The organism is Mycobacterium sp. NGS33, assembly GCF_059812885.1.
The window spans coordinates 55,587-169,857 of the sequence record NZ_JCALDN010000002.1; the positions used below are offsets into that span (position 1 = coordinate 55,587).

A 114,271-nucleotide genomic window follows, 5' to 3' on the forward strand; every position below is an offset into this window, starting at 1 on the left:
ACGGCCGCTCGCTGCTGCGGGCCCGCTACTCGGACCGGCGAAAGGTGCTGGAAATGCTCTCCGCCGGCAGCGATCTCATCGTGCCCGAACTGCTGCCCGGAGACGGTGCGCAGGCGCTGGAGCACTCCGGCAAGCGCGGCTGGGAGGGGGTGATCGCCAAGCGTCGCGACTCCACCTATCAGCCCGGCCGCCGTTCGTCGTCGTGGATCAAGGACAAGCACTGGAACACCCAGGAGGTCGTGATCGGCGGCTGGAAGGCCGGGGAAGGCGGACGCAGCAGCGGCATCGGCTCCCTGCTGATGGGCATCCCCACCGGCGACGGCCTGCACTTCGCGGGGCGCGTCGGCACCGGGTTCACCGAACGCGACCTGGCCAACCTGAAGAAGACGCTGGCGCCGCTGCACACCGATGAATCCCCGTTCCACCCCCCGTTGCCCCGCAGCGAAGCCCGCGGCGTGACGTACGTGGAGCCGGTCCTGGTGGGTGAGGTGCGCTATAGCGAGTGGACCCCGGATAACCGGTTGCGCCAATCGAGTTGGCGGGGGCTGCGCCCGGACAAGGAGGCAAGTGAGGTGGTACGCGAGTGAAATGGGTTACCTACCAAGGTGATGGCGGCGAGCGGGTGGGCGTCGTCTCCGGTGACACCATCCACGCGATGCCGCCGGGGGTGACGCTGCTCGACCTGATCGCGCGAGGCCATGACGGACTGCGGCAAGCGGGGGAGGAGGCGCAGCGCGCCCCGGCGGCGACCGTCCCGCTCGCGGACGTGCGCTTGCTGGCACCGATTCCCCGTCCGCCGTCGATCCGGGATTCGCTGTGCTTCCTGGACCACATGCGCAACTGCCAGGCCGCACTGGGTGGCGGGAAGGTGCTCGCCGACACGTGGTATCGCATTCCCGCGTTCTACTTCGCTTGCCCGACAACCGTTTTGGGCCCCTACGATGACGCCCCGACGGCACCCGGAAGCGCTTGGCAGGACTTCGAATTGGAGATCGCCGCGGTGATCGGGGCCGGCGGAAAGGATCTCACCGTCGAGCAAGCCGAACGGGCGATCATCGGCTACACGATCTTCAACGACTGGTCCGCGCGCGACCTGCAGCAGATGGAAGGCCAGCTGGGAATCGGGCAGGGCAAGGGCAAGGACAGCGGGGTCACGCTGGGCCCGTACCTGGTGACCCCCGACGAACTCGAGCCGTACCGCGACCCCTCCCAGCCCGGCAAGCTGGACCTGCGCGTCACCGCCCTGGTCAACGACGTTGTCATCGGGACCGGGTCGACGGCCCAGATGGACTGGACCTTTGGGGAGGTCATCTCCTACGCCTCGCGGGGCGTCACGCTCAACCCCGGTGACGTCATCGGCTCCGGGACGGTGCCCACCTGCACGCTGGTCGAGCACCTCAATCCCGCGGCGCTGGAACGGTTTCCGGGTTGGCTGCACGACGGCGACGTCGTCACGCTTCAGGTCCAGGGCCTGGGGGAGACCCGGCAGACCGTGCGCGCGAGCAACCCGCCCCACGCGTTGGCGGCCCGGCCCAATCCGGACGCCGCCCCCGCCGCGCAGCGGGTCAACCGCGCGCCGGCCCGGGTGCCCTACACCCGCGGGCTGCATCAGGTCGGCGACCGGGTGTGGGCGTGGACGCTGCCCGACGGCGGCTACGGGTGGAGCAACGCCGGACTGATCGCCGGCGACGATGCGTCCCTGTTGGTGGACACCCTGTTCGACCTCGCGCTGACCCGCGAGATGCTCGCCGCGATGCGGCCCATCACCGGTTCGGCGCCGATCACCGACGCGGTGATCACCCACTCCAACGGCGACCACACCCACGGCAATCAACTGCTCGACGCGTCGGTGCGCATCATCGCCGCGCGCGGCACCGCCGAGGAGATCGAGCACGGCATGGCCCCCGAGATGCTGGCCATGGCGCAGACCGCCAACCTGGGGCCGGTGGCGACGCGGTACACGCGGGAACGCTTCGGGCACTTCGATTTCAGCAACATCACGCTGCGCAATGCCGACCAGACCTTCGAACGCGACCTGTGCGTCGAGGTGGGTGGGCGGCGAATCGACGTGCTGAATCTGGGTCCCGCCCACACCGCCGCCGACTCGGTGGTGCACGTGCCCGACGCGGGGGTGCTGTTCGGCGGCGACCTGTTGTTCATCGGCTGCACGCCCATCGTGTGGGCGGGCCCGATCGCCAACTGGGTCGCGGCGTGTGACGCGATGATCGCGCTGGACGCGCCGACGGTGGTTCCCGGCCACGGCCCCGTCACCGATCCGGATGGAATCCGTGCGGTGCGTGGCTATCTCGTGCACGTCGCCGAACAGGCCGAGGCCGCCTACCGCCGCGGCTTGTCGTGGGCCGAGGCCGCCGACACCATCGACCTCGGCGAGTACGCGACCTGGCTGGACGCCGAGCGCGTCGTCGTCAACGTCTATCAGCGGTACCGCGAACTCGACCCGCAGACACCGCAATTGGAGGTCATGGGCTTGCTGGTGATGCAGGCCGAATGGCTGGCCAAACGGTCCGCGTGAGTCACCGCACCGGCTAGAGGCGCACGGCCCTGACGAAGCTGATCGTGGTGGCGGGGACCTGCTGTCCGGCGGGCCCCAGTTCCGGCAGGCCCGCGGCGGAGAACAGGTCGGCGAGCCGAAACGTGGTGGTATCCCACCCGTTTGCGGCGAGGTGGGCGGCGACGTCGGTGTGCTCTCCGGGGTAGGCCAAGGCGGCGACGTCCATCTCGAGCCCGTGCCGTCGCCACCCCTCGGTCATGCGCCGGGCCTGCTCCTGCCCCTCCGGCGTCGGCGGCGCGACGGTCCCGAAATCGGCGGCGAACCGGCTGCCCTCGCTGGACAACGGAATGATGGCGTCCAGCAACCGCACCTCTGCTTCGGGCGGAAGGAATCCGATCAGCACTCCCTCGGCCAGCCACGCCGTCGGCTGGGCCGGGTCAAAGCCGTTGTCCTGCAAGGTCGCCGGCCAGTCCTCACGCAGATCGATGCCCACGGTGCGGAGTTCGGCGGTGGGGGCCGCGCCGATCCCGGCGAGCGTCGCCGTCTTGAACGCGATCACCTCCGGCTGATCGATCTCGTACACCGTCGTCCCGACCGGCCACCGCAGCCGGTAGGCGCGCGAATCCAACCCCGATGCCACGATCACCACCTGGCGCAGCCCGGCCTGGCCGGCCGCGGCGAAGTAGTCATCGTAAAACCGGCCCCGAGCCGCGAAGGTGTCCACCATGCGCGAGAAAGCGACGCCCTCCTCGATGTCGGCCGAATCGAGTTCGCCGCTCGCCAGCTTGGTGAACACGTCCAGCCCGACGGCACGCACCAGCGGCTCGGCGAACTCATCGGTGATGACCGGTTGCGGACGTTTGGTGGCGGCCGCGCGGGCCGCGGCCACCATGGTGGCGGTGGCGCCCACGCTGCTGGCCAGGTCCCAGCTGTCGCCTTCGGTTCGTGCCATTGCTTCTCCTTCGGTGTGACGGCAGAACCACGGTATGCCTCGCCGGTGAACAGGCACGTCACGTCGCCTACGGTTCCCCTATGCCCGCAGTGACACTGGAAGCCCTCGAAGACAACATCGCCTGCATCACCCTGAACCGGCCCGAGCGCCTCAACGCCATCGATGGGTCGTTGATCGACGGCGTCGACGAGGCGCTCGACGCCCTGGACACGGGCGAGTTCCGGGTGGCGATTCTGACCGGTGCCGGGCGCGGGTTTTGCGCCGGCGCCGATTTGAGCGGCACCGGCCAGCCGTGGACGCAGAACAAGCCGACCACCCCGGCGTTCAAGGTCAACTACGACGCGCAGGTTCGGTTGGCCGGTCTGTACACCCGGATCTACGAGATGGACATTCCGGTGATCGGTGCGGTGAACGGTGTCGCCGTCGGTGGCGGCCTGGCGTTCTCGTTGGTCTGCGACGTCCGGGTCGCCTCCGAGCAGGCCCGGTTCGGTTCGGTGTTCATCAAGGCGGGCTTCTCGTCGATGGACATGGGCACCAGCTACCTGTTGCCGAAGATCGTCGGCGCCGGCGTGGCCCGCGAACTCATGCTCACCGGCCGCATCATCGACGCGGCCGAGGCCTACCGCATCAAGCTGGTGCACGAGGTCGTCGCGCCCGACGAGCTGATGCCCGCCGCGCTCAAGCTGGCCCGCTCGATCGCCGAGAACAACGCTTATGGCGTGTGGCAGACCAAGATTGGGCTCAACGCCGCGCTCGACGCGCCCAGTTTGCGCCATGCCATCGAGATCGAGAACCGCACCCAGATCCTCAGCGGCTTCACCAACAACCCGGTCGAGGCCGCCCTGGCGCACCGAGAGAAGCGCCCGCCGAAGTGGGATGCGTTGTGAGGCTTAGGTCCTGCCCCGCGCTTGCGACCGCCGCTAAACCCGATGGCGGCGGCCCACTGCGCCCGGGTGCCCCGCGCTTGTGACCGCCGCTAAAGTTTCGCGATCACGTTCTCGGCGAACATCTCCAGGTTGCGGATCTTGCTGTCCAGCGGCTCGGTGTCCTTGCCCTTGATGTAGGGGATGCGGAAGCCGACGATGACGTCGGTGACGCCCTTGTCTTCGAGCCGTTTGATGCCGTCGGCGGTGTAGGCGTCGGCCGAGATGACGTGGATCTCGAACGGCCCCGTCTTGCCGGCCTCTTCGCGGAATTTCTTGAGCTTCGCCAGCAGGTGGTCGAGCTCCTCGGGGTCACCGCCGCCGTGCATCCAGCCGTCGAGGCGCGCCGCGCGCCGCAGGGCCGCGTCGGCATGCCCGCCGATGAGAATCGGGACGGGCTTGGTGGGAGCGGGCGTCATCTTGGTCTTGGGAATGTCGTAGAACTCGCCGTGGAATTCGAAGTATTCACCGGTGGTGAGGCCCTGGATGATCTCGATGCATTCGTCCATCCGCTTGCCGCGCCGGGCGAACGGGACACCCAGCAGCTCGTAGTCCTCGGGCCACGGGCTGGTGCCGACGCCGAAACCCACTCGGTTGTCGGTCATCGCGGCCAGCGACCCGATCTGCTTGGCCACCAACGCCGGTGGCCGGATGGGCAGTTTGAGAACGAAGAAGTTGAACCGCAGCTTCGTGGTCACCGCGCCCAAAGCCGATGTCAGCACGAAGGTTTCGATGAACTCCTTGCCATCGAGGAACTCGCGGTTGCCGTCCGGCGTGTAGGGGTACTTCGAGTCGGACTCGAAGGGATAGGCGATGCTGTCGGCGATCGTCATTGCGTCGTAGCCGGCCGCCTCGGCTGCCTTGGCCAGCGGGATGTAGTACCTAAAGTCCGTCATCGCCTCTGCGTAGGTAAACCGCACGTCATCTGCCTTCCTGGAGGGGTCGTCCCTCGACATTAGAACGTGTTCTAGTTTCAGCACAACCGGCAGATGGGCGCGACGGCGCCCGGGTCACCATCCCGTGCCGGTTTCGGATTAAAGCTGGTTCTCGGGGCCGATGACGGCCCACACCGTCTTGCCGGAGGCGGTGGGCGTGCTGCCCCACGCGCGCGACAACGCCTCGACGATCGCCAGCCCGGACACGTCGATGCCCTGCGATGGCGACGGCAGCCGCACCGCGGGCGCCTCGCTGGCGTCGGATACCGCGATGGTCGCGGTGGTGCCTTGCGCTTCGATGCGCACCACCGGAACGCTCGCGGTGTGCTCCAGCACGTTCTCCACGAAAACGTTGACCACGACCAGGGCCACCGGAATGAGTTTGGACTGCGACCAAGTGGTGAGCCATTCGCGGACCATGCGCCGCGACTCGCGCAGGCTGGTCAGGTCGGCGGGCAGCTGGACATCGGCCCGGCGCACCGGGCGGCGGCTGTTTTGGCCGAGCGCCTTCATCGCCGCTTTTTCGGTCGGGTAGACCGGCATGAAGTGGGTGACACCGCTATTGCCGATCGCCTCGCGGGCCGCCCGGTTGGTGCAGACCAACACGATCGGTATGTGGGGCGCGCTGCCAACCTGCCAGTACGCGCCCATGAAGCTCGACCATGCGGATTCGGAGTGCACCTTGAGGCCGGAGACGTTGACGATCACGGCGGCGGCGTCGTCCAAGGTGGCCTTGAGAATTCGCTCGCGAACGGTGGTGGAGTTGGCGGCATCAAGCTCACCGTCGACGGTCAGAACGGCTACGGCGTCATCCGTCCGCATCGCAACGGCCACCGGGCTCATCCCAGCTCGGTCCTGGCGTCCGGTTCCATGTACCGCTCCTCGCATTCTGCCGGGCCGATTGCTTGAGTATCCGCTCTCAGGGGCAAAAGTCTACTTCGCAAATCGTCGGCCTCAACGCAGGAGGAATCCGCAGGCCGCCATCGGGATCCCCCTGAACCTTTGCCGCAAGCCCGCAGTGAAGGCATCATGTGCTCTCCTCCCCGCCCGCCGTGGCGTCCACCTCTACCGCCGCGGCGCGCTGTGGAGTCCATCGCCCAGCACGCGCTTCCCACGGGATTACCACGCCACGAGTGCAGCCAAACTTTTCGGTATGTTCGACAAACGTCCATTAACCAGCGCAAAGGCAGCGGTTTTCGGCCCCGCCCGGCGATGCCCGGATGGGGCTCAGTGGTTGCTCAGTGCGTACGGCGGAGCGCCCACCCCGGCGACCGAGTGCGATCCCCACGGGGTCTGTTCGACGATGCGTGCCGGCGCGCTGCGCTGACCGATGGTCAGAGTGCCGGTCCGCGATTGCCTGAAAAGGTCGTCCGGCAAAGGTCCGGACGCCGAACCGAATACCGTTCCCTGCCAGTGATAGCGGCCGTCGAGTGGGTCAAGATGGCCGGTCAGACTGACCCGTACCGCATGGCGGGTGCCGCCGATATCCAGCGTGGCTGCACCGCTGTACGTGTCGTCGCCGGCGGGCGCGCTGGCCGAAAGGTCGAAGGCGGATGCCACCGGGGGCGGCTCGGCCGGTCGCAACTGAGCCCGCTCGTTGAACACCTGCTGGCTGCTGGCACGGACCTCGATGCGGGCGCTGGCGGTGCGCGCCATGACGTTCAGGCACTCGGTGACGTAGCGCGCCTGGGCGTCCCGATCGGGTCCGGTGATGACGAAGTAGTTCGGGAATCCGCGGATGGCCACCCCGCAGAACGGCTCCATCCCGTCGTGCCAGGCCGTCCGGAGGCTGCGGCCTGCCGCGCCGATCAAGCCGTCGTCGGCGGCGTCCTCGGGGATGTAGAAGCCGGTGCCGTAGACGATGGCGTCGACGCGGTGCTCCACGCCGTCGACGGTGCGCACGCCCGCTGCGGTGACCGCCTCGATCGCCGACGGTGCGACCATGATCCGGGGCCGTGGGGCGCCGGCCCGGGTGCGGCGGCGCAGCCAGCGCTTGACGCGGGTGGACCAGACCGGGATGTCGGCCACCACCCGACGCGGCGCATGGGCGAACACGGTGACCGAGGTCGCCGTGCGGGCCAGTCGCTCGAGGTGATGGGCCGCGGCGGCGTCGGCGCCGATCACCGCGATGCGCTTGCCGGACGGATCGAATTCGCTATCCCACGCCGCGGCATGAAACGACGCACCCCGAAAGTCGTTGTCACCGGGCAGCTTCGGTATCCAGGGGGATCCGGGCCGGCGGCGTGCGTCGACGACGACGTGCGTCCGGATCACGTCGCCGCCGGCGGTGTGCAGCGTCCAGCTGTTGGTGGCGTCGTCGAACACGGCACGCAGGACCGAGACGTCGGGCAGCGTGACATCGCCGACGCCGGCCGCCTGCAAAACGGATCGCACGGCGCGGGCGCCGGCGTCCGCGCCGAGGACCACCAGCGCGTGATCAGCCGTCACAGAAACCTGCTGCGCTTCCAGCCGCGGCGCGCGATCGGGCCCATCAGGCCGACCTCGGTCAAAAACGCCGCCAGTGGCGCGAAGCCGGCAACCTGCATGTCGTGGCGATGCGGGCTGGTGCGGGCCATCTTTCGGGCCCGCTTGGGATCCAGACCCGCCCGCGCGTAGGGGACCGGGTTGCTGAACAGGTAGGCGAAGAAATAGCCGCCCAACCCGTTGATGTTGGCCATGAACCAACGGTTGAACCGGGGCATCTCGACGACGCGCTTGCGGGCGCCGTCGCGCGCGAACTGGATGTGGCGCGCCTCTTCGGTGACATGAATCCGCATGAGGCGCTGGATGATTGGTTGCAGTTCCGCGTCGTCCATCATCTGCCGCTGCAGCGAGTCGAAGATCTCCTCACCGATCAGGGCGGCCACCCAGAGCATCGAGCCGCGCTGAAACGCCAGTGGCAGCGCATTGATGATCATCCTGTGAAACAGTCTGGGACGCACCGGCTTTGCCCCGATGCGTTCAATGGCCTTGCCGAACATCACCATGTGTCGGGTCTCGTCGCCCAGCTCGGTCAGCTTGTAGTGCGTCGACCTGCTGGTCGGGTCCTCGTGCAGGATCGTGCGCAGCAGCGCCTGGTTGAGCATGTTCTCGAACCAGATCCCGGCCGACAGCGTGTTGACCAATTCCTGGCGAGACAGCTCGATTTGTTGTTCGCGGGTCATCTCGTCCCACAGGGGCGTTCCATAGAGCGACACCAGCCGGGGCGGCAGATAGAACTTGTCCGGATCCAGCGGGGCGTCCCAATCGATGTCGACGACGGGTTCGTAGGACTTCTTCACCGAGCCTTTCAGCAACCGGTCCGCGAAGTCTTCACGACTCGGCCCTGCCGGCCGCACCGCTGACGTCATGCCCCGCTCCCTCCGTTGGGTGCTTCAGACGGTACCCATGGTACTGGGTACTTGGGGTCCCGGCTAGATGCCGAAGGTCGCGATTCGGCAATCTGACTGGCAACGAGCATCAGGAGGCGACGCGGTGGGCCGGCACATCCATGTCATCGGCATCGGGGCCGGCGACCCCGGCTACGTGACCGTGCAGGCGATCGAGGCGCTCAACGACACGCAGGTGTTCTTCGCGATGGACAAGGGCGAGCAGAAGAGCGATCTGGTGGCGCTGCGACGCGAGGTCTGCGAACGCTTCATCCGGGAGCCGGGTTACCGCTTCGTCGAGCTGACCGACCCCACGCGCGCCGACGATCCCGACTACCGGGGTGCGGTCGCGGATTGGCACGCCGCCCGCGCGCAGATCTGGGCCGACGCCATCGCCGTCGAGCTGGGTCCGCACGGCGTCGGCGCGTTCTTGGCCTGGGGCGATCCGTCGCTCTACGACAGCACCTTGCGCATCCTCGACGCGGTCGCCGCGCGTGTCGACTTCACCTTCGACGTCATCCCCGGGATCACCGCGGTGCAGGCACTGACCGCCCGGCACCGCATCCCGCTCAACGAGGTCGGCGAACCCGTGCTGATCACCACGGGCAGGCAATTGCGCACCCACGGGCCGGCCGGGACATCGGCCGTCGTGATGCTCGACGCCGACTGCTCGTTTCGGCTCTGCCCGCCCGACACGCAGATCTGGTGGGGCGCCTACCTCGGTACCGACGACGAACTGCTCATCGCCGGCACCGTTGGCGAGGTGGGGCCCCGCATCGTTTCGCTGCGAGCCGACGCCCGCGCCCGGCACGGCTGGATCATGGACACCTATTTGCTGCGACCGGCACACTGAAACCGTGCCCGAACTACCCGAGATCGAAGCGCTGGTCGACCATCTGCGGCGCCACGCCGTCGGCCTGCCGATCGGCCGGGTCGACATCGCCGCCCTGTCCGTGCTCAAGACCTTCGACCCGCCGATCAGCGCGCTGCACGGCCAGTCCGTGACCGGGGCCGAGCGGTGGGGCAAGTACCTCGGGCTGCGCACCGACAACCTCTTGTTGATCGCGCATCTGTCGCGTGCGGGATGGTTGCGCTGGTCGGACAAGCTGGGCGCGGCGCCGCTGCGGCCCGGCAAGGGCCCGATCGCGCTGCGGGTGCACCTGGGCACGCCCGGTGAGGCGCCCGGTTTCGACCTCACCGAGGCCGGCACCCAGAAGCGGCTGGCGGTGTGGCTGGTCGACGACCCGGCTCAGGTCCCCGGAATCGCCTCGCTCGGCCCGGACGCGCTGGATCTGGACTCCGACGCGCTGGCCAACCTGTTGTCCGGAAACACCGGCCGGATCAAGACCGTCATCACCGACCAGAAGGTGATCGCCGGCATCGGCAATGCCTACAGCGACGAGATCCTGCACGTCGCGCGGATCTCGCCGTTCGCCACGGCCGGCAAGCTGTCCGATCAGCAGCTCGCCGCCCTGCACGACGCGATGGTCTCGGTGCTCACCGACGCGGTCGGCCGATCCGTCGGCCAGGGCGCGGCCACCCTGAAGGGCGAGAAGCGTTCCGGGCTGCGGGTGCATGCGCGGACCGGTCTACCCTGCCCGGTATGCGGGGACACCGTGCGTGAAGTCTCGTTCGCAGACAAGTCCTTTCAGTACTGCCCGACGTGTCAGACCGGCGGGAAGGTGCTGGCCGACCGGCGGATGTCGCGTTTGCTGAAGTAGTCGCCGAGCCCGGACTTGACACCTGTCGATATGCTGCCCCGATGACTCGCCAGAAGATCCTCATCACCGGCGCCAGCTCCGGCCTGGGCGCCGGCATGGCGCGCGCGTTCGCCGCCAAGGGCCGCGACCTCGCCCTGTGCGCGCGGCGCACCGACCGGCTCGATGAGCTGAAAGCCGAGCTGTCGCAGCAGTATCCGGGCATCAACATCGCCGTCGCCGCGCTCGACGTCAACGACCACGAGGCCGTCCCCAAGGTGTTCGCCGAACTCAGCGACGAACTCGGGGGCATCGACCGCATCGTCGTCAACGCCGGCATCGGCAAGGGCGCAAAGCTGGGGTCCGGCAAGCTGTGGGCCAACAAGGCCACCATCGAGACCAACCTGGTCTCGGCGCTGGTGCAGATCGAGGCCGCGCTGGAGATGTTCAACAAGAACGGATCGGGGCACCTGGTGCTCATTTCGTCGGTGCTCGGCAACACCGGCGTCCCCGGTGTCAAGGCCGCGTACTGCGCGAGCAAGGCGGGGCTGACGTCTCTGGGTGAGTCGCTGCGCGCCGAGTACCCCAAGGGTCCAATCAGCGTCACCGTGATCGAGCCCGGTTACATCGAGTCGGAGATGACCGCCAAGTCGGGGAGCACAATGCTCATGGTGGACAACGAGACTGGCGTCAGGGCGCTGGTCGGTGCCATCGAGCGCGAACCCGGCCGGGCCGTGGTGCCGCGGTGGCCGTGGGCGCCGCTGGTGCAGTTGATGCGGGTGCTGCCGCCTGGGCTGACCAAGATGTTCGCCTGAGATTCAGCTGGTTCGCCCGCGTTCGCTGCGGTAGCGACGCACCAGGGCGTCGGTGGAGCTGTCCGACTGCGGGGCCGGCGAGCCGTCCGCGGTGATCACCGGAAGCAGGGCCTTGGCCTGGGTTTTACCCAGTTCCACGCCCCACTGGTCGAACGAGTCGATTCCCCAGATCACGCCCTCGGTGAAGACCTGGTGCTCATACAGCGCGATCAGCTGGCCCATGACCGACGGGGTGAGCCGGTCGGCCAGAATCGAGGTCGACGGCCGATTGCCGAGCATCACCTTGTGCGGCACGATCTCGGCGGGCGTGCCCTCGGCGGCGATCTCCTCGGCGGTCTTGCCGAACGCCAACACCTGGGTCTGGGCGAAGAAGTTGCTCATCAACAGGTCGTGCATGCTGCCGTCGCCTTCGGCGGTGGGCAGGTCGTCGAGGGGTTGGCTGAACCCGATGAAGTCGGCGGGCACCAGCCGGGTGCCCTGATGCAGCAATTGGTAGAACGCGTGCTGCCCGTTGGTTCCCGGTTCGCCCCAGAAGATTTCACCGGTGTCCGTGGTGACCGGGCTGCCGTCCGCGCGGGTCGACTTGCCGTTGGATTCCATGGTCAGCTGTTGCAGATAGGCCGCAAAGCGCGCCAGGTCATTGGAATACGGCAGCACGGCGCGCGATTGCGCGCCCATGAAGCTGGAGTACCACAGGCCGATAAGCCCAAGCAGCGCAGGCGCATTGGATTCCAGCGGTGCGGTCTTGAAATGCCGGTCCACGATGTGGAACCCGGATAGGAAGTCCGCAAAGGCTTCTCGGCCGATGACGGCCATCACCGACAGGCCGATCGCCGAGTCCACCGAGTAGCGGCCGCCGACCCAATCCCAGAACCCGAACATGTTGTCGGTGTTGATGCCGAAGTCGTCGACGAGGCGCTTGTTGGTGGAGACGGCGACGAAGTGCTGCGACACCGCGGCGTCGCCGAGGGCGTCGGTGATCCAGCGGCGGGCGGCCGTGGCGTTCGTCAGGGTTTCCAGCGTCGAGAACGTTTTCGACGCTACGATGAAAAGCGTTGTGGCGGGGTCCAAATCGGCCAGGGTGGCGATCAGGTCAGCCGGGTCGACATTGGAGACGAAGCGCGCCGAGATCCCCGCGTCCGCATAGTGGCGCAGCGCCTGGTAGACCATCACCGGGCCGAGGTCCGATCCGCCGATGCCGATGTTGACGACCGTGCTGATCCGTTTGCCGGTGGCTCCCGTCCATTCACCGCTGCGCAACCGGTCGGTGAATTCACCCATGGCGTCGAGCACCGAGTGCACCTCCGCGACGACGTTCTGGCCGTCGACGATCAGTTCGGCGTCCCGGGGCAGCCGCAGAGCGGTGTGCAGGACCGCACGATCCTCGGAGGTGTTGATGTGCACCCCGGCGAACATCTGGTCGCGCCGCTCTTCGAGATGGGCCGTGCGAGCCAGATCGACCAAGAGCCGCAGTGTTTCTCGCGTGATGCGGTGCTTGCTGTAGTCGATGTAGAGGTCGCCGACGGAGAGGACCAGCTCGCGGCCGCGGTCGGGATCGTCGTCGAAGAACTGGCGCAGATGGGTCCCGCCGATCTGTTCGTGATGCCTGCGCAGGGCGTCCCATGCCGGGGTGGCGGTGATGTCGGGGAGGGTGTGCACGGAGGTCATGCTTCGACCCTATGGGCTGTGACGTGACGGAGCCAGGTATAGCGGCGAGCTCTGCGCCGGACCGATACGCCGTCGCGGTCAGTGACCGAGCCGGCCCCTGCCCAAGCGCAGCAGCAGTATCGCCAGGTCCTTGCCCTCGGGGCCGAGTTCGCTGTAGCGCTCGATCACCTTCATCTCGCGGCTGTGGACCAGTCGGGTGCCACCCGAGGCCATCCGGGCCTTGCCGATCGCCTGGGACACTTGGGTGCGCCGCTGCACAGCGGCCAGAATCGCGGCGTCGAGCCGGTCGATCTCGTGACGCAACTCGTCTATGTCGGTGGGCACTTCAGTCGCCACCGTCTCGATGTTCATCTCCGCTGACTCCGCGTCTTCGTCGTGATGTGGGGGTTCTGGTCTCATGCAGTATCGGGCCTCACAAAAGACGAGCCCCGAGTGCCGGAAGCGGACCACGGGGCTCTGCGGAAGCAGTTAGACCACGGGCGCCGCGAACTGGTACCCGTAGGGAAATCGGCGGCGCCACTCCTGGGCCGAGGAGCGTCGCCGACACTGCACGTTGAGCACGGATCGAGTGTGCCACTAAAAACTGTGAACGCGCAAAAAATCCCGCTTAAGCTGCGCTTTTTGGACTCGGGTGCAATTGCCGGGCCGGCCGGATTCAGGTTCGGAAACCACGTCCCGACACGCCGGATTTCCGGTAGCGTCCGTGACGCCGTCGCGGCCCGCCGGGCCACTAGCCTGGTCTGATGCCGGGGCGCTGAAGCGTCAGTGGGCGGCGGTAAGTTTGGACTGACATGAGTGTGCACGTAACAGATGCCAAGCCGGCCTCCGAAGCAGAGCAACTGCTCGAGGGTCTCAATCCGCAACAGCGCCAAGCGGTGGTGCATGAGGGTTCGCCACTGCTGATCGTCGCGGGCGCGGGTTCGGGAAAGACCGCGGTGCTGACCCGCCGCATCGCCTACCTGATCGCCGAACGCGGGGTCGGCGTCGGGCAGGTGCTGGCCATCACCTTCACCAACAAGGCCGCCGCGGAGATGCGCGAACGGGTGGTGCGGCTGGTGGGCAACCGGGCCCGGGCCATGTGGGTGTCCACTTTCCACTCCACCTGCGTGCGCATCCTGCGCAACCAGGCATCCCTGATCGAGGGCCTCAACTCCAACTTCTCGATCTACGACGCCGACGACTCGCGGCGTCTGCTGCAGATGATCGGGCGCGACATGGGGCTCGACATCAAGCGCTACTCGCCGCGGCTGTTGGCCAACGCCATCTCCAACCTGAAGAACGAGCTGATCGACCCCGCCGGGGCGGTCGCCAACCTGACCGACGATTCCGACGAGTTGTCCCGCACGGTGGCCAGCGTCTACGGCGAATACCAGCGGCGGCTGCGGGCGGCCAACGCGCTGGACTTCGACGACCTGATCGGGGAGAGCGTGGCGGTGCTGCGGGCCTTCCCGCAGATCGCCCAGCACTACCGGCGGCGGTTCCGCCACGTCCTGGTCGACGAGTACCAGGACACCAATCACGCGCAGTACGTGTTGGTGCGCGAACTGGCAGGGCGCGGCGGTGCGGCGGCGCCCGACAGCGACGAGGTCTCCGATGAGGTGCCGCCGGCGGAGCTGTGCGTGGTCGGCGACGCCGACCAGTCGATCTACGCGTTCCGTGGCGCCACCATCCGCAACATCGAGGACTTCGAACGCGACTACCCGGACGCGACAACCATTCTGCTGGAACAGAATTACCGGTCGACGCAAAACATCCTGTCGGCGGCGAACTCGGTGATCGCCCGCAATTCCGGGCGCCGGGACAAGCGGCTGTGGACCGCCGAGGGCGCCGGCGAGCTGATCGTGGGTTATGTCGCCGACAACGAGCACGACGAGGCCCGATTCGTCGCTGAGGAGATCGACGCGCTCGCCGAGAAGGGCGAGATCACCTACAACGACGTCGCCATCTTCTACCGCACCAACAACTCGTCGCGATCGTTCGAAGAGGTGTTCATCCGGGCCGGGATCCGCTACAAAGTCGTTGGGGGAGTCCGTTTTTACGAGCGCAAGGAGATCCGCGACATCGTCGCCTATCTGCGGGTGCTGGACAACCCCGGCGACGCGGTCAGCATGCGGCGCATCCTCAACACCCCGCGCCGGGGCATCGGCGATCGCGCCGAGGCGTGCGTGGCGGTGTATGCGGAGAACACCGGCGCCAGTTTCGCCGACGCGCTGGTCGCCGCCGCCGAAGGCAAAGTGCCGATGCTGAATTCGCGCGCGGAGAAGGCGATCGCCGGCTTCGTCGAGCTGCTGGACGAGCTGCGCGGCCGCCTCGACGACGACCTCGGCGATCTGGTCGAGTCGGTGCTCGAACGCACCGGATATCGCCGGGAACTGGAATCCTCCACCGATCCCCAAGAACTGGCGCGGTTGGACAACCTCAACGAACTCGTCAGCGTGGCACACGAATTCAGCACCGACCGGGCCAATGCCGCGGCACTGGGCGAGTCCTTGCAGACACCCGAAGACGAGGACGTACCGGATACCGGCGTGCTGGCGGAATTCCTGGAGCGGGTCTCGCTGGTCTCCGACAGCGACGAGATCCCCGAGGACGGCGCCGGCATGGTCACGCTGATGACGCTGCACACGGCCAAGGGCCTCGAATTCCCGGTGGTGTTCGTCACCGGCTGGGAGGACGGAATGTTCCCCCACATGCGGTCTTTGGACGACCCAGTCGAACTCTCCGAGGAGCGGCGGCTGGCCTACGTCGGGATCACCCGCGCCCGCCAGCGGCTCTATGTGAGCAGGGCCATCGTCCGGTCGTCCTGGGGACAGCCCATGCTCAACCCGGAATCGCGCTTCCTGCAAGAGATTCCGCAGGAACTGATCGAATGGCGGCGCACCGCACCCGCCCCGTCGTTCAGCGCGCCGGTGAGCGGCGCCGGCCGGTTCGGCACCCCACGGGCGGCCCCGACCCGTTCGGGGATGAGCAAGCGACCCCTACTGGTGCTCGAGCCCGGCGATCGGGTGACGCACGACAAGTACGGGCTGGGCCGCGTCGAGGAAGTGTCCGGCGTGGGCGAATCGGCCATGTCGCTCATCGACTTCGGCAGCTCGGGACGGGTGAAGCTGATGCACAACCACGCCCCGATCAGCAAGCTCTAGCCGCGACGGTCAGGCGTCCAGCCAGCGTTTGGTTTGCGGCAGCAGCACCAGCACGACCGTCGCGATCGGCAACAGGGGCAGCAGGTGCACCACCCATGCGACCCGCGCCCCGGCGATGAACACGCCGACGTAGGTGAGGACGGCCACCAGCGCGCCGGCCATCAGGAGGTAGCGGCTGAAGGGCCGGCGCTGCAGCAGCATGATCACGCCCGAGACCGTGGTGCCGGCGAAGACCAGGGCCAGGAACGCGACCGCGATGCAGAACAGGCGGTCGGTCCGCCACCAGCCGGCGATCAGGTCGGTGGCCACCACCGACGTCGCCCAGCCGCTGACGATGCTCACCGCGCACGCGGCGACGGCGGTCCGGTCGGTGGGTTCGAGGGCCGGCACCCCGGCGTAACCCGCGCGGCCCGCGCCGGCACCGACCCGGTAGGGCGGGGGCTGCGGGGCGAAATGGGTGGTGGGGCTGTCCGGCGTGGTGGGGATGGGCCCGGTCGGCGCACGTCGGATGATCCGTGTCCGTGAGTCGGAGGGCAGCTCGTGCTCCGGTGTGGGCTCGGGCGGACGCGGACCGGAAGATTCTTCGTTCGGCGCGGTCACCTCATCCAGCGTAGTTGCCGACGCTGAGACCACGCTTAGCAAGCCACGGCACCGGGTCGATCCGCTCGGTGCCACCCTGCAGGACCTCGAAGTGCAGGTGGGGGCCGGTGGAATTGCCGCGATTACCCATGGTGGCGATCTGGTCGCCGGCCATCACCCGCTCACCGACGCTGACCAGCGCGGTGTTGATGTGGCCGTAAAGGGTGACCGTGCCGTCGGCGTGGCGCAGCTTGACCAGCATGCCGTAGCCGCCGGCCGGGCCGGCGTCGATGACGACGCCGTCGGACACCGCATAGATCGGTGTCCCGATCGAGTTGGCCAGGTCGATGCCGGCGTGCAGCACGCCCCAGCGGTAGCCGAAGTTGGAGGTGAAGATGCCCTTCGTCGGCATCACGTAGAGCGGTTGCGACAGCCGTGCCTCGCGCTGAGCGCGGTCGTTGGCGAAGGCGACGCCCTTGGCCAGCTCCTGGTTGTGCAGCGCGGCGGTCGCCGCGGGCTCCGCCGCGATCACCTGGGGGCCGCGGACCGTATTGCTGCCGCCCGCGCTTCCGGTGAGTGCGGATGCGTTCGCGGTCAGCACCGCGTCGGTCTTGGGGGTGTCGGCGTGGCTGGTCGCGGTGTGCGCGGCCGCCGCGGCGGCGCCGGCGGCCATCGCCGAGATCAGCAGGCGGCCCCGGGCCGCACTGGTCGGTTGCTTGCGGTGCTGCCCGCCGCGGCGTGCGAGGCCGACGACGTCGGTGCCGTGCGGGCGATCGGGGCGCCGCTCGGTCCGCGGCTCGATGACCACCCGCGGCAGCACCTCGGTGACGGGAGCGGCCAGCCAGACCGGGCGCAGATCGTCGGCGTCGTGCAGGTCGTCGAGCTCGGGCGCCAGCAGCACCTGGGCTTCGTTGTCGAACGTCGAGTCGTTGCTGAAGTCCAAGTCGCGGAGATCGCCGGCGTCCTCGTTGAACTCGAAGTCGTCGAAGTCGAAACCGTCGAGCGGGAGGATTTCGGTGACTTCGGTGCGGTGCGGTGCGTCGGCCCACCGGGCGCCTGCCGCGCGACCTACCCGCACAACGCCTTCAGTTACGGCAGAAGACCGGGCAAAACGGTGTTGGGGCAACCTGAAATGTCCTCGTATCGTGACCATACCGTTATCTGGACCCTAGGAAGGTATCCGCTAACGCGCGGGACTGGCAACCTCGTTGCACAATCCGGGCGGAATTGTGATTTGGATCACGCGGACGGTCAACCCATAGCCCGTGAGCTGTGCCACATCGGCGGACGCGGCGGTCAAAGGCATTTGGGGGATGGATACAGTTCGTCCGTGCGAGTTGCCGAGTGCGGCACCGCCCACCAAGAGGCCTAGTAGTTGAGTCGAGCGAAGACAGAGAGTCCATGGACCTTTTCGAGTATCAAGCAAAAGAATTGTTCGCCAAGCACAACGTACCGACTACGCCGGGACGCGTGACCGACACCGCCGAGGGCGCTCGGGAGATCGCCACCGAGATCGGTCGCCCGGTGATGGTCAAAGCGCAGGTGAAGGTCGGCGGCCGCGGCAAGGCGGGTGGCGTCAAGTACGCGGCCACCCCCGAGGACGCCTACGAGCACGCCAAGAACATCCTCGGCCTGGACATCAAGGGCCACGTGGTCAAGAAGCTGCTGGTCGCCGAGGCCAGCGACATCGCCGAGGAGTACTACATCTCCTTCCTGCTCGACCGCGCCAACCGCACTTACCTGGCCATGTGCTCGGTCGAGGGCGGCATGGAAATCGAGGAGGTGGCCGCCACCAAGCCCGAGCGGCTGGCCAAGGTTCCGGTGGACGCCGTCAAGGGCGTCGACTTGGCGACCGCGCGTTCCATCGCCGAGCAGGGCCACCTGCCCGCCGAGGTGCTCGACGCCGCCGCGGTCACCATCAACAAGCTGTGGGAGGTCTTCGTCGCCGAGGACGCCACGCTGGTCGAGGTCAACCCGCTGGTGCGCGACCCCAAGGACCAGATCCTGGCGCTGGACGGCAAGGTGACGCTGGACGCCAACGCCGACTTCCGTCAGCCGGGCCACGCCGAGTTCGAGGACCGCGACGCGACCGACCCGCTCGAGCTCAAGGCCAAGGAGCACGACCTCAACTACGTCAAGCTGGACGGCTCGGTCGGCATCATCGGTAACGGTGCGGGCCTGGTCATGTCGACGCTGGACGTCGTCGCCTACGCGGGCGAGAAGCACGGCGGGGTCAAGCCGGCCAACTTCCTCGACATCGGCGGTGGCGCGTCGGCCGAGGTGATGGCCGCGGGCCTCGACGTCATCCTGAACGACAAGCAGGTCAAGAGCGTGTTCGTGAACGTCTTCGGCGGCATCACGTCCTGCGACGCCGTCGCCAACGGCATCGTGACCGCGCTGAACATGCTCGGTGACGAGGCCAACAAGCCGCTCGTGGTCCGGCTCGACGGCAACAACGTCGACGAAGGCCGCCGCATCCTGGCCCAAGCCAACCACCCGCTGGTGATCCAGGCCGAGACCATGGACGCCGGCGCCGACAAAGCCGCCGAGCTGGCGAACAAGTAAGGGACCCAAGCCATGTCGATCTTTTTGAACAAAGACTCCAAGGTCATCGTCCAGGGCATCACTGGTGGTGAGGGCACCAAGCACACCGCGCTGATGATGAAGGCCGGCACCCAGGTGGTGGGCGGCGTGAACGCCCGCAAGGCGGGCACCACCGTGTCGCACGTGGACCCCGTCGGCAAGGACGTCGAGCTCCCGGTGTTCGGCACCGTCGCGGAAGCGATCAAGGAGACCGGCGCCAACGTGTCGGTCGTGTTCGTGCCGCCGAAGTTCGCCAAGGACGCGATCATCGAGGCCATCGACGCCGAGATCCCGCTGCTGGTCGTCATCACCGAGGGAATCCCGGTGCAGGACAGCGCCTATGCGTGGGCCTACAACGTCGACAAGGGGCAGAAGACGCGCATCATCGGGCCGAACTGTCCCGGCATCATCACCCCGGGCGAGGCGCTGGCCGGCATCACCCCGGCGAATATCAGCGGCCCGGGCCCGGTCGGGCTGGTGTCCAAGTCGGGCACCCTGACCTACCAAATGATGTACGAGCTGCGCGATTTCGGCTTCTCCACCTCGATCGGCATCGGCGGTGACCCGGTGATCGGCACCACCCACATCGACGCCATCGAAGCCTTCGAGAAGGACCCCGACACCAAGGTCATCGTGATGATCGGTGAGATCGGCGGTGACGCCGAGGAGCGCGCGGCCGACTACATCAAGGCCAACGTGTCCAAGCCGGTCGTCGGCTACGTCGCGGGCTTCACCGCCCCGGAGGGCAAGACGATGGGCCACGCCGGCGCCATCGTGTCGGGCTCGTCGGGCACCGCGGCCGCCAAGAAGGAGGCCCTCGAGGCGGCCGGCGTCAAGGTCGGCAAGACGCCGTCGGAGACCGCGGCGCTCGCGCGGGAGATCCTGCAGAGCCTGTAGTCAGGCGACGCGGGTCGCCAACCTGCGAAGGGCCCCGGATTTGGCCGGGGCCCGGCCCTCGGTAGATAGTGGGTCTATGAATCTCGACCCGAACACCCCCGTCATCGTCGGGGTGGGGCAGTTCACCGAGCGCATCGAGGACTCGGGCTACCGCGGAATGTCGTCGGTGGACTTGGCGACGGCCGCGGCGCAGGCCGCACTGCATGACACCGGCGCCGACGTCAGCGCCGTCGCGGCGGCCATCGACACCGTCGCCGCGACCCGGCAATTCGAGATCTCCGGGCGCACCCCCGCGCCGATGGGCAAGTCCAACAACTACCCACGGTCGGTGGCCAAGCGCATCGGTGCCGCGCCGGCCCGCGCCATCCTCGAACCCATCGGCGGCCAGGGCCCTCAGCATCTGGTCACCGAGTTCGCCGGCGCCATCGCCTCCGGCGCGGCGGATGTCGTGATGATCTTCGGCTCCGAAAACACCTCGAGCATCCGGTATTTCGCCGACCGGGATAAGCCGGATCATTCCGAGACGGTCGAGGGTTCACTCGAGGACCGTGGCTTCGGCTACGACGGCCTGTTCGACGACTACACCGTCGCGCACGGCCTGATCGGCGCGCCGGCCCAGTACGGGCTGTTGGAGAACGCCCGCCGCGCCCGGCTGGGTCTGAGCGTCGCCGACTACCGGCGCCAGATGGGCGAGCTGTTCGCCCCGTTCACCAAGGTGGCGGCGAAGAACCCGTTCGCGTCATCCCCGGTGGAGCGCAGCGTCGACGAGCTCATCACCGTCACGGCGTCCAACCGGATGATCTGCGATCCCTACCCGCGGCTGCTGGTGGCCCGCGACCAGGTGAACCAGGGCGCGGCCGCGCTGCTGATGTCGGTGGCCGCCGCGCGGCGCCTCGGCGTGCCCGAGGAGCGCTGGGTGTACCTGCACGGCCACGCCGACATGGTGGACCAGCCGCTGCTGGACCGCGCCGACCTGACGTACAACTCGGCCTCGGTGCTGGCGGTCCAGGAGGCGCTCGCCGTGGCCGGTGTCGGCATCGACGACGTCTCCACCTTCGATCTCTACAGTTGCTTCCCGGTGCCGGTGTTCAACTTCTGCGACGGGACCCGGCTGGCCACCGACGATCCGCGTGGGCTGACGCTCACCGGTGGCCTGCCGTATTTCGGCGGGCCGGGCAACAACTACTCGCTGCACGGCATCGCCGAGACGGTCAGCGAAATGCGGGATCTACCAGGCCAATTCGGCCTGGTCGCCGCCAACGGCGGGATCATGAGCAAGTACTCGGTCGGGGTGTACTCGACCACGCCGGTGCAGTGGAAGCCCGACAACAGCGCAGCCCTGCGCGCCGAGGTCGCCGCCCGCCCCAAGGTGCCGGTCACCGTCAAGGCCGACGGTCGAGCGAAGATCGAGACCTACACCGTGCGCTACGACTGGCCGGTGCACACCGGCATCATCATCGGCCGCCTCGACGCCGACGACAGCCGTTTCCTGGCCCTGACCGAGGACCCGGATCTCGTCGGGCTGCTCAGCGAGGGCGAGCCGCTCGGCGCGTCGATCGTGGTCCGGCCGACCGAGAAGGACAACCGGGCCGCGCTGGCCTGAGCGACCGTCTGCGCCGCCGCGACACTTAACCCTCGTACACGACACGCCGCTGAGCGTCGCAACGATTTAAGTCTCGGCGCGCGGCGCCGACGGGCCCAAGCTAGACGAGGGCGGCGAGCTTGCCGGCCAACCGCTCGACGTAGGCGGCGACCTCGTCCTCGGACTTGTCCGGCAGCCCGAACAGCACCTCGGTCACCCCGAGCTCGGCCCACTTGGCGAGCTTCTCGGGCACCGGCTTGAAGTCCAGCGCCACGATCTGCGGGGTGCCGTCGCGGCCCGCGGCCGCCCAGGTGTCCTGCAGCAACTTCACCGGCTCGTCGATGTCGAAGTCGCGGGGGGTCGTGATCCAGCCGTCGGCGCTGCGGGCGATCCACTTGAAGTTCTTCTCCGTGCCGGCCGCGCCGACCAGCACGGGGATGTGCGGCTGCACGGGCTTGGGCCAGGCCCAGCTGGGACCGAACTTGACGAACTCGCCGTCGTACTGGGCTTCCTCTTCGGTCCACAGCGCGCGCATCGCTTCGAGGTATTCGCGCAGCATGGTGCGGCGCCGGCCCGGTGGCACGTTGTGGTCGGCGAGTTCGTCGGTGTTCCAGCCGAACCCGACGCCCAGGCTGACCCGCCCGCCGGACAGGTGGTCAAGGGTGGCAATACTTTTCGCCAACGTGATCGGGTCGTGTTCGACCGGCAGGGCCACCGCGGTGGACAGCCGCACCCGCGAGGTGACCGCGCACGCCGCGCCCAGACTCACCCAGGGGTCTAGTGTCCGCATGTAGCGGTCGTCGGGCAGTGATTCGTCCCCGGTGGTGGGGTGAGCCGCCTCGCGCTTCACCGGAATGTGCGTGTGTTCTGGCACGTAGAAGGTCGTAAAGCCATGGTCGTCGGCGAGCTTCGCGGCCTTCGCCGGGGAGATGCCACGATCGCTGGTAAATAGCACAAGCCCGTAATCCATGCCGAGAATTAGAACGTGTTCTACCTCCGTTGAGCAAGCCGTCGTGACACGGACCGTCTCGCGAGCAGCTCGCGGGCCCGCCGGTGCGGGCGTCGCCGTCCAAGCCGGTGGCAACGGCACGGGGTACCGCACGTGCGCTAGCGTGGGTGATCGACCGCGTCGCTAACGCAGCGAGGCGCCTGGAAGCACAGCGTTGCACTGCAACTGTGGCGACCGCTAGGCAGTTCAAGGCACTGAAAGCAACAGGAGGAGCCATGACCTACTCTCCCGGAAGCCCGGGCTATCCGCCGGCGCAACCCGGCGGCGGCGCCTATGCGGGCGGCACACCGTCCTTCGCCAAGGACGACGACGGAACGAGCAAGCTGCCGTTCTACCTGAGCATCGCGGTGGTGGTCCTCGGTCTGGCCGCCTACCTCCTGAACTTCGGCCCCACCTTCACCATCGGCGCCGACCTCGGCCCGGGCATCGGCGGCCGCGCCGGTGACGCCGGCACCGCGGTCGTGGTTGCCCTGCTGGCGGCGCTGCTCGCCGGGCTCGGCCTGCTGCCGAAGGCCAAGAACTATGCGGGAGTCGTCGCGGTCATCGCGGTGCTGGGTGCCCTGCTCGCCATCACCGAGACGATCAACCTGCCCGCCGGCTTCTCGATCGGCTGGGCGATGTGGCCGCTGGTGGCGGCCGTGGTGCTGCAGGCGATCGCCGCCGTCGTCGTGGTGCTGCTGGACTCCGGGGTGATCACCGCCCCGGCGCCGCGGCCCAAGTACGACCCGTACGCGCAGTACGGCCAGTACGGGCAATACGGCCAGTACGGTCAGCAGCCCTACTACGGGCAGCAGCCGGGCGGCCAGCAGCACGGCGGGCAGCAGCAGTCACCGCAGGGATACGGTTCGCAGTACGGCGGCTACTCGCCGAGCGGGGCGCCCACCCAGAGTGGCCCTCCGACCGGCGGTTTCGGCGCTCAGCCGTCGCCGCAGTCGGGCCAGCAGCCGTCCGCGCAGCAGCAGGGCCCGTCCACGCCGCCCACCGGCTTCCCCAGCTTCAGCCCGCCGCCGAACGTCGGCGGATCGGACTCCGGCTCGGCGACCGCAAACTTCTCCGAGCAGGGTGGGGGCCAGCAGTTCGGCCACGAGCAGCAGCAGTCGCCGTCGTCACCGTCTGGGCCAGCGCCCTCCTAACGTGCGCTGTCGCGCCTAGTCGGGGACGTGCCCCAGAGTGACACGGGTGGAGGACAACCGGGCAGCAGGCGCTCGCCAGGCGCGTGACCTCGTCAGGGTCGCGTTCGCCCCGGCCGTGGTGGCGTTGGTCATCATCGCCGCGGTCACGCTGATCCAGTTGTTGATCGCCAACAGCGACATGACCGGCGCGCTGGGCGCCATCGCCAGCATGTGGCTGGGCGTGCACCAGGTCCCGGTCTCCATCGGCGGCCGCGTGTTGGGTGTGATGCCGCTGCTGCCGGTCCTGCTGATGGTCTGGGCCACCGCGCGCAGCACGGCCCGGGCGACCACGCCCTACTCCTCCTGGCTGGTCATCCGCTGGGTCGTCGCCTCGGCGCTGGGCGGTCCGTTGTTCATGACGGCGATCGCGCTGGCGGTCATCCACGACGCGTCCTCGGTGATCACCGAGCTGCAAACGCCCAGCGCGCTACGCGCGTTCCTCAGCGTGCTCGTGGTGCACGCCGCCGGCGCCGGGATCGGCGTGTGGTCCCGGGTGGGCCCGCGCGCGCTGGCGGCGGCGTCGCTGCCGTTCTGGCTGGGCGATTCCCTGCGCGCCGCCGCGGCCGGCGTATTGGCGTTGCTCGGCCTGTCCGGCCTGGTGACGGCCGGCTCGCTGGTGGTGCACTGGTCGACCATGCAGGAGCTCTACGGCATCACCGATTCGATCTTCGGCGAGTTGAGCCTCACCCTGCTGTCAATGCTCTACGCGCCCAACGTCATTGTGGGCACCGCTGCCATGGCGGTGGGCTCCAGCGCGCACATCGGATTCGCCACCTTCAGTTCGTTCACCGTGTTCGGCGGTGACATCCCGGCCGTGCCCGTCCTGGCCGCGGTCCCCAGGCCGCCGTTGGGGCCGGTCTGGGTGGCGCTGCTCATCATCGGCGCGGCGTCCGGTGTGGCGGTCGGTCAGCAATGCGCCCGGCGCGCGCTGCCGCTGCTTGCGGCCGGCGCCAAGCTGCTGATCGCCGCGGTCGCCGGCGCGCTGGTGATGTCCTTGCTGGCGTACGCCGGCAGCGGCCAGCTGGGCAACTTCGGCCACGTCGGCGTGGATCAGGGCGCGTTGCTCGTCGGCGTCTTCTTCTGGTTCGCCGTCGTCGGCGGGGTCACGGTGGTGATGAGCGGCGGAATCAGCCGCCGTCCCCGGCGGCCCAAGGCCAAGCCCGCACCCGTTGCGGCCGAAGAACCCGCCGACTTCGCGGGCGCTTTCGACGACGATCGGCCGACCGAGGAGGAGGAGATGCCGGCGGAGCCGGGCGAGGCCCCCGACGCCGCTGCGGACGACGCCGACGAACACGAGCCGCCTTCCACCGACGACGCCGATGAACACGAGCCGCCGGCCATCGACGACGCGCCACCGCCGGACGACCCCGAGGACGAAGCGAGCGAGCGAGAATCCGGGCACTGACCGTTTTGCCCGCCTCTGAGCGACAACCCCGATCGTCGCCAGTGGGGCATCGTGAATGTCGCGCAGAGGCGGGCAATCCTGATGCCGCCAGCCCGATCGTCGGACGCGCGGCATCGGCGGGCTAGGCTCGCCGATGTGGTCGAACCGCTCCATGTGCCCCCGAACGCACCGGCACGGGTGGTGGTACTGGCGTCGGGCACCGGGTCGCTGCTGAATTCACTGTTGACTTCCGCCGCCGCGGATTACCCGGCCCGGGTGGTCGCCGTCGGCGCCGACCGCGACTGCCTAGCCACCGAGATCGCCGCGGCCGCTTCCGTGCCCGCCTTCACCGTCCGGCTCGGCGAGTACCCGGACCGCGACGCCTGGGACGCGGCCATCACCGAGGCCACCGCCGCGCACTCGCCGGACCTCGTGGTGTCCGCCGGTTTCATGAAAATCCTTGGGCCGCAATTCCTCTCGCGGTTCTATGGCCGCGTCATCAACACCCATCCGGCGCTGTTGCCGGCGTTTCCGGGTGCGCACGGGGTGGCCGACGCGTTGGCCTACGGAGTGAAGGTCACAGGCTGTACGGTGCACCTGGTGGACGCCGGGACGGACACCGGGCCGATTCTGGCGCAGGAATCCGTTCCGGTGCTCGACGGCGACACCGAAGAGACCCTGCACGAACGCATCAAGGTCACTGAACGGAAGCTACTGGTGGACGTGGTGGCCGCGATCGCAACAGGCGGCCTGACCCTGGTCGGGAGAAAAGCGACGATCGGACGAAAGGCGACGAACCGATGAGCACCGACGACTGGCGCGAAGACGCCAAACGGCCGATCCGGCGCGCCTTGATCAGCGTGTACGACAAGACCGGGCTCATCGACCTCGCCCAGGGGTTGGCGGCCGCGGGCGTCGAGATCGTCTCGACCGGATCCACCGCGAAGGTCATTGCCGACAAAGACATTCCGGTGACCCGGGTCGAGGAGCTGACCGGTTTCCCCGAGGTGCTCGACGGCCGGGTCAAGACCCTGCATCCGCGCGTGCACGCTGGCCTGCTGGCGGACCTTCGCAAACCCGAGCACGCCGCCGCGCTCGAGGAGCTCGGGATCGCGGCGTTCGAGCTCGTCGTCGTCAACCTGTATCCGTTCACCGAGACGGTCGACTCCGGGGCCAGCATCGACGAATGCGTCGAGCAGATCGACATCGGCGGCCCGTCGATGGTGCGCGCCGCGGCCAAGAACCATCCGAGCGTGGCGGTGATCGTCGACCCACTGGGCTACGACGGCGTGCTCGCCGCGGTACGCGCGGGCGGGTTTAGCCTCGCCGAGCGCAAAAAGCTGGCGGCGCTTGCCTTTCAGCACACCGCCGAATACGACATCGCGGTCGCGAGCTGGATGGAGTCGACGCTGGCTCCCGAACATCCGCCGACGACGTTCCCGAAGTGGCTGGGCCGCAACTGGCGCCGCTCGACGATGCTGCGCTACGGCGAGAACCCGCACCAGCAGGCGGCGCTGTACAGCGACCCCGGCGCCTGGCCCGGACTGGCGCAGGCCGAGCAGCTGCACGGAAAAGAGATGTCCTACAACAACTTCACCGATGCGGACGCGGCCTGGCGGGCCGCCTTCGATCACGAGCAGACCTGCGTCGCAATCATCAAGCACGCCAATCCATGTGGGATCGCCATCTCCTCGGAATCGGTCGCCGACGCGCATCGCAAGGCGCACGAATGCGATCCGTTGAGCGCCTTCGGCGGGGTCATCGCGTCCAACACCGAAGTCAGCCTGGAGATGGCCGAATACGTCAGCACCATCTTCACCGAGGTCATCGTCGCGCCTGCCTACGAGCCCGCCGCCCTCGAGGCGTTGACCCGCAAGAAGAACATCCGGGTGCTGGTGGCCTCGGAGCCGCTGACCGGCGGCACCGAGCTGCGGCCGATCAGCGGCGGACTGTTGGTCCAGCAGCGCGACGAGCTCGACGCGCACGGCGACAACCCCGCTAATTGGACGCTGGCCGCCGGCTCACCCGCCGATCCTTCGACGCTGGCCGACCTGGTGTTCGCCTGGCGCGTGTGCCGCGCCGTCAAATCGAACGCGATCGTGATCGCCGGCGGCGGCGCGACCATCGGCGTCGGCATGGGCCAGGTGAACCGGGTCGACGCGGCGCGGCTGGCGGTCGAACGGGGCGGCGATCGGGTGCGCGGCGCCGTCGCCGCCTCCGACGCGTTCTTCCCGTTCCCCGACGGGCTCGAGACGCTGACCGGCGCCGGGGTGAAGGCGATCGTGCACCCCGGCGGATCGGTGCGCGACGACGAGGTGACCGCGGCGGCCGCCAGCGCCGGCATTTCGCTGTATCTCACCGGGGCGCGTCACTTCGCGCACTAGCCACGGTGCGCGCGCGCGACGCCCGTGTCAATAAGCGTCTAGTGAACGCCCTTGGCATGACTCGTGTGAGCCCGCGTCGTAGCGTGGAGTGGTGACGTCACCGACCAACCTGCCCCGCACGGTCGGCGAGCTTCGTGCCGCCGGTCATCGTGAACGGGGAGTCAAGCAGGAAATCCGCGAAAATCTGCTCGCACGCCTTGCCGAAGGCGGAGATGGTGAAGCCATCTGGCCGGGCATCCTGGGCTTCGACGACACCGTCTTGCCCCAGCTCGAGCGGGCCCTGATCGCCGGCCACGACTTCGTGCTGCTCGGAGAGCGCGGGCAGGGCAAGACCCGGCTGCTGCGGGCGCTGACCGGCTTGCTCGACGAGTGGACGCCCGTGATCGCCGGTGCCGAACTGGGTGAGCACCCCTTCTCGCCGATCACCCCGGAGTCGATCCGCAAGGCCGCCACGCTGGGTGACGACCTGCCGGTAGAGTGGAAGCACCGCAGCGAGCGCTACACCGAGAAGCTCGCCACCCCGGATACCAGCGTGGCCGACCTGGTCGGCGACATCGACCCGATCAAGGTCGCCGAGGGCCGCAGCCTGGGCGACCCGGAGACCATCGCCTACGGCCTGATCCCCCGCGCACACCGCGGCATCGTCGCGGTCAACGAACTGCCCGACCTCGCCGAGCGCATCCAGGTGTCGATGCTCAACGTGATGGAGGAGCGCGACATCCAGGTCCGCGGTTACACGTTGCGCCTGCCGCTGGACGTGTTGGTGGTCGCCAGCGCCAACCCCGAGGACTACACCAACCGGGGGCGCATCATCACCCCGCTCAAAGACCGTTTCGGCGCGGAGATCCGGACCCACTACCCGCTCGAGCTCGACGCGGAAGTCGGTGTGATCGCGCAGGAAGCGCACCTGTCGGCCCAGGTTCCCGACTACCTGATGCAGGTCATCGCCCGGTTCGCCCGCTACCTGCGGGAGTCCAACTCCGTCGATCAACGCTCCGGGGTGTCGGCGCGGTTCGCGATCGCCGCCGCCGAGACGGTCGCCGCCGCCGCCCGGCATCGTGGCGCGGTGCTGGGGGAGACCGATCCGGTGGCCCGGGTGGTCGACCTGGGCACGGTGATCGACGTGCTGCGCGGCAAGCTGGAATTCGAGTCCGGCGAGGAGGGCCGCGAACAGGCGGTGCTCGAGCACCTGTTGCGCCGCGCGACCGCCGACACCGCGTCGCGCGCACTGGGCGGCATCGACGTCGGCTCTTTGGTGGCCGCGGTCGAGGGCGGTTCGGCGGTGACGACGGGGGAGCGGGTGTCGGCCAAGGACGTGCTGGCCGCGGTCCCCAACCTGGCGGTGGTGGACAAGATCGCGGCCAAGCTGGGCGCGCAGTCGGAAGGCGAACGGGCCGCGGCGCTGGAACTGGCGCTCGAGGCGCTGTATCTGGCCAAGCGCATCGACAAGGTATCCGGGGAGGGTCAAACCGTCTATGGCTAGTTCTGGTGGTGACGACCCGCTGCGCCCGGCTTCGCCGCGCTTGCGATCGTCACGCGGGCATTCCTCGCGCTACTCGGCGTACACCGGCGGCCCCGACCCGCTGGCACCGCCGGTGGATCTGCGCGAGGCGCTCGAACAGATCGGTCAGGATGTCATGGCCGGCACGTCGCCGCGGCGTGCGCTGTCCGAGCTGCTGCGCCGCGGCACCAAGAACCTGCCCGGCGCGGACCGGCTCGCCGCCGAGGCCAACCGCCGGCGGCGGGAATTGTTGCGCCGCAACAACTTAGACGGAACCCTGCAGGAGATCAAGAAGCTGCTGGACGAGGCGGTGTTGGCCGAACGCAAGGAGCTGGCCCGCGCGCTCGACGACGACGCCCGGTTCGGGGAACTGCAATTGGACGCGCTGCCGTCGTCGCCGGCCAAGGCCGTCCAGGAGCTCTCCGACTACAACTGGCGCAGCGGTGAGGCGCGCCAAAAGTACGACCAGATCAAGGATCTGCTCGGCCGCGAGATGCTGGACCAACGCTTCGCGGGCATGAAGCAGGCGTTGGAGGGCGCCACCGACGAGGATCGCCAGCGGGTCAACGACATGGTCAACGACCTCAACGACTTGCTGGACAAGCACGCCCGCGGCGAGGACACCCAGCAAGACTTCGACGACTTCATGGACAAGCACGGCGAGTTCTTTCCGGAGAACCCGCGCAACGTCGATGAGTTGCTGGACTCGCTGGCCAAGCGCGCCGCGGCCGCGCAGCGGTTCCGCAACAGCCTGAGCGCCGAGCAGCGCGCGGAGCTGGATGCGTTGGCGCAGCAGGCTTTTGGCTCGCCTGCGCTGATGCAGGCGCTGAACCGGCTCGATGCGCACCTGCAGGCGGCGCGGCCGGGGGAGGACTGGAGCGGCTCCGAGCAGTTCTCCGGTGACAACCCGTTCGGGATGGGGGAGGGCACCCAGGCGCTGTCCGACATCGCCGAGCTGGAGCAACTGGCCGAGCAGCTCTCGCAGAGCTATCCGGGCGCGACCATGGACGACGTCGACCTGGACGCGCTGGCGCGTCAGCTCGGTGACGAGGCGGCCGTCGACGCCCGCACGCTAGCCGAATTGGAACGCGCGCTGGTCAATCAGGGCTTCCTGGACCGCGGTTCCGATGGGCAGTGGCGGCTGTCGCCGAAGGCGATGCGCCGGCTTGGCGAGACGGCGCTACGCGATGTGGCGCAACAGCTTTCCGGACGCCGCGGTGAGCGTGACCACCGCCGCGCAGGCGCGGCCGGCGAACTCACCGGCGCCACTCGACCCTGGCAGTTCGGTGACACCGAGCCGTGGAACATCTCCCGCACCTTGACCAATGCCGTTCTGCGGCAGGCGGGAACGGCCACCATGGACGGCCCCGACGGACGCTTGAAGATCACCGTCGACGACGTCGAGGTCTCCGAGACCGAGACTCGGACGCAGGCCGCGGTCGCACTGCTGGTCGACACCTCGTTCTCCATGGTGATGGAGAACCGCTGGCTGCCGATGAAGCAGACGGCGCTGGCGCTCAACCATTTGGTGTGCACCCGCTTTCGTTCGGATGCCTTGCAGATCATCGCCTTTGGCCGCTACGCGCGGACGGTGACCGCCGCCGAGCTCACCGGCCTGGAGGGGGTCTACGAGCAGGGCACCAACCTGCATCACGCGCTGGCGTTGGCCGGTCGCCATCTGCGCCGGCACCCCAACGCGCAGCCCGTCGTGCTGGTGGTAACCGACGGTGAGCCGACCGCGCACCTCGAGGATTTCGACGGGGACGGCACGACAGTGTTTTTCGACTACCCACCGCATCCGCGCACCATCGCCCACACCGTGCGCGGTTTCGATGAGATGGCGCGCCTGGGCGCCCAGATCACCATCTTCCGGCTGGGCAGCGACCCCGGTCTGGCCCGCTTCATCGACCAGGTCGCCCGCCGGGTCGAGGGACGGGTCGTGGTGCCCGACCTCGACGGCCTGGGCGCGGCCGTCGTCGGTGACTACCTGCGGTCACGCCGCCGTTAACCGCCACATGGCCACCCCGGCCAGGGGATAGGTGTGCTTCGGACCGGGTACAGGCACTTGGAGAAGGAGGAGACGTATGAGCCAGGTTCCCACGATCGAACTCAATAACGGGGTCAGCATTCCGCAGCTGGGTTTCGGCGTGTTCCAGATCAAGCCCGACGAGACCGCCGCGGCGGTGAAGACGGCCCTCGAGATCGGCTACCGACACATCGACACGGCCGAAATGTACGGCAACGAAAAGCAAGTCGCGCAAGGCATCCGCGACGCGGGCCTGGACCGCGGCGAGGTCTTCGTCACCAGCAAGCTCAACAACGGCTTTCACAAACCCGACGATGCGCGCCGCGCCTTCGACGAGACGCTGAAGAAACTGGATTCCGACTACGTCGACCTGTTCCTCATCCACTGGCCGCTGCCCACGCTGTACGACGGTGACTTCGTGTCGACGTGGAAGGTCTTCGAGGAGTTCGCGCGCGACGGCCGCGCCCGCAGCATCGGTGTGTCGAATTTCCAAGTCGCACACCTGAAGCGGCTCGCCAACGAGACCGACACCGTCCCGTCGGTGAACCAGATCGAACTTCATCCGTACTTCGGAAACAACGAGGTTAGGGCCTACGGCCGCGAACACGGCATTGCCACCGAGGCGTGGGCGCCCATCGCCCAGGGCAAGGTACTCGACGATCCGGTGATCAACCGCGTCGCGAACACCCGCGGCAAGTCGGCGGCGCAGGTGGTGTTGCGCTGGCACATCCAGCGCGGCGACATCGTCTTCCCGAAGTCGGTGACACCGGACCGGGTGAAGGAGAATTTCGAGCTGTTCGACTTCGAATTGGACGACTCGGACATGGACGCGATCTCGGCGCTAGACAAGGGCGAGTCCGGACGCAACGGGCCCAACCCCGACACGTTCGATTACGTGCCCCGCTGAGGGTTTTCCGCTAGCCGCGCGGCCGGCGGGCTTTGCGGATGATCCCGACAGCGCCCCACAGCGAGAAGCCGCGAATGTGCACGGTCGGCGCGCCGGGGGTGCCCTGCCCGTGGACCGCGCGGTCGAAGTTTCCCATCACGCCGCGGCCGTGCACCTCGACGTTGACCTCGGGCGGCAGCAAAATGTTTTGCACCCCCATGATCGACATCGCGTGGATGTCGACCTCGGTCGAGGTGAAGTCGGCGTAGCGCAGATCGACCACTCCGCTGCCCCACAGCGTGAAGGTGGTGAGCTTCTTCGGGACGTTCCATCGGCCGCGGCGTTCGAAGCCGCTCATCAACGCCAGCAGCAGCGTCGACGGCGCCGGATTGGGTTTGCCGCCGCGACGCGGGCTGATCGGAGTCCCGGGCAGATCGGCCCGCAGCTCATCCAGTTCCTCATACGTCGTCGCCGCATAAGCCCTGGTCAAACGGTCTTCATAGTCGTTGAGCTGCAGGCGGCCCTGCTCGGCCGCGTACGCAAGCAACTGGGCGATCTGGATGCGGTCGGTATCGGCCGCGCGCGACGGCTCGCCGCGCGTGTCCTCCGCATCCCGTTGCGTTGAGTTGCTCATCACCCACGAGCCTACGACGTACAGCATTTGCTGCAAGAGGATTGGCTAAACTGCAACCTTGCGCCGGCCCGCGTCACACCGCCGGCCGTTAGGCCGGACCCGTTGTTTGACACCTGGCTAACTTCTCAGCTGGCTAACTCGTCCAGTTGGGCGCACGCTTCTCGAGGAAAGCCAGCATGCCTTCACGCGCCTCGTCGGAGACGAACAACCGGGCCGATTCCTCGGCGAGGCGTTCGGCGTCGCGGTCGAACTCCGCCAGCACCGCGGTCGTCGTCAAGGCCTTGGAAGCCGCGAGGCCCTGGGGCGAACCACGGCCGATATCGGCGATCAGTTCGTCGACCGCGGCGTCGACGTCCTCGGCGGCAACGGTGATCAGGCCGACCTCTGCGGCCTGGCCGGCGTCGAACTTCTCGCCGGTCAGGTAGTAGCGCGCGGCGGCCCGCGCCGAAAGTTTGGGCAGCAGCGTCAACGAGATGATCGCCGGCGCGACGCCGATCCGGGCCTCGGTGAGCGCGAAGGTGCTGCGCGGACCGGCGACCGCGATATCGCAGGCGCCCACCAGGCCGAAGCCCCCCGCGCGGACGTGCCCGTCGATCGCGGCGATCACCGGCAGCGGCGAGGAGACGATGGCCCGCATCAAGTCGACCATCTCCCGGGCCCGCTCGACGGCCATCTGGAACGGATCGCCGTTGCCCGCCTCGCTCAAATCCGCACCGGCACAGAACGTTCCGCCGGTGTGGCCCAGTACCACCAGCCGCACCGCCGGGTCCGCTGAGGCGTCACGCAACCCCTGGTGCAACTGGTTGACCAGGGTGGTCGACAGCGCGTTGCGGTTGTGCGGCGAATTCAGGGTCAGCCGCGCGTACGGCCCGCCCGTGTCGGCGGGTCCGGCGTATTCGACGAGCCTTGTCATGAGAAAGAACCGGTCATCAGTAGCTTCGGGGCAGACCCAGGGATGTCTGCGCGACGAAGTTCAGCACCATCTCACGGCTGACCGGGGCGATGCGGCCCAGCCGGGCCGAGGCCAGCATCGCGGCCAGGCCGTATTCCTTGGTCAGTCCGTTGCCGCCCAGCGACTGCACCGCCTGATCCACCGAACGCGTCGCCGCCTCGGCCGCAGCGTATTTGGCCATGTTCGCGGCCTCGGCCGCGCCCATGTCGTTGCCGGAGTCATACAGGGTGGCGGCCTTCTGCAGCATCAGCTTGGCCAGCTCGACTTCGATGTGGCACTGCGCCAACGGGTGTGACAGCCCCTGGTGCGCGCCGATCGGCGTGCCCCATACCTGCCGGGTTTTGACGTATTCGGCGGCCCGGCTCAGCGCGTACCGTCCCATCCCGACGGAGCTCGCCGCGCCCATGATGCGTTCGGGGTTCAGACCGGCGAAAAGCTGGGCGATGGCGGCGTCTTCGGCGCCGACGAGCGCGTCGCTGGGCAGGCGAACGTCGTCGAGGAAGACCTGGAACTGGCGTTCGGGGCTGATCAGTTCCATTTCGATCGGGGTGTAGGCGAAGCCCGGCGCGTCGGTGGGCACCACGAACAGCGCGGGGCGCAGCTTGCCGGTCTTGGCCTCCTCGGTGCGGGCCACCACCAGCACCGCCTGCGCCTGGTCGATGCCGGAGATATATACCTTCTGGCCCTTCAGAATCCAGTCGCTGCCCTCCCGGCGGGCGGTCGTGGTGATCCGGTGCGAGTTGGAGCCGGCGTCGGGCTCGGTGATGGCGAAGGCCATCGTCAGCGTCCCGTCGGCGATGCCGGGAATCCAGCGCCTCTTCTGCTCCTCGGTGCCGAACTTGCTGATGATGGTGCCGTTGATGGCGGGCGAGACGACCATCAGCAGCAGCGCGCTGCCCGCCGCCGCCATCTCCTCCATGACCAGCGAGAGCTCGTACATTCCGGCGCCGCCACCGCCGTACTCCTCGGGCAGGTTCACGCCCAGGAAGCCGAGTTTGCCTGCCTCCGACCACAATTCGTCGGTGTGCTCCTGCGCGCGGGCCTTGCGCAGGTAGTACTCGCTGCCATAGTTGGCTGCCCACGCCGCCACCGACTTGCGTAGGGCCTGACGCTCCTCGCTCTCGATGAAGCTGGTGTCGGTCATGCTGAATCCCCTTCTGATTGTGGCGCTTCCACTCTTGCCAGCACAGCGCCCACTTCGACTTGCTGACCGGTCTTGACGTTGAGTTCGGCGAGGACCCCGTCGACCGGGGCGGCGATGGTGTGTTCCATCTTCATGGCCTCCAGCCAGATCAGCGGCTGGCCGGCGGTGACGGTGTCGCCGATCGCGGCACCGAGCCGGATGACGCTGCCGGGCATCGGCGCGACCAGCGAGCCCTTTTCGACGGTCGAACCTGGCTCGGGGAAACGGGGCTGCGCGATCAGGTGCACGGGTCCGCGCGCGGAATCGACGTAGACGTCGGACTCGTAGCGCCGCACCGAGAAGCCGTGGTCGACACCGTCCACCCGCAGCACGACGGCCTTCGCCGTGGCCGACACCAGCTGCACGGACGGGTCGTCCGGAAGTACCAAACCGGTTCTGGTGAAACGGTATTGAACTTTGATCTCGTCACCGGCGTCGTCGCGGTAGTCCCTGACCTGATAGACCGATGGGAGGTTGCGCCAGCCGCTGGGCACCGCACCCAGGACGGGGGCGCCGGCGCGGTTGTGCGCGGCGTCGGCGAGTGCGGCCGCGATGGCCGACAGTCGCACCACCGCGGTGCCGCCCAGCGGCGCCGCGAGGCGCGCCAGGTCGTGGGTGTCGAAAAACGCCGTGTCGGTGGTCCCGTCGAGAAACGCGGGATGCCGCAGCACATTCACCAGAAGGTCCCGGTTGGTGCGCACACCGTGCACGCGGGCGCGGGCCAGCGCGTCGGCGAGCACAAGCGCCGCCTGGCGTCGCGTCGGGGCATAGGAGATCACCTTGGCCAGCATGGGGTCGTAGTGGATCGAGACGGTGAACCCCTCGACGATGCCCGAATCCAGCCGGATCCCGGTCCGGTGCCCCAGGGAGCCGAACTCGGCCCGCACCGACGGCACCTCGAACCCGCGGACCAGGCCGGCCTGCGGTTGCCAGTTCTTGGCGGGATCCTCGGCGTAGAGCCGGGCCTCGATCGAATGCCCTTGGGGGGCAGGCGGTTGCGCGTCCAGGCGGGCGCCGTCGGCGACGGCGAGCTGCAGTTCGACCAGATCGAGTCCGGTGGTCTCCTCGGTCACCGGGTGTTCGACCTGCAGCCGAGTGTTCATTTCGAGGAAGTAGAACTCGCCGTCGTCGTCGGCCAGGAACTCGACCGTGCCTGCGCCGGTGTAGCCGATGGCTTCGGCGGCCAACCGGGCGGCGTCGAACAGCTTGGCGCGCATGCCGGGGGTGCGCTCCACCAACGGCGAGGGCGCCTCCTCGATGATCTTCTGGTGGCGGCGCTGAATCGAGCATTCCCGTTCCCCGACCGCCCACACCGTGCCGTGGGTGTCGGCCATGACCTGAACCTCGATGTGGTGTCCGGTGGGCAGGTAGCGCTCGCAGAACACCGTCGGGTCCCCGAAGGCGGACTGGGCTTCGCGGCGGGCCGCTTCCACTTCGGCGGGCAGGGCGGACAATTCGCGCACCACCCGCATGCCGCGGCCACCGCCGCCCGCGGAGGCCTTGACCAGCGCCGGCAGCTGCGCCTCGGTAACGGTGTCGGGGTCGAGCTCGTCGAGCACGGGCACGCCCGCCGCGGCCATGAGCTTCTTGGACTCGATCTTGGAGCCCATCGCGCGCACCGCGTCCACCGGCGGTCCCACCCACGTCAGGCCTGCGTCCTGGACGGCGGCCGCGAAGTCGGCGTTCTCCGAAAGGAATCCGTAACCGGGGTGTATCGCGTCGGCGCCCGCGGCGCGGGCGGCGGCGATGACGGCCTCGGCGTTGAGGTAGTCGTTGGTCTTGTCCAGGCGCACCCGGGCGTCGGCCTCGGCGACGTGCGGGGAGCCGGCGTCGGGGTCGGTGTAGACGGCGACGGTGCCCAGGCCCAGCCGGCGGCAGGTGGCGAACACCCGCCGGGCGATCTCACCGCGGTTGGCGACCAGTACTCGAGTAATCATGGGGCTCACATCCGGAAGACGCCGAAGTTCGACGTCCCCTCGATCGGGCCATTGGCGATGGCGGACAGGCACATTCCCAAGACGGTGCGGGTATCTCGCGGGTCGATCACCCCGTCGTCGTAGAGCATCCCGGACAACACCAGCGGCAGCGACTCGGCTTCGATCTGGCCCTCGACCGCGGCCCGCATCGCCGCATCGGCGTCCTCGTCGACCTGCTGGCCGCGCGCTTCGGCGGCAGCGCGGGCCACGATCGACAGCACGCCCGACAGCTGGGCGCCGCCCATCACCGCGGACTTCGACGTCGGCCAGGCGAAGAGAAACCGGGGATCGTAGGCGCGGCCGCACATGCCGTAGTGACCCGCGCCGTAGGAGGCGCCGATCAGCAGCGAGATGTGTGGCACCGTCGAATTGGACACGGCGTTGATCATCATCGAGCCGTGCTTGATCATCCCGCCCTCTTCGTAGTCCTTGCCGACCATGTAGCCGGTGGTGTTGTGCAAGAACAGCAGTGGCGTGTTGGAGCGGTTGGCCAGCTGGATGAACTGGGTGGCCTTCTGGGACTCCTCGCTGAACAGCACGCCGCGCGCGTTGGCCAGGATGCCGATCGGATACCCGTGCAGCCGCGCCCAGCCCGTCACCAGGGAGGAACCGTAGAGCGGCTTGAATTCGTCGAACTCGGAGCCGTCGACGATGCGGGCGATGACTTCGCGGGGATCGAACGGGATCCGCAGATCCGCGGGCACGATGCCGATGAGTTCTTCGGTGTCGAACAGCGGCTCGGTGACCGGTTTGGGTTTCGGCCCGCGCTTGGTCCAGTTCAACCGGGCCACGATGCGACGGCCGATGCGGATGGCGTCGAGTTCGTCGACGGCGAAGTAGTCGGCCAAACCGGAGATGCGAGCATGCATTTCGGCGCCGCCGAGCGATTCGTCGTCGGATTCCTCGCCGGTGGCCATCTTCACCAGCGGGGGACCGGCCAGGAAGACCTTGGAACGTTCCTTGATCATCACCACGTGATCCGACATGCCCGGGACGTAGGCCCCGCCGGCGGTGGAGTTGCCGAATACCAGTGCGATGGTGGGGATTCCGGCCGCCGAGAGCCGGGTGAGGTCGCGGAACATCCGCCCGCCGGGAATGAAGATCTCCTTTTGCGTGGGCAGATCCGCACCGCCGGACTCCACCAGCGAGATCACCGGGAGCCGGTTCTCGAAGGCGATCTGGTTGGCCCGCAGGATCTTCTTGAGGGTCCACGGGTTGCTGGTGCCGCCTTTGACCGTGGGGTCGTTGGCGACGATCATGCATTCGACGCCTTCGACCACGCCGATGCCGGTGACGGTGCTCGCGCCGACCTTGAAGGCGCTGCCCCAGGCCGCCAGCGGACTCAGCTCCAGGAACGGCGAATCCCGGTCGACCAGCAATTCGATGCGCTCACGCGCCGTCAGCTTGCCGCGGTCATGATGGCGTTCAACGTATTTCGCCCCGCCGCCGGCCAGCGCGTTGGCCAGCTCGGTGTCGATCTCCTCCAGTTTCGCGATGGCCGCCGACGCCGCGTCGGTAAAGGCGGCGGCCTCGCGGTCGAGGGTGGACTGCAGCACGGTCATGATTGGAATCCCAGCAGTTTGGCGGACAGTGCGGTCAGGATTTCGGTGGTTCCTCCGCCGATGCCCAGGATCCTCATGTCCCGGTACTGGCGTTCGACCTCGGATTCGGCCATGTAGCCCATGCCGCCGAACAACTGGACGGCCTGGTTGGCCACCCATTCGCCGGCCTCGACGGCGGTGTTCTTGGCGAAACATACCTGCGGAATCAGGTTGGTCTCGCCGGCGAGCTGCCGCTCCACCACGTGGCGCGAGTAGACCCGGGCGACATCGATGCGACGCGCCATCTCCGCCAACGTGTTCTGCACCGACTGCCGCGAGATCAACGGACGACCGAATGTCTCGCGGTCGCGACACCATTGCACCGTCAGGTCCAGGCAGCGCTGGGCGCTCGAATAGGCCTGTGCGGCAAGGCCGATGCGCTCGGCGACGAAGGCCTGGGCGATCTGGGCGAACCCGCTGTTCTCGGCGCCGACCAGGTTGGTGGCCGGCACCCGGACGTCGGTGTAGGACAGCTCGGCCGTATCCGAGGACCGCCAGCCCATCTTGTCCAGCTTGCGGCTCACCTCGAAGCCGGGCGTGCCCTTCTCGACCACCAGCAGCGAAACCCCGCCCGCGCCAGGGCCTCCGGTGCGTACCGCGGTCACCACGTAGTCGGCGCGGACCCCGGAGGTGATGTAGGTCTTGGCGCCGTTGACGATGTAGTGGTCGCCGTCGCGGACCGCCGAGGTGCGCAGATGTCCGACGTCGGAGCCGCCGCCGGGCTCGGTGATCGCCAGCGAACCGGTCTTCTCGCCGGCCAGGGTCGGCCGGACGAACTCCTCGATCAGCCGCCGATCGCCCGAGGCGATCATGTGCGGCACCGCGATGCCGCAGGTGAACAGCGACGCGAACACGCCGCCCGGGGCGCCGGCCTGATGCATCTCCTCACAGATGATCACCGCGTCGGCGCCGTCGCCGCCACCGCCGCCGACCGATTCGGGGAAGCCCGCGCCCAAAAGGCCGGCGGCCCCGGCGCTGCGATGCAACTCGCGGGGTAGCTCGCCGCAGCGCTCCCACTCGTCGACGTGGGGCAGGATCTCGCGTTCTGCGAACGAGCGCACCGTCTTTCGCAGCTGTTCGCGCTCGGGCGTGGTCCAAAGGTTCACAGCAGGTTCTCCGGGATGTCGAGGTAGCGGCCGCGGAGCCATTCGCCCAGCCCCTTGGCCTGGGGATCGAAGCGGGCCTGGTAGGCGACGCCCTGGCCGAGGATGCCGTCGATGACGAAGTTGACCGCCCGCAGATTCGGCAGCAGGTGGCGGGTGACGCCGAATTCGGCCGCTTCGGGCAGCAGCTCTGCGAGCAGCTCGATGGTCAACGTGTTGGCCAGCCAGCGCCATTGCTCGTCGGTGCGCACCCAGACCCCGACGTTGGCGGAGCCGCCCTTGTCGCCGCTGCGCGCCCCGGCGATGCGGCCCAACGGCACGCGTTGGGTCGGCCCGTCCGGCAGGGGTTCCGGAAGCGGTGGTTCGGCGGCGGGTGCGAGTTCCAAAGTGTCTGTGGTACAAGGGATATCGACGCGGGTACCGTCGGCGTGTACCGCGACGTGCGGTACCTGATCGGCGGCGACGTAGCCCGGGGTGAACACCCCGTAGACCTGCCCGTCGCCCGGCGGCGCGGTGACGTGGAATCCCGGATAGCTGGCCAACGCCAATTCGACTGCGGCCGAGGAGAATTGGCGACCGACGTTGGCGGGGTCGGGGTCACGCACCACGCAGTGCAACAGGGCGCTGGCGGCCTCCTCGGTGTCGGCGTCGGGATGGTCGGTGCGCGCCAGGGTCCACTGCAGTTCGGCGGGCTTGACGGTGAGCGCGGCGTCGAGTTGTTGGCGCACCAGATCGGCCTTGGCCTCGATGTCCAGGCCGGTCAGCACGAACGTCATCGCGTTGCGGAACCCGCCGATGCTGTTCATCGACACCTTGTAGGTGGGCGGTGGGGCCTCGCCGCGCACGTCGCTGATGCGCACCCGGTCCGGGCCGTCGGACGACAGCTCGACGCTGTCCATCCGGGCGGTCACGTCGGGGTTGGCGTAGCGGGCGCCGGTGATCTCGTAGAGCAGCTGCGCGGTGACGGTGTCGACGCTGACCAGCCCGCCGGTACCCGGGTGCTTGGTGATCACCGAGGACCCGTCGGCGTTGACCTCGGCCAGCGGGAAACCGGCGTGGGTCAGGTCGGGCACCTCGGTGAAGAAGGAGTAGTTGCCCCCGGTGGCCTGGACACCGCACTCGATGACGTGGCCGGCGACCACCGCGCCGGCGAGCGCGTCGTAGTCGGTGCGGCCCCAGCCGAAGTGCGCCGCCGCGGCCCCGACGATCACCGAGGCGTCGGTGACGCGGCCGGTGACGACGACGTCGGCGCCGTCGCTTAGGCAGTCGACGATGCCCCAGGCGCCCAGGTACGCGTTCGCCGTCAACGGGCTGCCCAGCCCGAGTTCGGCGGCGCGCGCCAACAGGTCGTCACCCTCCACGTGGGCGACTCGCGCGTCGATGCCCAGGCGCTCGGCCAGCGCGCGTATCGCGTCGGCCAGGCCGGCGGGGTTGAGGCCCCCGGCGTTGGCGACGATGCGGACCCCACGGTCGCGGGCCTCGCCCAGGCAGTCCTCGAGTTGGGTCAGGAAGGTCTTCGCGTAGCCGCGCTCGGGGTGCTTCATCCGGTCGCGGCCGAGGATCAGCATGGTGAGTTCGGCCAGGTAATCGCCGGTCAGGTAGTCGACGTCACCGCCGGTGAGCATCTCTCGCATGGCCGACAGCCGGTCGCCGTAGAAGCCCGAGCAGTTCGCGATCCGGACGGCGCCGGAACTGCCCGGGGCGCCAGCGGCGCCGGAAGCAGAGGCCATGCCTGTCCTCCATTCGGGGATTTCACCGGTTCGGACCTACCAACCAACCGGTAGGTTAGCGGGTACCGCCGGTGTCACGTCAAGGATCCCACTTCGGGGCCGGGCCGCCCGTGGCGCGATCAGCGGCTGGCGGTCGGCGGGCGGGCGTCCATTTTGGCCACGAGCGGGCCAGCGACTATCCTGAGGTGCGATTGTCGCCCGTTCGGCTCACCAGCCACGCCGCGCGACATGCCGAACTGCAAGTCCCACGTCGAATTTTCGAAGCAACACGAGGAGTTAGGCCCGACCATGGCCGTACCCAAGCGCAGAATGTCGCGCGCGAACACCCGTAGCCGGCGCGCGCAGTGGAAGGCCGAGAAGACCGAACTCGTCGGTGTCACGGTCGCAGGTCAGCGGCACAAAGTGCCCCGGCGGCTGCTCAAGGCGGCCCGCCTCGGCCTGATCGACCTCGACCGCCGCTAGCTCTATGGCGGCGACCCGCCGCGCCCGGCTGCGCCGCGCTTGCGATCGCCGCTAGCCCCCCGGCGCGCCTCTCAGGCCAGTCTCAGGCGGTGGGACGAAACTAGGGGCCGTGCGAATACTGGTCGTCGACGACGATCGCGCGGTGCGCGAATCGCTGCGTCGGTCCTTGTCCTTCAACGGCTACTCCGTTGAGCTGGCCCATGACGGCGTCGAAGCCCTCGAACTGATCGCCAGCGATCGCCCCGACGCGCTCGTCCTGGACGTGATGATGCCGCGCCTGGACGGCCTCGAGGTGTGCCGTCAGCTCCGCAGCACCGGTGACGATCTGCCCATCCTGGTGCTCACCGCCCGCGACTCGGTGTCCGAGCGGGTCGCCGGCCTGGACGCCGGCGCCGACGACTACCTGCCGAAGCCCTTCGCCCTGGAGGAGCTGCTGGCCCGGATGCGCGCGCTGCTGCGCCGCACCAAGCCGGAGGACGAGGACGCCGACTCCGTGGCGATGACGTTCTCCGACCTGACGCTGGACCCGGTCACCCGCGAGGTCACCCGCGGACAGCGCCGGATCAGCCTGACCCGCACCGAGTTCGCGCTGCTGGAGATGCTGATCGCCAACCCGCGCCGGGTGCTCACCCGCAGCCGCATCCTCGAAGAGGTCTGGGGCTTCGACTTTCCCACCTCGGGCAACGCGCTCGAGGTCTATGTGGGTTACCTGCGGCGCAAGACCGAGGCCGATGGGGAGTCGCGGCTGATCCACACGGTGCGCGGGGTCGGCTACGTCCTTCGGGAGACGCCACCGTGACGATGCGGATCCACCGATGATCCGGTTCCCCCGGCCGCAACGGCCACCGCTGCGCCCGCCGTTGCGCGCGACACCCTCCTTGTCGCTGCGGTGGCGGGTGATGCTGCTTGCGATGTCCATGGTCGCCATGGTCGTGGTGTTGATGGCCTTCGCCGTCTACGCCGTGATTTCCGCCGCGCTCTACAGCGACATCGACAACCAGCTGCAAAGCCGCGCGCAGCTGCTGATCGCCAGCGGCTCACTGGCCGCGGACCCCGGCAAAGCGATCGAGGGCACCGCCTATTCCGACGTCAACGCGATACTGGTGAACCCGGGCCACGCGATCTACACCGCCCAGCAGCCGGGCCAGACCCTGCCGGTCGGCGCGCCGGAGAAAGCGGTCATCCACGGCGATTTGTTCATGTCGCGGCGCACCGCCGGCGACCAACGAATCCTCGCCGTGCACCTGCAGAACGGCACGTCGCTGCTGATCTCCAAGAGCCTCAAGCCCACCGAAGCGGTGATGAACAGGCTGCGCTGGGTGTTGCTGATCGTCGGCGGTGTCGGGGTGGCGGTCGCCGCCGTGGCGGGCGGCATGGTCACCAGGGCCGGGCTGCGCCCGGTGGCACGGCTGACCGAGGCCGCCGAGCGCGTGGCGCGCACCGACGACCTGCGACCCATCCCCGTATTCGGCAGCGACGAATTGGCCCGACTCACCGAGTCGTTCAACCTGATGCTGCGCGCACTCGCCGAGTCACGGGAGCGGCAGGCCCGACTGGTCACCGACGCCGGTCACGAATTGCGCACCCCGCTGACCTCGCTGCGCACCAACGTCGAACTGTTGATGGCTTCGATGGAACCGGGAGCGCCGCGGCTGCCCGAGCAGGAGATGGTGGATCTGCGCGCCGACGTCATCGCGCAGGTCGAGGAATTGTCAACGCTGGTAGGCGATTTGGTGGACCTCACTCGCGACGACGCCGGCCAGGTGGTGCACGAGACCGTCGACATGTCCGAGGTGGTCGATCGCAGCCTGGAGCGAGTCAGGCGGCGGCGCAACGACATTCACTTCGACGTCGACGTCACACCGTGGCAGATGTACGGCGACGCCGCCGGGCTGTCGCGTGCGGTGCTGAACCTGCTGGACAACGCCGCCAAGTGGAGCCCGCCCGGTGGCCACGTCGGCGTCACCATGCGCCAGCTCGACCCGTCGCACGCGGAGCTGGTGATAGCCGACCACGGCCCCGGCATTCCGCCGCAGGAGCGAAGGCTGGTGTTCGAACGGTTCTACCGGTCGACGACGGCGCGGGCCATGCCCGGGTCCGGGCTCGGGCTGGCGATCGTCAAGAAGGTCGTGCTCAACCACGGCGGGCTGCTGCGCGTCGAGGACACCGTTCCGGGAGGCCAGCCCCCGGGCACCTCCTTCTATGTACTGCTGCCCGGCCGGCCCATGCCCGCCTCGGCCTACCCGACGGCCGCCGGTGAGCCGCAAACCGACCAGGTAGACGCCGTGGCCGACCACGCCAACGCGGCGGGCGGCGATGAGGCGAACTCTCGGGAATCGGCGAACGTTATCTCAGTGGACTCTCAGTCCGCCCGGGCAAGGTAGGTCTGCGGCTACTGTTGGACCCAGCCGTCGACTTGCCGAAACACTGAGATAGAGGAAGAGCGACTTAGCGACCATGACGAATGACCCGAGGTATTCGCCACCGCCGCAGCAGCCGGGATACCCTCCCGCGCCGAAGCAGCCTGCGCACGTCCCGAGCCATGCGGGGTCCTCCGGCTATGCCCCGGGACAACAGCAGCCGTACAACCAGCAGTACGACTGGCGCTATCGGTCGCAGCCCTCATCGTCGCCGACGACTCAGTTCCGTCCGCCCTATGAGCCGTTCAGCAACACCGGGCCGGGCCGGATCCCCGGGGGAACCGGGGTCGGCCAGATACCTACGGGCACCGGCACCGGCCCTATCCCCGGCATGATGCCAGGGATGCCCGGGCGGCCGGAACCCCAAAAGCGTTCTCGCACAGGGCTGTTGGTGGTCGGTGCGTTGGCCATCGCGGTGGTGTCGGCCGGCATCGGTGGTGCCGCCGCGACGGCCGTCGAGCTCGGCACCCACGCAACCGGGAACGGCGGCGGCCGGGTCATCGGGGCGGCGCCCAGCGTGCCGGCCGCGAACATGCCACCGGGCAGCGTCGAACAGGTCGCCTCCAAGGTGGTGCCCAGCGTCGTGATGCTCGAGACCGACATCGGGCGACAGTCCGAAGAGGGCTCCGGCATCGTCCTGTCCACCGACGGCCTCATCCTGACCAACAACCACGTGATCGCCGCCGCGGCGGGACCCCCCAAGGGACCCGGCGGCCCGCCTGGAGCTCCGCCGGCGGCCCCCGCGCCTCCGGGCCTGCCCGGCGGACCGGGCGGCGGTGGTGGCGGCGCGCCGACGGCCAAGACGACGGTCACCTTCTCTGACGGTCGCACCGCACCATTCACGGTGGTCGGCGCCGACCCCACCAGCGATATCGCCGTCATCCGCGTGCAGGGCATGTCCGGGCTGACGCCCATCTCGCTGGGCTCCTCGTCGGACCTTCGCGTGGGCCAGCCGGTCGTGGCGATCGGCTCGCCGCTCGGGCTGTCGGGCACCGTGACCACCGGCATCGTCAGCGCGCTGAACCGGCCGGTGTCCACCACCGGTGAGTCGGGCAACCAGAACACCGTGCTGGACGCGATTCAGACCGACGCCGCGATCAACCCCGGTAACTCCGGTGGCGCGCTGGTCAACATGAACGGCCAGCTGGTGGGCGTCAACTCGGCCATCGCCACCCTGGGCGCCGACTCGCCGGACGCCCAGAGCGGTTCGATCGGCCTGGGCTTCGCGATCCCGGTCGATCAGGCCAAGCGCATCGCCGACGAACTGATCGCCACCGGCAAGGCCTCCCACGCCTCGCTCGGCGTGCAGGTGACCAACGACAAGGGCACCCCCGGCGCCAAGGTCGTCGAAGTCGTCGCGGGCGGTGCGGCCGCGTCGGCCGGCGTGCCCAAGAACGTCGTCGTCACCAAGGTCGACGACCGGCCGATCAACAGCGCCGACGCGTTGGTCGCGGCCGTGCGATCCAGAGCACCGGGCGACAAGATAACGCTGACGTTCCAGGATGCCGCCGGTGGCGGCAGCCGCACCGTGCCGGTCACCCTCGGGAAGGCGGATCAGTAGTGAGAGTGGACGAACCCTCGGCGACGGGATTGTCTGAGCTCGGATATACGGTTGCACCCATGGAAACGGGTGCGGAATTGGTAGTTGGCCGGGCTCTGGTTGTGGTGGTCGACGATCGCACCGCGCACGGGGACGAGGACCATAGCGGTCCGCTGGTGACGGAGCTGCTGACGGAGGCGGGATTCGTCGTCGACGGGGTGGTCGCGGTCGCCGCTGACGAGATCGAGATCCGCAACGCGCTGAACACCGCGGTGATCGGCGGGGTGGACCTGGTGGTCTCGGTCGGCGGGACGGGCGTCACGCCGCGCGACGTCACCCCGGAGGCCACCCGGGAGATCCTGGATCGCGAGATCCTCGGCATCGCCGAGGCCATTCGCGGCTCCGGGCTGTCGGCGGGCATCATCGACGCCGGCTTGTCCCGCGGTCTGGCCGGGGTGTCCGGCAGCACGCTGGTGGTCAACCTGGCCGGCTCCCGCTACGCGGTGCGCGACGGGATGGCGACGCTGAATCCGTTGGCGGCCCAGATCATCGGGCAGTTGTCGAGCCTGGAGATTTAAACCAGGCCGGTTGTTGGCCGCGCACAGGTCATTTCGATTCGGCCTCCGCGCGGGGCCCGTAGTCCGGTGGCGGCGTTTTGGCCACCCCGCCGTGCTTGCCCGACGAATCACCGTTGGTTTGCGCGAGGAGGTCGCGGATCTCGGTGAGCAGCACGACCTGCGCGTCGTCGGCCGGCTCGACCTCACCCCGCTTGCGCAGCGTCGTGTAGGGCAAGACCACCAGGAAGTACACCACCGCGGCGATGATCAGGAAGTTGATGGCGGCGGACAGGACGTTGTTCAGGTCGATGGTCTGACCGCCGCCGATGCTGATGCGCAGCACGCCGATATCGGACTTCTGGTTGACGCCGATGCGGTTGATCAACGGCTTGATGATGCTGTCGGTGAACGTCGTGACCAGGGCGGTGAATGCAGTACCGATGACGACGGCGGTGGACAGGTCGATGATGTTGCCCCGCGAGAGAAACTCCTTGAACCCTTTGAGCATTGGGGATGGCCTTTCTGGGACTGGACAGAGTCTGCCGTCCGCCGCGGACCAACAACGGCCAGGCACTCAATGCAGGGTGAGCGTCACGGTCTGGCCCAGCGCCGACCCTGCCACCGTGTTCGCCACACGAGCCGGCAGCGCAACTAACACTACGCGGTCGCTATCGGCGGCCTGAATCTTTTCTTTGGCCGAAACCAGCACCACCACGGCGTCGGTGGCCACCACCTTGGGGGCCGCGCGCGCATTGTCCGGCGAACCGCTGGCCGGTGCCGCCAGCACGTCGACCACGTCACCGACGCGCACCAGGTCGATCAGGGCGCCGTCCGCCAGATGCAGCGGGACGATGCGCACATCCGGCCCCGCCTTCGACCCGATGGCGGCCTCCGCCAGCCGGCTGCCCAGCAACCGGACGTCGGTGAGCACCTCACCGCGCCGCGCCGGGCCGGCCAGCGTCGAACCCACCACGGTGCCCAGGTCGGCTCGCGCCCCGTCGGGAACCGTTGCAGCCAAACGCTTTTCGAGCCGGACGTCGTCGGAGGTCAACGCCGCGCCGGGACGGAGGTCGCGGTCGGCCACCACCACTTGCGCATAGTCATCGGCGGGGTTGGAGCGCAGCGTGGCGATGCCGGCCAGCACGACGAGGCCGCCCGCGGCGACGCGGCGCGCCAGCACGGTTCGAGCCCAGTCCGGGCGCAGCCATAGCGACAGCCGGCTCAATAGGCTTGGGTTCAGCGATGATTCGCCCACGCCGCAACGGTAGGCGCGGCCCGGTGTTCAGGTCGCCCGCCGGCATCGCCGGTGTGGATAACCGTCAGTTGGTGGCGGCGGCGGTGGAAGTCGTGGAGCTGCTCGACTTGTCGCTCGAGCTGGAGCCGGACTTCTCGCTCGAGCTGGAGCCGGACTTGTCGCTGGAGCTCGAGGCGCTCGATCCGGAGTCGCTCGACGAGGAGCCGTTGGTCGAACCCGACGACTTTTTGCCGGACTCGCGGCTGTCGGTGCGGTAGAAGCCGCTGCCCTTGAACACCACGCCGACGGAGTTGAAGCGCTTGCGCAGCCGCCCGGAGCAGCGTTTGCACGTGGTCAGCGCGTCGTCGGTGAAGGCCTGCACGATGTCGAAGCGATCGTCGCACTCGGTGCACTGATAGCTATAAGTCGGCACGAAAACCTCCGGATGATTGCAAACCTGGTTAGCACTCTAGCGTCTCAAGTGCTAGAACCGCCACGTGACATGTCTCATTCCCGATATGTCAGCGGGCGATGAGGTCGATCAATCCTTGTCGCGGCGTGAGCGCGTGGGTCATGGGGACGTCGTGCGGGTCGGCTGGTAGCTCGTCGAGCAGTTCGGCGTCGCGGACGACCGCGATCAGCCGCGCGTGCGGGTCGCGGCCGCCCAGTGAGCGGTCGTAGAAACCCCGGCCCCGGCCCAGCCGCACCCCGCGGCGGTCCACGGCCAGCGCCGGCACCAGCACCACCGCGGCGTCGGCCAGGGCCGACGGCGGCAGCCAGGGCTGCGGCGGTTCGAGCAACCCCCACCGCCCGGTGGTCAGCGTGCCGGGCCGGTATTCGCCCCAGGACAACGGCAGGGGGGTGTCGTCGGCGGCGGTGCGCGCGACCGGCAACAGCACCCGCCCGGTGCGTCGTAGCAACGTGTCCAGCATCGCGGCCGAGCCCGGCTCGGTGCCCACCGGCACGTAGGCGCACACGGTACTGCCGCTGGTCACGATGCTTTCCAGGGTTTCCAGCCGCTCGCACAGCTGCCGGGCCTCGATGGCGCGAACGTCGTCTGCAACGCGGCGCCGGGCGGCAAGCAGCTGGTCGCGCAGCGCGGCTTTGCCCGTGGTCGCCATGCGTCAACCATGACAGCCAGGTCTTTCCCCGCGCCACATCGACTCGCCTGAGTGGATGCGGGTTATCGTGTGAACAATGTCAAGCCCAAACGTGGTGGTGCCACGCACTGCGGTCGTGCCCGCCGCCGGTCTAGGGACGCGCTTCTTGCCGGCGACCAAAACGGTCCCCAAGGAGCTGTTGCCGGTTGTCGATACGCCGGGCATCGAGCTGGTCGCCGCCGAGGCGGCCGAGGCCGGTGCCGAGCGCTTGGTGATCATCACCTCGGAGGGCAAGGACGGCGTCGTCGCGCACTTCGTCGAAGACCTGGTGCTGGAAAGCACGCTGGAGGAGCGCGGCAAGACCGCGATGCTCGACAAGGTCCGCCGTGCGCCGCAGCTGATCAAGGTCGAGTCCGTGGTACAGAGCGAGCCGCTGGGCCTGGGGCACGCGATCGGCTGCGTAGAGTCGCGGCTGGCCGATGACGAGGACGCCGTGGCGGTGCTGCTGCCCGACGACCTGGTGCTGCCGACCGGTGTGCTCGGGACGATGTCGAAGGTGCGGGCGCACTACGGCGGCACGGTGTTGTGCGCCATCGAGGTGACGCCCGAAGAGGTCAGTGCCTACGGGGTTTTCGACGTCGAACCGATTCCCGACGACGACAATCCCGACGTGCTCAGGGTCAACGGCATGGTCGAGAAGCCGAAGACCGAGGACGCCCCGTCGCTGTTCGCCGCGGCCGGTCGCTACGTGCTGGACCGGGCGATCTTCGATGCGTTGCGCCGCATCGATCGCGGGGCAGGCGGCGAGGTACAGCTCACCGACGGCATCGCGCTGCTGATCGCGGAGGGCCACCCGGTGCACGTGGTCGTGCATCGCGGATCTCGACACGACTTGGGAAATCCCGGCGGCTACCTCAAGGCTGCGGTTGACTTTGCATTGGATCGTGACGACTACGGCCCGGAATTGCGGCAGTGGTTGGTGGCGCGATTGGGCCTGGCCGAGCAGTAGCCGGCCGGCAACCCGGCCGACGGACGACGGCGGGCCGGTGAACGCGTAGCGGTCCCGGGCGGGGATGCCCCGCCCGCGCAGTGAGCGGGTCGCCCGATACGCGGCTCGACGGCAGAGAGGCGCGCTGTGCGTTCGGTGGAAGAGCAGCAGGCCCGGATCACGGCGGCCGCGGTGGCCCCGCGACCGATACGTGTGGCGATCGCCGAGGCGCAGGGATTGATGTGCGCCGAGGAAGTGGTGACCGAACGCCCGATGCCCGGCTTCGATCAGGCCGCGATCGACGGTTACGCGGTGCGCAGCGTCGACGTCCTCGGCGTCGGCGAGGTGGGCAGCGAAAGCCTTCCCGAGCCGTTCGACGACTCCGGCGAGAATGACCGACGCGAGGGCCTGGTGCTGCCGGTGATGGGCATCGTCGAGGCCGGCTCGCGCACCCCCAGCCGGTTGCAGCCGCGCCAGGCCGTGCGCGTGCAGACCGGAGCCCCGCTGCCCACGCTCGCCGACGCGGTCCTGCCGTTGCGGTGGACCGACGGCGGCACGCAGCGGGTGCGGATCCTGCGGGGCGCCCCGTCGGGCGCCTACGTGCGCCGCGCCGGCGACGACGTCCAGCCGGGCGACGTGGCCGTGCGTTCCGGGACGGTCATCGGTGCGGCGCAGGTCGGGCTGCTGGCCGCGGTCGGCCGCGAACGGGTCCTGGTTCACCCGCGCCCGCGGGTGACGATCATGGCGCTGGGTGGCGAGCTCGTCGACATCTCGCGCACCCCGGGCAACGGGCAGGTCTACGACGTCAACTCCTACGCGCTGGCGGCCGCCGCCCGCGATGCCGGTGCGGAGGTCAACCGCGTCGGGATCGTCGGCGGGGGCCCGCGCGAGCTGCGCGAGATCGTCGAGGGCCAGATCAACCGCGCCGAGGTGATCGTGATCGCGGGCGCGGTCGGCGGTGCCGCGGCCGAGGCGGTGCGACAGGTGCTGTCCGAGCTGGGCGAGATAGAGGTGGTGCGGGTCGGCATGCACCCCGGATCCATCCAGGGTTTCGGGCAGCTGGGCCGCGAGGGTGTCCCGACGTTCCTGTTGCCGGCCAACCCGGTGAGCGCGCTGGTGGTGTTCGAGGTGATGGTCCGCCCGCTGATCCGGTTGTCGCTGGGCAAGCGTCAGCCGATGCGTCGCATCGTGCAGGCGCGCACGCTGTCGCCCATCACGTCGGTGGCCGGACGCAAGGGGTTCTTGCGCGGCCAGCTGATGCGCGACCAGGAGAGCGGGGAGTATCTGGTGCAGGCGCTCGGCGGCGCGCCGGGCGCGTCATCGCACCTGCTGGCCACCCTCGCCGAAGCGAACTGTCTGGTAGTGGTGCCCAGCGGCGCCGAGCAGATTCGCACCGGCGAGATCGTCGACGTCGCCTTCCTGGCTCAGCGCGGCTGAGCGAAACGGCTGCACGCACGGTGAACCTGTTGCGCTCCAATTCCCGCCATCCAGGATGGCCCATGAGCGTTGGGCCCCTTCGGGTTCCGGCCGGCGTGGTCCGGTTGCGGGCGGTGCGGCTGCGCGACGGCGCGCAGTGGAGCCGCATCCGGCTGACCGATCGTGCGCACCTGGAACCGTGGGAGCCCAGCTCCGAGGGTGACTGGACGGCCCGGCACGCGGTGGCCGCCTGGCCGGCGCTGTGTTCGGGTCTGCGCGCCGAGGCGCGGCAGGGGCGCATGCTGCCCTACGTCATCGAACTCGACGGTCGGTTCTGCGGCCAGCTGACCATCGGCAATGTCACCCACGGCGCGTTGCGGTCGGCGTGGATCGGCTACTGGGTGCCGCGGTCGGCCACCGGCGGCGGCGTGGCCACCGCGGCGCTGGCGCTGGGGCTGGACCACTGCTTTGGCCCGGTCATGTTGCATCGGGTGGAGGCCACCGTGCGTCCGGAGAACGCCGCGAGCCGGGCCGTGCTGGCAAAGGTGGGGTTCCGCCAGGAGGGCCTGCTGCAGCGCTACCTGGAGGTCGACAAGGCGTGGCGCGACCACCTGCTGATGGCCATCACCGTCGAAGAGGTCAGCGGATCGGTGGTATCGACGCTGGTCCGCGCCGGTAACGCCAGCTGGGTGTGACCGGCTCTCTCGCTAGATCGCCCGGTTTTCGTCGCCCCGCCTGGACTCGCCGCGAGTCCAAGTTGTTGCCATTCTGGGACTAGCGCGACACGAGTGACTCGTGGTGCTTGTGAGAGGCAAATTACAGGTGTGTAATTGTCCTGGTCGTTACGACCGGGCCGCGTTGGCCACCAGTGGCTTCGCGGGGGATGGACACCGAAGAGAGCAGGTCATCATGCCAAGCATCCCGCAGTCATTGTTGTGGATATCGCTCGTGGTGCTATGGCTGTTCGTCTTGGTGCCGATGCTGGTGAGCAAACGCGACGCGGTGCGGCGCACCAGCGACGTGGCTTTGGCGACCCGCGTGCTCAACGGCGGGGCCAGCTCCCGGCTGATCAAGCGCACCGGCCCGGCCGCCGGACACCGCAGCGATCCCAACTGGACGCCACCGGAAGACTCGGCCGACACCGACCTCGACGACGAGCGCGAGCTCGCCGACGATGACGACCACGAATCCGACGACGCCGATACCGATGAGCTGAGCCGCCGGCGCCCGGTCGTGATGAAAATGGCCGTCGCCGAGGCCACCGAACCCGACTACCTCGACGTCGACGTCGTCGAGGATTCCCACGTCCTCGCGGCGGGGGCCGGAGAGTCCGCCGCCGAGGACGAGACGGCGGACATCGAGCCCGTCGAGGACGACGAGGCCGACACCGAGGCCGTGGCCCAACGCGACGACGCCGACGAGGACAGCTACGAATACGTCGACGACTCTTCGGGTCTGGAGCCCGCAGCCGACGAGTCCGACGAATCCGACGCGGACGCGCCGGCGCTGCTGCCGCGCCAAGCCTCGCGGCGGCGCCGGTTCGACAACAAGACCGCCGCCGCGGTCAGCGCCCGCAAGTACGCCTTCCGCAAGAAGGTCCTGATGGTGATGGCGGTTGTGCTGGTCGGCTCGGCCACCGCGGCCTTCAAGATCTCGCCGAGCGCCTGGTGGGTGTGCGGCACCGCCACCGCGATCACCCTGATGTACCTCGGTTACCTGCGGCGCCAGACGCGCATCGAGGAGCGGGTGCGCCACCGCCGGATGAAGCGGATGGCGCGGGCGCGGCTGGGCGTGGAGAACGCCTACGACCGCGACTACGACGTGGTCCCCTCGCGGCTGCGGCGCCCGGGCGCGGTGGTCCTGGAGATCGACGACGAGGACCCCGTCTTCGAGCACCTGGACTACGCGATGGCGATGCGGACCTTCGGTTGGCCCAGGGACCTGCCGCGCGCCGTCGGCGAATAGCGCGGGCGGTTCGGCAGTTGGTGCCGCGGCTGGTAGCCTGCTAGCGGTCAGGGGCTATGGCGCAGTTGGTAGCGCGACTCGTTCGCATCGAGTAGGTCAGGGGTTCGATTCCCCTTAGCTCCACCACAACAGGTTCTTTCGGGCGCTGATTGTCGAGCGGTCGTTCGACCCTAGCCGTCTGTGCAGATTCCTTTGAGAAAGTCGTCCACAGCGCCGTTGAACAGGCCGGGACTTTCGAGTGCTGACAGATGGGCCGTTCCAGGAAGCACGACAAACCTGCTGCCGCGTATAGCGGACGCAACAGCTCGCCCCGTGGCCACAGAGAACTGACGGTCTTCCTCTCCGGCGATGACGAGAACCGGCACGTTGTCGATGGCACGTAGTTGTGCGTGCGTGTCGTCGCGTCCGAGCAGGATGCTCCTCATTTGCAGGGCCATGGATTTGGGGTTCTCGTCCAACACGCATCGGAGCAGGTCGAGGAAGTGTCGCTTGCTCTTCCGGGCAGTCTTGCCCGCGAAGCTTGACTGGGTGACCGCTACGAACCATCTGGGCGTGGTGGCATGAAGCCCTAGGAGCGCGATAAGAGGGGTCAGTTTGATCTTGTCGATTGTGCTTGCGGCAGAAGCGGTTCCGTTGGCCGCCACCGACCCGAATAGCCGTTCTGGATGTTGCGCGGCGAATACTCCGGCAACGATTGCACCCCAGCTGTTACCGACGAAAAGGCATTTGTCGATGAACAACTCATCGAGGAGTTCGACGAGGCAGTCCGCGCTCTGCTTGAGCGTGATGGTGTCGGTGAGCGGGGTCGATCTCCCGATACCGGGCGGGTCTATGAGAACCAGGCGATGGGTGGGGGCGTAGTGCTGATACTGATAACGCCACATCGACCCGGTCATCAGCAGGCTCGGCCAGAACACTATCGCCGGACCGTCCTGGCGCCCGCCGATTCTGACGTTGATCGACCCGAGGGTAGTCGCTATCAACCTTTCCTCCGAGCCGTGTGACCAGTCTTCATCGATGTTCGATGCCATGAGTACTTTCCTTAAGCTGGAAATTCGTTGCCGAACATCGGCATTCCGCTCTTGGACTCTTCTCGGGTGACTTCGTCCTGGAGCACCTCCCAGTGCTCGGTCAACCGGTTGTCTTCGATGCGGATGATGTTGGCCATGACGATCGCCTTAGCCAGCCCCGGGCCGGAGAACCGACCGTGGACCAAGACGAAATCCCGGTCGGCGGCAATGACGTGGTGTTCATACTTGACGGTCAGGGGCAGGGCAGCGACGTGAGCGAACAGACCGTCGCGGCCTGGGGGGATTACCGCGCTGTGTTGGATGTAGTTGGGCGACCAGTAATGCTCAGCCGTCTGAAAGTCGTGTCGGTTGAACAGTGCGTCGAACGCCTCTAGAACGAGTTGGGCGTGCTGGTCCTCTTCGTCTGTGCTCATGGAACGAGCATCTAGCAGTGTTGCGACACCGTACTGTCGGAGTTTCCGAGCGGATTCAGAAATTCGACTTCGTATCCGCGTGCCGCAAGGGCCAGATCGACGTCACGCTGAGGCATGGGTTCGGCCGACACCTCGGCCGAGCGGATGCGGTCCATGCGAAAGGTCCGCATTTCTTCGCGAAGCCGGCACCATGCGACCAGATACCAACTTTGCCCTCCGAGAAACCCGACGGGCTCGACCTCGCGGACAGACACGGCACCGTTCGTGTCTCCGTATTCGACGCGCAGCACCCGCCGATGGCGCAACGCCCATTGCACCGCGCGCGGTACCGAATTTACTTCGCTGTGGCAGTTCATCAGGCCGACCGGAGTCGAACACGCGCCAATGTCGCGACGTCCCGCCTCGCCCAACGAACCCACGATCTTGCTCAACGCACCCTTGCCCGCTTCGGCGAATGGAGTGTCGGCGAGACCGGCCACAGCTACAGCGAGTGCAGTCACCTCCGCTGCATCGAGCGAGGGCGCAGCGAACGTGGCGTGGCTGTCGAGTATCCAACCGCCGGAGCGACCGGCCTGGGTGTAGAGCGGGACACCCGCCTGCAGCAGTCCGTCCAGGTCGCGCTCGATGGTGCGGGTGCTGACTTCGAACCGCTCCGCCAACCATCGCGCGCTACGCGGGCGCGGCGACGATGCGCGTAGTTCCTCGACAATTGCGTACCAACGTTCTGTCTTGGTCATCCCGCTGAACCCTCCGAGTTAGTCGCGACCGTACTACCGGGGACTGACACACCGGGGACACTGCATCAGGAGCAGGCAGACGCCCGGGGGGGACGCGATCCGCAACCAGGCGATGCGCGCGGAGGAGTGGCTCGACCCAATGTTGTCCTCTAGCAACAGGACAGAGTCGTCGTCTAGGGACGAACCGAGGCGAGCGCGGCGGTCGAGGGCCCACCGGCGCCGTGGAGATTCTTGGCGGTCGGGGAGGTCGGTACCGTCGCCTGATCCGGGTACGTGCCGAGCAGCCGGTCCGCGGTTCCGCTGCTGGTGACGGTGAACCAATAGTGCTCGTTTTTGAAGTGGTGCCGTCGATGGTTACGCCAGATCGACCGGTACACACCGCTTTTCGCCTTGTAATCAGTGTGGATGAGGTAATGCGTCCACTCGTAGACCAGCCCGAGTGCGGTCAAGAAGACCAGGTACGTGAGCCCGAGTCCGAGCCGGGGGAACGCGACCAACGCGACCGCGACGGCCGTCGGGATCAGCCACAGCAACGTCTGCCACGGCATGAAGATGAGCTCGACTCTGCGCGGCTCGCCGTGGTGTTCCCGGTGTTTGCGCGCCAGCAACGGATCCACGACGAAGCGACCGACGCGGCGCGGCCGCCAGTGCAGGATCGCGACGTGGATGACCCACTCGAAAACCGGAAACGCCGCGACCATGAGTACGGGCAGCGCGGCATCGGTGAGCCGCCAGTCGCCGACGACGATCCGGGCGGCCAGCGCGGCGGCCAACGTCAGCGCCAGACCCCAGGGGGAGGGGTGGCGCCAAAACTCCCGGCCGGCCGCGGACAGGGTGAGGTTGCTGCGTGCGGGTGATGTCATCGCTGTTCATCCAAGCCAGATAGGGCGGTGAGCAGGCCGCGGGTGGCCGGCTCGAGCAGGTCGGCCGCGGCGCGGTGGGCGCCCGCCGGATCACCGGCGGCGATCGCGCGCGCCACCCGCCGGTACAGCTCGGGGCGATTGACCTCGGCGGCCATCACCGTGTTGAGCGCCGGCAGTGCGGGTTCGTAGGTGGCACGCAGCGTGTTGAACATCAACCGGAAGACGATGGAGTCGGCCGCGTCGACGACGAGGTCCCAGAAGGTCAGCGCGGCGCGTTGCCGTTCCGTCGGATCCTGTTCGGCGGCCAGCGCGTCCACGGCGGCATCGAGCACGTCGGCCGCCCGCGCACCGCTGCGTTCGGCGGCCAGTTCGGCGACTTTGGGGCCGTTGTGCAGCCGGGTCTCCAAGATGCTGCGCACGACGGCCACGTCCAGCTCGTCGGCTTGATCCCCGCCACGGATCAACAACCGGGGCAGCAGGTCCAGCCCCGCGTGACGGCGGTAGTCCCGCACGGTGGTGGCGTCGCCCTGCCGAACCTCGACTAGACCGGCGGCGGTCAGGCGCTTGAGCGCCTCACGAACCACCGGTCGCGAGACCCCCAGCACCTCGGCGAGTTTGCGCTCGCTGGGCAGCGTCTCGCCGGGCGCGAGTTCACCACTGAGCACGTCGGACATGATCTGCTCGAAGACGTGTTCGGGTACCGATTGCCGGGTCACCGGGCGCAGGGCCATGTCCCCACCCTGCCGGTTAATTGGCCAGACGTCAAGTGGTCAGACCAGTTGCTAGACGCCGTGGGCGACTCTATGTGCGCGGACCGACGGCGCGATCCAGTCCTCCAGGAACCGTCGCAGCTCGCGGCCGGCGCGCGGCGGACGGCCGGGATCGACGATCAGGGACTGCAGCATGCGCAGCATGATCTCGACCAGTTCGTCGAGCCCGCGCCCGGCGAAACCGGCCGCGGCCCAATCGACGCCGAACCGCTGCAGGATCGACCGGCCGAACCCGATGGCCACGTCCGAGGTCACCCCCGCGGTGAACGCGCTGGCCTTGCCGGGCTGGAATACCAGACTCAGGTACGTGTCATGCGCGAGTTGCTCGAACGTGTAGGCGATGCCCTCGACCACCGCTTCGGTGGGATCGGTGATCGAACCCAGTTGCGCCGCAAGGCGATCCAGAAATCCGTCGACGGAGGACAACGCCGTGGCACCCAGCAGCGCCTCATGGTTGGGGAAGTACCGGTAGATCGTCTGCCGCGTCACCCCGAGCGTCGATGCGACCTCGGAGACGCTCACCGTCCCGCGCGCGTCGATGGCAGCGCGCGTCGCGGCGAGTATGCGCGCGACGGCCTCGTCATCGTCCGCCGGGATGTCACCCGACCAGCCATGCCGGCGCATGGCGTGATCGTCGCACACGTCGGTGCCCGATCTTGACAATACAAACGATGGTGATTGTATGGTCCGGAGGGTTGGACCGGAGGAGGCCAGGGTGACGACGTTCGACCGACCGGTGCGCGGCACCGACGAGACGCTGACGCGGCGAGGCCTGCGGCATGCCCTGGACAAGACCACCGATCTGGCCGAACGGGAACTGCGGGTGCCGCTGCACTATTACCGCGATCCCAAGATCACCGAGATCGAGGAAGCGCAGATCCTGCGCCGGGTGCCGCTGGCCATCGTCCCGTCGGCGCAGCTGCCGAACAAGAACGACTACGTGGTGCGTTCGGTGCTGGGCGATTCACTGCTGATCACCCGCGACCGCACCGGCGCCAGCCACGTCTTGCTCAACTACTGCCGGCACCGCGGCGCGATGCCGGCCTGCGGCTCGGGCAACGCCTCGCGGTTCGTCTGCCCGTATCACGCCTGGACCTACCGCAACACCGGCGAATTGTTCACGGTCCCGGGCAAAGCCGGCTTCGATTCGATGGACACCAAGGATTACGGGCTGGTGGAACTGCCCTGCGAGGAGCGGCACGGCTTCATCTGGGCGGTGCTGACCGCCGACGCGACCATCGATCTCGACGCACACCTGGGCGACTTCGGAGCCGAACTGGCGCTGTGGAACTACCAGGCCTACGGCTATCACACGCAGCGCGAATTCACCTCCGAGGTGTCCTGGAAGGGGGCACTGGAAGCGTTCGCCGAGGGATACCACTTTCCCTACGTGCACGGCCAGAGCCTCATCGGGCAGAACACGCTGGCCAACACGATGGTCTACGACGAGTTCGGCAAGCATCACCGGATCGGCTTTCCGTTCACCTGGATCACCAACGCCGATCCCACGGCGCCGCTGGACCCGGTGGCGAACATGGGGGTGATCTATTGGGTATATCCGAACCTCATCCTGGCCAATAGCCCGGTGGGGGTCGAGATCATCGACATGTTGCCCGCGGGTGCGCCGACCCGGTGCACGGTCCGCCACAGTTGGATGGGCCGCATCCCGGCCACCAACGACGAGATGAGAGCCGCGTACGACGCGGTCTTCGAAGGCGTCCACGCGGCCGTGCGAGACGAGGACTTCGCCATGCTGCCCCAGTGCGGCGAGGGCGTCCGGCACGGCCAGCACGACCACATGATCATCGGGCGCAACGAGATCGCCGTACAACACATGATCCGGGTGTTCGCCCAAGAACTGGGCGTTGCGCTGGGCTAAGAGTGTCGCCGTCGTTTGCATGGGTACGCGCAGGCCGCCGCGGGTACTGATCCTCTGAACCCACGATGGAGAGGACCTGATGGCGCATCGCGACCGCGACTCAACCGACGAATTGCTGGAAGAGCTTTTGTTGACCTACGGGCCATGCGGGCAGGAGGACGCCGTACGCGAAGTCATCGCCCGTGAACTGCAACCCCTGGTCGACGACATGTGGACCGATGACGCCGGCAACCTGATCGGATATGTCGCCGCCGCCCCGTCGGCCGGCGATGGCGGGACGCCCACCCATCGCCACCGCACCGAGGCCATCCCCGGAACCGCTACACGGGTCATGGCGCACATGGACGAACTGTCGATGATCGTCAAGCGCGTAGAGTCCGACGGCACATTGCATTTGACGCAGCTGGGCACCATGTATCCCGGAAACTTCGGCCTGGGTCCGGTCGCGGTCCTCGGCGACAACGAAACCCTCACGGCCGTACTGACTCTCGGGTCCGAGCACACCACCCAGGAAAGCTCGCGGATCTGGGAGACCAAGCCCGATCAGGGCGACCGCGCGCTGGACTGGGATCACGTCTACGTCTTCACCGGCCGCACCGCCGACGAGTTGACCGCCGCGGGAGTGCACGCCGGCACCCGAGTCTGCACGCACCGCAGCAAGAGATCGGTGGTCGAGATCGGCGACTACGTCGGCGCCTACTTCCTCGACGACCGCGCCGCGGTGACCGCACTGCTGAACGCCGCGCGGCTGCTGCGTGAACGCCAACATCGGCCCGCCGACGACGTCTACCTGGTCTTCACCACCAACGAAGAGATCGGCGGCGTGGGGGGCACCTACGCCAGCGCCACCCTGCCGGGTGACCTCACCCTCGCGCTGGAAGTCGGCCCCACCGAACACGAATACACCACCAGCGTTACGGGCGGGCCGATCATTGGCTACAGCGACGCACTGTGCGTGTACGACAAGAGCGTCGCCGACCGGTTGCTCAAAATCGCCACTGACCGCGAGCTGTCACCACAGGCCGCCGCACTGGGCGCCTTCGAATCCGACGCCTCGCACTCGAAGGCCAACGGGCTGACCGCGCGCGCCGGTCTGCTGTGCCTGCCCACGCTGAGCACCCACGGCTACGAGGTCATCGCCCGCCACGCGATCGACGACATGGCCGCGATCGTGGTCGATTTCGTGCTGGAGCCCAGCCAAAAGAAGTCCTGAAAACACCGCGATCGTGCTGGTCAGCCTGTTAGGCTGGCGACGCTTCACCGACCCCAGACGATGGGATTAGCACGTGGCGGGCGTGGCCTCTCGGATGTCGCCGACACACCGCGCGTCCACCCGTTGAGCGCATCACCCGAAAGCGAATCCCCATGACACGTCCCCGAATCCGCGCACGGGCGCCGTTGCGGATCTCCTTCGCCGGGGGCGGCACCGACGTGCCCCCCTTCCCGACGACCGAGGGCGGCTGCGTCCTGTCGGCCACCATCGACCGCTACGCCCAGGGGTCGCTGGTGCCGCGCACCGACCGCCGGGTCAGCATCGAATCGGTGGACTTCAAGACCACCCACGAGATGACGCTCGACAGCGAGATCCTCTACGACGGCAGCCTCGATCTGATCAAGGCCGCGGTGCGCAGATTCGGCCGCGACGGTACGGACGGCTACGACCTGGTGCTGCGGTCCAGCGCGCCACCGGGTTCCGGGCTGGGCTCGTCGTCGACGATGATGGTCGCCCTCACCGGCCTGCTCGCCGAGCATTACCGGGTACCGATGGGCGAATACGAGACCGCCCAGCTGGCGTGCGCCATCGAACGTGAGGACCTGGGCATCGCGGGCGGCATGCAGGACATGTACGCCGCGACCTTCGGCGGCTTCAACTTCATCGAGTTCACCGACCGCGTGATCGTCAACCCCCTGCGGATCCGCGACGAAACGGCGTTCGAACTCGAACTGAGCCTGCTGCTGTGCTACACCGGCATCACGCGTGACTCCGCGCGGGTGATCGAGGACCAAACCCGCCGCGCCACAACGGGTTCGGATGACACCCTGGCGGGACTGCGGGCCCAGAAGGATCTGGCGGTGGCGATGAAGGCGGCGCTGCTGACCGGCAAACTCAACGATTTCGGTGCGCTGCTCGGCGAAGCGTGGACGCACAAGAAGCGGATGTCGCCCTACATCACCAACGAGCGCATCGACGATCTCTACGACCTTGCGCTCAAGAACGGGGCGCTGGGCGGCAAGCTCACCGGAGCCGGCGGCGGGGGATACATCCTGCTGTTCTGTGACTTCGCCAAGAAACACCGCCTCATCGAAGCGCTGGAGGGCGCCGGGGCCACCATCACCGAATTCGCCTTTGAGAGCAAGGGATTGACAACATGGTCGGCATGACCGGGCCGGATGTCGTGTCGCCGAGCGTCGAGCTGGTCCAGCAGCGGCTCGCCGAGACCATCGCTGTCAAGCAACAAATGCAGCAGGGTGATTTCGCCGCGCAGACCGTCGAGGTGGCGCGCGTGATCATCGGCGCACTGCGCGCCGGCGGGAAGGTGATCTTTTTCGGCAACGGTGGTTCTGCGCAGGACGCCGGACATTTGGCGGCGGAACTGATGGGCCGCTTCGCTTTTGACCGGCCCGGGCTGGCGGCGATCAGCCTTCCCGACGCCACGGCGGCCATGACGGCGATCGGCAACGACTATTCCTACGACGAGGTGTTCGCCCGCCAGGTGCTCGCCGCCGGGCGTCGCGGCGACGTGGTGGTCGGACTGACGACGTCGGGCAACTCGCCGAACGTCGTTCGTGCGCTCGAGGTGGCCGGCCAGGCGGGGATGACGACCGTCACTCTGACCGGCGCGCACGGCGGCAAGGTGGCCAACGTCGCCGATATCTGCATCCGGGTGCCCAGCCACGACACCGGGCGCATCCAGGAGGCGTGCCTGCACCTGGGCCACTCCATCTGCGAAATGGTCGAAGCGGCACTGTTTCCCAGGCCGTCCTGACATCGACGATGCCCGCACCCGATCTGCGCGATGTGCGCACCGTCTTTCTGGACCGCGACGGCACCATCAACGTCAAGGCCGCCGAGGGCGAATACATCAGATCGCCGGACGAGTTGGTACTGCTGCCGGGCGCGGCCAAGGCGGTGGCCGCCCTGAACGCCGCCGGTCTGCGAACAGTATTGGTGACCAACCAGCGGTGGCTCTCGGAAAAGCCCGCCGAACCAACACATTTCACAGCCATCCAGCAACGCCTGCAGGAACTGCTGGCGAGCGACGGCGCCCGGCTCGATGCCGCCTACCATTGCCCGCACGCGGCGAACAGCTGTGACTGCCGCAAGCCACTGGCCGGGATGTTGGTGCGCGCGGCGCAAGAGCACGATTTCGATCTGGCCGAGTCGGTGATGATCGGCGACGGGGACGCCGACGTGATGGCCGGCCGGGCGGCGGGAGCGGTGACCGTGCTGCTGCGCCCAGGCGGCGATGAGTCCGCCGACGCGGACTTTGTGGTCGACGATCTGGCGGCCGCCGTCGAGCTGATTGTGAGCGCACAAGCGGCGCGTTAGTGGTCATGAACGCCCGCGGATCCTTGCCGCGGCCGCAACCTGCTCATAACCTGGGCAACATCCGACCGCAGCCAGGATTGTTCGGGCTGGTGCGGGAGACGACGGCAACCAGGCGGGCAGGTCATGGCATCACCGCGACGCACAGAGCGGTGTGGCGGCGCTGCGGGCGGCGGTCCATAGCGGTGGCCGGACTGACCGGCGCCCGGGTGGACGAGCTGGCGACGATGGACATCTTCAAGGGATGTCCGGCCGAAGACCTCGCCCCGCTGGCGGGCCGCCTGCAGCCGCTGCGCGCCGGACCCGGCCAGGTGCTGATGCGGCAGGGCGAGCAGGCCGTCTCGTTTCTGCTGATCTCCTCGGGTACCGCCGAGATCAAACACGTCGGCGACGACGGCGTCGTGATCGTCGAGCACGCATCCGCGGGCATGATCGTCGGCGAGATCGCCCTGCTGCGTGACATCCCCCGCACCGCGACGGTGACCACCGCCGAACCGCTGACCGGTTGGATCGGTGACACCGGGGCCTTCGCCAGCATGGTGCACATCCCCGGCATCACGCCGCGGCTACTGCGCACCGTGCGCCAGCGGCTCGCCGCGTTCATCACGCCGATCCCGATCCGCGTTCGTGACGGCACACTGCTGCTGTTGCGCCCGGTGCTTCCCGGCGACAGCGAGCGCACCGTGCACGGGCACATCTACTTCTCCAGCGACACGCTGTATCGGCGCTTCATGACCCCGCGACTGCCCACCCCGGCATTGATGCACTACCTGTCCGAGGTCGACTACGTCGATCACTTCGTGTGGGTGGTCACCGACGGCAGCGACCCGGTGGCCGACGCGCGCTTCGTGCGCGACGCCAACGACCCGACGGTCGCCGAGATCGCCTTCACCGTCGCCGACGCCTATCAGGGCCGCGGCATCGGCACCTATTTGATCAGCGCGCTGTCGATCGCCGCCGAGATCGACGGGATCGAAAGGTTCTCCGCGCGAATGCTTTCCGACAATGGCCCGATGCGCGCGATCATGGATCGTTACGGCGCCGTCTGGCAGCGCGAAGACGTCGGCGTCATCACCACGGTGATCGACGTGCCCCACCCCCGCCATCTGCCGTTCCGCCGTGACGAGGTCGAACAGATCAAACGGGTGGCCCGCCAGGTGATCGAGGCCGTCGGCTGAGACCGGTGCCGTAGCGCTCCAGCTCCCGCGAGTCTGCGGACCATCAGGAGAGTTTCGAATCCGCCGGCGCGGTTGACGACGACGTCGTCCCCCCTAAGCCGGCGTGACGGAGGTTATTCCGACCGCCCTGCACGGGCGTGGGGGAGACGGCATGGCCGCGTCCTGTGCTATCAACTCCTCATGCGGCCGTTCGGGATTGGCCCGGCGCTGACTACCGCGCTCACGTTGGCCGTCGCCGGGTGTGCTCATCCACCCGCGCCCAAACCCCCGGCCGTCCCGGCAAAGACGTCGACCAACAACGCTGCCGTCAATCCCGCCAACATCAAACGCGTGGTGCGCGACCTGCCGCCCGGTTACGAGGTGACCACCGGAATTCCCAGCGCGGCCTCCCCGCGGGTGATCTGGAGCCTGGGGGACGACCTGCAGGCCAAACCCGCCACGTGTGGGACGCTCGCCGACCCCGGGAACGGGCGCGACCAGTCGGCGCAGGGCATCTCGGCCTCCGGCAGCGGCGGGATCGTCAACGCGGTGGTGGTGGCTTTGCCGGGGCCGGTGGATTTCCCCGACGAGTTGGTCACCGCGTGCGCCCAATGGTCGGAGACCGCCGGGAACACCGTGGTGCATGTCCACCTCATCGACGCGCCGCACGTCGAAGGTGTCCAAACCGTCGGCATGGTGGCCGACGTGAAGTCGTCGGTCGAGTCGGGCACCGAAATCGATTCGCACATCTACACTTTCACCGCCTACCTGGGCAATTACTACGCGTTCACCACGTTGACCACCGATCCGGGTTCAGCGCTTCCGGTGCTGCCACCGCAATTCGCCGCGGATCTGCTCGCCAAAACGGTGTCCACGTTGCGCAGCTGAGCTCCCGGCTTGGGTAGATTGGCCACGATGTCCAAGATGTTGCTCGCGGTCGCTGCCGTCTGCGTTTTGGCCGGCTGTTCATCGGCCACTCACCCGGCGAAGGTCGACATCAGCAAGGTGGTCGACGTGAAGTCCAGCTTCGGACCCGAGTACAAGGTCAGCGACATCAGCGAGCGGGGAATCGACCCCAAGTTCCTGGCCGGTCGCAAGCTGCCCGACGGGTTGACGTTCGACCCCGCGAACTGCGCGAAAGTGGCGGCCGGGCCCGACATGCCGGCCGATCTGCAGGGCAACATGTCCGCGGTCACCGCCGAGGGCCGCGGCAACCGGTTCGTGGTGATCGCGCTGGAGACCTCAAAAGCGTTGCCCCTCAACGACCCCGGAAAGGACTGCGCCAAGGTGACCTTCGCCGGCCCGCAGATGCGCGGCGGCGTCCAGGTGGTCGAGGCGCCGCAGATCGACAGCACCCGCACGCTGGGCGTGCATCGCGTCATGCAGGCGCTGACGCCGGGTGGCCCGCGCACCGGGGAGTTGTACGACTATTCGGCCGCATTCGGCGACTACCAGGTGATCGTCATCGCCAACCCGCTGGTGATTCCCGACCAGCCCGTGGCCCCGGTCGATACCCAACGCGCCCGCGACCTGCTCGTCAAAGCGGTGTCGGCGGTGCGCGCCTGACCGCGCCTAGCGCACGCCTCGCGGCCGGAACTGAATGCTGACCCGCGGACCCACCGAGGCCGTCGTCTTGGGCACGGCGTGCTCCCAGGTGCGTTGGCATGACCCGCCCATCACCAGCAGATCGCCGTGCGACTGCGGCAGCCGCAGCGAGGGGCCGCCGCCGCGACGGCGCATCGCGAAGGCGCGGGTGGCGCCCAGGCTGACGATCGCCACCATGGTGTCCTCGGTGCTGCTGCGGCCGATGGTGTCGCCATGCCAGGCGACGCTGTCCGAGCCGTTGCGATAGCAGCACAACCCCACCGTGGTGAAGGGTTCACCGAGTTCGCCGGCGTAGATGTCGTTGAGTCGGCGGCGCAGCCGGGCCAGCTCCGGATGCGGCGGCTCGTCGACGGCGAGGTCGTGAAAGCTCACCAGCCGCGGCACGTCGACCACCCGGTCGTACATCTGCCGGCGTTCCTCGCGCCAGGGCACCCTCGACAGCAGGTCCTCGAGCAGCTCGTCGGCATCGGTGAGCCAGCCCGCACGGATCTCGATGAACGCGCCGTCGCCAAGTTGTCGGCGCTCGGTGTGCTGGAACAGGGAGCCTTGAACCGCGATCTCCACGACGCCGAGTTTATCGCACATCCGTTCGATGGCGCGGCGCGCGCGGCGCGCGTGTGGCGGGACGGGGTGCCCCGGCGCCGCTACGGTTGAGCTGTGGGTGTTGTCGAGCTGGGCACCAATTCCGAGGTCGGCGCGCTGCGCGTGGTCATCCTGCACCGTCCCGGTGCCGAGCTGCTCCGGCTGAACCCGCGCAACGTCGACCAGCTGCTGTTCGACGGCCTGCCGTGGGTCGCCCGCGCGCAAGACGAGCATGACCGGTTCGCCGCGCTGTTGCGGTCGCGCGGTATCGAGGTGCTGCTGCTGTCGGATCTGCTCACCGAGGCGCTGACGCACAGCGGAGCCGCGCGGATGCAGGGCGTCGCGGCCGCCGTCGACGCGCGACGGCTCGGAGTGCCGTTGGCGCAAGAACTTTCGGCATACCTGCGGGGGCTCGAGCCGGCCCGACTGGCCCAGGTGCTGATGGCAGGCATGACGTTCAACGAGTTGCCGGCGGACACCCGGACCGACGTGTCGCTGGTGCTGCGCATGCACCACGGCGGCGATTTCGTCATCGAGCCGCTGCCCAACCTGGTGTTCACCCGCGACTCGTCGATCTGGATCGGACGGCGGGTGGTGATTCCGACGCTGGCGCTGCGCGCCCGCGGCCGCGAGGCCTCGCTGACCGACCTCATCTACGCCCACCACCCGCGGTTCACCGGCGTGCGCCGCGCCTACGAGTCGCGCACCGCGCCCGTCGAGGGCGGTGACGTGCTGCTGCTGGCGCCCGGCGTCGTCGCCGTCGGGGTGGGGGAGCGGACCACCCCCGCCGGCGCGGAAGCGTTGGCGCGCAGCCTGTTTGACGACGACCTGGCGAACACCGTGCTCGCGGTGCCGATCGCTCAGCGGCGCGCCCAGATGCATCTGGACACGGTGTGCACGATGGTCGACACCGACACCGTGGTGATGTACGCCAACATCGTCGACTCGCTGTCGGCGTTCACGATTGCGCGCACCCCCGACGGCGTCGCGATCAGCGACGAGGCCCCGTTCCTGGAGGCCGCGGCCAAGGCGATGGAAATCGACAAGCTGCGGGTCATCGACACCGGGCTGGATCCCGTCGTCGCCGAACGCGAACAGTGGGACGACGGCAACAACACGCTGGCGCTGGCGCCCGGTGTGGTGGTCGCCTATGAGCGCAACGCGCAGACCAACACTCGCTTGCAGGACGCCGGCATCGAGGTGTTGACCATCGCCGGATCCGAATTGGGCACCGGCCGCGGCGGTCCCCGGTGCATGTCCTGCCCGGTCGCCCGCGACCTGTTGTAGGTAGCGCGCCGAGATTGCCGCCATGGTCGTGATCGGGGCCAAAGCACAGCCCTCATGGCAATCTCGGCGCCGAACGGCGCGTCAGTGCCTCGCGAGCGCGTTGCACGATGACGTTGGGCCGGTCCTCGTTGATCACTCTGATCACGTTCCAGCCGAGTCGGCTCAGCGTCTCGGCTCGCCGGATGTCTTTCACGTACTGGCTTCGATCGGTGCGGTGTTGTTCGCCGTCGTATTCGATCGCCACCATCGGCTGTTCCCAACCCATATCCAGATAAGCCACGAAGCGGCCGTCGGTAACTCGGATCTGCGTGGCAGGGCGAGGTAGCCCGGCGTCTATGAGGACGAGTCGCAGCCAGCTTTCTTTGGGTGATTGCGCACCGCTGTCCATCAGCGACAAGGCCGTTCGGCACTGCCGCACGCCTCTCGCTCCTTTATGAGTCGCGATCAACGGAATCGCATCGGCGGCGGTGACACCGGTCGCGGCGGACAACGCGTCGAGGTGGGTGACTGCTAGTCCGCGCGGTAGGTGCCGAGCCAGATCGAAGGCGGTCCTCGCCAGATTGGTGACAAGTAGCCCGTCCACATCAACGACTTCGCCGGCACTGATTCGTTCACGGCGGACGACTATGCCGGGTGGCGGATGGTGGAACGGCCCGATGATCTCTATCGGGGCGAACTCGTCGACCCATTTGGCCCCATGGAGCGCGGCGGCGGCGCGGCCAGCGATGATTCCCCGACGCCCAGACCATAGCCATGCTCCGCTGATGTTGTCCCGCAGCGACCTCGAACCGTGTTTCGGAAGGTAAACGTTTCGGTGGATTCGCCGGTAGTTCCAACGCAATTGGCCGCGGGTCAGCCCGCCACATGCTATTGCCTCGCTACCGAGAAAGGCCTCCGTCACGGGCTTATGATGCGTCCGCACACTGACACGACGTCGAGATTGCCGCCATGGTCGTGATCGGGGCCAAAGCACAGCCCTCATGGCAATCTCGGCGCAATGCGCGCTAGCGCCAGCTGGGCAGCCAGATCTCCATGTTCCACGTCTGCTGCGAAATCGGCAGGCCGGTGAGCACCGGGAACAGCCACGCGAAATTGGTCACCACCAATGCCACGTACGCGCACACGGCGATCAACGCCAGCGTGCGTCGCTCCGAATTCGCCTCCAGCTGCAGCCGCAGCCGCCGGGGCGGCGCGCCGGGCGTATAGAGAACGTCGCCGCAAATCAGCGCGATGGCCATCACCAGGAACGGCGCCATGGTCGCCGCGTAGAAGAAGTACATCTGCCGATCGATGTCGGCGAACCACGGCAGCCAGCCCGCACAGTAGCCGACGAGCACCGCGGCGTACCGCCAGTCGCGGCGAACCAGCATGCGCCACAACGCGAAAACCAGGACCGGCACCGCCAGCCACCACATCGCCGGAGTGCCCACCAGCATCTCGGCCTTTACGCACGACTGGGCGCCGCACCCGGGGACGTTCTGCTCGTCGATGGCGTAGAGCACCGGGCGCAACGACATCGGCCAGCTCCACGGTTTCGATTCCCACGGGTGGTAGTTGCCCGCGGAATTCGTTAAGCCGGCGTGGAATTGGAACGCCTTGGCGGTGTAGTGCCACAGCGATCGGATGGCGTCGGGCAACGGCACCAGCGAATGTGGTCCGATCGTCTGGCCGACCTCGTGCCGGTCGATGGCGGTCTCGGAGGCGAACCAGGGTGCATAGCTGGCCAGATACACCAACACCGGGACGACGCCCAGCGCATACGCGGTGGGGGCGAGGTCGCGGCGCAAGGTCCCCAGCCAGGGCCGGGTGACCTGATACTGGCGCCGCGCGGCCACGTCGAAGGCCAGCGACATGGCCCCGAAGAACAGCACGAAGTACAGGCCGGACCACTTTGTGCCGCAAGCCAATCCGAGCAGTACCCCGGCGCCGAACCGCCACCAGCGCACGCCCAGCCGCGGGCCCCACACCGTGTCGGCGTTGCGACCCTGCTGCAGCGCGATGTGCATCCGTTGCCGCACCTGGTCGCGATCGACGATCAGCGCGCCGAACGCCGCGACCACGAAGAAGGTGAGTATGCCGTCGAGCAGGGCGGTCCGCGAGGCGACGAAGCTGACGCCGTCGCAGATCACCAGCACGCCGGCGATCGCGCCGACCAACGTCGAGCGGCTGATCCGCCGCACGATCCGCAGCACCAGCGTGACCATCACCACGCCGAGCAGCGCTCCGGTGAATCGCCAGCCGATGCCGCTGTAGCCGAAGACGGCCTCGCCCAGGGCGATCAGTTGCTTGCCGACCGGCGGGTGCACCACCAGGCCGAACCCGGGGTTGTCCTCCACGCCGTGGTTGTGCAGCACCTGCCAGGCCTGCGGGGCGTAGTGCTTCTCGTCGAAGACGGGGGTGCCGCCGTCGGTGGGTGAGCCCAGGTTGAGGAAGCGGGTGATCGCCGCCACCAGCGTGATGATGCCGGTCACCACCCAGCCGCGGACCTGATCGGTCGGGCCGAAATCGGCCACGGGCACCAGCGGTCCGGGACTGACGACGGGCACCACGCGTTCCGTCACGGCACCCTCGACGTTCAGGGGGGATTCGCGGGGCGGGGCAGTCATCGGTGTCGATCGTAGGCTGTCGGTCATGACCACCGGCCGCCTGTTGCTGGGCGCGACCCCGCTGGGCCAGCCGTCGGATGCCTCGCCCCGCCTGCTCGACGCCTTGGCCCGAGCCGACGTGGTGGCCGCCGAGGACACCCGGCGGGTGCGCACCCTAGCCAAGGCCCTCGATGTGCGGATCACCGGCCGGGTGATCAGCATGTTCGACCAGGTCGAGAGCTCCCGGGTGGAGTCGGTGATCGAGGCGATCCGCGCGGGCGCGACGGTGCTGGTGGTCAGCGACGCCGGGATGCCGCTGATCAGCGACCCCGGCTATCGGTTGGTGACGGCCTGTGTGGAGGCCGGCCTGCCGGTGCGATGCCTGCCGGGGCCGTCGGCGGTGACGACCGCGCTGGCCGTGTCCGGTCTGCCGGCCGAGAAGTTCTGCTTCGAGGGGTTCGCGCCGCGCAAGAAGGCGGCGCGGCGGGCGTGGCTGGATTCACTGGCCGACGAGCGGCGCACCTGCGTGTTCTTCGAATCCCCGCGGCGGTTGGCGGCGTGCCTGCAGGACGCCGTCGAGCGGCTCGGCGGCGCACGCCGGGTGGCGATCTGCCGGGAGCTGACCAAGGTGCACGAGGAAGTGGTGCGCGGCTCGCTCGACGAGCTGGCGGCCTGGGCGGCCGACGGGGTGCTCGGTGAAATCACGGTGGTGCTGGCCGGCGCCACCCCGCGCGCCGACCTGCCTTCGCTGGTCGCCGAGGTCGAGGAGCTCATCGCCGGCGGCGCCCGCATCAAGGACGCCTGCGGCGAGGTGGCCGGCGGGTATCCGGGGGTCCGGTCGCGCCAGCTCTACGACGCGGTGCTGCGGTCCCGCCGCGACTAGCCCGCCGCGCTCGCGGCCGCGATCGACGGCAGCCCGACGATGGGCGATGCCTTGTGCAGGCATTCGGCCCATTCGGCGTCGGGGTCGGAGTCGGCGGTGATCCCGCCGCCGACGCCTAGCACCGCCCCACCCGCGGCGTCGAATTCGACGGTGCGAATCGCCACGTTCAGCTCGCATCCGGCCACGGGTGAGGCCAATCCGATTGTGCCGCAATATATTCCACGACGATTGGGCTCCCACTGTGAGAGCAGTTGGCGGGCGCGGTGTTTGGGGGTCCCGGTGACCGAGGCCGGCGGGAAGGTGGCGTCCAGCAGCGCCGAGGTGGGCAGTTCGGTGGGGACCTGCGCGGACACCGTCGAGACCAGGTGCCACACGCCGGGGGCCCGGCGCACCACCAACAATTCCGGCACGGTCACGGTGCCGACGATCGCCACCCGGCCCAGGTCGTTGCGGACGAGGTCCACGATCATGATGTTCTCGGCGACCTCTTTGGCCGACGCGCGCAGCGCCGACGGCCACGCGTCCAGCGGCAGCGTGCCCTTGATCGGGCTGGACGTCACCGTCGTCCCGCGCCGCCGCAGGAACAGCTCCGGGGACAGCGACGCCACCGCACCCCAGGCGCCGGCGACGTAGGCCGCCCGCGCCGGGGAGGTGCGCGCGACGCCGTCGATGAAGAAGTCCAGCGGGGCGCCGGTGACGGCGCCGGCGAACTGTGTGCACACGCAGGCCTGGTACACCTCGCCGGCGCGGATCGCCTCCAGGCAGGCCAGCACGCCGTCGCGGTGCGCCGCCCGGTCGGCGCTGCCCCAGTCGATGTGACAGTCGCGCGGCGGGGCTTTCGGTGTGGTCAGGGCGGTCGACAGCCACTCCGGCATCGGCGCACCGGAGAGGCTCTCGTACCACCAGTGGCCGTCGCGGTCGCGACGCAGCACGCAGTCGGTCCAGCCGCCAGCGGCCTCGGGAACGCGATGGGGCCGGGCGTCCGCGCCGGCATCGGGATACGACAGGTAGCCGATCCAGCCGCCGCCCACCGCGCGCGGCTCGGGCGTCCGCGACACCGGGACCGCGAAGACGTCGTCGGCACGCACCGGGCGCACCGACAGGCTCGGGGCGATCACTGCCAGCGCGCCGAACCACTCACCGGTCAGCGCGGCGGGCGGGGGTAGGCCGAGCCGGCTGGTGGCGTCACCTACCGCGCGCAGCACCTGGGGTGCGGCGCCAAGATCGCCGAGCCGGTCGATGCGCACAGCTCTAGCTTGTCAGAGCGGCGGCGTTTCGCACCCCCGGCGTCGGCGCGCTGGTCGGATGGCGGCGACCCGTCCCCCGCAAGCGGGAGGTGCCCCGGCGCCCGGCCTATACCGCGTTTGCGATCGTCGCGGTCAGCCGCGGCTGATGTCGCGGGCGGTGGCCAGCGCCGCCAGCTTCTGCGGATTGCGCATCACATAGAAGTTGGTGATCTTGTCCGCGACGATCTCGACCGTGATGACGCCTTCGAGCCGGTCGCCGAGGTAGAGCAGCACCGCCGGGGCGCTGTTGCAGGTCACCATCTCCACCCGCACGGCGCCCATGGTCGCGGCCCGGCGGATCAGGCCGGTGATGGCCCTGGCCACCTTCTCGGCGCCGACCACCGGCCGGCGGGCGGCGCTGACCACACCGCCGCTGTCGGCCGTCCAGGTGGCGTCCGGGGCGAGCATGGTCATCAGCGCATCCACGTCGCCACCGGCCGCGGTGGCCAGGAACTGCGCGGTGATCTCGGCGTTGCGTTCCGGATCCACCGTGTCGAATCGCTTCCGCCGGGCGCGCACGTGTTCGCGCGCCCGGTGGGCGACCTGCCGGACGGTGGGGGCCGGCCGCCCCACCGCCTCGGCGATCTCGCCGTAGTCGAAACCGAACACCTCGCGCAGCACGAACACGGCCCGCTCGTCGGGGCTCAACGTCTCCAGCAGCACCAGCATCGCCATCGAAATCGACTCCGCCAGAACGACATCGGCCGCGGGGTCCTGCTCCTCGAGCAGCAGCGGCTCGGGCAGCCACGGCCCCACGTAGTCCTCGCGCCGGCGGGCACCGGCCCGCAGCGAGTTCAGCGCCTGGCGGGTGACCAGCTGGGCCAGATACGACTTGGTGTCGCGCACCGTCGCCAAGTCGACCGCCGCCCACCGCAGATAGCTGTCCTGCAAGACGTCGTCGGCCTCGGTCGCCGAGCCCAGCATCTCGTAGGCGATGGTGAACAGCAGTGGCCGCAGCAGGGTGAACCGTTCGGCGTGCTCGCTGCCGGCCGGTGCCTGCGTCATCGCGCGGTGACCTCCTCGGCGGGTGACTGCGCGGGCCGCTTGCCGCCCTTGATCCAGCGGTACGAACCGGGCTTGGCGGCCTCGCGCCGGATCGACCACAGCGTGCCCTTGCAGATCGCTTCCTTGAGCGACGCCGCCGCCCGGCCGCCGAGGAACATGTTCACCGGGGTGTCGTCGGTGCGGGCCATCTGGAAGGTGGCGTGCGTGCGGCCCAGGCTGATGCACTGCCCGACGAACGCCTGGCTCAGCGCCGCGGGGACCTCGCCGGCAATCCGGCTGAGCACGGTGTTGGCGGCCTGGGCGCCCAGCGGGCCGGCGGCCTGGCAGCTCATCCGCAACGGCTGACCCGACGGCGCGGCGGCGTCACCCGCGGCGACGATGCGCTCGTCGTCGATGCTGGTCAGCGTCTCGTCGGTGAGCAGCCGGCCCATCGGGTCGGTGTGCAGCCCGCTGCGCGTGGCAAGGTCCGGCACGGCGAATCCGGCCGTCCAGATCGTCGCCGCGCTGGGCAGCACCACGCCGTCGGTGAGCACCACCGCATCCCAGCGCACCTCTTCCACCGCGACCGACTCGAGCACGTTGACGCCCAGGCGCCCTAGCCGCTTGGCCACCGACCGCCGGCCCCGCTTGCTCAGCGACGGACCGAGGACCGGGCCGCACACCAGGGTCACCGGGCGCCCGCCCTCGGCCAGCTCGGAGGCGGTCTCGATGCCGGTCAACCCGCCGCCGACCACCGTGATGGGCGCGGGCAGCGGCAGATCGGTGAGCGCATAGTGCAAGCGCTGCGCGCTTTCCAGGTCGGCGACCGAATGCGCGTATTCGGCAACGCCTGGCGCCGCCGATGCGACCGCGCCCGTGCTTCCCACCGCGTAGATCAGGTAGTCGTAGTCCAGCTCGGCGCCCGAGGTCAGCAGGACCCGCCGGTCGGCGGCCTCGATGACCTCGACGCTGTCGACGACCAACCGGATCCCCTCGCCGAGCAGCGTCGCGTAATCGGCGGTCGCCGTGCCGGTGTCGGCAACCAGCTGGTGCAACCGGATCCGCTCGACGAAGACCGGGCGGGGGTTGACCACGGTGATGTCGATGTCCGGGCGCTGGCGCAGATGGTTAGCCGCCAGCGTGCCGGCGTATCCGGCGCCGACAACGACGACATGGGTTCTTGCGGGGGCCGACTCGGTCATGACTGTCTCCTGTTCGTGAGGACCTGTGCCCTTGAGACACCGCAGACCCGACGAGCGTGACAGGTGCGCCCGCAATTGTGACCCGTCTCACTGCGCGCCCATCGGCGCGACCGGTCAAGTGCCGGCCGCACCCCCGCTGAGCTGCGGCGAAGCCATGCCGAAACGCGCGTGATACGCTGCGCTACGCCAATTCATGGCCTGCCCCGGGCCGGATGCACGCACCACTGCAACGCGCGAAATGGGGCCACTTGCACGCGCATCGGTGCGTATTGGGAGAAGCAACCTTGACGACGACCTTCGCTGTGACTGGGCCTTGCGCCGCGCCGGCATCGGCGCAGTCGCGCAGCCCTCGCGGGCCGTTGTCGTCGGGCGCGATCTGACGCCGGTGGCCATCGTGTGCTCCTTGAGGAAACGCGTGCTGGCGGCTGTCGCGTGCGCGGCGGTGGTGCTCGGCGGCTGCGGCGATAAGAGCGACCCCGGACCGCTGTCGGCGATGGTCAGTCCGGCGATCCCGCCCACCGCCCAGGAGATCCCCAACCCGCTGCGCGGACAATACGAGCAGATGCTCAATCCGCTTTTCCCGCAAGGAAATTCGGCTCAACAGCGATATTCTGCGTGGCCGGCGTCGTACGACGCCAGCCTGCGCGTCTCGTGGCGGCAGCTGCAGCCCGTCGATCCGCGCACGCTGCCCCCCGATGCGCCCGACGACCGCAAGTTCGATTTCAGCGCCATCGACGACGCCCTGGCCAAGCTCGGTAGCCGGAACATGCGCCTGACCCTGGGCGTGTACGTCTACAAGTCCTGCTGCAACGACGCGTATCCGGACAACACCAACATCGCGATTCCGGACTGGCTGCGCCCCTCGGCCGCCAGTTACCCCGCGCCGGCGAACGGTTCGGCCCCGGGCGTCACCCATGTGGTGCCGAACTTCAACGACCCCGGCTACCTGGGCGGCGTCGGTCAGCTGCTGGCCGCGCTGGGCCGCCGCTACGACGGCGACGAGCGCCTGGCCGTGTTCGAGTTCTCCGGGTACGGGGACTTCGGCGCGAACCAACTCGGGTATCTGCGCGATGCGCTGAGCGCACCGGGCCCCACCCCCGACGAGAGCGCCGCAAAGCTGGGGTATTACAGCCAGTTTCGCGACCAGAGCATCACCAAGGCGTCCATCGCGCAATTGGTGGCGGCGAACGTCAACGCCTTCCCGCACACCCAGCTGGTCGTCGCCCCGCAGAATCCGGAGATCGTCCGCGAACTGTTCGCCGACGACGTCACCAAGAAATTGGTCGCGCCGGTCGGGATCCGCGCGGACTGCCTCGGCGTGCAGGCGCCCCTGCCGGAGTGGGCCGAGGCCAACGACTCACACTACGTCCGCTCCAGCGACGCGGTCGTCAACGCGATCAAACAGCGGCTGATGACGGCGCTGGTGGTCAGCCAGTGGTGCCGGTTGCCGAGCGGAGCCGACGCCCGGTCGTATTACGAGAAGGGCCTGCACGACGTCATCCGGTATCACGTGTCGATGACGTCGAGCGCCGATTTCCCGGACCGCGACGCGACGTCGGCGATGGATCCCAAGCTGTTCCAGGTATGGGCCCAGGCCAATACCGCTGCCGGCTACCGGTATTCGGTCGAGGCGAAGCCGGGGTCGCAATCGATCCAGGGCAAGGTGGCGACCATCTCGGTGGCGTGGACCAACTACGGGTCGGCGGCGGCCACCGAACGCTGGGTGCCCGGCTACAAGCTGGTGGACTTCTCCGGCGCGGTGGTTCGCAGCCTGCCGGCGACGGTCAATCTCAAGACGCTGGTGCACGACGAGTCCAGCCAGTCCCGCGAGGAACCGGTGCCCGAGTCGGCCACCGAATCGGTGCACGTGGACGTGGCGGGCCTGGCGCCCGGTCACTACACGCTGCGCGCCTCGGTCGAATGGCAACAGCACACGCCGGGCGCCTCACACGTGGTCAATTACGCGCCCATGGCCCTGGCCCGCGACGGGCGCGACGGCTCCGGGCTGTACCCCATTGCCACCCTCGACATCCCCAGCGACGCGGCCTCAGCAAACGGCTAGTGGCGCGTCCCGGCGCCGGCCACGCACCGCCCGCCGGCAGCTCGTCGTAAGTCCTGATCGACGCGAATCTGCGTGATACCGTTTCCGGACGGATTCCGGCCACGCCGCGCGCGGCTGGACATGCAACCAGCAAACAACCGAGCGAACTCTCGGACCCCGTCGACGGGCATTTCAACGGGGTCGCCGTGTGCCCCGTATCGGAGGACCCGTGCCGCGCAGCCTGGACCTGGTGGTCACCTCCGTCGCCACCCAGCTGATGGAGGCCACGGCGTCCACGGCGACCCGGGTCAGCGAAAACGTTCTCGCCCAGCTCGTCGAGCAATTCGATGTGGACGCCAGCTTCCTGCGCCACCACGATCACGACGCCGCCGCCGCGGTGTTGGTGGCCGAGTGGCCGCGACGACCCGACGCCGCCGGCCCCGATCCGATGGCCGATCTCGAGTGGGACGGCGCCGAGTCGGCGCTCGCCCAATGCGAGCGCCTCAGGAAGCCCGTGGTGACCCGGCCCGACCAGGCCAACGGCTGGCTTCGCCGCTTGCTCAACCGGGGCGCGGCACCGGTCACCCCCTCGCTGGCCGTCGCGCCGCTGGTATCCGGCGACGCGACCACCGGCGTGCTCGGCTTCGTCAAGTTCGGCACCCGCAGGTGGAAGCAGGACGAGATCAACACGCTCGAGGCCGTCGCCGCCCTGTTCGCTCAGCTGCAGGCGCGCATCGTCGCCGAAGAACGGCTCCGCTATCTCGCCGAACACGACGACCTGACCGGCGTCTACAACCGGCGGGCGCTGGTCGCACACCTGACCGACCGGCTCGCGGCCGGAAGCCCCGGGCCCGTCGCGGTCTTCTACCTCGACCTCGACCGGCTCAAGCCCATCAACGATTACCTCGGCCACACCGCGGGCGACTGGTTCATCACGATGTTCGCCCAACGCATCGAGGAGTGCGCCGGAGGCCAGAGCATGATCGCCCGGCTGGGCGGCGACGAGTTCGTGGTCATCCCGGACCGCCCGATGTCGTCGGAGGACGCCGAGGCGTTCGCGCGTCGCCTGTCGGCGATGCTGTGCGACCGATTGACCATCGGTGGCCACGTGATCAGCCGGACCGTCAGCATCGGGCTGGCGATGGGTGCGCCGGGGAACGACAACTGCGCCGATCTGCTGCGCCGGGCCGACGAGGCCGTGCTGACGGCCAAGCGCGCCGGCGGCAACCAGACCGCGGTGTCCACCGATGACATGTCGCTGAAACGGGCCTTCCGCAACGACATCGAGCTGCACCTGCAGGGCGATATCGAAAGCGAAGGCCTGGTCCTGCACTACCTGCCCGAGGTCGACCTGTGGACCGGCGCCATCGTGGGCGCCGAGGCGCTGGTGCGGTGGCGCCATCCGATCTGGGGGTTGCTGCTGCCCGACGCCTTCATCGGGGTCGCCGAATCGACGAACCTGGCCGCGGAGTTGGGCGGCTGGGTCATGCGCAGCGCGTGCGCCGAGTTCAGCCGGTGGCGCGCCAACGGAGTGGGCCAAGGCGCCATGTTGCGCATCAACGTGTCGCCCATTCAGCTGATCAGCCGCGGTTTCGTGCAAGGCGTTGCCGACACCATCGGTGAGTTCGGGATCGATGCCGAGTCGGTGTGCCTGGAGATCACCGAGCGCGCGGTGGTGCACGACATCGACACCACGCGAAAGACCTTGGCGGAGCTCAAGGACGTGGGCGTGCAGATCGCCATCGACGACTTCGGCACCGGTTACGCCGTCCTGTCGCACCTGAAGTCGCTGCCGGTCGACATGCTCAAGATCGATGCCGGCTTCGTGCGTGACGTGGGCACCGACGCCGGTGACCTGGCCATCGTGCGCGCGATCATCGGGCTCGCCGAGGCGTTCGGCCTCGAAGTGGTCGCCGAAGGCGTCGAGACACCCGCTGCCGCACTGACTTTGATGCAACACGGGTGCCACCGGGCGCAGGGCTTCCTGCTGTCGCGGCCCATCCCCGGCGACGCGATGGAAGCGCTGCTGTCCGCGCGGTGGATGCCGATGCCGTTTCTCGCCGATCGCGAGTCATCGTCGTTGGGTTCGCTCTAGCAGTCGCTCAGCGGGTTTCGGGTACGAAGACGAAGTTGTTGACGTAGACGCCGTGGGCCGCCCAGCCGTCTTCCCGGCTGCCGACGTTGGCCGGATCCTGATGCCGGGCCGGGTCGAACTCGTCGATGGGTCGCCGAGCGCCGTCGACGTCGAAGTAACCCGCGTAGCCGAGCCCGGTCAGCAGCCTGGTAATCTCGCCGACCGCGTTGGGGTGATGGCGTTCCTCGGCCTCCACCACGATCGCCGGGCGGTGCCGTGTGAGTGTCGCTGTGGCGCCGCGCAACACGGCAAGCTCGTGACCTTCGACGTCGATCTTGATCAGGCCGACGTCGGACAGGGGCAGGTCGTCGAGGCGACGGACCGGCACGTCGATGCTCTGGATGGTGCCGTCGTTCACGTCGCCCAGCGCGTTGCCGGCCTCGACCGTGCTGCGGCCCGGCTCGGAGGCGACCACCCGCATGGTCATCACGCCGGGTTCGTCGGACAGGGCCACCGCTTCCACTTGCACCGCGGCGCCGACCGCGTCGAACATCGCTGCCAGATCCCCGGCCTGGGTCGGCCGGGGTTCGAACGCGATCACCGACCGCGACGACGCCAGCATCGCGATCGTGAACTCGCCGAGATCCGCTCCGATGTCCAACGAGACCCGGTGGGGATCGCACAACGAGGCCACCAGCTGGATGTCCGGGCGGGACTGCCCCAGGTCTTGCAGGATGCGAAATTTGCGCCGCCAGAACCGGCGCGGTGCGAGTCTTTTGGCCGCAGGCGCGAGCCAATGTTTGACCGAGCGTGCGACAGCCACCTGCGATGATCTCCTGCCCGAACTGCGGAGTCATCAGCTTAGTCGATGCGAGTCGCCCCCCAAGGGCGCTTTTGCAGCGACGAGCTTTTGGGTAGCTGCCCGGATTTGGACGTGCGGCCCGGCAATGGGCTGTAGCCTGTTGTAACCTTTGACATCCCGCGCGACGGACTGACGTTTGCCAAGGACTGGCGACGGTTGCGAAATGCCACTAGAGAGGTAGCAGTCGATGCATTTGACCGCGGCGGTGCATCGGGCGGTTGTCATCGCGCTGTGTTTGGCGCTGACCGCGAACGGATGCGGTCGTCGCGGTGGCTCCGAGCCGCTGACCGCGATCGTCAGTCCCGCCATACCGCTGACCGTGCAGGAGGTGCCCAATCCACTGCGCGGCCAGTACGAGGATCTCTTGGCGCCGCTTTTCCCGCAAGGCAATCCCGCGCAACAGCGATATCCCGCGTGGCCGGCGTCGTATGACGCCAGTTTGCGTATTACGTGGCGACAATTGCAGCCCGTCGATCCGAACACGTTGCCGCCCGACGCGCCGGACGATCGCAAATTCGATTTCAGCGCGATTGACGACGCACTGACGAAGCTGGCCGGCCGAAATATGCGGCTGACCCTTCGTGTGGTGGCCTACCACTCGTGTTGCGACACCGTCTATCCGAACAACACCAACATCGCTATTCCCGATTGGGTGTGGCCTGCCGCCACCAATTACACGGGTCCACAACGGTATTGGTGGACCCCGGGGGTCACGCAGGTGGTTCCGAACTGGAACGACCCCAACTACCTGAACGCGTTCGCCCAGTTGTTGGCCGCATTGGGCCGTCGCTACGACGGTGACGAGCGGCTCAGCGTTTTCGAGTTCTCCGGTTACGGAGATTTCAGCGAGAACCACATTTCGTATCTACGTGACACCCTGGGCGCTCCGGGTCCGGGGCCCGACGAGAGCGTGGCAAAGCTGGGCTATTACAGCCAATTTCGTGACCAAAGCATCTCGATCGCCTCCATTCGTCAGCTGGTCGCGGCAAACGTAAACGCCTTTCCCCATACGCAATTGGTGACAACGGCGCTGAACCCGGAGATCGTGCGTCAGTTGCTCGCCGACGATGTCACGCGCAAGCTATCCGCGCCGGTCGGCATCCGCGCGGACTGTCTCGGCGTCCAGCCGCCTTTGCCCGCATGGGCCGAAAAGGAAGGCTCCCATTATGTGCAGTCGAAGGACCCGCTAGTCGGCGAGCTGAAAAACCGAATGGCCACAGCGCCGGTGATCACCGAATGGTGTCAGCTACCGAACGGAACCGATCCGCGGTCCTACTACGAAAAGGGCCTACGCGACGTGGTCAAGTACCACGTGTCGATGACGTCGAGTTACAACTTCCCGGCCGTGGATTCGACGGCTGCGATGGACCCGGCGCTGTACTTGTTGTGGGCGAAGGCCAACGTCGTCGCCGGTTACCGGTACTCGGTCGAAGCGCAACCAGGATCGCCGTCGATGGGTGACGGAAAGGCGACGCTCGGTGTCACCTGGACCAATTACGGCTCCGCTGCCGCCACCGAGAACTGGGTTCCCCGCTATCGATTGGTCGATTTCTCGGGGGCGGTGGTCCGTACCATACCCGCGAAGGTGACGCTGAAGACCTTGGTCCAAGACCAATCCGGCGACGACTCCCGTACCGAGCCGGTCGCACGGTCGTCCATCGAGACGGTGGCCGTCGACGTGGCAGGCCTGCCGCCGGGCAACTACACGCTGAGCGTGTCGATAGATTGGGCACAGCACAAGCCCGGCGCGTCGCATGTGGTCAATTACCCCCCGATGCGGTTGGCGCGCGACGGGCGCGACGGCTCCGGGTGGTATCCCATCGCGCGGCTCGACATACCGCGCGATGTGCTGACTTCGGCCCCCCGACAATGAACGGAAGTCGAGGCTTGGCGCTGAGCCCCACGACCTGTCGGATGGCAGGACTGTCAATTCCGACAAGTCCGGCCTGGCCATGCTGCATAATCTGCAGTGAATATGCGCCGGTGCTAGGAAGCCAAAGGGTTCTGTTCGCGCCGTAGGCTTTTAGAAAGGTTATCTGCCGATGGATTTCCGTACCTTCGTCCGGATTCTCGGCACGCACTGGAAACTCGCATTGACCGCCCTGCTCGCATGCACCGTGGGCGCCGCGTTCGTTACGGCGTTGCAGACAAAGCATTACCAGTCGTCGGCCACGGTCCTGGTCTCGTTCTCCGGTGCTACCGACCTCAACGAGTTGTACAGCGGTACAGAGGCGGCCCAAGAGCGGCTGTCATCGTACGCCCAGATCGCGGGCGGACGTATAGTCGCCGAGCGCGCGATCCGTCAACTCCAGCTTCCGTTGGCCACCGACGACGTGCTGAGCCAAACGCAGGTCAAATACACACCGAAATCTGTACTTTTCACGATCAGCGTCAAAGACACCGATCCGGCGCGCGCCGCCGCGCTGGCGGGTGCGATGGCCAATCAGTTCGGCGCGATCATCCCGACGCTCGGTGTGAATGCCGGTCCGAACCTGGCGGGCACGCCGGTGACCCCGGGTGCCCGACCCGAAACGGGCGAGGCGAACCCACCGCCCACATCGCCGGGCCAGCCGTCCGACGTGCCCGGGTCGGTGCAGCCGACGGCGAAACCGCTGCCGGTGGCCCGGGCGACGGTGGTCGAGCCGCCGCGGGTACCCAAGATTCCGGTTTCGCCGGTGCCCATGCGCAACATGATGATCGGGTTCATCGCCGGTGTGCTTCTCGCCATCGCCGTGGCGCTGACCCGCGAGGCGGGCGATCGCACGATTCGCAGTCGCGAAAAGCTGGAGGAACTTTCGGGCTTGCCCACGTTGGCGGAGCTGCCCGGAAAGCGCGGAAAGGTTCCGCGGTTCGGCACCGACGCCGCGTTCGACGACGCGGTGCGGGGCATGCGCACCCGGCTGCTCAGGGCGATGGGGCACGACGGCCGCCGGGTTTTGGTGGCCGGGGCGTTCGGCGCCGAAGGGGCGACCACGACCGCGCTGAACCTCGCGCTCGCGCTCGCCGAGATGGGCGAAGACGCACTGCTTGTCGAGGGCGATAGTCGCCGGCATGTGATCGCCGGATTGCTTCGGGTGGAATCGGGGGAGGGACTCGCCAGCGCGCTGGCCAATCCGGGTAGCGCCGCCGAAGTCGTGAAGCCGACGGCGATTTCGAAGCTGTACGTCCTCGCATCGCGATCCGCCCGCCGTGAGAGTCTGCCGCCCAGCGCGTACCTGCCGGAAGTGATCGACCGAGTGCTGAAGGATTTGTCATCACGCTTCGATCGAATCGTGGTCGACGGCCCGCCGGTGCTCGCGACGGCCGACACGGGCCTGCTCGCCGGCGCCGTGAACGCCACCGTGTTGGTGGTACGGGCCAGGCGCACCACGAGCGCCGAACTCAAGGACGCGCTGACCGCGCTGCGCGCGGCCGGCGCGCAGGTTGTCGGCACCGTGCTGACCGACGCCCGCCAGTCGTTGCACATCAGGGCCGCGGACCGCGCCTACCGCTCAAAGGCCAGCGGGCCGGCGTGATCCCCTACCTGCGGGCTCGTCATCGCCTGGCAGTGGATGGAGCTCTGCTGGCGATGTTCGTGTTCGGCTGCTTCGCGTTCGGGGTGCTCTCGGTGCGCCGAACCACCGAGGGAGTGCTGCTGACCGCCGCATTGTTCTGCGTGGTCGTGTACTGGGCGAAACCCGAAGGGATGGTAGGGGTCACGCTCTTCGGGGCTTTCGCGGCGCTGCCCGAAGGCCTGCACGTCGGCAAAGTCATCGGCCCAATGACGATCTACGCGTACCATGTGGCGGCGGTGCTCGCGATCTGTTATTTGATCCCAGCCGTCAAACCGCGGTCGGCCGATTTCTTGTTGCCGGGACTGCTGGTGCTGATCGTATTGATTTCCACCGCTACCGGATTCGCGACCGGACACGCCGACCTGGTGGTGATGCGCGAATCGACCACCATGGTCGAAATGGCCATCGGATTCGTGTTGGCGATGTTTGTCGTGTATGCGGGTCACGTCAGATGGTCGATGCGGGTGATGATCGTGATTCTTTGGTTTTCGGCAGGCATGGCCATTCTCAGTTCGTTCTATGGCGTCCGGCTGGCCGGCCGGGCGGAGAGCCTGGAAGGAACCACGGGCGCCGGCCAGGCCCTGCGCATCATCCTGACGACCCAGACGCCGGCCACCGCGGTGCTCAGCGCGCTGGTCGCCGCCCCGATCGTCGGCCGGGTAAGGCCCGCAATGTATCTCGCGCTGGGGCCGCCCGCCCTGATCATTTCGCTGCTGTCCTTCTCCCGCAACACGCTGATCTCGATGGGGGTGGCCGCCGCCGTCGCATTGCTGGCCAGCCTCAGCTGGGCGGCCGTGCGGCGGACCGTCAACGCGGCCGCGGTCGGTGCGGGATTGATGGCGGTGGCGGTTCCCGGCTCGCTGTTCTTGCTGCATGGCTCGAAGACCGGGGCGTGGCTCGCCGACCAGTTCGTCGCCTTCAACCAGCGGGTGCTCGGCGGCGTGACGTCAACCGCGCTCGCCGTGGACGATTCGGCGCTGGAACGACTCCGGGAAATCAATCTCCTGAAGGAGACCATCGCCCAGGCCCCGATTTTCGGCCACGGCCTGGGCTACACCTATCAGCCGCCGACCGGGGACGACGAGTTCCATCTGTACCTGTATCCCGCCTATTCCCACAACTTCTACCTGTGGTGGCTGGCCAAGGCCGGGGCGGTGGGCATGGCGGCGTTCGCACTATTCGCGCTCACGCCGGTGCTCCTGGCGATGCGTTGCGCGCCGGGTCCGGCGAAAATCAGCGCGGCCGTCGCCGCAGGCCTCCTGGCGATATCCGCGGTGTGGCCGTTGCCGGAAATGCCGATGGACGCTTTGGGGTTGGGCATGGCCTTGGGCGCGGCGATGGGGTACGCAGGCTTGCGGCGCAGGAGCGAGAGCGCGAGCCAGGTCGACGTCGCGCCGGCGCCGATCGCAATGGCCGCCGCGCAATGATCTCGGTTACCCACGTCGGGCCGGACATGTACAGCATCGGCGGAACGCAGTCCGTGATTCGGATCATCCGCGACAACAGGATTGGCGCCGACGACATCCGGGTCCTCTCGACGTGGGCAGGGCCGCACCGACATCTGGAGAACGTTTTTCTCACGGCGCGCGCGGGGGCCGCGCTCGCCGCAATTCCTCGCACTACGATTGCGCACTTCCATATCTCGAACGGCGGAGCGTGGTTGCGTGAAGGATCCCTGATCCGGCTGGCCCGGGTGCGCGGCTTGCGGGTGATCGTCACCGTGCACGGCTCCGACTTCCCCGAGTTCGCCCGCTCGCGTCCCCGCTTTGTCGGCGCCACGCTGAAACACGCCGACCACGTGATTCTGTTGTCGGAGGATGCGCGTGCGGCCGTTGCCGAGGTGGCAGCCACCGTGCCAACCGCCGTCGTGGCGAACCCGATCGTGATCGATCGAGATACGCCCGGGGCCGCGTCGACGCCGCCCGTGGTGCTGTTCGCCGGGGCCGTCGGGCGCCGTAAGGGTGTCGACAGGCTTGTCGAGGCCTGGCGCCTACTTCTCGCCGAGGGCATCGAAGGACGTTGTCGGATAGTCGGTCCCATCGACGATTACGTTCCGCCGCCAACAGAGCGGCTGACCGTCGAAGGCCCGATACATCCCGATGACGTCCGTGAACTGCTCCGGTCGGTGCGAGTGGTGACCCTTCCGTCGTCGGCCGAGGGAATGCCGATGATCCTGACCGAAGCGCTCGCCGGGGCGCGACCGTTTGTGGCGACTCCCGTTGGCGGAACGGCACAGATCGCGCCGGACCCGAGCATGCTCGTACCGGTCGGCGATGTGCCTGCATTGGCGGCGGCGATAGGCCGGTACCTGCGCGACCCGGACCTGGCCGAGCGCGACGGGCTGCGGGGTCAGTGGCACGTAGCGGCCACCCGAAGCCCCGAAGTTATCGATGCGCAACTTCGGCGGATCTACCAGGGCAGCGGCGTTGCGGCGCGTTGAACTTCCGGGACCGCAATTGACGGTCAGTGCAATCGGTTTCGGATGCGGCGCTCTGATGCAATCGCCATACCGCAAGGAACGGATGGCCGTGCTCGCCGCCGCGATGGAGAACGGCATCACCCATTTCGACACCGCACGGATGTACGGCCTGGGGAGGGCGGAGGCGGAACTCGGGGCATTTCTGCGGACCGTCGAGCGCGAAACCGTAACCATTGCCACCAAATTCGGCATCGACGTCGGCGGGGCGGCCCGCCGCCTCGGCCGGTTTCAAGGCCCGGCACGGGCATTGCTCCGCAAAGCGCCTGCCCTGCGCCGCACCGTCAAGCGGCGCCAGGAACCGTCCAAGGCCGCCCGCTTGTACGACGCGGCCGTCGCGGCGCGCAGCCTGGACGCGAGCCTTGCCGCGCTCGGCGTCGACTACGTTGACATCCTGTTCGTGCACGCCCCGCGGCCGGGCGACACGATAGCCGGCGATGAACTTCGTGAATTCTTCGAACGAGCCCGCCAGCGGGGCAAGATTCGGGCCTGGGGCGTCTCACAGGACGAGGGGCTCGAGACGGATTTCACCCGGGTGTTCGCACCGGATGCGGTGCGCCAACTGCGCAGCGACCTGCTCACTCCGGCGCCGCGATCGGCCGATCTCGCGTTCGGCGTGCTGAACGAGCCGTACCGGAGGCTGTCGGCGGCGTTGTTGGCGGACCCACACTTGGCGCGACGTTGGCGCGAGGCGCTACAGGCCGATCCGCTGGCTCCCGGGATGCTGCCCAGGCTGATCCTCGGCTCGTCAGCAGACGTAATAGATTGCCGTGCAATGCTTTACAGCACGACCAAGCCGTACCGCGTCGCCGAGGCGGCGTCCGCGGTCGCGTCCGGGCTGGACGCGCAGACCCGGTCGCGCTTCCTCGGGCTCGTTGAGGAGTTTCGAGGGGCTGGCGCATGATCCGCGGCGCGACGGACTTCGCCCGCGGCATGACGATCGAGACCGACGTCGTGGTCGTCGGGGCCGGCCCGATCGGCATCGTCATCGCGCTGGAACTCGCGGGATCGGGCGTGGAAGTGGCGTTGATCGAAAGTGGTCTCGAGCGCGCCGACCGTGCGGTGCAGCAGTTGGCCAGATTCGACTCGGGGCAGGACGACTACTTCCATTCCCGCAGCGAGTTGACGGTCCGCCGGCAGGTGGGCGGAACTTCGGCACTGTGGGGCGGGCGCTGCGTCAAGTTCGACCCCATCGATTTCGAGGACCGACCGATCACCGCGCAGGCCCCCTGGCCGATCGGGTACGGCGACGTGGAGCCGTATCTTCAGCGAGCCTGTGACTGGGCCGCGTGCGGCGAGGCGGCATTCAATGCGCGCGATATCCCCGATATCGCGCATCGCGACCTGGTCGGCGGGCTTCCCGACGGCGACGTGCGCACGACCGATCTCGAACGTTGGGCCTTGCCCACGCGTTTCGGCCGTGAGTACCGATCGGCGCTGCGAAGCGCCTCCCGCCTCACACTGTGGACCGGGCTGACCTGCACCGAAATCGTGACGACGGCGACCGGTGCCTGCGTAGACCACCTGGTGGTCAAGACGCTCGACGGCCGCCAGGGCAGCGTGGTCGCGACGGACTACGTCATCGCCACAGGCGGTTTGGAGGCCACCCGTCTGCTGCTGGCGTCGGATCGCCACCACCCCGCGGGGCTGGGGAACGCGGGCGGGCACCTGGGTCGGTGGTACATGGCACACGTCGAAAGCCGGGTTGCGCGTGTGCAATTCACTACGGATGAAATCATCTACTCCTATGAACGCGACCACGAAGGGGTATACGTTCGGCGGCGTTTCACCTTCGACCCACAACTGCTGCGCGAGTCCGGAATGCCGAACGCCGCGGTCTGGTTGGTGAATCCACCGATCAGCGACCCGAGTCACGGGAGCGGGATTCTGTCCGGGGTTTACCTGACGCTGATCTCGCCGATCGGCCGTTTCCTGCTCGCGAGGGCGATCCTCGAGGCGCACACCAAGACCGACGGCCCGCGGCAAATCCTCGCCCACCTGCGCAACATCCTGCGAGACGCGATCGGTTCGATCCGGTTCGCGATCGCGTTCAGTTACGCCCGATTTCTTCGACGCGGGAGGAAGGCTCCCGGCTTTTTTGTGAAGAGCGCCGACAACCGCTACCTGTTGCAGTACCACGGCGAGCACCTTCCGCACTGGGATAGCCGCGTCGAGCTGACCGACGAACGTGATGCCTTGGGCATGAGGCGGATTCGTACCCACATGCACTTTTCTGATGCCGACTACCGCAGTGTGCGCAGGGCCATCGCCGCGATCGACGAGCACCTGCGCCGGCACGGCGTGGGGTACGTGGAGTGGCTGACCGATGACGTCGAGGGGTCGGTGCGGGAGTTCATGGAGCAGCGGACCGGTTTCCACCAGGCGGGAACCACGCGGATGTCCGACTCACCGGAAGGCGGGGTCGTGGATCCGCACCTGCAAGTTCACGGGGTGCGCGGGCTGTACGTCGCGAGCACGTCCGTGCTACCGACGTCCAGCCAAGCCAATCCGACTCTGCTGGGCATCGCGCTGGGCGTGCGGCTGGCCGAACGTCTGGTGAACTCTCGAATGAACTGCACGCCAAGGGGTTAGCCTGGAATGCTACGTCGGCACTCCCCATAGCTCGTCGATGAGCGACTTGGTCTGCCGGATGTGGGCACGGCTGGACGCGCCGAAAACGATCGAGGAGACCTGCGGTTGACCGCACACGTACTCGATTGCCTCCCGTGGCGGGATGGCGCCCGAGGCGAGCACCGACATCGCGATCAGCCGGCACTGGCGTTCGCGGATCGTTCTCTCGTAAAGCTCGACGCCCCCGCACATCCGAAAGCCGATCTTGTTGAAATTGGCGCACACGATCGGGTTCTCGATGCCTTGCCGCTCGAGCGCGTCGAGCAGGCGCGGCAGGTTCATCGTGATGAATCCCGGCTCGGCGTTGTATTTGAGCCTGACGTGATCGGCGAACAGCCGGAACGTCTCGTCCATCCCCAGGCCGAGAAGCAGGTCGGTGACCACGTTTTGGACAAAGATGACCGGCGTTGACAGCCCGGCGAACATCTTCATCTCGGCATCGACCAAGAGCTGCATCAAAGGCTCGACGTCCTTGCTGGCGATGGCGACACCGCCTTTGAACATCGACTTCACCGCCCCGGTCTCCGGCAGGAACTTGCGGATTGCCTCGACAATCCCGAACTCGGTCACGGCGTTCGCGTACTTGTGTGCGTAGGGCATGCACGGGTAGAAGACGTAGTCCGGGTACTCGGTCTTGTTGGCGCGGAAATGATCACAGATTTCGCCGACGCGGTCGTGGGTGGTGCAGACGAACGTCCGGATGCCTTCGGAGTAGGCGTCGTCGAGCGTGGCGAGCACCGCCGGCAGGTGCTGGAAGCGTATCGCCTGCGCGCGTGCCGTTTCCTCGGACATGTGGTTGACGCCGAAGAATTGGTTGTCTCCGAACAGCACCCGGTCCATGGTCACGATGCCTTCGGGGAGGTGAGCTTCTTGATGCGCGCCATGATGTCGCGGCGGAATGTGCCGCGCGGCGACCCGTTCGTCGTCGGCCGCAGTGGCAGGTCGGAGCGCCCGACGAGATCTGGGTCGGTGATCATGTCGACCACCCGATCCACGTCGAGTGCCGAGCGAAACGTGTTCTCTCCGTTCACCCGTCGCTGGCCGATGCTGCTGGCGAAATAGTCGATCTGCGCCGAGTACTCCTCGCCGCGAAGATAGAACCACACCTGCTCGGTGAGGTCCGTGGTGTACCGGATAGTCCACCCCTTCCGCAACTCGGGGAGTGCCGGATGCGTTTCGCGAAGGTAGATTTGGCACTCCTGGCGATCGGCGGTCAGGCGGCCGTTCGTGCCCCACACCGACACCTTTGTCGACATCTTGCGGAAGCTCTCGTCGCTCCAGTTCACGCACAGTTGGCCGGTTGCGCCGTCGGCATAGCGCATGGTGCAGTACACCTCGTCGTCGACGTCGCGGGAGAAAATGCTATGACGCACAACCCCGTCGACCGATTGGGGGACGCCGGCGACGAAGTTCATCAGGTCGATAGCGTGGCACGCGTAGTCATAGAGGGCGCCCCCGCCCTCGGCCTTCACTCCGCGCCAGGTGCTGCCCTTTTCGCGCAGGACGACCGGACCGTATGCCTCGGCGCGCACGTGGTGTACCCGCCCCAGCGCGCCGGTCCCAACGATCCGTGCAGCCTCTTGGAAAGCACCGATGAACCGGCAGTGATAGCCGACCTGGGTGACGAGTTGACGGCTCTCGGCCAGGTCCACCAGGCGCTCGCCGTCGCGTACGTCGAGGACGAACGGCTTCTCGCAGAAGACGTGCGCCCCGGACCTCAGCGCCTTCTCGACGATCGGTGCGTGCAGCCTCGACGGAACGGCGACTACGACCGCTTCGGCGTTCGTCGCTGCCAGCATCCGATCGAAATCGTCATAGCAGTCCAGGCCGGTGTACTTGGCGAGGACGTCGCGCAGATAGCCGGCCGAATCGCAGATGCCTACCACGTCGAGGCCCGGGTGCGTGCGCAGGATCGCCAGATGCGACAACCCCATCTTTCCTAGGCCGACGATGGCGGTCCGGATCATCGGGCGTGACCCTCACTCATCGCTCGAGTTCCGGGCGACGATGTACACGGGTTGCGTGTCGAGCGCGAGGGCAGGGAGCGTTCACATGCGTAGTGATTCAGATCGCCTGCTTTCGGGGCACTTTCAACTCGACGATGACGACGTTAGCATCGCTCTGTTGATGATTTCGGCGATCTCGCCGATCTCCTTTTGGTCGCCGACCACCGTCGACGGGGCGGAAACCCGCCCCGGCGGGCGCGCTCGGCTTGCGCCCCGGGGTCGGGCGAGTTTCGTTGGCACATCCGGAGAACGCGACGAAATCGAGGCCGCGTTGACTACGATTGATCAGCCGCCTCGCGCGTTGCACCGCAGGGCGATAGCTGTTTTCGGGTGACCGGTATCGGTCACGCGCCGACGTGAGGGGAGAGATGGGTCGCCTGCTCCTCATCGCGTCGTCCGGCGGGCACATCTACGAAATGTTTTGTCTACGCGAATTCTGGCAGGACAAGGATCGGTTTTGGGTCAGCTTTCCGACCGCCGACGCCCGCTACCTGTTGCGCGACGAGAAGGAGGTGCATTGGGCGGCGCACCCCACCGTCCGCAACGTCCCTAACCTTCTTCGCAACCTGGTGCTGGCGCTGCGGCTGCTGATCCGCCACCGGCCCGCGATGATCTTGACCACCGGTTCGGGCGTGGCCGCCCCCTTCCTCTGGCTGGCCTGGCTGCTGCGGATCCCCACCGTCTTCGTCGAGTCCATTACTCGCATCACCGAGCTTTCGCTTACCGCACGGATGGTCAAGCCATTCGCATCCCGGTTTCTGGTCCAGTGGCCGGAATTGGTGGACCGGGTGCCCGGCACCGAGTATCACGGGAGGATCGTGTGATCTTCGTGATCATGGGCATGGAGGTGCATCCCTTCGACCGGCTGGCGCGCGCGGTCGACCAGCTATCCGCCGCGGGTGAGCTGGGCGAGGACTTTTTCGTGCAGCTCGGAACGTGCCGGTACCAGCCGCGGCATGCGCGGTTCGAGAGGTTCCTGTCCTTCGGCGACATTTGTGAGCAGATTCGCCGGGCCTCCGTGGTTGTCACCCACGCGGGCGCGGGATCGACGCTGGTATGCATCGAGCAGGGTAAGCACCCAGTGATGGTGCCCCGTCGCTCGGTGCTGGGCGAGCATGTCGACGAGCACCAGCTGCCGTTCGCCGAAAAGCTGGGCGAGGCGGGGTTGGCGACGGTGGTCCGAGAAATGGCGGAATTACCGGCGGCCATCGCGGCGACGGGGTCTCGGATGGTCCCGGCGGACGCGCTCGGCCGCGCCCGCGAGCTGACCGGGTGGCTGGAAAAGTTCTGGCGCGGACTCGTCTAACCCCGCCGCGCCAGCACCTCGGCGATGACCTCCAGGAAGCGATCCGCGACGAGATCGACGGCGCATCGCTGCGCGTAGTGGCGTGCCGCGGCGGCTCCCCGCTCGGTCGCGACGACCGGGTCCGCCAGTGCGTCGAAGGCGGCGGTGAGTCCGGCGACGTCGTCGATACCGACCGGCGGACAGCCGGGCGGCTGGTATTCGGGCAGCGCGCCCGCGTCTGACACGATCGGCATCACGCCGAGTTGCATCGAAAGCACTTGGACGCCGCTTTGCGAGGCGCGCCGGTAGTGGGCGATCGAACCTTTCGCCGCGGCCAGCGCCGGGATCACGTCGGCATAGCGGAAGCTGCCGCCACGCCAGCGCGTGTGTTTGGGCAGGGCGCCCGCATCCAGTTGCCCGTCGCCGATGAGCACCAGATCGTCACCGCGCCAGCGGCCGCCGAGCACGTGTCGTTCCCAGGCCGCGAGCACGACCTCGACATTCTTGTAGGGGTTCAGCCGGCCGAACATCACGAAATCACGGCGTCCTTCGGGTCCCACGAAGGGCGGCAGTCGGTCGAGGTCGAGGTCGCTTGCCAGCGGCACGACATGCACTGGCGTGCCCGCCACGTCGCGGCGCGCGGCGACGGCGGAGGCGACATAGCCGCTATACGTGACCGTGGCCGCCGAGCGGGCCCCCCAGCGGTCGAATACCGCACGCTCGTAAGCGGGCGTCAGTTCGTCGGGGTCGTGGGGCCGGTCGTCGTGCACCACCTGAATACGCGGAGCCCATCCGGCCAACGCGATCCAGCGCGGATCCCGAACCAGTTCGGCGAGCACGACGTCGGGCCGGTACCGGCGGATGCGCCGCCAGGCTTTCAGCGTCGGGAGCCAGGTCGCGGCCGTGCGAAACCGCGGATCAAGCACCAACTCGTAGTAGCGCGCGGCATCGGACTCCGGGTGCTGGTCGGAGGTCACCAACAGCACGTCGGCGCCGTGGCGCAGCAGTGCCTCGGCCTGGACGCGCACCGCCGGCCGTGTCCACGGCGAAAGCCAAAGCACCCGAGGAGAGTTCACAGCACCGCCTCGATGGCGTCGAGGTAGGCATCCGTCATCGCCTCCACCGTGTAGTGCTTACGCATGCGCTCGTAGCCGCGCCGTCCGATCGACGGCAGCGCGCCGGGGTCGGCCAGGATGCGGGCCAGCTGTTCTTGCCAGCCCACCACCGAGACGGGCTCGACCACGAATCCCGCCGTGCCGAAATCCAGCATTTCCGGAACGGCGCAAATCGCGGATGCCGCAACGGGTACCGCCCGGGCCATCGCTTCGAGGATCACCACCGGAAACGCCTCGGAGCGGCTGGGAACGCAAAGCAGGTCCGCATCGGCCAGCGCGGGCCCCGGGCCCGCCGACCAGCCGCGCCACCGCACTCGATCACCCAACCCGGCGGGGGTGAGGGCCTGCAGCCTCTCCCGGTCGGGGCCGTCACCGAAAATCGATAATCTCCACGGCATCGCGGCGAGACCGTTCAGCGCCTCGATCAGCATGTGGGGGTTCTTGTGCTCGACGATGCGCGACAGCATCACCACATGCAACGGTTCGCCGGCAGTTCGGCGCCGAGGGGCCGGCTCGCCGAGGTCGACGACGCCGTTGGGTGCGACGAATCGCCTCCCGGACAGGCGGTGCTGCGCGGCGAGCATGTCCCAATGTCGTTGCGCCAGCACGATAAAACCATCTGCGCGGCGCATCGCGGCGGTCAGCGGCCGTGAGTAGATGGGCCTGTCCTCGGCGGGCGGCACATGGGGAGCGGCCAACCAGCGCCGGTCTCGGCTCGCCGCCCGCCACAAGCTACCGAATCCCACCTCGGTGTTGGTGTCGCCGGTGATGACCACCGCCGGGCCCGCCGGGATGTCGACGATCGGCGCCCACCACGGCTGGCGCACCACCCGCACCGTGTCCGGAATCTCGGAGATCAGGGGGCCCAGGCGTTGCACGCAGGCGATGGTGACCGGATAGCCGCGGCGGTCCAATTCCGTTGCCAACAAGGTCTTTTGCCGCTCGGCTCCGCCGTAGACCAGGCGGTTGGTGGTGATCACGATCGCCGGCAGGCCGGTGCGCCTGCGTGCGCTGCGGTTCGGGCGCAACCGGTCCAACGCGGCGGCGCCGGCCAGATACACGTCAGCATGGTGCACACCGTGCTGGTGTTCGAGCAGCAGCGCGGCGTTGGCGCGCACCAAGTCGCGATGGCGGCGGCGCTCGGAGTCGCTGACGGTCGCACGATCTATCACCGCACGATCGACGCCGGGCTCGTCGGCCGAAAGGACACGCCAGCCCCCTGCGCGGGCGCGGGCCTGCCAGTCGGCCACCTCGCCGTAGCGGTAGAACTCCTCGTCCAAGCCGCCCAGGGCGTTCCACGCGGCGCGGTTGATCGCCAGGCAGGCCGGCCGCCGGGTGATGATGCGCCGCGTCACCCGATCGGGTGTGCGGCCGTCGCGCGCCGGCGGCGAAACCGCGGCCACGTCAGGCCGGGCAAGCAACTCCCGGGTCCGGGTCAGCGGCCCGAGCACCCGCGCATTGGCGTTGAGCAGCAACAGGTTTGCGTCGCCCGGCGCTTGTTCGGCCAGCGCGTTGAAGGCCGCGCCGAAGGCGAGGTTCGGCGGTCCGAACACCCAGCGCACCGCGGGGTACCGGGCGCGCAGTCGGTCGCGGTCCTGATGCCTCCCGCTGTTCTCCGACACGTAGACCTCCAGCTCGGGCAGATGCTCGCCGAGACTAGCGAGGCACGCCTCGAGCAGCCGGGGCTCGCGGTGGTTCACGATCAGCACCGCGAGCGATCGGTTCGCCGGCAAGGCGGGCAGGCCGCCCGCCGGACGCTTCAGGTATGCCCGATCCGTTGCGCGGCTCATGAGATCGGCCGCTTCGCGCGTTTCACCTAATCCTCGATCACAGTGCGGGAGCGGCGGTCGTTGACGATGCGGGCCGGATAACCGGCAACATCGACATCGTCGGGCACCGATTTGGTGATGACCGCCCCGGGCCGGATCATCACGCGGTTGCCGACGTCGGCGCCCAGCACCATCGCCATCGGCGAGATGAACACGTCGTCGCCGATGGACGGGTAGTGGCCGGGGCGCCCTTCTCCTATCGTCACTCCGTGGTGTATTCGGCAATTCGCGCCGACGCGGGCCTTGTAGTGCACGACCACCAGACCGGCATGAGCGATCGACAGACCGGGACCAAAGACGTTGCGCGGGATGTCGAAACCGAGTCGTTCCCCCAACAACTTGGTGCGCAGCCGAAGGTATGCGGCGACGGCGTGCCCCACCGGCGTCCGGGCGGTATTGGTCCAATATTCCGATTTGCGCAACAGGCGCTGAAAGTGGGCAGGGCGCTCCAAGATCCGATGACGAAGTCGCCAACGCTGCAGGTCATACGCCGTCAGGTCCGCCGCCAGATACGCGCGCAAATCAGCCCGGCTCCTAATCACGGACGAACCTGCTGCCGACGCAACGAGGCCAGGTTGGAGAATGAGACCGGGCCGACCGCCGCGCTGGTGGCCAAGTAAACGGCCGCCGCCACCGCCAGCGTCACAATGACGTGATGGCCCGAAAGCAGCAGCGTCACTGCGACACTCGCTGCCGTCGGGACCAGCAGCCGCAGTACGAACGTCACCGGCGTACGGTAACCGCACCGGCGGCGCAGCCACCAACTGGAAACCGCCATGTTGAAAAACTCCGTACACACCAATGCGATACCGGGTCCGACCGCACCGTACCGTCCCGCCAGAGCGAGATTGAGCGTGACATTGAGCCCCAAGGTGCCAACCGTCAACCACAGCAAGACCTGCTGGTAATGGCTGGCGACCAGGCCTTGGCCAAGGGTACCCCCGACGAATCGCAGGGCCGCGGCGACGAACAATAACGCCAGCGTCGGCGTTCCGCGCTCGACGAACGCCTGGTCTCCGAAGAACTCGATCAACGGACCGGCCAGCAGCGCGCCGACGACGGCGACCGGGACCGCGACGAAATACATCAGTTCGACACTGCGACGCAGAAAGCCGGCGAAGGTGGCGACGTCGCGAGAAAACAGCTCGGTGGCCGTTGACAGTGTCGACTTGAGGAACACCAGCGACACGACGATGGTGTTAAAGGCGATGGTGAAGGCCAACCCGTAGACGCCCACCTCGGAGTGGCTACTCATCAGCGAGAGGATCACCCCGTCGGCACGGCAGTACAGGAATCCGACCACCAAAAATGCGGTGAGGGGCAGACTTTCGCGTAGCAGGTCGGCGGCCTCGCGCAGGGCGAAGATCGGACGCACAGAGATATGCCGCGTCGCCGCCGTGCCCTGAACCAGGAGCTGGATGGCAGGCGGAATGAGCTGGGCGACGGCGAACCAGATGACATTCGACCGCGCCGCCACTAGGAATGCCACCAGCGCCAGCGTGGCCGACCGGCCGACGACGTCGGAGATGGCCACCGCCGAGAAGCGGACGGTGGCAAGAAACACCGGCTCGAACCGCGTCACCATGGTCTGCATCAGCAGCGCCCCGCAGAGCACGACGAGCATCACCCGCACCTCGGGGTCGTGATAGATGAGCAACCCGGAGACGGCGGCCAGCAGTGCCAGCGGGACGCAATAGATCAGGGCCAGGCCGCTGTTGATGCGCACCAGGCGCTCCAGGTCGCCGCGCCCGGAGGTCACCCGGCGCACGATCACCGTGGCGATGCCCAGATCGGCCAGGCTGGTCCACATGGCGATGAACAGGACCGCGATGGAGAGTTGGCCGTAGCGCCCCGGTCCCAGATAACGAGCGGTCATGGCCACCGACACCACCGACGCCAGCATGCCCAGGGCGCGGCAGATCAGCTGGATCGAGAACGCGTGAGCCATCCGCGTGAGCGGCACCGACGGCACCACTGCATCGGCTGCCGTCGGCTCGGTCATGGCTCGCGAGCCTAGTAGGCTCCGTGGCTCGTGAGTACCGCTTTCACGGTCTTGGCGATAATCACCAGATCACCTGACATTGACCAGTTGTCGACGTAGGACTGATCCAGCCGCACCGACTCTTCCCAGGAAAGGTCCGAACGGCCGCTCACTTGCCACAGCCCGCTGACTCCGGGCTTGACCAGCAACCGGCGTTTCACGTCGTTTTCGTAGTTGTCGACCTCGCGGCGCAACGGGGGCCGCGGCCCGACGACGCTCATGTCTCCCTTGAGGACGTTGATGAATTGGGGCAGCTCGTCGATGCTGTACCGGCGAAGAATCTTGCCGACGGGGGTGACCCGGGGGTCGTCGCGCATCTTGAACAGCATGCCGCCGGCGCCCTCGTTGAGCGACAGCAGTTGCTCGAGCTGGGTGTCCGCGCCGTCGATCATGGTGCGGAACTTGAGCATCGTGAAGGGCTTTCCGTCGACGCCGATGCGTTCCGACGGGTAGAAGACGGGGCCCTTGCTGGTCAGCTTGATGGCGATCGCAGCCGCGATGAGAAGCGGTGTGGTGGCGACCAGCGCCGCCAGCGAGAACAAGAAGTCGAAGGCCTGCTTCTGAAAGCGGTGCGCACCTTCGTATTGCGGCTTCTCGACATGCAGCAGGGGCAGCCCCGCGGTGAGGCGCAGCGTCAAGCGCGCCGCGGTCACGTCCATGACGCCGGGGGAGACGACCAGGTCGACGTCCATCGTCTCGAGCTGCCACATCAGCTCGCGGATTCCGTGCATCCCAAAGTGATCCGTCTGGGTCAGCGCCACGGTGTCCGCGCCGCAGCTGACGATCGCGGTCGCCGCATGGGTCTGGTCGCCCAGGATCGGGATTTCGCGGCCCCCGATCGTCAGTGTGTTGCCGCGGCCCGGACCGTATCCGGGGATGCAGACGCCGACCACGACGCAGCCGGCCAGCGGATTGCGGGCCAGTTCGTGCGCAAGGTGGGTCACCGCCTGGCGGTCTCCGATCACCAAAACCCGCGTCTGGCAATGGCCTTCGGCGCGTTTGCGGTTGACGTGCTTGCGCCACCCGCTGCGGCTTCCCAGCAACGCCAGCGTCCCGACGGGGAGCGCGATGGCCAGATAACCGCGGGCCAGATCGACCTTCGCGAGCAGCGTGACCATCGCGATGATTCCGAATGTCCAGAAGGATGCCGTGCCGATCCGCCGGTACTCCTCGATCCCGGACCCGATGATCCGGCTCGAGCGCGTCTGGAAGACCGCGAGGGCCGACAGCCACAGCGCCGCGAAGAGGAAGGAGAACAGCGTCATCATCGGGTCCGAGTAACCCGAGGTGTTCGCGATCTCCCCGAACCGAACGTACTGAGCGAGCAGCACCGACGCGCAGACGATCACCGAGTCGCTGATTCGCAGGTACTGCGAATATTGATCCTGCCAGCGCCGTAACGTGCCGCCACCGGCCGAGGGCGCCGGGCGCGCGGTTACCGGAGAACCGTTGGTGTCGCCGCGATGCAGCGCGGTCGTGCCGGCGGCCCAGGACTTCAGCGGTCGCCGGCTAGGCATGATGTCCACTGGGTTGCGAATCATTACCGACTGATGCATGTCGCCACCTGCTCCACTGGAACCAATCTGGGTTTGCGTGCGGGCCAGCTCGCGTCCTGCTCGGAGATGACCGTGACCGGAATCGGCCAGGAGATGCCGAATTCGGGGTCGTCCCAACGGATCCCCTGCTCCTCGGTCATCGCGTGGTCCCCGCTGACCTGGTAGCTGACTTCGGTGTCGTCGACCTGGGTCTGAAATCCGTGCGCCACGTACGGCGGCAGGTACAGCGTCCGGTGGTCGTCGGCGCTCAATTCGACCATCACGTGGTCGCCGTAGGTCAGCGAATCGGGACGGACGTCGACCGCAACGGCGGCGATGGCTCCGCGGGTGCAGCGGACGAGCTTGGCCTCGGCGTGTGGCGGCACCTGGCGGTACAGGCCACGCACGGTGCCGCGGGTGTAGTTGAAGACGATATTCGTCTGTGTGACATCGAAATTCAGCCCGTGGTTCGTGAAGTCCCTGGCGCAGAACGTCCGTGAGGAGAACCCGCGATGGTCACGGTGGAGTTCGAAATCGATGATCGTCACCCCGGCGACCTTGGTGGGCGTGTATTTCACTTACCGCTCCTTCTCCTGTACCGGGCCCGGGAAACCTTTGCGCTCATGCGTTGGCTTACGCGTATCCGGCAGCCGGCGGGCGAGTCATCACGGTCGGGATCACGCCGTATCGGGGGCCGAGCGACTTGCCCGACGCGGCGGCCAGGCGCGGCAGCGAGCCCATGACGCTGGGGGGCACGTTCGCACCGGCAAGGTTGATAGCGGGCAGCGCGGACACGGCGCTGTTGGCGGCCGGGATCACGCTCGTCCAGCTCGCCGGCACGGCTAGCGGCCCGAGGGAGGCGGCGCTGCCGAGGCTGCCGAAGACACCCGAGCCGATCGATCCGAGCGAGCCGAGCGCGCCCGCGCCGGAGCTGGCCGCGCTGGCGGCCCCCGACGCGGCGGCCATGGCCCCGCTGCTGGCGGCATTCGCCAGGCCCTGTGCGGTTTGGGCCATGCCGAGGATCGAGGACATGCCGTACAGCGGGGTCGCCGCCGCCGAGAAAGCGCTGGGAATGGCCCCGGGGATACCCGACGCGAGGCCCGTCATGATCGATGAGTCGGCCGCCGTGCTCCCGGCGGTCCCGGCGGCCCCGCCAATGTCACCGCCGACGTCGCCGCTGGTCTCGCTCAGGAGGGAGACGCTGGATTTCATCGGCGACGAAAGCTGGTGCAGCGTGGTGGGAACCTTGGACACCACCTGGGCGAGGTTCGCCTGCTCGGTTTGCGCGGTGACCCGCCCGACCGTCGCGGCCTGATCGGCCATCCCGCTCTCGTTGGTCACCTGTGGCGCCGGGTTGAACTGCGTCACCGAGCACGCGGCCGCCGAGCCCGCGGCGTACTCGTACATGGCCGCGGCGTCCTGCGCCCACATTTCGCCGTACTCGGCCTCGGTGGCCGCGATCGCCGCCGCGTTCTGGCCGAAGAAGTTGGTCGCGACCAGCATCGCGAGCTGCGCCCGGTTGGCGGCGACGGCCGGTGGCGGGACGGTCATGGCGAACGCCGCTTCGTAGACCTCCACGGCGAGCCGGGCCTGGCCGGCCGATTCCGCTGCCCGCGCGGCGGCCCCGGCCGTCCAGGCCATGTAGGGCGCGAACGCGGAAGCCATCGCCAGCGACGACGGGCCCATCCAGCGTTGGGTGGTCAGGCCCGCGATCACCGTGCGGTAGCAACTCGACGCGGCATGCAGTTCGGCGGCCAGGCCGTCCCAGGCCACCGCGGCGGCGATCAGCGACAGCGGGCCGGGACCCGTGTACATCCGTGTGGAGTTGATCTCAGGCGGCAGCGCTCCGAAGTCGATCATGTCAGGCCGTGACTGTCAGCCTGGCGGACGTGGCGCCGGCGGTGTAGGAGGTGGTGTCGGCCGTGGATGCGTCAACAATCCGCAGGTCAGCCATGGTCTGCCGGTCGTGTGAGGCCTGTGACCAGCGGTTCGCCGTGACGAACGACATGTGCTTCCCCTTATGCGGTGCAGACGGCCCAGACGATGTTTTGCGTGATTGCAAACTGACTATCTAACAATAGCGTACAAAACATACTAATAGTTTGACAATACCCTACGGTCGGGACCTCAAGTATTTGCGCGGGCGTCAACCCGGACAGCCGTATGACTGCTAACCTCTGGAGTGGGCTAGAAATCTTTGAGCGACGCGGGAGCGTGTTCGCCCCAACCCCCGAAGAAACCGAGGTAGTGGTGCCCTGCATGAGCAAGGCGTTTGTCGACGTGGCGGCGGGCGACCCGGCCCGCGGCGTCAGCCTCGGCACGAGCACCGGTGTCAGAACCCCCACCGAGTGGGAACCCAACTCCCGACTGCGATGACCACCCACTCGACCGACGGACGAGCGGATGCGACCCGGCAACAGATCCTGCGGGCCGCATCGCACCAGTTCGCCCGGCGCCCGTACCACGACGTCGGCCTCGACGACATCCTCGCCGAGGCCGAGCTGACCAAGGGCGCGATGTACTTCCATTTCAAGTCGAAGCACGCGTTGGCGGTCGCGATCATCGACCATCAGACGGCGGATGGCGCCGTAGCCGTCCAGGACCTCCTGACGCGGGGCCTCTCGGGCCTCGAGACGCTGATCGACTTCTCCTATCTGATCGCGATCAAGGACATGAAGACGGACGCGGTCAGGTCGGGGCTGAATCTGATGGAGTCGATCGGTCTGTCGGGCGGGCCCCAGGAGAAGTTGTTCGATCGGTGGATCAAAGCCCTGGCCACGGTCGCCGAGCAGGCCAAGGCCGAGGGCGACATCAATGACGAGTGCGACCCGCAGGACGTCGGCCGCCTGATGGTTTCGCTGCACATGGGGCTGCGCAAAACAAGCAACCTCGACGACCCCGAGCGGTTCCTGCGCGACCTGGAGAAGTGCTGGTCTTTGCTGCTGACCGGGATCCTGCAAGCGGACCGGATCGAATACTTCCGCCAATTCCTCAGGCGGCGTGCGGCGCTCGCCATCAACACCAGTTCAGCGGATGCCGACGAGCAGTAACGTCGCGGGCAGCTTGCAGGGGCCGATCGCTGTAATGACTGATACTGTGGGCCGTCTTGCGGGCAATGTGGAACCAGATGAGCGTCCTGCGCATGCGATGAGACCCCGGAGGTGCGTGCACCGTGGCGCGCCAAGTTCGCTCTGAAGCCACTCGCCGCAAGATCCTGGACTCCGCGATCGAAGTGTTCAGCGATGTCGGATACGCCGCCGCCGGATGGAGCACCATCATCGAGCGGACCGGAATGACCAAGGGCGCCCTCTATCACCATTTCGATTCGAAAGAATCGTTGGCCTCGAACATCATCGAGGAAGGCTCCGACACCCTTCTCAGCGCTTTCCGCAATGTCTGCGGATCGTCCTCGCCCGGGCTGGAGAACTTGCTGCACGGCACGTTCACGATCGTCGAGGTGTTGAGCGCGGACAAAATGGCGCGCGCGGCCGCGCAATTGGCCACAGCGCTAAGCGGATTCAACGCCGCGGCCTCGCGCTTCTACGCCAACTTGGTGCTGGATACGGCGCAAGAGGCCCGGCGGGCGATCAATGAGGGAGACCTCCGCAACGACATCGATCCCGACGTGCTGAGCGCCTCGGTCATCGGCAACATCTTCGGGGCTCGGTTGGTAGCCAACGCGATATCCAGCCACGACAGGATCGGCGACATCGTCGGCGACCCCACCGCACGTCTGCATCAGATATGGAACCTGCTCCTCCCGGGTGTTGTCTCAGAAGCGTCGCTGCCCTACTTCCAGCAATTCCTCCGGCGCGAAGAAATGCGCCATGTCGCCGCCAGGGCATCGCGCGAGGACGCCACGACGGAATCGGAAACCGAATAGGGCCCGCCGATAGCGGGTGCCGAGGCGACGCAAGACCTCGAAGAGGCGTTGCGAGATGCCTTTTCGCGGTCGCCGCGACGGCGATTCCGTTATTGGGGTAGAAGCGCTTTGAACAATGCATACTGTTCCGGTGATGTACCGGAAATCTCTCCGCCGAATAATCGCACTGGCCGGTGTCTTCGGATTCGTGTTGATGAGTGCTCCGGCTTCGTGGGCTGCGCCGGCCGACCCGGCCCCATCGACGGACTCGACGACCACCACCTTGTCGCTGCTCGACGTCGGGTCCGCCGCGGCGCTGGAGTTCTGGGGACTGACGAGCAGCCAGCAGCTGACCGTGCCGGTGCTGCATGGCTTGACGCCGGCGGCTCTGAATACGACGGTCGAACTGCCGATCAATCTGCGGTCGGGGATGATCACCGTGACACAGGGGGACCGCACCCTTGCGAGGCTGAACCTGCCCACCGCCGATCAGACACCGATCGCCATCCCGTTGGCCGGGGCGGAAGTCAACGACAATTGGCTGACCGTCACCGTGCACGCATACCTGGTTCCGGTCGACGGATACTGCCTGTACCAGGAGAGCCCCCTGCGTCTGACCAACGGAACGGTCACCTACACGGGGACCGAACTGCCGCCCACCACGGTGGCCCATTTCCTGCCGCCGGTGCTTCGGAAGCTGAGCATCTATCTGCCGCAGTCGCCGTCGACGGCCGAGTCCGACACGGCAATTCAACTCGCCGCCTCCGCCGCCGCGCACTACGGCAAGCAAGCCCCCGACATCACGGTGATCCCGTTGCAGGAAGGGCAGAACTCGCCGCCAACGCCGCCGCAATCGCTGGAGCGCCAGATCGTCGTCAAAGAAGGCCCGGACAACGGGCTTTCGCTGCAAGGCTCCTCCGGCGTGCCGTGGCTGCTGATGTCGGGCCCGCTGAACCGCACCGACGATTCGGACACGGCCGCGTTGTTCAGCGACGTGTCGGAGCTGGCCCTGTCGTCGAAGGCCGCGCTAGACTCGCCGAAGCCCAAAGTGCAACTACCCGGCAATACGACCTCGCTGCGCGAGCTCGGACAGCCCTTCGCCAACTCGACCTCGCTGCAACCGCGAGTGTCGATCGGGGTGGACCAGACCAGGTTTGGCCGATCCATCCACTCGGTGCGGGTGCATCTGCAGGGGTCGTACACCCCGACGTCGAACAACGGCGTTGGTCAGATCGCGGTGACGATCGGGCCGGAGACCATCGACCACTGGCCCACCGACGGCCACGGCACCATCGACCGCTGGCTCGACGTGCCGGACCGGTTGCTGCAGCGCTACACCAACCTCGAGCTGGTACTCGACGTGGCGAGCAACGTCGGACACTGCGGCGACTTCTACACCGCCGGACCGGGGAATCAGCTGCTGACCCTGAACATCAACGGCGACAGCACGGTTGAGAGCAGCCCCGCCGCGCCACCGATGCCAGACGGGTTCCAATCGATGCCGCAAACCCTGATGCCCCGCGTTCAGGTCGGCATCGCCGAGCACTCGTTCATCGACACCGTGCGCGCGCTCGACATCATGGTGGGCCTGCAGCGAATCAGTTCGGTCCCGATCGACACCACCGTCACCGGGGTCAAGCAGGCGATCGACTCCTCCGATCCCGCACTGCTGATTTCCGCCGACGGATGGAACCAGTCCGACGTGACGCTCCCGGTGGCCGCCGGACCCAGCGGGCCGATCACCGTCAGCGCCGTCGGCGCCGGTGACAAGCCCGCCAAGCTGACGTTGGACCCGGTGCTGCGATTCGCTTCTCTCCAAACGGTTTTCAACCATGGACGGTCGCTGCTGGTCGCGACGTCCAACGGAGCGCCCGGGCAGCTTGACGAGCTGATCAGGTGGCTCAAAAGCGACAACAACAAACACTGGCAGCGGCTCAAAGGCGTTGCCGTGGTGTCGGTTCCCGGGCAAGACCCGGTGACCGTCGACCACCCGCCGTTGGCCGCGGGTGCGGCCAATGGCGGGGGATCGGCGGGTCATTCCAACCTCGACTGGCTGTACTGGTTCGGCGCGGGCTGGGTCGCCGTGGCCATCGTCGGCGCAGGGGTGATCCTGTGGCGGGTCAGGCGCGAATCATGGCGGCGCCGATAGCGTTTGACCCTTGATGGCGCGAATCGCGGGCGTCGGGATGCGTCCGGCCATCAAGAACATCGCGGCCGCGGTGCTGTGTGCCGCCGGTGTTCCGGCGCTCGCACGGCGACGACACCGCGACGTGCTCGCCATCGTGATGTTTCACGGTGTCGAAGACGAGCCGCCGTCGCCGCCCTGCTGGCATGTCGGCGACATGGCGATGTACCGCCGCCAATTGGAGTACCTGCGTGAGCACTTCAACGTGCTCGCGCTCGAGGAAGCGCTGGCCGCGCTTGCCGCCGGGACGTTGCCGCCACGCGCGGTGGCGATCACCTTCGACGACGGCACCCGCAACCTCGCGACACACGCGATGCCGGTGCTGCGCGAGCTGGACCTGCCCGCGGCGGTGTTCCTGGCGACGGGCCCGATCGGCACCGGTGAAACCCTGTGGCCCGACCGGCTTTGGCTGGCGATCGCCCACACCACCGCGGCCGAAGTCGACTTGGCCGCACTGGGATTGGGGACGCGCTCGCTCGACGGTGACGCCCGGCGTGGCCGCGTCTACGCGACGGCCGTCGAGGCGCTGAAAAACATCGCCGACACCGACCGCGTCGCCGCGCTGGACCAGCTCTTGGCCGCACTCGGATATCGGGACGACGCTGACGCCGGCCCCTTCCGGATGCTCACGTGGGAGCACGTGCGGGACATGGTTCGTGACCCGCTGGTGACGCTGTATCCGCACACCGTGACCCACCCCATCCTGGCCCGGTGCGACGACGACAAGATCGAGCGGGAGATCGCCGATTCCTGCGCGGCGCTCGAGCGTGAAACCGGCGCCAGGCCAATCGTTTTCGCCTATCCGAATGGCCGGCTGCAGGATTTCGACGCCCGGGCCAAGGACGTCTTGCGCCGCCGCGGGGTGCGCTGGGCCTTGTCCACCACACCGGGATTGGCCGATCGCCGATGCGACCCGCTGGCGTTGCCGCGGCTGGCCGTGGGCGGCAACGCCACGTTCGACTACTTCCGACTCACGGTCTGCGGCGCCCTGCCGCGGCGGCGCACCGCGGCCGGCGCGCGCCGCCGATAGGGGCCTAGCGCGCTTCTTCCCAGAGCTGTTCGGTCAGGTCCTGAAACGCCGCCAGGGCGAACTGATCGTCCACCCGCCGCACGGCGGACTTGCTCATCATCGCGCGCACGACCGAGCCGTCCTTGTGCGCCAGTTCGACGACCATGTTCGCCAGCGCGTGAACCGTCGCCAACAGCGAGTCCGAGGCGGGGGCCTGATGGAAGATCTGTTCGAATCGCAGCGACAACGTCTCTTCCGGCTCGTAGCCCATCATGTCGGCAAATGCGGTGTTGGCGAACAAGATACTGCCGTCGTCTCCGATGGCCAGCACCGGAACCGGGATCCGCTCCAGCACAACCAGTGCGGGCAGCTCCTTCAAGGTCGTCATCGGCGATTGGCTCTTTTGCCTGTTCTGGCGTCGTTCCACACCGAAGATTATGGTCTATGCCAGAAGTTATGTTGGACACATTGTCCAAAGCGGCACAGATGCATCGGCCGTGCCATCGAACCCGCTTGCTCTTCAACCGAATTGTGCGGTCTTCGGCCGCTGGTCACGGGGCTTTGAGCGGTCTGCTCACTCGACCTGGTAGCGGGGGAACACGCCGGTGGGGGCGGGCAGCGCCGTGCCGGGCGCCAGGCGGGTTTCGACCGCGGCGAACGCTCGCTGGTCTTGGGCCTGTCCGAGCAGATCCAGCAGCTTGCCGGCCGATTCCGGCATGACGGGCTGGACCAGCAGCGCGGCGATGCGCACCGCCTCGCAGGTGACGTACAGGACCGTACGAAACCTGACCTGATCCGCCTCGGACTCGCTTTTGCGCAACACCCACGGCTGCTGCGCCGAGAAGTACCGGTTGGCCTCGCCGAGCATCAGCCAGATCGCTTCCAGGGCCAGATGCATGGCCTGCGAGTCGAAGCTAGCCCGTACGCGTTCCAACAAACCGTCGGCCGTCGCGAGCAACTCGGTGTCGGCGGCGTCGAGCTCACCGGGTTCGGGCACGATCCCGTCCAGGTTCTTGGCGATCATCGACAACGACCGCTGGGCCAGGTTGCCCAGTTCGTTGGCCAGGTCGGAGTTGATCCGGGTGACGATGGCCTCCTCGCTGAAGCTGCCGTCCTGGCCGAACGGGACCTCCCGCAACAGGAAGTAGCGCACCTGGTCAACGCCGAACTCCTCGATCAGATTCACTGGGTCCACGACGTTGCCCACCGACTTGCTCATCTTCTCGCCGCGGTTCAGCAGGAACCCGTGCGCGAAAACCCTTCGTGGCAGCTCGATTCCGGCTGACATCAGAAACGCGGGCCAGTACACGGTGTGGAACCGGATGATGTCCTTGCCGATCATGTGCAGGTCGGCCGGCCAATAGCGCCGGAACCGCTCGGATTCGGTGTCCGGGTAGCCGACGCCGGTCAGGTAGTTGGTCAAGGCGTCGACCCACACGTACATCACGTGGTCGGGGTGCTCGGGCACCTGCACGCCCCAGTCGAATGAGGTGCGCGAGATGGACAGGTCGCGCAAGCCGCCCGAGACGAAGCTGACCACCTCGTTGCGTCGCACCTCGGGCGCGATGAAGTCCGGGTTCGCGTCGTAGTGGGCCAGCAGCTTGTCGGTGTAGGCCGAGAGCCGGAAGAAGTACGTCTGCTCCTCGGTCCAGGTCACCGGGGCGCCCGTCTCCACAGCCAGCCGGGTGCCGTCGTCGAGCAGTGTGGTTTCCGATTCGACGAAGAACCGTTCGTCGCGCACCGAATACCAGCCCGCGTAGGTGTCCAGGTAAATGTCACCGGCCGCCGACATCCGGCGCCAGATCTCCTTGGACGCCTCGTGGTGGTCGGGATCGGTGGTGCGGATGAAGCGGTCGAAGGAGATGTTCAACCGCTCCTGCAGCCGCTGGAACACGTCGGAGTTGCGCCGGGCCAGCTCGGCGGTCGGGATGCCCTCGGCCGCGGCGGTTTCGACCATCTTGAGACCGTGCTCGTCGGTGCCGGTCAGAAACCGCACATCGAACCCGTCGAGCCGCTTGAACCGGGCGATCGCGTCGGTCGCGATGTACTCGTACGCGTGCCCGATGTGCGGATCGCCATTGGGGTACGTGATCGCGGTGGTGACGTAATAGGGCCTCATCGCCCTCAACCTTATTTGTGGGCCCATAGTGTGTGCGCGTGAGCTCCAAACGTCAGCCACCCCCGGCCCCCGAACCGTTGCGCCCGCTCGTCGACGCGCACACGCACCTGGACGCGTGCGGCGCCGACGACGCCGAGGGGGTGCGGGCCATCGTGGACCGCGCCGCGGCGGTCGGGGTGGGCGCGGTCGTCACGATCGCCGACGACCTGGACTCGGCGCGCTGGGTGACGCGCGCGGCCGAGTGGGACCCGCGGGTCTACGCGGCGGTGGCGTTGCACCCCACCCGGGCCGGCGCGCTCGACGAGGCCGCCCGGGCCGAAATCGAGCAACTGGTGGCCCATCCCCGGGTGGTGGCCGTCGGCGAGACCGGCCTGGACCTCTACTGGCCCGGGCGGCTGGACGGGTGCGCCGAGCCGGCCGTGCAGCGGGAGGCCTTCGCCTGGCACATCGACCTGGCCAAGCGCTGCGGCAAACCGCTGATGATCCACAACCGGGACGCCGACTCCGAAGTGCTCGACGTGCTCGCGGCCGAGGGCGCCCCCGACGCCGTGATCTTCCACTGCTTTTCCTCCGACGCGGCCATGGCCCGCCGCTGCGTGGACGCCGGGTGGCTGCTGAGCCTGTCGGGCACCGCGAGCTTTCGCAACGCGCACGCCCTGCGCGAAGCCGTCCCGCTGATACCGCCCGAGCAGCTCCTGGTGGAAACCGATGCGCCATTCTTGACGCCGCATCCCTATCGGGGGACGGCGAATGAGCCGTATTGCCTTCCTTATACTGTTCGGGCGATCGCCGAACTGGTGGATCGTCGCCCGGAAGAGCTGGCCGAGATAACAACGGCCAATGCCCAACGGGTGTACGGATTGGTCACGGTGTGACGTAAACGACCAGGCGATTCCTTTAATATCGCCGCGTCGGAGTTGCCCGACAGTGACCGGTTCGTTACCGTCTTGTGATCGAACGGTGGGGCCCACGGGCCCCTAATTTGTGACTTGCTGCTGAATGAGTGGGTTGTTGAGGGTTGGGTAGCGCGCGTTGAATGTATTGACAAAACTTCATCAGAATCCTTCGCCGATGTTGCGGCTCGTAGTCGGAGGGCTGCTGGTAGTCCTGGCATTCGCGGGCGGATACGCGGTTTCGGTGTGCAAGACGGTGACGTTGACCGTCGACGGGGTCGCCATGAAGGTCACCACCATGAAGTCCCGTGTCATCGACGTCGTCGAAGAGAACGGCTTTGCCATCGACGAGCGTGACGACCTGTATCCCGCGGGCGATGTCGCGGTGCACGACGCCGGCAAGATCGTGCTGCGGCGCAGCCGCCCGCTGCAGATCTCGCTGGACGGCCACGACACCAAGCAGGTGTGGACCACCGCATCCACCGTCGACGAGGCGCTGGCCCAGCTGGCGATGACCGACACCGCCCCGGCCGCGGCCAACCGCGGCAGCCGCGTTCCGCTGGCCGGCATGGCGCTGCCCGTGGTCAGCGCCAAGACCGTCCGCATCAACGACGCCGGTGCGATCCGCACGGTGCATCTGGCGGCCCCGAACGTCGCCGGCCTGCTCAGCGCCGCCGGCGCGCCGCTGCTCGACAGCGACCAGGTGGTGCCCGCGGCGTCGGCGCCGATCGTCGACGGCATGGAAGTGCAGGTGACGCGCAACCGGATCCAGCAGGTCACCGAGCGAATCCCGCTGCCGCCCAACGCCCGTCGCATCGAAGATCCGGGCCTGAACATGAGCCGCCAGGTCGTCGAGGATCCGGGCAGCCCCGGCACCCAGGACGTCACCTTCTCGGTGGCCACGGTCAACGGCGTCGAGACCGGCCGGCTGCCGATCGCCAACACGGTGATCACGCCCGCCCGCGACTCCGTGGTCCGCATCGGCACCAAGCCCGGCACCGAGGTTCCTCCGGTCAGCGACGGCTCCATCTGGGACGCGATCGCGGGTTGTGAAGCCGGCGGAAACTGGGCTATCAACACCGGCAACGGGTATTACGGCGGTGTGCAGTTCGACCAGGGCACGTGGGAGCGAAACGGCGGGTTGCGGTTCGCCGCCCGCGCCGACCTCGCCACCCGCGAGGAGCAGATCACCGTCGCCGAGGTGACCCGAGAGCGCCAGGGTTGGGGTGCGTGGCCAGTGTGCAGCGGAAGAGCTGGTGCACGCTGACCATCCGGCTACTCGGGCGCACCGAGATCAGGCGGCTGGCCAAAGAACTCGAATTTCGGCCACGGAAATCGCTCGGCCAGAATTTCGTCCACGACGCCAACACGGTGCGCCGGATAGTCTCGACCTCCGGGGTGAGCCGGTCTGACCATGTCCTGGAAGTCGGTCCGGGTCTGGGGTCGCTGACCCTGGCCTTGCTCGACCGCGGCGCCGCCGTCACCGCCGTCGAAATCGACCCGGTGCTGGCCGAGCGGCTGCCCCAGACGGTCGCCGAGCATTCCACCAGCGAGAGCCAGCGCCTGACGGTGGTCCACCGCGACGTCCTGACCCTTCGCCGCGACGAGGTGGCCACGGGGCCGACAGCGGTAGTCGCCAACCTGCCGTACAACGTCGCCGTCCCGGCGCTGTTGCATCTGCTCGCCGAGTTCCCGTCCATTCACACGGTGACGGTCATGGTGCAGGCCGAGGTCGCCGAGCGCCTGGCCGCCGAGCCCGGGGGCAAGGAGTACGGCGTGCCCAGCGTCAAGGTGCGCTTCTTCGGCCGGGTCCGTCGCTGCGGCACGGTGTCGCCGACGGTCTTCTGGCCGATCCCGCGCGTCTACTCCGGGCTGGTGCGCATCGACCGGTACGACACCTCGCCGTGGCCCACCGACGAGGCCTTCCGGCGCCACGTCTTCGAACTGGTCGACATCGCGTTCGGGCAGCGGCGCAAGACGTGCCGCAACGCGTTCGTCGACTGGGCCGGCTCCGGCAACGAGTCCGCGGATCGGTTGCTGGCCGCCAGCATCGACCCGGCGCGCCGCGGGGAGACGCTGTCGATCGACGACTTCGTGCGGTTGTGGCAGCGCTCCGCCGAACGCCCCCACACGACGCCCGAGGCCGCCGGCCGGACCGCCGAACGGGGCGCCTCCGCCGGCTGACGGCGGGCCGCCCGGGCGCCGCTGCGTGTGGTTGGCCCCCGGCAGCGATAGTCTGCTGCGGTGTCCGCGTCTGACGGCAATACCGCCGCGCAGTGGGTGCCCACCGGGTCGGTCACCGTTCGGGTGCCCGGAAAAGTCAACCTCTACCTGGCAGTCGGTGACCGCCGCGAGGACGGCTACCACGAGCTGAACACCATCTTCCAGGCCGTTTCGCTGCTCGACGAGGTGACGGTCCGCAATGCCGATGTGCTGTCGCTCGACATCGTCGGGGAAGGCGCCGAGAAGCTGCCCACCGACGAACGCAACCTGGCTTGGCAGGCCGCCGAGCTGATGGCCGAACACGTCGGCCGGGCGCCGGACGTGTCGATCGTGATCGACAAGTCCATCCCGGTGGCCGGCGGCATGGCCGGTGGCAGCGCCGACGCCGCGGCGGTGCTGGTCGCGATGAACTCGCTGTGGGAACTCAACGTGCCACGCCGCGACCTGCGCGCACTGGCCGCGCGGTTGGGCAGCGACGTGCCGTTCGCGCTGCACGGCGGTACCGCGTTGGGCACCGGCCGCGGTGAGGAGTTGGCGACGGTGTTGTCCCGCAACACCTTTCACTGGGTGTTGGCGTTCGCCGACAGCGAGCTGCTGACGCCGGCGGTGTTCACCGAACTGGACCGGCTGCGCGAGGCGGGCGATCCGCCCCGGCTGCCCGCCCCCGGGCCGGTGCTGGCCGCCCTCGCCGCCGGCGACGCCGAGCAGTTGGCCCCGCTGTTGGGCAATGAGATGCAGGCCGCGGCGGTGAGTCTGAATCCGGGCCTGCGGCGGACGTTGCGCGCGGGGGTGGAGGCCGGGGCGCTGGCGGGCATCGTGTCCGGGTCGGGCCCGACGTGTGCCTTCCTGTGTCCGTCGGCGGCCGCGGCGGTTGACGTCGGCACCGAGGTGTCGGGGGCGGGGGTGTGCCGCACGGTGCGGGTCGCCAGCGGCCCGGTGGCCGGCGCGCGGGTCGTCCCCGCACCCACCGAGGTGTGAATCTTTCCCCATTTTGCGCATTGGTTTGGCGCGTCCCTAAGAGGAGTTTAAGATAATCCGCGGTGACGGGAAGTGTTGAGCAAGATCACTTAATTCCATCGTCCGCCGGGCGCTCCGGCGGACGATCGATTCATGGGCCCCAAGGAGCTTTTCCGGGCCCGGTTCGCGCTCATCGGACCAGCGAGCGCCGCCTGAATACGGCGGGTGTGGACGCATCACCGATCCGAGACCTAACCGCCGCCCAACCGTGTTTGCGTACTTGCGGCGAAGTGTTACCCGGCGGGCGGAATATGAGATTCCGGGCGTGGGGACGTGGGCTGGAACCGAGGAGGACTCTGTGAGCAGGTTTACCGAGAAGATGTACCGCAATGCCCAGTCCGTGACGACGGGCATGGTCACCGGTGAACCCCACGAACCGGTCCGCCACACCTGGGGCGAGGTCCACGAGCGCGCGCGCCGCATCGCGGGTGGCCTGGCCGCCGCGGGCATCGGGCCCGGCGACGCGGTCGGCGTGCTCGCCGGTTATCCGGTGGAGATCGCGCCGACGGCGCAGGGCCTGTGGATGCGCGGCGCCAGCCTGACCATGCTGCACCAGCCCACGCCGCGCACCGACCTGGCCGTGTGGGCCGAGGACACCATGAACGTCATCGGCATGATCGAGGCGAAGGCCGTCGTCGTCTCGGAGCCCTTCCTGGTGGCCATCCCGGTCCTGGAGGAGAAGGGCATCCAGGTCGTCACGGTCGCCGACCTGCTCGCCGCGGAGCCGATCGACCCCGTCGAGGTCGGCGAGGACGCGCTCGCGTTGATGCAGCTGACGTCGGGATCCACCGGCTCGCCCAAAGCCGTGCAGATCACCCACCGCAACATCTACTCCAACGCCGAGGCGATGTTCATCGGCGCCCAGTACGACGTCACCAAGGACGTCATGGTCAGCTGGCTGCCCTGCTTCCACGACATGGGCATGGTCGGCTTCCTGACCATTCCGATGTACTTCGGCGCCGAGCTGGTCAAGGTCACCCCGATGGACTTCCTGCGCGACACGCTGCTGTGGGCCAAGCTCATCGACAAGTACAAGGGCACCATGACCGCGGCGCCCAACTTCGCCTACGCGCTGCTGGCCAAGAGGCTGCGCCGCAACGCCAAGCCCGGCGACTTCGACCTGTCCACCCTGCGGTTCGCGTTGTCCGGCGCCGAGCCCGTCGAACCCGCCGACGTCGAGGACCTGCTCGACGCCGGCAAGCCGTTCGGCCTGCGGCCCTCGGCGATCCTGCCCGCCTACGGCATGGCCGAAACCACGCTGGCCGTGTCGTTTTCGGAGTGCGACGCCGGCCTGGTGGTCGACGAGGTCGACGCCGACCTGCTGGCCGCCCTGCGCCGCGCCGTCCCGGCCACCAAGGGCAACACCCGCCGGCTGGCCACCCTCGGGCCGCTGCTGCAGGACCTCGAGGCGCGCATCATCGACGAGAACGGCGACGTGATGCCCGCGCGCGGCGTCGGCGTCATCGAGCTGCGCGGCGAGTCGCTGACGCCCGGCTACCTGACCATGGGCGGTTTCATCTCGGCCCAGGACGAGAACGGCTGGTACGACACCGGTGACCTGGGCTACCTGACCGAGGAGGGCCACGTCGTGGTCTGCGGCCGCGTCAAGGACGTCATCATCATGGCGGGCCGCAACATCTATCCCACCGACATCGAGCGCGCCGCCTGCCGCGTCGAGGGCGTGCGGCCCGGCTGCGCCGTGGCGGTGCGCCTGGACGCCGGGCACTCCCGCGAGACGTTCGCCGTGGCCGTGGAGTCCAACGCCTTCCAGGATCAGGCCGAGGTGCGCCGCATCGAGCACCAGGTCGCCCGGGAGGTCGTGGCCGAGGTCGACGTGCGGCCGCGCAACGTGGTGGTGCTCGGACCGGGGACCATCCCGAAGACGCCGTCGGGCAAGCTGCGCCGATCCACCTCCGTCAGCCTGGTGACGTAATCCGGGTCGGCCCGGCTACCAGGCGTGGACCTGGTTCTGCGCGGGCTCCAGTCCCACTTCGATCAGCAACTCGGTCGCGTCGGCGGCCTGCTCGCAGATGGTGGGAACTTCGGCGCGCTCGGTGGCGCTGAAGGCCTCCAACACGAACGCCGCCGGGTCTTTGCGTCCCGGCGGGCGGCCTATGCCGATGCGGACTCGCTGAAAGTCCTTGCTGCCCAAGGCGTTAGCGACCGAACGCAGGCCGTTGTGGCCGCCTTCGCCGCCACCGATCTTGAGCCGGATGCGCCCGAAGTCCAAGTCGAGGTCGTCGTGGATGACGATGAGGTCGCCCGGGGGCACCGAGTAGAACTTCGCCAACGGGCCGACCTGACGGCCGGATTCGTTCATGTAGCAGCGGGGCTTGGCCACCACCACCGAGCGCCCGGCGAGCCGGCCGCTGACGATCTCCGCGCCGGACCGCTTGTGCGCCTTGAATTTCGAACCCATCCGGGCCGCGAGCAGATCGGCGACCATGAACCCGACGTTGTGCCGGGTCCGCGCGTAGTTGTCTCCGGGGTTGCCCAGGCCGACCACCAGCAACGGCTCGGCCACGTTGTGATCCGCCTACTCGGACTCGGCTTCGGCGGCCTCTTCGTCGCCGGCCTCGGCCCCTTCTTCGGCCTCGGAGGCCGCGGCTTCCTCGCTGACCTCGCCCGCGCCCTCTTCGGCGAGGTCCTCGGCAGTCGGCGCGGTGACCACGTTGACCACCAGGGTCTCGGGGTCGGAGATCAGGTTGACCCCGCTGGGCAGGGTGATCTGTCCGGCGGTGAACTGGGTGCCCGGCTCGGCGCCCTCGACCGACACCGCCAGCTGCTCGGGAATCGACAGGGCGTCGGCCTCGATCTCGATGGTGCTGGCGTCCTGGGTCACCAGCGTGCCGGACACGGGCTCGCCCTCGATGACGACGCGGACCTCGACGACGACCTTCTCGCCGCGACGCACGACCAGCAGGTCCGCGTGCTGAATGGTGCGGCGGATGGGGTGGATGTCGAGCGACTTGGTCAGGGCCAGCTGCTCCTTGCCCTCGATGTCGAGGGTCAGCACGGCGTTGGTGCCGGCGTGACGCAGCACCGCGGCGAAGTCATGGCCGGGCAGCTCCAGGTGCTGCGGGTCGGCGCCGTGGCCGTAGAGGACGGCCGGGATCTTGCCGTCGCGGCGGGCTCGCCGGGACGCGCCCTTGCCGGTCTCGCCGCGAACCGCGACCTTCAACTGGTTGAGGGCTTGCTTGGCCATCTTGTCGCTCCTGTGTGCTCGCCTGTGTTTCGGGGCACGGCCGGGTCGCGACGATTCGTCGGTCTCCGTCGATAACGGTGCTGGCCAGCCAGCCACCCTCGCCGTGACGCCCGGTCAGGTTAGCGCATCCGCACCTCAGAGGGGAAATTCGGTGGGCGACCGGCCGCCCCGCGGTGCGCGGGTGTCACTTCTGTCACACGGCCGGGGGATGGGTGCAAGTGCCCGCCTCCGAGCGACAACTCGGGGGCAGCGGCGGCAACCACCCCCGGTTGTCGCTCGAAGGCGGGCACAACGCTCATGTCTCCGGCCAGGGGCGGGTGGGGCCGCTGGGACCGACGGGACTCAGAGAGGGAACTTGGTCTTGGTGAGCTGCTCGGACAGCGACCACAGCGCCGCGGCGGTGGCGGTGTCCCGGGCGCGCCGGCTGCGCCCGACCGGTTGGGTGCGGCCCCACTGGCCGAAGCGGGGGCCGACGAAGGTGTCCCCGGGCAGATCCTGGGACGCCGCGTACAGCGTTTGGCGGGCGCCGAAATCCGCGTTGGTGGCGACCACCCGCGTGACGGCCGACATCAGCGTGTCACCCAGCTTGCGCCCGGAAGCGCCCTGCAAATTGGTGTGCGA

Annotated in this window: 104 protein-coding genes, 1 tRNA gene and 1 pseudogene (2 of these 106 only partly in view); 57 read left to right on the forward strand and 49 right to left on the reverse strand. The window is 68.0% G+C overall.

The features are described 5' to 3' along the window. On the forward strand, nucleotides 1–587 hold the final stretch of the coding sequence (locus AC5Y5B_RS04355) for an ATP-dependent DNA ligase (protein ID WP_500003973.1). 1,681 nt of this gene lie to the left of the window's left edge; only the last 587 of its 2,268 coding nucleotides appear in the window; its start codon lies off the left edge, out of view; the stop codon is at nucleotides 585–587. Continuing rightward, on the forward strand, nucleotides 584–2,533 hold the full coding sequence (locus AC5Y5B_RS04360) for a fumarylacetoacetate hydrolase family protein (RefSeq protein ID WP_500003975.1): 1,950 nt from the start codon (nucleotides 584–586) through the stop codon (nucleotides 2,531–2,533). The genes AC5Y5B_RS04355 and AC5Y5B_RS04360 overlap by 4 nt, the downstream gene beginning before the upstream one ends. A gap of 13 nt (nucleotides 2,534–2,546) precedes the next feature. Here AC5Y5B_RS04360 and AC5Y5B_RS04365 read toward each other — a convergent pair whose 3' ends face one another. Further along, nucleotides 2,547–3,464: an SAM-dependent methyltransferase gene (locus AC5Y5B_RS04365; protein ID WP_500003978.1), complete on the reverse strand. Its 918-nt coding sequence runs from the start codon at nucleotides 3,462–3,464 to the stop codon at nucleotides 2,547–2,549. Between the two features lie 80 nt (nucleotides 3,465–3,544). Between AC5Y5B_RS04365 and AC5Y5B_RS04370 the strand changes: the two genes are divergently transcribed. Then, nucleotides 3,545–4,351 (forward strand): enoyl-CoA hydratase/isomerase family protein, encoded by an 807-nt coding sequence (locus tag AC5Y5B_RS04370; protein ID WP_112632824.1) that lies wholly within the window; start codon nucleotides 3,545–3,547, stop codon nucleotides 4,349–4,351. An 89-nt stretch (nucleotides 4,352–4,440) separates the two neighbouring features. Here the strand turns inward: AC5Y5B_RS04370 and AC5Y5B_RS04375 are convergent, their stop codons facing one another. From AC5Y5B_RS04375 to AC5Y5B_RS04390, 4 genes are all read right to left on the reverse strand, one after another. Next, nucleotides 4,441–5,307, reverse strand: a complete 867-nt coding sequence (locus AC5Y5B_RS04375) for an LLM class flavin-dependent oxidoreductase (RefSeq protein ID WP_066866718.1) — start codon at nucleotides 5,305–5,307, stop codon at nucleotides 4,441–4,443. A gap of 114 nt (nucleotides 5,308–5,421) precedes the next feature. Further along, on the reverse strand, nucleotides 5,422–6,165 hold the full coding sequence (locus AC5Y5B_RS04380) for an STAS domain-containing protein (RefSeq protein WP_500003982.1): 744 nt from the start codon (nucleotides 6,163–6,165) through the stop codon (nucleotides 5,422–5,424). Nucleotides 6,166–6,549: 384 nt separating this feature from the next. After that, complete coding sequence (locus tag AC5Y5B_RS04385; protein ID WP_500004734.1) at nucleotides 6,550–7,542, reverse strand: DUF4873 domain-containing protein; 993 nt, start codon at nucleotides 7,540–7,542, stop codon at nucleotides 6,550–6,552. Nucleotides 7,543–7,766: 224 nt separating this feature from the next. Further along, entirely contained in the window at nucleotides 7,767–8,672 is a 906-nt protein-coding gene (locus AC5Y5B_RS04390) for an AurF N-oxygenase family protein (protein ID WP_112632826.1), read from the reverse strand. Nucleotides 8,673–8,796: 124 nt separating this feature from the next. On the opposite strand from AC5Y5B_RS04390, the gene cobF reads away from it, so the two are divergent. The 4 genes and pseudogenes from cobF to AC5Y5B_RS04410 all read left to right on the forward strand — a co-directional run bounded on the left by cobF (nucleotide 8,797) and on the right by AC5Y5B_RS04410 (nucleotide 11,202). Continuing rightward, on the forward strand, nucleotides 8,797–9,543 hold the full coding sequence (gene cobF, locus AC5Y5B_RS04395; protein WP_112632827.1) for a precorrin-6A synthase (deacetylating): 747 nt from the start codon (nucleotides 8,797–8,799) through the stop codon (nucleotides 9,541–9,543). A 4-nt stretch (nucleotides 9,544–9,547) separates the two neighbouring features. Continuing rightward, nucleotides 9,548–9,790, forward strand: a pseudogene (locus AC5Y5B_RS04400) (DNA-formamidopyrimidine glycosylase family protein); the annotation flags it as partial. Nucleotides 9,791–9,952: 162 nt separating this feature from the next. Then, nucleotides 9,953–10,411 (forward strand): zinc finger domain-containing protein, encoded by a 459-nt coding sequence (locus tag AC5Y5B_RS04405; RefSeq protein WP_500004736.1) that lies wholly within the window; start codon nucleotides 9,953–9,955, stop codon nucleotides 10,409–10,411. A gap of 41 nt (nucleotides 10,412–10,452) precedes the next feature. Further along, nucleotides 10,453–11,202 (forward strand): SDR family oxidoreductase, encoded by a 750-nt coding sequence (locus AC5Y5B_RS04410; RefSeq protein ID WP_112632829.1) that lies wholly within the window; start codon nucleotides 10,453–10,455, stop codon nucleotides 11,200–11,202. A gap of 3 nt (nucleotides 11,203–11,205) precedes the next feature. Here AC5Y5B_RS04410 and pgi read toward each other — a convergent pair whose 3' ends face one another. Further along, nucleotides 11,206–12,870, reverse strand: coding sequence for a glucose-6-phosphate isomerase (gene pgi, locus AC5Y5B_RS04415; RefSeq protein ID WP_500003985.1), 1,665 nt, complete (start codon nucleotides 12,868–12,870; stop codon nucleotides 11,206–11,208). 78 nt (nucleotides 12,871–12,948) lie between these two features. Next, nucleotides 12,949–13,269 (reverse strand): chorismate mutase, encoded by a 321-nt coding sequence (locus AC5Y5B_RS04420; RefSeq protein ID WP_112632831.1) that lies wholly within the window; start codon nucleotides 13,267–13,269, stop codon nucleotides 12,949–12,951. Nucleotides 13,270–13,661: 392 nt separating this feature from the next. Here AC5Y5B_RS04420 and pcrA point away from each other — a divergent pair, with 392 nt between their 5' ends. Further along, on the forward strand, nucleotides 13,662–16,013 hold the full coding sequence (gene pcrA, locus AC5Y5B_RS04425) for a DNA helicase PcrA (RefSeq protein WP_500003989.1): 2,352 nt from the start codon (nucleotides 13,662–13,664) through the stop codon (nucleotides 16,011–16,013). A 9-nt stretch (nucleotides 16,014–16,022) separates the two neighbouring features. On the opposite strand, the gene AC5Y5B_RS04430 is transcribed toward pcrA, so the two are convergent. Both AC5Y5B_RS04430 and AC5Y5B_RS04435 read right to left on the reverse strand, forming a co-directional pair. Then, nucleotides 16,023–16,613, reverse strand: coding sequence for a hypothetical protein (locus AC5Y5B_RS04430; protein ID WP_205869084.1), 591 nt, complete (start codon nucleotides 16,611–16,613; stop codon nucleotides 16,023–16,025). A gap of 1 nt (nucleotide 16,614) precedes the next feature. Then, complete coding sequence (locus tag AC5Y5B_RS04435) at nucleotides 16,615–17,670, reverse strand: M23 family metallopeptidase (RefSeq protein WP_112632833.1); 1,056 nt, start codon at nucleotides 17,668–17,670, stop codon at nucleotides 16,615–16,617. A 323-nt stretch (nucleotides 17,671–17,993) separates the two neighbouring features. On the opposite strand from AC5Y5B_RS04435, the gene sucC reads away from it, so the two are divergent. The 3 genes from sucC to AC5Y5B_RS04450 all read left to right on the forward strand — a co-directional run bounded on the left by sucC (nucleotide 17,994) and on the right by AC5Y5B_RS04450 (nucleotide 21,675). Next, nucleotides 17,994–19,157, forward strand: a complete 1,164-nt coding sequence (gene sucC / locus AC5Y5B_RS04440; protein WP_066866701.1) for an ADP-forming succinate--CoA ligase subunit beta — start codon at nucleotides 17,994–17,996, stop codon at nucleotides 19,155–19,157. Nucleotides 19,158–19,169: 12 nt separating this feature from the next. Continuing rightward, entirely contained in the window at nucleotides 19,170–20,072 is a 903-nt protein-coding gene (gene sucD / locus AC5Y5B_RS04445; RefSeq protein WP_067258186.1) for a succinate--CoA ligase subunit alpha, read from the forward strand. 76 nt (nucleotides 20,073–20,148) lie between these two features. Further along, a complete protein-coding gene (locus AC5Y5B_RS04450) occupies nucleotides 20,149–21,675 on the forward strand; it encodes an acetyl-CoA acetyltransferase (protein ID WP_500003997.1) in 1,527 nt (508 codons plus the stop codon). Nucleotides 21,676–21,775: 100 nt separating this feature from the next. Here AC5Y5B_RS04450 and AC5Y5B_RS04455 read toward each other — a convergent pair whose 3' ends face one another. After that, nucleotides 21,776–22,624, reverse strand: a complete 849-nt coding sequence (locus AC5Y5B_RS04455) for an LLM class F420-dependent oxidoreductase (RefSeq protein WP_500004002.1) — start codon at nucleotides 22,622–22,624, stop codon at nucleotides 21,776–21,778. Between the two features lie 254 nt (nucleotides 22,625–22,878). On the opposite strand from AC5Y5B_RS04455, the gene AC5Y5B_RS04460 reads away from it, so the two are divergent. From AC5Y5B_RS04460 to AC5Y5B_RS04490, 7 genes are all read left to right on the forward strand, one after another. Beyond that, a complete protein-coding gene (locus tag AC5Y5B_RS04460) occupies nucleotides 22,879–23,796 on the forward strand; it encodes a DUF5336 domain-containing protein (protein WP_500004004.1) in 918 nt (305 codons plus the stop codon). Between the two features lie 46 nt (nucleotides 23,797–23,842). Continuing rightward, nucleotides 23,843–25,240 carry a cell division protein PerM gene (locus tag AC5Y5B_RS04465; protein ID WP_500004007.1) on the forward strand — a complete coding sequence of 466 codons (1,398 nt, stop codon included), beginning with the start codon at nucleotides 23,843–23,845 and terminating at the stop codon, nucleotides 25,238–25,240. Between the two features lie 135 nt (nucleotides 25,241–25,375). Continuing rightward, a complete protein-coding gene (gene purN / locus AC5Y5B_RS04470) occupies nucleotides 25,376–26,023 on the forward strand; it encodes a phosphoribosylglycinamide formyltransferase (protein ID WP_500004009.1) in 648 nt (215 codons plus the stop codon). After that, nucleotides 26,020–27,603 carry a bifunctional phosphoribosylaminoimidazolecarboxamide formyltransferase/IMP cyclohydrolase gene (gene purH, locus AC5Y5B_RS04475; RefSeq protein ID WP_112632839.1) on the forward strand — a complete coding sequence of 528 codons (1,584 nt, stop codon included), beginning with the start codon at nucleotides 26,020–26,022 and terminating at the stop codon, nucleotides 27,601–27,603. The genes purN and purH overlap by 4 nt, the downstream gene beginning before the upstream one ends. Before the next feature lie 88 nt (nucleotides 27,604–27,691). Then, nucleotides 27,692–29,086, forward strand: a complete 1,395-nt coding sequence (locus AC5Y5B_RS04480) for a sigma 54-interacting transcriptional regulator (RefSeq protein ID WP_112632840.1) — start codon at nucleotides 27,692–27,694, stop codon at nucleotides 29,084–29,086. Continuing rightward, nucleotides 29,079–31,112: a vWA domain-containing protein gene (locus AC5Y5B_RS04485; RefSeq protein ID WP_500004016.1), complete on the forward strand. Its 2,034-nt coding sequence runs from the start codon at nucleotides 29,079–29,081 to the stop codon at nucleotides 31,110–31,112. The genes AC5Y5B_RS04480 and AC5Y5B_RS04485 overlap by 8 nt, the downstream gene beginning before the upstream one ends. Before the next feature lie 76 nt (nucleotides 31,113–31,188). Next, entirely contained in the window at nucleotides 31,189–32,037 is an 849-nt protein-coding gene (locus AC5Y5B_RS04490) for an aldo/keto reductase (protein ID WP_112632842.1), read from the forward strand. 10 nt (nucleotides 32,038–32,047) lie between these two features. On the opposite strand, the gene AC5Y5B_RS04495 is transcribed toward AC5Y5B_RS04490, so the two are convergent. The 7 genes from AC5Y5B_RS04495 to AC5Y5B_RS04525 form a co-directional block, all read right to left on the reverse strand. Then, a complete protein-coding gene (locus AC5Y5B_RS04495; RefSeq protein ID WP_112632860.1) occupies nucleotides 32,048–32,650 on the reverse strand; it encodes a DUF1707 SHOCT-like domain-containing protein in 603 nt (200 codons plus the stop codon). A gap of 133 nt (nucleotides 32,651–32,783) precedes the next feature. After that, nucleotides 32,784–33,563, reverse strand: coding sequence for an enoyl-CoA hydratase family protein (locus AC5Y5B_RS04500; RefSeq protein ID WP_500004019.1), 780 nt, complete (start codon nucleotides 33,561–33,563; stop codon nucleotides 32,784–32,786). Between the two features lie 16 nt (nucleotides 33,564–33,579). Beyond that, complete coding sequence (locus tag AC5Y5B_RS04505) at nucleotides 33,580–34,746, reverse strand: acyl-CoA dehydrogenase family protein (protein ID WP_500004022.1); 1,167 nt, start codon at nucleotides 34,744–34,746, stop codon at nucleotides 33,580–33,582. Next, nucleotides 34,743–36,722 (reverse strand): acetyl/propionyl/methylcrotonyl-CoA carboxylase subunit alpha, encoded by a 1,980-nt coding sequence (locus AC5Y5B_RS04510; protein ID WP_500004025.1) that lies wholly within the window; start codon nucleotides 36,720–36,722, stop codon nucleotides 34,743–34,745. Before AC5Y5B_RS04510 ends, AC5Y5B_RS04505 begins: the two co-directional genes overlap by 4 nt. Before the next feature lie 5 nt (nucleotides 36,723–36,727). Beyond that, nucleotides 36,728–38,317: an acyl-CoA carboxylase subunit beta gene (locus AC5Y5B_RS04515; protein ID WP_500004738.1), complete on the reverse strand. Its 1,590-nt coding sequence runs from the start codon at nucleotides 38,315–38,317 to the stop codon at nucleotides 36,728–36,730. A 2-nt stretch (nucleotides 38,318–38,319) separates the two neighbouring features. Further along, nucleotides 38,320–39,468, reverse strand: a complete 1,149-nt coding sequence (locus AC5Y5B_RS04520; protein ID WP_500004029.1) for an acyl-CoA dehydrogenase family protein — start codon at nucleotides 39,466–39,468, stop codon at nucleotides 38,320–38,322. Then, on the reverse strand, nucleotides 39,465–41,195 hold the full coding sequence (locus tag AC5Y5B_RS04525) for an acyclic terpene utilization AtuA family protein (RefSeq protein WP_500004031.1): 1,731 nt from the start codon (nucleotides 41,193–41,195) through the stop codon (nucleotides 39,465–39,467). The genes AC5Y5B_RS04520 and AC5Y5B_RS04525 overlap by 4 nt, the downstream gene beginning before the upstream one ends. A 288-nt stretch (nucleotides 41,196–41,483) precedes the next feature. On the opposite strand from AC5Y5B_RS04525, the gene rpmF reads away from it, so the two are divergent. The 5 genes from rpmF (at nucleotide 41,484) to AC5Y5B_RS04550 (ending at nucleotide 46,195) form a co-directional block, all read left to right on the forward strand. Further along, nucleotides 41,484–41,657, forward strand: coding sequence for a 50S ribosomal protein L32 (gene rpmF / locus AC5Y5B_RS04530; RefSeq protein ID WP_003872812.1), 174 nt, complete (start codon nucleotides 41,484–41,486; stop codon nucleotides 41,655–41,657). A 109-nt stretch (nucleotides 41,658–41,766) separates the two neighbouring features. Beyond that, a complete protein-coding gene (gene mprA, locus AC5Y5B_RS04535; RefSeq protein ID WP_112632849.1) occupies nucleotides 41,767–42,456 on the forward strand; it encodes a two-component system response regulator MprA in 690 nt (229 codons plus the stop codon). Between the two features lie 16 nt (nucleotides 42,457–42,472). Next, nucleotides 42,473–44,041 (forward strand): HAMP domain-containing sensor histidine kinase, encoded by a 1,569-nt coding sequence (locus tag AC5Y5B_RS04540; protein WP_112632850.1) that lies wholly within the window; start codon nucleotides 42,473–42,475, stop codon nucleotides 44,039–44,041. Between the two features lie 73 nt (nucleotides 44,042–44,114). After that, entirely contained in the window at nucleotides 44,115–45,638 is a 1,524-nt protein-coding gene (locus AC5Y5B_RS04545; protein ID WP_500004041.1) for a S1C family serine protease, read from the forward strand. Between the two features lie 59 nt (nucleotides 45,639–45,697). After that, on the forward strand, nucleotides 45,698–46,195 hold the full coding sequence (locus tag AC5Y5B_RS04550; RefSeq protein WP_044487196.1) for a MogA/MoaB family molybdenum cofactor biosynthesis protein: 498 nt from the start codon (nucleotides 45,698–45,700) through the stop codon (nucleotides 46,193–46,195). 28 nt (nucleotides 46,196–46,223) lie between these two features. Here the strand turns inward: AC5Y5B_RS04550 and mscL are convergent, their stop codons facing one another. From mscL to AC5Y5B_RS04570, 4 genes are all read right to left on the reverse strand, one after another. Further along, on the reverse strand, nucleotides 46,224–46,682 hold the full coding sequence (gene mscL, locus AC5Y5B_RS04555; RefSeq protein WP_112632852.1) for a large-conductance mechanosensitive channel protein MscL: 459 nt from the start codon (nucleotides 46,680–46,682) through the stop codon (nucleotides 46,224–46,226). A 66-nt stretch (nucleotides 46,683–46,748) separates the two neighbouring features. Beyond that, the gene (locus AC5Y5B_RS04560) at nucleotides 46,749–47,429 is read right to left on the reverse strand and encodes an SAF domain-containing protein (RefSeq protein ID WP_112632853.1); all 681 of its coding nucleotides are present in this window, start codon (nucleotides 47,427–47,429) and stop codon (nucleotides 46,749–46,751) included. 64 nt (nucleotides 47,430–47,493) lie between these two features. Continuing rightward, nucleotides 47,494–47,841, reverse strand: coding sequence for an FmdB family zinc ribbon protein (locus tag AC5Y5B_RS04565; RefSeq protein ID WP_500004047.1), 348 nt, complete (start codon nucleotides 47,839–47,841; stop codon nucleotides 47,494–47,496). A gap of 88 nt (nucleotides 47,842–47,929) precedes the next feature. Further along, complete coding sequence (locus AC5Y5B_RS04570) at nucleotides 47,930–48,529, reverse strand: 5-formyltetrahydrofolate cyclo-ligase (RefSeq protein WP_500004049.1); 600 nt, start codon at nucleotides 48,527–48,529, stop codon at nucleotides 47,930–47,932. 76 nt (nucleotides 48,530–48,605) lie between these two features. Between AC5Y5B_RS04570 and AC5Y5B_RS04575 the strand changes: the two genes are divergently transcribed. The 5 genes from AC5Y5B_RS04575 (at nucleotide 48,606) to AC5Y5B_RS04595 (ending at nucleotide 53,003) form a co-directional block, all read left to right on the forward strand. After that, nucleotides 48,606–49,517: a UTP--glucose-1-phosphate uridylyltransferase gene (locus AC5Y5B_RS04575; RefSeq protein ID WP_500004053.1), complete on the forward strand. Its 912-nt coding sequence runs from the start codon at nucleotides 48,606–48,608 to the stop codon at nucleotides 49,515–49,517. Between the two features lie 126 nt (nucleotides 49,518–49,643). Continuing rightward, nucleotides 49,644–50,933 carry a molybdotransferase-like divisome protein Glp gene (gene glp, locus AC5Y5B_RS04580; RefSeq protein ID WP_112631882.1) on the forward strand — a complete coding sequence of 430 codons (1,290 nt, stop codon included), beginning with the start codon at nucleotides 49,644–49,646 and terminating at the stop codon, nucleotides 50,931–50,933. Between the two features lie 20 nt (nucleotides 50,934–50,953). Then, on the forward strand, nucleotides 50,954–51,607 hold the full coding sequence (locus AC5Y5B_RS04585; protein ID WP_205869036.1) for a GNAT family N-acetyltransferase: 654 nt from the start codon (nucleotides 50,954–50,956) through the stop codon (nucleotides 51,605–51,607). A gap of 214 nt (nucleotides 51,608–51,821) precedes the next feature. Beyond that, entirely contained in the window at nucleotides 51,822–52,877 is a 1,056-nt protein-coding gene (sepX, locus tag AC5Y5B_RS04590) for a divisome protein SepX/GlpR (protein WP_500004058.1), read from the forward strand. A 50-nt stretch (nucleotides 52,878–52,927) separates the two neighbouring features. Then, nucleotides 52,928–53,003, forward strand: a tRNA-Ala gene (locus AC5Y5B_RS04595). Between the two features lie 44 nt (nucleotides 53,004–53,047). Here AC5Y5B_RS04595 and AC5Y5B_RS04600 read toward each other — a convergent pair. The 6 genes from AC5Y5B_RS04600 to AC5Y5B_RS04625 form a co-directional block, all read right to left on the reverse strand. Further along, a complete protein-coding gene (locus AC5Y5B_RS04600) occupies nucleotides 53,048–53,908 on the reverse strand; it encodes an alpha/beta fold hydrolase (RefSeq protein ID WP_112631885.1) in 861 nt (286 codons plus the stop codon). Between the two features lie 11 nt (nucleotides 53,909–53,919). Continuing rightward, nucleotides 53,920–54,321: a nuclear transport factor 2 family protein gene (locus AC5Y5B_RS04605; protein WP_112631886.1), complete on the reverse strand. Its 402-nt coding sequence runs from the start codon at nucleotides 54,319–54,321 to the stop codon at nucleotides 53,920–53,922. 11 nt (nucleotides 54,322–54,332) lie between these two features. Continuing rightward, complete coding sequence (locus AC5Y5B_RS04610; protein ID WP_112631887.1) at nucleotides 54,333–55,058, reverse strand: helix-turn-helix transcriptional regulator; 726 nt, start codon at nucleotides 55,056–55,058, stop codon at nucleotides 54,333–54,335. A 173-nt stretch (nucleotides 55,059–55,231) separates the two neighbouring features. Then, nucleotides 55,232–55,921, reverse strand: a complete 690-nt coding sequence (locus tag AC5Y5B_RS04615) for a sterol desaturase family protein (RefSeq protein WP_112631888.1) — start codon at nucleotides 55,919–55,921, stop codon at nucleotides 55,232–55,234. Next, complete coding sequence (locus AC5Y5B_RS04620) at nucleotides 55,918–56,652, reverse strand: FadR/GntR family transcriptional regulator (protein ID WP_112631889.1); 735 nt, start codon at nucleotides 56,650–56,652, stop codon at nucleotides 55,918–55,920. Before AC5Y5B_RS04620 ends, AC5Y5B_RS04615 begins: the two co-directional genes overlap by 4 nt. A gap of 51 nt (nucleotides 56,653–56,703) precedes the next feature. Further along, nucleotides 56,704–57,315, reverse strand: a complete 612-nt coding sequence (locus AC5Y5B_RS04625) for a TetR/AcrR family transcriptional regulator (protein WP_112631995.1) — start codon at nucleotides 57,313–57,315, stop codon at nucleotides 56,704–56,706. A 58-nt stretch (nucleotides 57,316–57,373) separates the two neighbouring features. On the opposite strand from AC5Y5B_RS04625, the gene AC5Y5B_RS04630 reads away from it, so the two are divergent. From AC5Y5B_RS04630 to AC5Y5B_RS04665, 8 genes are all read left to right on the forward strand, one after another. Further along, complete coding sequence (locus tag AC5Y5B_RS04630) at nucleotides 57,374–58,570, forward strand: aromatic ring-hydroxylating oxygenase subunit alpha (RefSeq protein WP_112631890.1); 1,197 nt, start codon at nucleotides 57,374–57,376, stop codon at nucleotides 58,568–58,570. Between the two features lie 79 nt (nucleotides 58,571–58,649). Continuing rightward, on the forward strand, nucleotides 58,650–59,783 hold the full coding sequence (locus AC5Y5B_RS04635) for a M28 family peptidase (protein WP_500004062.1): 1,134 nt from the start codon (nucleotides 58,650–58,652) through the stop codon (nucleotides 59,781–59,783). A gap of 152 nt (nucleotides 59,784–59,935) precedes the next feature. Then, nucleotides 59,936–60,952: a GHMP family kinase ATP-binding protein gene (locus AC5Y5B_RS04640; RefSeq protein ID WP_112631892.1), complete on the forward strand. Its 1,017-nt coding sequence runs from the start codon at nucleotides 59,936–59,938 to the stop codon at nucleotides 60,950–60,952. Then, nucleotides 60,940–61,557: a D-sedoheptulose-7-phosphate isomerase gene (locus tag AC5Y5B_RS04645; RefSeq protein WP_500004064.1), complete on the forward strand. Its 618-nt coding sequence runs from the start codon at nucleotides 60,940–60,942 to the stop codon at nucleotides 61,555–61,557. The genes AC5Y5B_RS04640 and AC5Y5B_RS04645 overlap by 13 nt, the downstream gene beginning before the upstream one ends. 8 nt (nucleotides 61,558–61,565) lie before the next feature. Beyond that, nucleotides 61,566–62,120: a D-glycero-alpha-D-manno-heptose-1,7-bisphosphate 7-phosphatase gene (locus AC5Y5B_RS04650; protein ID WP_500004067.1), complete on the forward strand. Its 555-nt coding sequence runs from the start codon at nucleotides 61,566–61,568 to the stop codon at nucleotides 62,118–62,120. Between the two features lie 224 nt (nucleotides 62,121–62,344). Further along, nucleotides 62,345–63,295, forward strand: coding sequence for an acetyltransferase Pat (gene pat, locus AC5Y5B_RS04655; protein WP_112631997.1), 951 nt, complete (start codon nucleotides 62,345–62,347; stop codon nucleotides 63,293–63,295). 180 nt (nucleotides 63,296–63,475) lie between these two features. Continuing rightward, nucleotides 63,476–64,162 (forward strand): DUF5642 family protein, encoded by a 687-nt coding sequence (locus tag AC5Y5B_RS04660; RefSeq protein WP_500004069.1) that lies wholly within the window; start codon nucleotides 63,476–63,478, stop codon nucleotides 64,160–64,162. 27 nt (nucleotides 64,163–64,189) lie between these two features. Continuing rightward, a complete protein-coding gene (locus AC5Y5B_RS04665) occupies nucleotides 64,190–64,840 on the forward strand; it encodes a DUF5642 family protein (RefSeq protein ID WP_112631895.1) in 651 nt (216 codons plus the stop codon). Nucleotides 64,841–64,846: 6 nt separating this feature from the next. Here the strand turns inward: AC5Y5B_RS04665 and AC5Y5B_RS04670 are convergent, their stop codons facing one another. Continuing rightward, the gene (locus AC5Y5B_RS04670; RefSeq protein WP_205869038.1) at nucleotides 64,847–65,443 is read right to left on the reverse strand and encodes an alpha-ketoglutarate-dependent dioxygenase AlkB; all 597 of its coding nucleotides are present in this window, start codon (nucleotides 65,441–65,443) and stop codon (nucleotides 64,847–64,849) included. Nucleotides 65,444–65,536: 93 nt separating this feature from the next. Here AC5Y5B_RS04670 and arcA point away from each other — a divergent pair, with 93 nt between their 5' ends. After that, a complete protein-coding gene (arcA, locus tag AC5Y5B_RS04675) occupies nucleotides 65,537–66,748 on the forward strand; it encodes an arginine deiminase (RefSeq protein ID WP_112631897.1) in 1,212 nt (403 codons plus the stop codon). A gap of 52 nt (nucleotides 66,749–66,800) precedes the next feature. On the opposite strand, the gene AC5Y5B_RS04680 is transcribed toward arcA, so the two are convergent. Then, entirely contained in the window at nucleotides 66,801–67,649 is an 849-nt protein-coding gene (locus AC5Y5B_RS04680; RefSeq protein ID WP_500004072.1) for an endonuclease domain-containing protein, read from the reverse strand. Between the two features lie 103 nt (nucleotides 67,650–67,752). Continuing rightward, a complete protein-coding gene (locus AC5Y5B_RS04685) occupies nucleotides 67,753–69,297 on the reverse strand; it encodes a dolichyl-phosphate-mannose--protein mannosyltransferase (protein ID WP_165821751.1) in 1,545 nt (514 codons plus the stop codon). A gap of 82 nt (nucleotides 69,298–69,379) precedes the next feature. Here AC5Y5B_RS04685 and rsmI point away from each other — a divergent pair, with 82 nt between their 5' ends. Then, on the forward strand, nucleotides 69,380–70,216 hold the full coding sequence (rsmI, locus tag AC5Y5B_RS04690) for a 16S rRNA (cytidine(1402)-2'-O)-methyltransferase (RefSeq protein WP_112631899.1): 837 nt from the start codon (nucleotides 69,380–69,382) through the stop codon (nucleotides 70,214–70,216). Here rsmI and AC5Y5B_RS04695 read toward each other — a convergent pair. From AC5Y5B_RS04695 to AC5Y5B_RS04705, 3 genes are all read right to left on the reverse strand, one after another. Continuing rightward, a complete protein-coding gene (locus tag AC5Y5B_RS04695; protein ID WP_112631900.1) occupies nucleotides 70,213–71,463 on the reverse strand; it encodes an aminodeoxychorismate synthase component I in 1,251 nt (416 codons plus the stop codon). The genes rsmI and AC5Y5B_RS04695 overlap by 4 nt on opposite strands. Before the next feature lie 132 nt (nucleotides 71,464–71,595). Then, the gene (locus AC5Y5B_RS04700) at nucleotides 71,596–72,507 is read right to left on the reverse strand and encodes an RNA polymerase sigma-70 factor (RefSeq protein WP_500004075.1); all 912 of its coding nucleotides are present in this window, start codon (nucleotides 72,505–72,507) and stop codon (nucleotides 71,596–71,598) included. Next, nucleotides 72,504–73,688 (reverse strand): NAD(P)/FAD-dependent oxidoreductase, encoded by a 1,185-nt coding sequence (locus AC5Y5B_RS04705; RefSeq protein ID WP_500004077.1) that lies wholly within the window; start codon nucleotides 73,686–73,688, stop codon nucleotides 72,504–72,506. The genes AC5Y5B_RS04700 and AC5Y5B_RS04705 overlap by 4 nt, the downstream gene beginning before the upstream one ends. Nucleotides 73,689–74,079: 391 nt before the next feature. Between AC5Y5B_RS04705 and AC5Y5B_RS04710 the strand changes: the two genes are divergently transcribed. Both AC5Y5B_RS04710 and AC5Y5B_RS04715 read left to right on the forward strand, forming a co-directional pair. Beyond that, nucleotides 74,080–75,750: a hypothetical protein gene (locus AC5Y5B_RS04710; protein WP_500004741.1), complete on the forward strand. Its 1,671-nt coding sequence runs from the start codon at nucleotides 74,080–74,082 to the stop codon at nucleotides 75,748–75,750. Nucleotides 75,751–75,958: 208 nt separating this feature from the next. Beyond that, entirely contained in the window at nucleotides 75,959–77,824 is a 1,866-nt protein-coding gene (locus AC5Y5B_RS04715; protein WP_500004079.1) for a putative bifunctional diguanylate cyclase/phosphodiesterase, read from the forward strand. Between the two features lie 7 nt (nucleotides 77,825–77,831). On the opposite strand, the gene AC5Y5B_RS04720 is transcribed toward AC5Y5B_RS04715, so the two are convergent. Continuing rightward, complete coding sequence (locus AC5Y5B_RS04720) at nucleotides 77,832–78,626, reverse strand: FkbM family methyltransferase (protein ID WP_112631904.1); 795 nt, start codon at nucleotides 78,624–78,626, stop codon at nucleotides 77,832–77,834. Between the two features lie 226 nt (nucleotides 78,627–78,852). Here AC5Y5B_RS04720 and AC5Y5B_RS04725 point away from each other — a divergent pair, with 226 nt between their 5' ends. From AC5Y5B_RS04725 to AC5Y5B_RS04750, 6 genes are all read left to right on the forward strand, one after another. Continuing rightward, on the forward strand, nucleotides 78,853–80,538 hold the full coding sequence (locus AC5Y5B_RS04725) for a copper resistance CopC family protein (RefSeq protein WP_500004083.1): 1,686 nt from the start codon (nucleotides 78,853–78,855) through the stop codon (nucleotides 80,536–80,538). A gap of 169 nt (nucleotides 80,539–80,707) precedes the next feature. Next, the gene (locus AC5Y5B_RS04730; RefSeq protein WP_112631905.1) at nucleotides 80,708–82,180 is read left to right on the forward strand and encodes a tyrosine-protein kinase domain-containing protein; all 1,473 of its coding nucleotides are present in this window, start codon (nucleotides 80,708–80,710) and stop codon (nucleotides 82,178–82,180) included. Nucleotides 82,181–82,233: 53 nt separating this feature from the next. Next, entirely contained in the window at nucleotides 82,234–83,646 is a 1,413-nt protein-coding gene (locus AC5Y5B_RS04735) for an O-antigen ligase family protein (RefSeq protein WP_205869045.1), read from the forward strand. After that, nucleotides 83,643–84,659, forward strand: coding sequence for a glycosyltransferase family 4 protein (locus AC5Y5B_RS04740; protein ID WP_112631907.1), 1,017 nt, complete (start codon nucleotides 83,643–83,645; stop codon nucleotides 84,657–84,659). Before AC5Y5B_RS04735 ends, AC5Y5B_RS04740 begins: the two co-directional genes overlap by 4 nt. A gap of 16 nt (nucleotides 84,660–84,675) precedes the next feature. Then, nucleotides 84,676–85,599: an aldo/keto reductase gene (locus AC5Y5B_RS04745; RefSeq protein ID WP_112632000.1), complete on the forward strand. Its 924-nt coding sequence runs from the start codon at nucleotides 84,676–84,678 to the stop codon at nucleotides 85,597–85,599. Continuing rightward, nucleotides 85,596–87,287 (forward strand): GMC oxidoreductase, encoded by a 1,692-nt coding sequence (locus AC5Y5B_RS04750; RefSeq protein ID WP_112631908.1) that lies wholly within the window; start codon nucleotides 85,596–85,598, stop codon nucleotides 87,285–87,287. Before AC5Y5B_RS04745 ends, AC5Y5B_RS04750 begins: the two co-directional genes overlap by 4 nt. Before the next feature lie 9 nt (nucleotides 87,288–87,296). Here AC5Y5B_RS04750 and AC5Y5B_RS04755 read toward each other — a convergent pair whose 3' ends face one another. Continuing rightward, nucleotides 87,297–88,172: a hypothetical protein gene (locus AC5Y5B_RS04755; RefSeq protein WP_112631909.1), complete on the reverse strand. Its 876-nt coding sequence runs from the start codon at nucleotides 88,170–88,172 to the stop codon at nucleotides 87,297–87,299. Next, on the reverse strand, nucleotides 88,169–89,293 hold the full coding sequence (locus tag AC5Y5B_RS04760) for a Gfo/Idh/MocA family protein (RefSeq protein WP_112631910.1): 1,125 nt from the start codon (nucleotides 89,291–89,293) through the stop codon (nucleotides 88,169–88,171). The genes AC5Y5B_RS04755 and AC5Y5B_RS04760 overlap by 4 nt, the downstream gene beginning before the upstream one ends. Nucleotides 89,294–89,700: 407 nt before the next feature. Between AC5Y5B_RS04760 and AC5Y5B_RS04765 the strand changes: the two genes are divergently transcribed. Both AC5Y5B_RS04765 and AC5Y5B_RS04770 read left to right on the forward strand, forming a co-directional pair. Beyond that, a complete protein-coding gene (locus AC5Y5B_RS04765; RefSeq protein ID WP_112631912.1) occupies nucleotides 89,701–90,156 on the forward strand; it encodes a glycosyltransferase family protein in 456 nt (151 codons plus the stop codon). Then, entirely contained in the window at nucleotides 90,153–90,638 is a 486-nt protein-coding gene (locus tag AC5Y5B_RS04770) for a glycosyltransferase (RefSeq protein ID WP_112631913.1), read from the forward strand. Before AC5Y5B_RS04765 ends, AC5Y5B_RS04770 begins: the two co-directional genes overlap by 4 nt. Here AC5Y5B_RS04770 and AC5Y5B_RS04775 read toward each other — a convergent pair. Genes AC5Y5B_RS04775 through AC5Y5B_RS04810 form a run of 8 tightly spaced genes read right to left on the reverse strand, consistent with a single transcriptional unit; the run spans nucleotide 90,635 to nucleotide 99,145 of the window. Further along, the gene (locus AC5Y5B_RS04775) at nucleotides 90,635–91,678 is read right to left on the reverse strand and encodes a glycosyltransferase family 4 protein (RefSeq protein WP_112631914.1); all 1,044 of its coding nucleotides are present in this window, start codon (nucleotides 91,676–91,678) and stop codon (nucleotides 90,635–90,637) included. The two genes, AC5Y5B_RS04770 and AC5Y5B_RS04775, sit on opposite strands and share 4 nt — an antisense overlap. 11 nt (nucleotides 91,679–91,689) lie before the next feature. Beyond that, nucleotides 91,690–93,522: a glycosyltransferase gene (locus tag AC5Y5B_RS04780; RefSeq protein ID WP_112631915.1), complete on the reverse strand. Its 1,833-nt coding sequence runs from the start codon at nucleotides 93,520–93,522 to the stop codon at nucleotides 91,690–91,692. A gap of 26 nt (nucleotides 93,523–93,548) precedes the next feature. Continuing rightward, entirely contained in the window at nucleotides 93,549–94,082 is a 534-nt protein-coding gene (locus AC5Y5B_RS04785) for an LbetaH domain-containing protein (protein WP_240631678.1), read from the reverse strand. Nucleotides 94,083–94,099: 17 nt separating this feature from the next. Continuing rightward, nucleotides 94,100–95,563 (reverse strand): flippase, encoded by a 1,464-nt coding sequence (locus tag AC5Y5B_RS04790; RefSeq protein ID WP_112631917.1) that lies wholly within the window; start codon nucleotides 95,561–95,563, stop codon nucleotides 94,100–94,102. A gap of 11 nt (nucleotides 95,564–95,574) precedes the next feature. After that, nucleotides 95,575–97,158, reverse strand: a complete 1,584-nt coding sequence (locus AC5Y5B_RS04795) for a sugar transferase (RefSeq protein ID WP_112631918.1) — start codon at nucleotides 97,156–97,158, stop codon at nucleotides 95,575–95,577. Continuing rightward, entirely contained in the window at nucleotides 97,143–97,715 is a 573-nt protein-coding gene (locus tag AC5Y5B_RS04800) for a dTDP-4-dehydrorhamnose 3,5-epimerase family protein (RefSeq protein WP_112631919.1), read from the reverse strand. Before AC5Y5B_RS04800 ends, AC5Y5B_RS04795 begins: the two co-directional genes overlap by 16 nt. 55 nt (nucleotides 97,716–97,770) lie before the next feature. Further along, nucleotides 97,771–98,997: a PPE family protein gene (locus AC5Y5B_RS04805; RefSeq protein WP_112631920.1), complete on the reverse strand. Its 1,227-nt coding sequence runs from the start codon at nucleotides 98,995–98,997 to the stop codon at nucleotides 97,771–97,773. A gap of 1 nt (nucleotide 98,998) precedes the next feature. Continuing rightward, complete coding sequence (locus AC5Y5B_RS04810; protein WP_165821747.1) at nucleotides 98,999–99,145, reverse strand: hypothetical protein; 147 nt, start codon at nucleotides 99,143–99,145, stop codon at nucleotides 98,999–99,001. A 364-nt stretch (nucleotides 99,146–99,509) separates the two neighbouring features. On the opposite strand from AC5Y5B_RS04810, the gene AC5Y5B_RS04815 reads away from it, so the two are divergent. The 4 genes from AC5Y5B_RS04815 (at nucleotide 99,510) to AC5Y5B_RS04830 (ending at nucleotide 104,214) form a co-directional block, all read left to right on the forward strand. Beyond that, complete coding sequence (locus tag AC5Y5B_RS04815) at nucleotides 99,510–100,187, forward strand: TetR family transcriptional regulator (RefSeq protein ID WP_112631921.1); 678 nt, start codon at nucleotides 99,510–99,512, stop codon at nucleotides 100,185–100,187. 122 nt (nucleotides 100,188–100,309) lie between these two features. Next, a complete protein-coding gene (locus tag AC5Y5B_RS04820) occupies nucleotides 100,310–101,020 on the forward strand; it encodes a TetR family transcriptional regulator (protein ID WP_112631922.1) in 711 nt (236 codons plus the stop codon). Nucleotides 101,021–101,135: 115 nt separating this feature from the next. After that, nucleotides 101,136–103,148 carry a hypothetical protein gene (locus tag AC5Y5B_RS04825; protein ID WP_112631923.1) on the forward strand — a complete coding sequence of 671 codons (2,013 nt, stop codon included), beginning with the start codon at nucleotides 101,136–101,138 and terminating at the stop codon, nucleotides 103,146–103,148. A gap of 13 nt (nucleotides 103,149–103,161) precedes the next feature. Next, nucleotides 103,162–104,214 carry a polysaccharide deacetylase family protein gene (locus tag AC5Y5B_RS04830; protein ID WP_112631924.1) on the forward strand — a complete coding sequence of 351 codons (1,053 nt, stop codon included), beginning with the start codon at nucleotides 103,162–103,164 and terminating at the stop codon, nucleotides 104,212–104,214. 4 nt (nucleotides 104,215–104,218) lie between these two features. Here the strand turns inward: AC5Y5B_RS04830 and AC5Y5B_RS04835 are convergent, their stop codons facing one another. Both AC5Y5B_RS04835 and metG read right to left on the reverse strand, forming a co-directional pair. After that, entirely contained in the window at nucleotides 104,219–104,581 is a 363-nt protein-coding gene (locus tag AC5Y5B_RS04835; protein WP_051445841.1) for a PAS domain S-box protein, read from the reverse strand. A gap of 186 nt (nucleotides 104,582–104,767) precedes the next feature. Beyond that, nucleotides 104,768–106,312, reverse strand: coding sequence for a methionine--tRNA ligase (gene metG / locus AC5Y5B_RS04840; RefSeq protein ID WP_500004093.1), 1,545 nt, complete (start codon nucleotides 106,310–106,312; stop codon nucleotides 104,768–104,770). Between the two features lie 32 nt (nucleotides 106,313–106,344). Here metG and AC5Y5B_RS04845 point away from each other — a divergent pair, with 32 nt between their 5' ends. The 5 genes from AC5Y5B_RS04845 to AC5Y5B_RS04865 all read left to right on the forward strand — a co-directional run bounded on the left by AC5Y5B_RS04845 (nucleotide 106,345) and on the right by AC5Y5B_RS04865 (nucleotide 112,378). Continuing rightward, nucleotides 106,345–107,187: a TatD family hydrolase gene (locus AC5Y5B_RS04845; protein WP_500004095.1), complete on the forward strand. Its 843-nt coding sequence runs from the start codon at nucleotides 106,345–106,347 to the stop codon at nucleotides 107,185–107,187. Between the two features lie 157 nt (nucleotides 107,188–107,344). Next, on the forward strand, nucleotides 107,345–108,472 hold the full coding sequence (locus AC5Y5B_RS04850; protein WP_500004097.1) for a resuscitation-promoting factor: 1,128 nt from the start codon (nucleotides 107,345–107,347) through the stop codon (nucleotides 108,470–108,472). Beyond that, a complete protein-coding gene (rsmA, locus tag AC5Y5B_RS04855; protein ID WP_500004099.1) occupies nucleotides 108,436–109,389 on the forward strand; it encodes a 16S rRNA (adenine(1518)-N(6)/adenine(1519)-N(6))-dimethyltransferase RsmA in 954 nt (317 codons plus the stop codon). Before AC5Y5B_RS04850 ends, rsmA begins: the two co-directional genes overlap by 37 nt. 60 nt (nucleotides 109,390–109,449) lie before the next feature. After that, nucleotides 109,450–110,406: a 4-(cytidine 5'-diphospho)-2-C-methyl-D-erythritol kinase gene (locus AC5Y5B_RS04860; protein WP_205869041.1), complete on the forward strand. Its 957-nt coding sequence runs from the start codon at nucleotides 109,450–109,452 to the stop codon at nucleotides 110,404–110,406. A gap of 337 nt (nucleotides 110,407–110,743) precedes the next feature. After that, on the forward strand, nucleotides 110,744–112,378 hold the full coding sequence (locus AC5Y5B_RS04865; RefSeq protein ID WP_112631929.1) for a fatty acyl-AMP ligase: 1,635 nt from the start codon (nucleotides 110,744–110,746) through the stop codon (nucleotides 112,376–112,378). A gap of 15 nt (nucleotides 112,379–112,393) precedes the next feature. Here AC5Y5B_RS04865 and pth read toward each other — a convergent pair whose 3' ends face one another. The 3 genes from pth to AC5Y5B_RS04880 form a co-directional block, all read right to left on the reverse strand. Further along, nucleotides 112,394–112,969 (reverse strand): aminoacyl-tRNA hydrolase, encoded by a 576-nt coding sequence (pth, locus tag AC5Y5B_RS04870; RefSeq protein ID WP_112631930.1) that lies wholly within the window; start codon nucleotides 112,967–112,969, stop codon nucleotides 112,394–112,396. A 12-nt stretch (nucleotides 112,970–112,981) separates the two neighbouring features. Next, nucleotides 112,982–113,650 (reverse strand): 50S ribosomal protein L25/general stress protein Ctc, encoded by a 669-nt coding sequence (locus AC5Y5B_RS04875; RefSeq protein ID WP_112631931.1) that lies wholly within the window; start codon nucleotides 113,648–113,650, stop codon nucleotides 112,982–112,984. Between the two features lie 342 nt (nucleotides 113,651–113,992). Next, nucleotides 113,993–114,271: the end of an oxidoreductase gene (locus AC5Y5B_RS04880; RefSeq protein WP_500004105.1), read on the reverse strand. 591 nt of this gene lie beyond the right edge of the window; the window shows 279 of its 870 coding nt (coding positions 592–870); the start codon falls outside the window, past its right edge — the gene reads right to left on this strand; it ends in the stop codon at nucleotides 113,993–113,995.

What these genes read in the sequence shown, in the direction of transcription:
- AC5Y5B_RS04365 (WP_500003978.1), bottom strand. Translation starts at nt 3,464, where the DNA reads ATGGCACGAACCGAAGGCGACAGCTGGGACCTGGCCAGCAGCGTGGGC.
- AC5Y5B_RS04370 (WP_112632824.1), top strand. Translation starts at nt 3,545, where the DNA reads ATGCCCGCAGTGACACTGGAAGCCCTCGAAGACAACATCGCCTGCATC.
- AC5Y5B_RS04380 (WP_500003982.1), bottom strand. Translation starts at nt 6,165, where the DNA reads ATGAGCCCGGTGGCCGTTGCGATGCGGACGGATGACGCCGTAGCCGTT.
- AC5Y5B_RS04390 (WP_112632826.1), bottom strand. Translation starts at nt 8,672, where the DNA reads ATGACGTCAGCGGTGCGGCCGGCAGGGCCGAGTCGTGAAGACTTCGCG.
- AC5Y5B_RS04410 (WP_112632829.1), top strand. Translation starts at nt 10,453, where the DNA reads ATGACTCGCCAGAAGATCCTCATCACCGGCGCCAGCTCCGGCCTGGGC.
- pgi (WP_500003985.1), bottom strand. Translation starts at nt 12,870, where the DNA reads ATGACCTCCGTGCACACCCTCCCCGACATCACCGCCACCCCGGCATGG.
- AC5Y5B_RS04420 (WP_112632831.1), bottom strand. Translation starts at nt 13,269, where the DNA reads ATGAGACCAGAACCCCCACATCACGACGAAGACGCGGAGTCAGCGGAG.
- pcrA (WP_500003989.1), top strand. Translation starts at nt 13,662, where the DNA reads ATGAGTGTGCACGTAACAGATGCCAAGCCGGCCTCCGAAGCAGAGCAA.
- sucC (WP_066866701.1), top strand. Translation starts at nt 17,994, where the DNA reads ATGGACCTTTTCGAGTATCAAGCAAAAGAATTGTTCGCCAAGCACAAC.
- sucD (WP_067258186.1), top strand. Translation starts at nt 19,170, where the DNA reads ATGTCGATCTTTTTGAACAAAGACTCCAAGGTCATCGTCCAGGGCATC.
- AC5Y5B_RS04450 (WP_500003997.1), top strand. Translation starts at nt 20,149, where the DNA reads ATGAATCTCGACCCGAACACCCCCGTCATCGTCGGGGTGGGGCAGTTC.
- AC5Y5B_RS04455 (WP_500004002.1), bottom strand. Translation starts at nt 22,624, where the DNA reads ATGGATTACGGGCTTGTGCTATTTACCAGCGATCGTGGCATCTCCCCG.
- AC5Y5B_RS04460 (WP_500004004.1), top strand. Translation starts at nt 22,879, where the DNA reads ATGACCTACTCTCCCGGAAGCCCGGGCTATCCGCCGGCGCAACCCGGC.
- purH (WP_112632839.1), top strand. Translation starts at nt 26,020, where the DNA reads ATGAGCACCGACGACTGGCGCGAAGACGCCAAACGGCCGATCCGGCGC.
- AC5Y5B_RS04485 (WP_500004016.1), top strand. Translation starts at nt 29,079, where the DNA reads ATGGCTAGTTCTGGTGGTGACGACCCGCTGCGCCCGGCTTCGCCGCGC.
- AC5Y5B_RS04490 (WP_112632842.1), top strand. Translation starts at nt 31,189, where the DNA reads ATGAGCCAGGTTCCCACGATCGAACTCAATAACGGGGTCAGCATTCCG.
- AC5Y5B_RS04495 (WP_112632860.1), bottom strand. Translation starts at nt 32,650, where the DNA reads ATGAGCAACTCAACGCAACGGGATGCGGAGGACACGCGCGGCGAGCCG.
- AC5Y5B_RS04500 (WP_500004019.1), bottom strand. Translation starts at nt 33,563, where the DNA reads ATGACAAGGCTCGTCGAATACGCCGGACCCGCCGACACGGGCGGGCCG.
- AC5Y5B_RS04505 (WP_500004022.1), bottom strand. Translation starts at nt 34,746, where the DNA reads ATGACCGACACCAGCTTCATCGAGAGCGAGGAGCGTCAGGCCCTACGC.
- AC5Y5B_RS04510 (WP_500004025.1), bottom strand. Translation starts at nt 36,722, where the DNA reads ATGATTACTCGAGTACTGGTCGCCAACCGCGGTGAGATCGCCCGGCGG.
- AC5Y5B_RS04525 (WP_500004031.1), bottom strand. Translation starts at nt 41,195, where the DNA reads ATGGCCTCTGCTTCCGGCGCCGCTGGCGCCCCGGGCAGTTCCGGCGCC.
- rpmF (WP_003872812.1), top strand. Translation starts at nt 41,484, where the DNA reads ATGGCCGTACCCAAGCGCAGAATGTCGCGCGCGAACACCCGTAGCCGG.
- AC5Y5B_RS04540 (WP_112632850.1), top strand. Translation starts at nt 42,473, where the DNA reads ATGATCCGGTTCCCCCGGCCGCAACGGCCACCGCTGCGCCCGCCGTTG.
- AC5Y5B_RS04545 (WP_500004041.1), top strand. Translation starts at nt 44,115, where the DNA reads ATGACGAATGACCCGAGGTATTCGCCACCGCCGCAGCAGCCGGGATAC.
- AC5Y5B_RS04550 (WP_044487196.1), top strand. Translation starts at nt 45,698, where the DNA reads ATGGAAACGGGTGCGGAATTGGTAGTTGGCCGGGCTCTGGTTGTGGTG.
- mscL (WP_112632852.1), bottom strand. Translation starts at nt 46,682, where the DNA reads ATGCTCAAAGGGTTCAAGGAGTTTCTCTCGCGGGGCAACATCATCGAC.
- AC5Y5B_RS04570 (WP_500004049.1), bottom strand. Translation starts at nt 48,529, where the DNA reads ATGGCGACCACGGGCAAAGCCGCGCTGCGCGACCAGCTGCTTGCCGCC.
- AC5Y5B_RS04575 (WP_500004053.1), top strand. Translation starts at nt 48,606, where the DNA reads ATGTCAAGCCCAAACGTGGTGGTGCCACGCACTGCGGTCGTGCCCGCC.
- sepX (WP_500004058.1), top strand. Translation starts at nt 51,822, where the DNA reads ATGCCAAGCATCCCGCAGTCATTGTTGTGGATATCGCTCGTGGTGCTA.
- AC5Y5B_RS04600 (WP_112631885.1), bottom strand. Translation starts at nt 53,908, where the DNA reads ATGGCATCGAACATCGATGAAGACTGGTCACACGGCTCGGAGGAAAGG.
- AC5Y5B_RS04605 (WP_112631886.1), bottom strand. Translation starts at nt 54,321, where the DNA reads ATGAGCACAGACGAAGAGGACCAGCACGCCCAACTCGTTCTAGAGGCG.
- AC5Y5B_RS04610 (WP_112631887.1), bottom strand. Translation starts at nt 55,058, where the DNA reads ATGACCAAGACAGAACGTTGGTACGCAATTGTCGAGGAACTACGCGCA.
- AC5Y5B_RS04615 (WP_112631888.1), bottom strand. Translation starts at nt 55,921, where the DNA reads ATGACATCACCCGCACGCAGCAACCTCACCCTGTCCGCGGCCGGCCGG.
- AC5Y5B_RS04620 (WP_112631889.1), bottom strand. Translation starts at nt 56,652, where the DNA reads ATGGCCCTGCGCCCGGTGACCCGGCAATCGGTACCCGAACACGTCTTC.
- AC5Y5B_RS04625 (WP_112631995.1), bottom strand. Translation starts at nt 57,315, where the DNA reads ATGCGCCGGCATGGCTGGTCGGGTGACATCCCGGCGGACGATGACGAG.
- AC5Y5B_RS04630 (WP_112631890.1), top strand. Translation starts at nt 57,374, where the DNA reads ATGGTCCGGAGGGTTGGACCGGAGGAGGCCAGGGTGACGACGTTCGAC.
- AC5Y5B_RS04635 (WP_500004062.1), top strand. Translation starts at nt 58,650, where the DNA reads ATGGCGCATCGCGACCGCGACTCAACCGACGAATTGCTGGAAGAGCTT.
- AC5Y5B_RS04640 (WP_112631892.1), top strand. Translation starts at nt 59,936, where the DNA reads ATGACACGTCCCCGAATCCGCGCACGGGCGCCGTTGCGGATCTCCTTC.
- AC5Y5B_RS04645 (WP_500004064.1), top strand. Translation starts at nt 60,940, where the DNA reads ATGGTCGGCATGACCGGGCCGGATGTCGTGTCGCCGAGCGTCGAGCTG.
- AC5Y5B_RS04650 (WP_500004067.1), top strand. Translation starts at nt 61,566, where the DNA reads ATGCCCGCACCCGATCTGCGCGATGTGCGCACCGTCTTTCTGGACCGC.
- pat (WP_112631997.1), top strand. Translation starts at nt 62,345, where the DNA reads ATGGACATCTTCAAGGGATGTCCGGCCGAAGACCTCGCCCCGCTGGCG.
- AC5Y5B_RS04660 (WP_500004069.1), top strand. Translation starts at nt 63,476, where the DNA reads ATGCGGCCGTTCGGGATTGGCCCGGCGCTGACTACCGCGCTCACGTTG.
- AC5Y5B_RS04665 (WP_112631895.1), top strand. Translation starts at nt 64,190, where the DNA reads ATGTCCAAGATGTTGCTCGCGGTCGCTGCCGTCTGCGTTTTGGCCGGC.
- rsmI (WP_112631899.1), top strand. Translation starts at nt 69,380, where the DNA reads ATGACCACCGGCCGCCTGTTGCTGGGCGCGACCCCGCTGGGCCAGCCG.
- AC5Y5B_RS04700 (WP_500004075.1), bottom strand. Translation starts at nt 72,507, where the DNA reads ATGACGCAGGCACCGGCCGGCAGCGAGCACGCCGAACGGTTCACCCTG.
- AC5Y5B_RS04705 (WP_500004077.1), bottom strand. Translation starts at nt 73,688, where the DNA reads ATGACCGAGTCGGCCCCCGCAAGAACCCATGTCGTCGTTGTCGGCGCC.
- AC5Y5B_RS04725 (WP_500004083.1), top strand. Translation starts at nt 78,853, where the DNA reads ATGCATTTGACCGCGGCGGTGCATCGGGCGGTTGTCATCGCGCTGTGT.
- AC5Y5B_RS04730 (WP_112631905.1), top strand. Translation starts at nt 80,708, where the DNA reads ATGGATTTCCGTACCTTCGTCCGGATTCTCGGCACGCACTGGAAACTC.
- AC5Y5B_RS04735 (WP_205869045.1), top strand. Translation starts at nt 82,234, where the DNA reads ATGTTCGTGTTCGGCTGCTTCGCGTTCGGGGTGCTCTCGGTGCGCCGA.
- AC5Y5B_RS04740 (WP_112631907.1), top strand. Translation starts at nt 83,643, where the DNA reads ATGATCTCGGTTACCCACGTCGGGCCGGACATGTACAGCATCGGCGGA.
- AC5Y5B_RS04750 (WP_112631908.1), top strand. Translation starts at nt 85,596, where the DNA reads ATGATCCGCGGCGCGACGGACTTCGCCCGCGGCATGACGATCGAGACC.
- AC5Y5B_RS04760 (WP_112631910.1), bottom strand. Translation starts at nt 89,293, where the DNA reads ATGATCCGGACCGCCATCGTCGGCCTAGGAAAGATGGGGTTGTCGCAT.
- AC5Y5B_RS04765 (WP_112631912.1), top strand. Translation starts at nt 89,701, where the DNA reads ATGGGTCGCCTGCTCCTCATCGCGTCGTCCGGCGGGCACATCTACGAA.
- AC5Y5B_RS04780 (WP_112631915.1), bottom strand. Translation starts at nt 93,522, where the DNA reads ATGAGCCGCGCAACGGATCGGGCATACCTGAAGCGTCCGGCGGGCGGC.
- AC5Y5B_RS04790 (WP_112631917.1), bottom strand. Translation starts at nt 95,563, where the DNA reads ATGACCGAGCCGACGGCAGCCGATGCAGTGGTGCCGTCGGTGCCGCTC.
- AC5Y5B_RS04795 (WP_112631918.1), bottom strand. Translation starts at nt 97,158, where the DNA reads ATGCATCAGTCGGTAATGATTCGCAACCCAGTGGACATCATGCCTAGC.
- AC5Y5B_RS04805 (WP_112631920.1), bottom strand. Translation starts at nt 98,997, where the DNA reads ATGATCGACTTCGGAGCGCTGCCGCCTGAGATCAACTCCACACGGATG.
- AC5Y5B_RS04810 (WP_165821747.1), bottom strand. Translation starts at nt 99,145, where the DNA reads ATGTCGTTCGTCACGGCGAACCGCTGGTCACAGGCCTCACACGACCGG.
- AC5Y5B_RS04815 (WP_112631921.1), top strand. Translation starts at nt 99,510, where the DNA reads ATGACCACCCACTCGACCGACGGACGAGCGGATGCGACCCGGCAACAG.
- AC5Y5B_RS04825 (WP_112631923.1), top strand. Translation starts at nt 101,136, where the DNA reads ATGCATACTGTTCCGGTGATGTACCGGAAATCTCTCCGCCGAATAATC.
- AC5Y5B_RS04830 (WP_112631924.1), top strand. Translation starts at nt 103,162, where the DNA reads ATGGCGCGAATCGCGGGCGTCGGGATGCGTCCGGCCATCAAGAACATC.
- AC5Y5B_RS04835 (WP_051445841.1), bottom strand. Translation starts at nt 104,581, where the DNA reads ATGACGACCTTGAAGGAGCTGCCCGCACTGGTTGTGCTGGAGCGGATC.
- metG (WP_500004093.1), bottom strand. Translation starts at nt 106,312, where the DNA reads ATGAGGCCCTATTACGTCACCACCGCGATCACGTACCCCAATGGCGAT.
- AC5Y5B_RS04875 (WP_112631931.1), bottom strand. Translation starts at nt 113,650, where the DNA reads ATGGCCAAGCAAGCCCTCAACCAGTTGAAGGTCGCGGTTCGCGGCGAG.